Source organism: Mycetocola sp. TRD_SC_2 (assembly GCF_055361225.1).
Genome location: NZ_CM143954.1, coordinates 1133075 through 1246203, shown reverse-complemented (window position 1 = coordinate 1246203; position 113129 = coordinate 1133075). Strand labels below are relative to the sequence as shown.

109 protein-coding genes, 1 tRNA gene and 1 pseudogene (2 of these 111 running past the window's edge) are annotated in these 113129 nt (G+C 64.0%); 56 read left to right on the top strand and 55 right to left on the bottom strand.

Going from position 1 to position 113129, the window contains the following annotated elements:
- Window positions 1–431 carry the 3' portion of a response regulator gene (locus tag ACWA1Q_RS05915; RefSeq protein ID WP_463760295.1) on the top strand. It extends 241 nt beyond the left edge of the window, so 431 of the gene's 672 nt are visible here — the last part of the coding sequence; the start codon falls outside the window, past its left edge; it ends in the stop codon at window positions 429–431.
- Here ACWA1Q_RS05915 and ACWA1Q_RS05910 read toward each other — a convergent pair.
- Window positions 422–1141: a M23 family metallopeptidase gene (locus ACWA1Q_RS05910; protein ID WP_463760293.1), complete on the bottom strand. Its 720-nt coding sequence runs from the start codon at window positions 1139–1141 to the stop codon at window positions 422–424. The genes ACWA1Q_RS05915 and ACWA1Q_RS05910 overlap by 10 nt on opposite strands.
- 66 nt (window positions 1142–1207) lie before the next feature.
- Here ACWA1Q_RS05910 and ACWA1Q_RS05905 point away from each other — a divergent pair, with 66 nt between their 5' ends.
- Both ACWA1Q_RS05905 and ACWA1Q_RS05900 read left to right on the top strand, forming a co-directional pair.
- Window positions 1208–2074: an NAD(P)H-binding protein gene (locus ACWA1Q_RS05905; RefSeq protein WP_463760291.1), complete on the top strand. Its 867-nt coding sequence runs from the start codon at window positions 1208–1210 to the stop codon at window positions 2072–2074.
- Between the two features lie 47 nt (window positions 2075–2121).
- Window positions 2122–2916: an SDR family oxidoreductase gene (locus ACWA1Q_RS05900; RefSeq protein WP_463760290.1), complete on the top strand. Its 795-nt coding sequence runs from the start codon at window positions 2122–2124 to the stop codon at window positions 2914–2916.
- Here the strand turns inward: ACWA1Q_RS05900 and ACWA1Q_RS05895 are convergent.
- The 4 genes from ACWA1Q_RS05895 to ACWA1Q_RS05880 all read right to left on the bottom strand — a co-directional run bounded on the left by ACWA1Q_RS05895 (window position 2913) and on the right by ACWA1Q_RS05880 (window position 7178).
- A complete protein-coding gene (locus ACWA1Q_RS05895) occupies window positions 2913–3842 on the bottom strand; it encodes a pseudouridine synthase (RefSeq protein ID WP_463760288.1) in 930 nt (309 codons plus the stop codon). The two genes, ACWA1Q_RS05900 and ACWA1Q_RS05895, sit on opposite strands and share 4 nt — an antisense overlap.
- A gap of 264 nt (window positions 3843–4106) precedes the next feature.
- Complete coding sequence (locus ACWA1Q_RS05890; protein ID WP_463760783.1) at window positions 4107–5741, bottom strand: MDR family MFS transporter; 1635 nt, start codon at window positions 5739–5741, stop codon at window positions 4107–4109.
- A gap of 35 nt (window positions 5742–5776) precedes the next feature.
- The gene (locus ACWA1Q_RS05885; RefSeq protein WP_463760287.1) at window positions 5777–6394 is read right to left on the bottom strand and encodes a TetR/AcrR family transcriptional regulator; all 618 of its coding nucleotides are present in this window, start codon (window positions 6392–6394) and stop codon (window positions 5777–5779) included.
- Between the two features lie 55 nt (window positions 6395–6449).
- Window positions 6450–7178 (bottom strand): SDR family NAD(P)-dependent oxidoreductase, encoded by a 729-nt coding sequence (locus ACWA1Q_RS05880; RefSeq protein ID WP_463760285.1) that lies wholly within the window; start codon window positions 7176–7178, stop codon window positions 6450–6452.
- Window positions 7179–7248: 70 nt separating this feature from the next.
- On the opposite strand from ACWA1Q_RS05880, the gene ACWA1Q_RS05875 reads away from it, so the two are divergent.
- Together ACWA1Q_RS05875 and ACWA1Q_RS05870 are read left to right on the top strand one after the other, a co-directional pair.
- Window positions 7249–8679 carry a serine hydrolase domain-containing protein gene (locus ACWA1Q_RS05875; protein WP_463760284.1) on the top strand — a complete coding sequence of 477 codons (1431 nt, stop codon included), beginning with the start codon at window positions 7249–7251 and terminating at the stop codon, window positions 8677–8679.
- A gap of 1 nt (window position 8680) precedes the next feature.
- The gene (locus ACWA1Q_RS05870; RefSeq protein WP_463760282.1) at window positions 8681–9160 is read left to right on the top strand and encodes a GNAT family N-acetyltransferase; all 480 of its coding nucleotides are present in this window, start codon (window positions 8681–8683) and stop codon (window positions 9158–9160) included.
- Window positions 9161–9166: 6 nt separating this feature from the next.
- Here the strand turns inward: ACWA1Q_RS05870 and ACWA1Q_RS05865 are convergent, their stop codons facing one another.
- Window positions 9167–10051: a LysR family transcriptional regulator ArgP gene (locus ACWA1Q_RS05865; protein WP_463760281.1), complete on the bottom strand. Its 885-nt coding sequence runs from the start codon at window positions 10049–10051 to the stop codon at window positions 9167–9169.
- A gap of 72 nt (window positions 10052–10123) precedes the next feature.
- Between ACWA1Q_RS05865 and ACWA1Q_RS05860 the strand changes: the two genes are divergently transcribed.
- Window positions 10124–10729 carry a LysE/ArgO family amino acid transporter gene (locus ACWA1Q_RS05860; protein WP_463760279.1) on the top strand — a complete coding sequence of 202 codons (606 nt, stop codon included), beginning with the start codon at window positions 10124–10126 and terminating at the stop codon, window positions 10727–10729.
- A 1-nt stretch (window position 10730) separates the two neighbouring features.
- On the opposite strand, the gene ACWA1Q_RS05855 is transcribed toward ACWA1Q_RS05860, so the two are convergent.
- Complete coding sequence (locus ACWA1Q_RS05855; RefSeq protein WP_463760277.1) at window positions 10731–11339, bottom strand: TetR/AcrR family transcriptional regulator; 609 nt, start codon at window positions 11337–11339, stop codon at window positions 10731–10733.
- Window positions 11340–11362: 23 nt separating this feature from the next.
- Between ACWA1Q_RS05855 and ACWA1Q_RS05850 the strand changes: the two genes are divergently transcribed.
- The 9 genes from ACWA1Q_RS05850 to ACWA1Q_RS05810 all read left to right on the top strand — a co-directional run bounded on the left by ACWA1Q_RS05850 (window position 11363) and on the right by ACWA1Q_RS05810 (window position 22291).
- Window positions 11363–12208, top strand: a complete 846-nt coding sequence (locus tag ACWA1Q_RS05850) for an alpha/beta fold hydrolase (RefSeq protein ID WP_463760275.1) — start codon at window positions 11363–11365, stop codon at window positions 12206–12208.
- A gap of 109 nt (window positions 12209–12317) precedes the next feature.
- Entirely contained in the window at window positions 12318–13301 is a 984-nt protein-coding gene (locus tag ACWA1Q_RS05845; protein ID WP_463760273.1) for a LacI family DNA-binding transcriptional regulator, read from the top strand.
- A gap of 40 nt (window positions 13302–13341) precedes the next feature.
- Complete coding sequence (locus ACWA1Q_RS05840; protein ID WP_463760272.1) at window positions 13342–14658, top strand: ABC transporter substrate-binding protein; 1317 nt, start codon at window positions 13342–13344, stop codon at window positions 14656–14658.
- Window positions 14659–14724: 66 nt separating this feature from the next.
- Window positions 14725–15711, top strand: coding sequence for a carbohydrate ABC transporter permease (locus tag ACWA1Q_RS05835; protein WP_463760269.1), 987 nt, complete (start codon window positions 14725–14727; stop codon window positions 15709–15711).
- Window positions 15708–16589, top strand: a complete 882-nt coding sequence (locus tag ACWA1Q_RS05830) for a carbohydrate ABC transporter permease (RefSeq protein WP_463760268.1) — start codon at window positions 15708–15710, stop codon at window positions 16587–16589. The genes ACWA1Q_RS05835 and ACWA1Q_RS05830 overlap by 4 nt, the downstream gene beginning before the upstream one ends.
- Entirely contained in the window at window positions 16589–18208 is a 1620-nt protein-coding gene (locus tag ACWA1Q_RS05825; protein ID WP_463760265.1) for an alpha-amylase family glycosyl hydrolase, read from the top strand. The genes ACWA1Q_RS05830 and ACWA1Q_RS05825 overlap by 1 nt, the downstream gene beginning before the upstream one ends.
- 193 nt (window positions 18209–18401) lie before the next feature.
- On the top strand, window positions 18402–19187 hold the full coding sequence (locus ACWA1Q_RS05820) for an alpha/beta fold hydrolase (protein WP_463760264.1): 786 nt from the start codon (window positions 18402–18404) through the stop codon (window positions 19185–19187).
- Between the two features lie 77 nt (window positions 19188–19264).
- Window positions 19265–19618 (top strand): hypothetical protein, encoded by a 354-nt coding sequence (locus ACWA1Q_RS05815; protein WP_463760262.1) that lies wholly within the window; start codon window positions 19265–19267, stop codon window positions 19616–19618.
- A 534-nt stretch (window positions 19619–20152) separates the two neighbouring features.
- Complete coding sequence (locus tag ACWA1Q_RS05810) at window positions 20153–22291, top strand: hypothetical protein (protein ID WP_463760260.1); 2139 nt, start codon at window positions 20153–20155, stop codon at window positions 22289–22291.
- Between the two features lie 56 nt (window positions 22292–22347).
- Here the strand turns inward: ACWA1Q_RS05810 and arfB are convergent, their stop codons facing one another.
- On the bottom strand, window positions 22348–22770 hold the full coding sequence (gene arfB / locus ACWA1Q_RS05805) for an alternative ribosome rescue aminoacyl-tRNA hydrolase ArfB (RefSeq protein WP_463760257.1): 423 nt from the start codon (window positions 22768–22770) through the stop codon (window positions 22348–22350).
- 138 nt (window positions 22771–22908) lie between these two features.
- Between arfB and ACWA1Q_RS05800 the strand changes: the two genes are divergently transcribed.
- The 4 genes from ACWA1Q_RS05800 to ACWA1Q_RS05785 all read left to right on the top strand — a co-directional run bounded on the left by ACWA1Q_RS05800 (window position 22909) and on the right by ACWA1Q_RS05785 (window position 27848).
- Window positions 22909–23553 carry a DNA alkylation repair protein gene (locus tag ACWA1Q_RS05800; protein ID WP_463760781.1) on the top strand — a complete coding sequence of 215 codons (645 nt, stop codon included), beginning with the start codon at window positions 22909–22911 and terminating at the stop codon, window positions 23551–23553.
- Window positions 23554–23578: 25 nt separating this feature from the next.
- Window positions 23579–25006, top strand: coding sequence for a TrkH family potassium uptake protein (locus ACWA1Q_RS05795; RefSeq protein ID WP_463760256.1), 1428 nt, complete (start codon window positions 23579–23581; stop codon window positions 25004–25006).
- Between the two features lie 311 nt (window positions 25007–25317).
- On the top strand, window positions 25318–26961 hold the full coding sequence (locus ACWA1Q_RS05790) for an ABC1 kinase family protein (RefSeq protein WP_463760254.1): 1644 nt from the start codon (window positions 25318–25320) through the stop codon (window positions 26959–26961).
- A 59-nt stretch (window positions 26962–27020) separates the two neighbouring features.
- Window positions 27021–27848: a hypothetical protein gene (locus ACWA1Q_RS05785; RefSeq protein WP_463760252.1), complete on the top strand. Its 828-nt coding sequence runs from the start codon at window positions 27021–27023 to the stop codon at window positions 27846–27848.
- A gap of 81 nt (window positions 27849–27929) precedes the next feature.
- Here the strand turns inward: ACWA1Q_RS05785 and ACWA1Q_RS05780 are convergent, their stop codons facing one another.
- Window positions 27930–28877 (bottom strand): formate/nitrite transporter family protein, encoded by a 948-nt coding sequence (locus ACWA1Q_RS05780; protein ID WP_463760250.1) that lies wholly within the window; start codon window positions 28875–28877, stop codon window positions 27930–27932.
- A gap of 273 nt (window positions 28878–29150) precedes the next feature.
- On the opposite strand from ACWA1Q_RS05780, the gene ACWA1Q_RS05775 reads away from it, so the two are divergent.
- Window positions 29151–29318 (top strand): hypothetical protein, encoded by a 168-nt coding sequence (locus ACWA1Q_RS05775; protein WP_463760248.1) that lies wholly within the window; start codon window positions 29151–29153, stop codon window positions 29316–29318.
- A 115-nt stretch (window positions 29319–29433) separates the two neighbouring features.
- The gene (locus tag ACWA1Q_RS05770; protein WP_463760246.1) at window positions 29434–29811 is read left to right on the top strand and encodes a VOC family protein; all 378 of its coding nucleotides are present in this window, start codon (window positions 29434–29436) and stop codon (window positions 29809–29811) included.
- Between the two features lies 1 nt (window position 29812).
- On the opposite strand, the gene ACWA1Q_RS05765 is transcribed toward ACWA1Q_RS05770, so the two are convergent.
- The gene (locus tag ACWA1Q_RS05765) at window positions 29813–30661 is read right to left on the bottom strand and encodes a LuxR C-terminal-related transcriptional regulator (RefSeq protein ID WP_463760244.1); all 849 of its coding nucleotides are present in this window, start codon (window positions 30659–30661) and stop codon (window positions 29813–29815) included.
- Between the two features lie 100 nt (window positions 30662–30761).
- Between ACWA1Q_RS05765 and hxlB the strand changes: the two genes are divergently transcribed.
- Both hxlB and hxlA read left to right on the top strand, forming a co-directional pair.
- Complete coding sequence (gene hxlB / locus ACWA1Q_RS05760) at window positions 30762–31364, top strand: 6-phospho-3-hexuloisomerase (protein ID WP_463760242.1); 603 nt, start codon at window positions 30762–30764, stop codon at window positions 31362–31364.
- Between the two features lie 65 nt (window positions 31365–31429).
- Window positions 31430–32053 (top strand): 3-hexulose-6-phosphate synthase, encoded by a 624-nt coding sequence (gene hxlA, locus ACWA1Q_RS05755; protein ID WP_463760240.1) that lies wholly within the window; start codon window positions 31430–31432, stop codon window positions 32051–32053.
- A 66-nt stretch (window positions 32054–32119) separates the two neighbouring features.
- On the opposite strand, the gene ACWA1Q_RS05750 is transcribed toward hxlA, so the two are convergent.
- The gene (locus tag ACWA1Q_RS05750) at window positions 32120–32887 is read right to left on the bottom strand and encodes an SDR family oxidoreductase (RefSeq protein ID WP_463760238.1); all 768 of its coding nucleotides are present in this window, start codon (window positions 32885–32887) and stop codon (window positions 32120–32122) included.
- Window positions 32888–32998: 111 nt separating this feature from the next.
- On the opposite strand from ACWA1Q_RS05750, the gene ACWA1Q_RS05745 reads away from it, so the two are divergent.
- The gene (locus ACWA1Q_RS05745) at window positions 32999–34897 is read left to right on the top strand and encodes a heavy metal translocating P-type ATPase (protein ID WP_463760237.1); all 1899 of its coding nucleotides are present in this window, start codon (window positions 32999–33001) and stop codon (window positions 34895–34897) included.
- Window positions 34898–34910: 13 nt separating this feature from the next.
- Here ACWA1Q_RS05745 and ACWA1Q_RS05740 read toward each other — a convergent pair whose 3' ends face one another.
- Window positions 34911–35849 (bottom strand): 1-phosphofructokinase family hexose kinase, encoded by a 939-nt coding sequence (locus ACWA1Q_RS05740; protein WP_463760235.1) that lies wholly within the window; start codon window positions 35847–35849, stop codon window positions 34911–34913.
- Window positions 35850–36017: 168 nt separating this feature from the next.
- On the opposite strand from ACWA1Q_RS05740, the gene ACWA1Q_RS05735 reads away from it, so the two are divergent.
- Complete coding sequence (locus ACWA1Q_RS05735) at window positions 36018–37211, top strand: glycosyltransferase (protein WP_463760234.1); 1194 nt, start codon at window positions 36018–36020, stop codon at window positions 37209–37211.
- On the opposite strand, the gene ACWA1Q_RS05730 is transcribed toward ACWA1Q_RS05735, so the two are convergent.
- Window positions 37208–38029 carry a hypothetical protein gene (locus ACWA1Q_RS05730; protein ID WP_463760232.1) on the bottom strand — a complete coding sequence of 274 codons (822 nt, stop codon included), beginning with the start codon at window positions 38027–38029 and terminating at the stop codon, window positions 37208–37210. The genes ACWA1Q_RS05735 and ACWA1Q_RS05730 overlap by 4 nt on opposite strands.
- A gap of 55 nt (window positions 38030–38084) precedes the next feature.
- The gene (locus tag ACWA1Q_RS05725) at window positions 38085–38372 is read right to left on the bottom strand and encodes a DUF1905 domain-containing protein (RefSeq protein ID WP_463760231.1); all 288 of its coding nucleotides are present in this window, start codon (window positions 38370–38372) and stop codon (window positions 38085–38087) included.
- Between the two features lie 135 nt (window positions 38373–38507).
- Between ACWA1Q_RS05725 and ACWA1Q_RS05720 the strand changes: the two genes are divergently transcribed.
- Complete coding sequence (locus ACWA1Q_RS05720) at window positions 38508–39500, top strand: hypothetical protein (protein ID WP_463760229.1); 993 nt, start codon at window positions 38508–38510, stop codon at window positions 39498–39500.
- Here ACWA1Q_RS05720 and ACWA1Q_RS05715 read toward each other — a convergent pair.
- Window positions 39497–41521: a PhoX family protein gene (locus tag ACWA1Q_RS05715; protein WP_463760227.1), complete on the bottom strand. Its 2025-nt coding sequence runs from the start codon at window positions 41519–41521 to the stop codon at window positions 39497–39499. The genes ACWA1Q_RS05720 and ACWA1Q_RS05715 overlap by 4 nt on opposite strands.
- 403 nt (window positions 41522–41924) lie before the next feature.
- On the opposite strand from ACWA1Q_RS05715, the gene ACWA1Q_RS05710 reads away from it, so the two are divergent.
- Window positions 41925–42254, top strand: coding sequence for a hypothetical protein (locus ACWA1Q_RS05710; RefSeq protein ID WP_463760226.1), 330 nt, complete (start codon window positions 41925–41927; stop codon window positions 42252–42254).
- A gap of 143 nt (window positions 42255–42397) precedes the next feature.
- Window positions 42398–42847, top strand: a complete 450-nt coding sequence (locus ACWA1Q_RS05705; RefSeq protein ID WP_463760224.1) for a hypothetical protein — start codon at window positions 42398–42400, stop codon at window positions 42845–42847.
- 12 nt (window positions 42848–42859) lie between these two features.
- Here the strand turns inward: ACWA1Q_RS05705 and ACWA1Q_RS05700 are convergent, their stop codons facing one another.
- From ACWA1Q_RS05700 to ACWA1Q_RS05690, 3 genes are all read right to left on the bottom strand, one after another.
- Complete coding sequence (locus tag ACWA1Q_RS05700; RefSeq protein WP_463760222.1) at window positions 42860–44392, bottom strand: ABC1 kinase family protein; 1533 nt, start codon at window positions 44390–44392, stop codon at window positions 42860–42862.
- 182 nt (window positions 44393–44574) lie between these two features.
- Window positions 44575–45120, bottom strand: a complete 546-nt coding sequence (locus ACWA1Q_RS05695; RefSeq protein ID WP_463760221.1) for a PadR family transcriptional regulator — start codon at window positions 45118–45120, stop codon at window positions 44575–44577.
- Between the two features lie 72 nt (window positions 45121–45192).
- Window positions 45193–45897 carry a TetR/AcrR family transcriptional regulator gene (locus tag ACWA1Q_RS05690; RefSeq protein ID WP_463760220.1) on the bottom strand — a complete coding sequence of 235 codons (705 nt, stop codon included), beginning with the start codon at window positions 45895–45897 and terminating at the stop codon, window positions 45193–45195.
- A 79-nt stretch (window positions 45898–45976) separates the two neighbouring features.
- Here ACWA1Q_RS05690 and ACWA1Q_RS05685 point away from each other — a divergent pair, with 79 nt between their 5' ends.
- The 6 genes from ACWA1Q_RS05685 to ACWA1Q_RS05660 all read left to right on the top strand — a co-directional run bounded on the left by ACWA1Q_RS05685 (window position 45977) and on the right by ACWA1Q_RS05660 (window position 50980).
- On the top strand, window positions 45977–46669 hold the full coding sequence (locus ACWA1Q_RS05685; protein ID WP_463760218.1) for a DUF4386 family protein: 693 nt from the start codon (window positions 45977–45979) through the stop codon (window positions 46667–46669).
- A complete protein-coding gene (locus ACWA1Q_RS05680) occupies window positions 46666–47166 on the top strand; it encodes a nitroreductase/quinone reductase family protein (RefSeq protein WP_463760217.1) in 501 nt (166 codons plus the stop codon). The genes ACWA1Q_RS05685 and ACWA1Q_RS05680 overlap by 4 nt, the downstream gene beginning before the upstream one ends.
- Before the next feature lie 109 nt (window positions 47167–47275).
- On the top strand, window positions 47276–48205 hold the full coding sequence (locus tag ACWA1Q_RS05675) for an ABC transporter ATP-binding protein (protein ID WP_463760215.1): 930 nt from the start codon (window positions 47276–47278) through the stop codon (window positions 48203–48205).
- The gene (locus ACWA1Q_RS05670; protein WP_463760214.1) at window positions 48202–49047 is read left to right on the top strand and encodes an ABC transporter permease; all 846 of its coding nucleotides are present in this window, start codon (window positions 48202–48204) and stop codon (window positions 49045–49047) included. Before ACWA1Q_RS05675 ends, ACWA1Q_RS05670 begins: the two co-directional genes overlap by 4 nt.
- A 107-nt stretch (window positions 49048–49154) precedes the next feature.
- Window positions 49155–50309, top strand: coding sequence for a sensor histidine kinase (locus ACWA1Q_RS05665; RefSeq protein ID WP_463760213.1), 1155 nt, complete (start codon window positions 49155–49157; stop codon window positions 50307–50309).
- Window positions 50310–50311: 2 nt separating this feature from the next.
- Window positions 50312–50980: a response regulator gene (locus ACWA1Q_RS05660; RefSeq protein ID WP_463760212.1), complete on the top strand. Its 669-nt coding sequence runs from the start codon at window positions 50312–50314 to the stop codon at window positions 50978–50980.
- A 20-nt stretch (window positions 50981–51000) separates the two neighbouring features.
- Here the strand turns inward: ACWA1Q_RS05660 and ACWA1Q_RS05655 are convergent, their stop codons facing one another.
- Complete coding sequence (locus tag ACWA1Q_RS05655) at window positions 51001–51372, bottom strand: PLD nuclease N-terminal domain-containing protein (protein ID WP_463760210.1); 372 nt, start codon at window positions 51370–51372, stop codon at window positions 51001–51003.
- A 74-nt stretch (window positions 51373–51446) separates the two neighbouring features.
- Window positions 51447–52247 (bottom strand): SDR family NAD(P)-dependent oxidoreductase, encoded by an 801-nt coding sequence (locus ACWA1Q_RS05650; RefSeq protein WP_463760208.1) that lies wholly within the window; start codon window positions 52245–52247, stop codon window positions 51447–51449.
- Between the two features lie 132 nt (window positions 52248–52379).
- Here ACWA1Q_RS05650 and ACWA1Q_RS05645 point away from each other — a divergent pair, with 132 nt between their 5' ends.
- Window positions 52380–53144, top strand: coding sequence for an SDR family oxidoreductase (locus ACWA1Q_RS05645; RefSeq protein ID WP_463760206.1), 765 nt, complete (start codon window positions 52380–52382; stop codon window positions 53142–53144).
- Between the two features lie 51 nt (window positions 53145–53195).
- On the opposite strand, the gene ACWA1Q_RS05640 is transcribed toward ACWA1Q_RS05645, so the two are convergent.
- Window positions 53196–53702: a MarR family winged helix-turn-helix transcriptional regulator gene (locus ACWA1Q_RS05640; RefSeq protein ID WP_463760204.1), complete on the bottom strand. Its 507-nt coding sequence runs from the start codon at window positions 53700–53702 to the stop codon at window positions 53196–53198.
- An 84-nt stretch (window positions 53703–53786) separates the two neighbouring features.
- Here ACWA1Q_RS05640 and ACWA1Q_RS05635 point away from each other — a divergent pair, with 84 nt between their 5' ends.
- On the top strand, window positions 53787–54578 hold the full coding sequence (locus ACWA1Q_RS05635; protein WP_463760203.1) for an SDR family NAD(P)-dependent oxidoreductase: 792 nt from the start codon (window positions 53787–53789) through the stop codon (window positions 54576–54578).
- Between the two features lie 49 nt (window positions 54579–54627).
- Here the strand turns inward: ACWA1Q_RS05635 and ACWA1Q_RS05630 are convergent, their stop codons facing one another.
- Window positions 54628–55986: a DUF2254 domain-containing protein gene (locus ACWA1Q_RS05630; protein WP_463760201.1), complete on the bottom strand. Its 1359-nt coding sequence runs from the start codon at window positions 55984–55986 to the stop codon at window positions 54628–54630.
- 202 nt (window positions 55987–56188) lie between these two features.
- On the opposite strand from ACWA1Q_RS05630, the gene ACWA1Q_RS05625 reads away from it, so the two are divergent.
- The 5 genes from ACWA1Q_RS05625 to ACWA1Q_RS05605 all read left to right on the top strand — a co-directional run bounded on the left by ACWA1Q_RS05625 (window position 56189) and on the right by ACWA1Q_RS05605 (window position 61950).
- On the top strand, window positions 56189–56701 hold the full coding sequence (locus tag ACWA1Q_RS05625; RefSeq protein ID WP_463760200.1) for a DUF421 domain-containing protein: 513 nt from the start codon (window positions 56189–56191) through the stop codon (window positions 56699–56701).
- 76 nt (window positions 56702–56777) lie between these two features.
- Entirely contained in the window at window positions 56778–57386 is a 609-nt protein-coding gene (locus ACWA1Q_RS05620) for a hypothetical protein (RefSeq protein ID WP_463760198.1), read from the top strand.
- 98 nt (window positions 57387–57484) lie between these two features.
- The gene (locus tag ACWA1Q_RS05615; protein WP_463760197.1) at window positions 57485–59323 is read left to right on the top strand and encodes a lipase family protein; all 1839 of its coding nucleotides are present in this window, start codon (window positions 57485–57487) and stop codon (window positions 59321–59323) included.
- Window positions 59324–59452: 129 nt separating this feature from the next.
- Entirely contained in the window at window positions 59453–60529 is a 1077-nt protein-coding gene (locus tag ACWA1Q_RS05610) for a 2,3-butanediol dehydrogenase (RefSeq protein ID WP_463760195.1), read from the top strand.
- A 269-nt stretch (window positions 60530–60798) separates the two neighbouring features.
- Window positions 60799–61950, top strand: coding sequence for a baeRF3 domain-containing protein (locus ACWA1Q_RS05605; protein WP_463760193.1), 1152 nt, complete (start codon window positions 60799–60801; stop codon window positions 61948–61950).
- 124 nt (window positions 61951–62074) lie between these two features.
- Here ACWA1Q_RS05605 and ACWA1Q_RS05600 read toward each other — a convergent pair whose 3' ends face one another.
- Both ACWA1Q_RS05600 and ACWA1Q_RS05595 read right to left on the bottom strand, forming a co-directional pair.
- The gene (locus ACWA1Q_RS05600) at window positions 62075–63112 is read right to left on the bottom strand and encodes an alpha/beta hydrolase (RefSeq protein ID WP_463760192.1); all 1038 of its coding nucleotides are present in this window, start codon (window positions 63110–63112) and stop codon (window positions 62075–62077) included.
- A 33-nt stretch (window positions 63113–63145) separates the two neighbouring features.
- On the bottom strand, window positions 63146–63379 hold the full coding sequence (locus tag ACWA1Q_RS05595) for a hypothetical protein (RefSeq protein WP_463760189.1): 234 nt from the start codon (window positions 63377–63379) through the stop codon (window positions 63146–63148).
- Between the two features lie 37 nt (window positions 63380–63416).
- Here ACWA1Q_RS05595 and ACWA1Q_RS05590 point away from each other — a divergent pair, with 37 nt between their 5' ends.
- Window positions 63417–63857: an alcohol dehydrogenase catalytic domain-containing protein gene (locus ACWA1Q_RS05590; protein ID WP_463760188.1), complete on the top strand. Its 441-nt coding sequence runs from the start codon at window positions 63417–63419 to the stop codon at window positions 63855–63857.
- Entirely contained in the window at window positions 63826–64464 is a 639-nt protein-coding gene (locus tag ACWA1Q_RS05585) for a DUF4260 family protein (protein WP_463760186.1), read from the top strand. Before ACWA1Q_RS05590 ends, ACWA1Q_RS05585 begins: the two co-directional genes overlap by 32 nt.
- Here ACWA1Q_RS05585 and ACWA1Q_RS05580 read toward each other — a convergent pair.
- Entirely contained in the window at window positions 64387–64986 is a 600-nt protein-coding gene (locus tag ACWA1Q_RS05580; RefSeq protein WP_463760185.1) for a TetR/AcrR family transcriptional regulator, read from the bottom strand. The two genes, ACWA1Q_RS05585 and ACWA1Q_RS05580, sit on opposite strands and share 78 nt — an antisense overlap.
- A gap of 117 nt (window positions 64987–65103) precedes the next feature.
- Here ACWA1Q_RS05580 and ACWA1Q_RS05575 point away from each other — a divergent pair, with 117 nt between their 5' ends.
- Window positions 65104–66048 carry an alpha/beta hydrolase family protein gene (locus ACWA1Q_RS05575; protein ID WP_463760182.1) on the top strand — a complete coding sequence of 315 codons (945 nt, stop codon included), beginning with the start codon at window positions 65104–65106 and terminating at the stop codon, window positions 66046–66048.
- Between the two features lie 285 nt (window positions 66049–66333).
- Here ACWA1Q_RS05575 and ACWA1Q_RS05570 read toward each other — a convergent pair whose 3' ends face one another.
- The 3 genes from ACWA1Q_RS05570 to ACWA1Q_RS05560 all read right to left on the bottom strand — a co-directional run bounded on the left by ACWA1Q_RS05570 (window position 66334) and on the right by ACWA1Q_RS05560 (window position 68398).
- A complete protein-coding gene (locus tag ACWA1Q_RS05570) occupies window positions 66334–67005 on the bottom strand; it encodes an arsenate reductase ArsC (protein ID WP_463760181.1) in 672 nt (223 codons plus the stop codon).
- Between the two features lie 8 nt (window positions 67006–67013).
- Window positions 67014–67424, bottom strand: a complete 411-nt coding sequence (locus ACWA1Q_RS05565; RefSeq protein WP_463760179.1) for an arsenate reductase ArsC — start codon at window positions 67422–67424, stop codon at window positions 67014–67016.
- A gap of 74 nt (window positions 67425–67498) precedes the next feature.
- Window positions 67499–68398 carry a metalloregulator ArsR/SmtB family transcription factor gene (locus ACWA1Q_RS05560; protein WP_463760177.1) on the bottom strand — a complete coding sequence of 300 codons (900 nt, stop codon included), beginning with the start codon at window positions 68396–68398 and terminating at the stop codon, window positions 67499–67501.
- A 29-nt stretch (window positions 68399–68427) separates the two neighbouring features.
- Here ACWA1Q_RS05560 and ACWA1Q_RS05555 point away from each other — a divergent pair, with 29 nt between their 5' ends.
- Window positions 68428–69156 (top strand): aquaporin, encoded by a 729-nt coding sequence (locus ACWA1Q_RS05555; protein WP_463760176.1) that lies wholly within the window; start codon window positions 68428–68430, stop codon window positions 69154–69156.
- A 43-nt stretch (window positions 69157–69199) separates the two neighbouring features.
- On the opposite strand, the gene ACWA1Q_RS05550 is transcribed toward ACWA1Q_RS05555, so the two are convergent.
- The 4 genes from ACWA1Q_RS05550 to ACWA1Q_RS05535 all read right to left on the bottom strand — a co-directional run bounded on the left by ACWA1Q_RS05550 (window position 69200) and on the right by ACWA1Q_RS05535 (window position 73981).
- On the bottom strand, window positions 69200–70087 hold the full coding sequence (locus tag ACWA1Q_RS05550; protein ID WP_463760780.1) for a DMT family transporter: 888 nt from the start codon (window positions 70085–70087) through the stop codon (window positions 69200–69202).
- 50 nt (window positions 70088–70137) lie between these two features.
- A complete protein-coding gene (locus ACWA1Q_RS05545; RefSeq protein ID WP_463760175.1) occupies window positions 70138–70518 on the bottom strand; it encodes a DUF1622 domain-containing protein in 381 nt (126 codons plus the stop codon).
- Between the two features lie 524 nt (window positions 70519–71042).
- Complete coding sequence (locus ACWA1Q_RS05540) at window positions 71043–71597, bottom strand: DEAD/DEAH box helicase family protein (RefSeq protein WP_463760173.1); 555 nt, start codon at window positions 71595–71597, stop codon at window positions 71043–71045.
- A gap of 1121 nt (window positions 71598–72718) precedes the next feature.
- Window positions 72719–73981, bottom strand: a complete 1263-nt coding sequence (locus tag ACWA1Q_RS05535; protein ID WP_463760172.1) for a hypothetical protein — start codon at window positions 73979–73981, stop codon at window positions 72719–72721.
- Between the two features lie 237 nt (window positions 73982–74218).
- On the opposite strand from ACWA1Q_RS05535, the gene ACWA1Q_RS05530 reads away from it, so the two are divergent.
- From ACWA1Q_RS05530 to ACWA1Q_RS05515, 4 genes are all read left to right on the top strand, one after another.
- The gene (locus ACWA1Q_RS05530; RefSeq protein ID WP_463760170.1) at window positions 74219–76003 is read left to right on the top strand and encodes an ATP-dependent nuclease; all 1785 of its coding nucleotides are present in this window, start codon (window positions 74219–74221) and stop codon (window positions 76001–76003) included.
- Window positions 75981–77720, top strand: a complete 1740-nt coding sequence (locus tag ACWA1Q_RS05525) for a UvrD-helicase domain-containing protein (RefSeq protein WP_463760169.1) — start codon at window positions 75981–75983, stop codon at window positions 77718–77720. Before ACWA1Q_RS05530 ends, ACWA1Q_RS05525 begins: the two co-directional genes overlap by 23 nt.
- A gap of 757 nt (window positions 77721–78477) precedes the next feature.
- Window positions 78478–78678 (top strand): hypothetical protein, encoded by a 201-nt coding sequence (locus ACWA1Q_RS05520; protein ID WP_463760167.1) that lies wholly within the window; start codon window positions 78478–78480, stop codon window positions 78676–78678.
- Window positions 78679–78772: 94 nt separating this feature from the next.
- Window positions 78773–79741, top strand: coding sequence for an ImmA/IrrE family metallo-endopeptidase (locus tag ACWA1Q_RS05515; RefSeq protein ID WP_463760166.1), 969 nt, complete (start codon window positions 78773–78775; stop codon window positions 79739–79741).
- Window positions 79742–80155: 414 nt separating this feature from the next.
- Here ACWA1Q_RS05515 and ACWA1Q_RS05510 read toward each other — a convergent pair whose 3' ends face one another.
- The 4 genes and pseudogenes from ACWA1Q_RS05510 to ACWA1Q_RS05495 form a co-directional block, all read right to left on the bottom strand.
- Window positions 80156–81295 (bottom strand): hypothetical protein, encoded by a 1140-nt coding sequence (locus ACWA1Q_RS05510; protein WP_463760165.1) that lies wholly within the window; start codon window positions 81293–81295, stop codon window positions 80156–80158.
- A 245-nt stretch (window positions 81296–81540) separates the two neighbouring features.
- A pseudogene (gene mobF / locus ACWA1Q_RS05505) lies at window positions 81541–83637 on the bottom strand (MobF family relaxase); the annotation flags it as partial.
- A gap of 391 nt (window positions 83638–84028) precedes the next feature.
- Window positions 84029–85873 carry an ATP-dependent nuclease gene (locus ACWA1Q_RS05500; RefSeq protein WP_463760163.1) on the bottom strand — a complete coding sequence of 615 codons (1845 nt, stop codon included), beginning with the start codon at window positions 85871–85873 and terminating at the stop codon, window positions 84029–84031.
- A gap of 1141 nt (window positions 85874–87014) precedes the next feature.
- Complete coding sequence (locus tag ACWA1Q_RS05495; protein WP_463760161.1) at window positions 87015–87488, bottom strand: hypothetical protein; 474 nt, start codon at window positions 87486–87488, stop codon at window positions 87015–87017.
- Between the two features lie 228 nt (window positions 87489–87716).
- On the opposite strand from ACWA1Q_RS05495, the gene ACWA1Q_RS05490 reads away from it, so the two are divergent.
- Both ACWA1Q_RS05490 and ACWA1Q_RS05485 read left to right on the top strand, forming a co-directional pair.
- Complete coding sequence (locus tag ACWA1Q_RS05490) at window positions 87717–88352, top strand: hypothetical protein (protein WP_463760159.1); 636 nt, start codon at window positions 87717–87719, stop codon at window positions 88350–88352.
- Window positions 88353–88473: 121 nt separating this feature from the next.
- Entirely contained in the window at window positions 88474–89742 is a 1269-nt protein-coding gene (locus ACWA1Q_RS05485; RefSeq protein WP_463760157.1) for a hypothetical protein, read from the top strand.
- A 442-nt stretch (window positions 89743–90184) separates the two neighbouring features.
- On the opposite strand, the gene ACWA1Q_RS05480 is transcribed toward ACWA1Q_RS05485, so the two are convergent.
- From ACWA1Q_RS05480 to ACWA1Q_RS05470, 3 genes are all read right to left on the bottom strand, one after another.
- Entirely contained in the window at window positions 90185–91357 is a 1173-nt protein-coding gene (locus ACWA1Q_RS05480) for a tyrosine-type recombinase/integrase (RefSeq protein ID WP_463760155.1), read from the bottom strand.
- A gap of 21 nt (window positions 91358–91378) precedes the next feature.
- Window positions 91379–91633, bottom strand: coding sequence for a helix-turn-helix transcriptional regulator (locus ACWA1Q_RS05475; RefSeq protein ID WP_463760153.1), 255 nt, complete (start codon window positions 91631–91633; stop codon window positions 91379–91381).
- A gap of 178 nt (window positions 91634–91811) precedes the next feature.
- Window positions 91812–91888: transfer RNA gene (locus tag ACWA1Q_RS05470), tRNA-Pro, on the bottom strand.
- Between the two features lie 177 nt (window positions 91889–92065).
- Here ACWA1Q_RS05470 and glsA point away from each other — a divergent pair.
- The 4 genes from glsA (at window position 92066) to ACWA1Q_RS05450 (ending at window position 96401) form a co-directional block, all read left to right on the top strand.
- Window positions 92066–93121: a glutaminase A gene (gene glsA / locus ACWA1Q_RS05465; protein WP_463760152.1), complete on the top strand. Its 1056-nt coding sequence runs from the start codon at window positions 92066–92068 to the stop codon at window positions 93119–93121.
- A 151-nt stretch (window positions 93122–93272) separates the two neighbouring features.
- Window positions 93273–94496: an ABC transporter substrate-binding protein gene (locus ACWA1Q_RS05460; RefSeq protein ID WP_463760778.1), complete on the top strand. Its 1224-nt coding sequence runs from the start codon at window positions 93273–93275 to the stop codon at window positions 94494–94496.
- A gap of 25 nt (window positions 94497–94521) precedes the next feature.
- Window positions 94522–95487 (top strand): carbohydrate ABC transporter permease, encoded by a 966-nt coding sequence (locus ACWA1Q_RS05455; protein ID WP_463760150.1) that lies wholly within the window; start codon window positions 94522–94524, stop codon window positions 95485–95487.
- A complete protein-coding gene (locus tag ACWA1Q_RS05450; protein ID WP_463760149.1) occupies window positions 95484–96401 on the top strand; it encodes a carbohydrate ABC transporter permease in 918 nt (305 codons plus the stop codon). The genes ACWA1Q_RS05455 and ACWA1Q_RS05450 overlap by 4 nt, the downstream gene beginning before the upstream one ends.
- On the opposite strand, the gene ACWA1Q_RS05445 is transcribed toward ACWA1Q_RS05450, so the two are convergent.
- Complete coding sequence (locus ACWA1Q_RS05445; protein ID WP_463760147.1) at window positions 96398–97960, bottom strand: HNH endonuclease signature motif containing protein; 1563 nt, start codon at window positions 97958–97960, stop codon at window positions 96398–96400. The two genes, ACWA1Q_RS05450 and ACWA1Q_RS05445, sit on opposite strands and share 4 nt — an antisense overlap.
- A 158-nt stretch (window positions 97961–98118) precedes the next feature.
- On the opposite strand from ACWA1Q_RS05445, the gene ACWA1Q_RS05440 reads away from it, so the two are divergent.
- Entirely contained in the window at window positions 98119–98721 is a 603-nt protein-coding gene (locus ACWA1Q_RS05440; protein WP_463760145.1) for a GNAT family N-acetyltransferase, read from the top strand.
- Window positions 98722–98807: 86 nt separating this feature from the next.
- On the opposite strand, the gene ACWA1Q_RS05435 is transcribed toward ACWA1Q_RS05440, so the two are convergent.
- The 15 genes from ACWA1Q_RS05435 to ACWA1Q_RS05365 form a co-directional block, all read right to left on the bottom strand.
- A complete protein-coding gene (locus ACWA1Q_RS05435) occupies window positions 98808–99707 on the bottom strand; it encodes an NUDIX domain-containing protein (RefSeq protein ID WP_463760143.1) in 900 nt (299 codons plus the stop codon).
- A gap of 40 nt (window positions 99708–99747) precedes the next feature.
- Window positions 99748–101256: a ribosome biogenesis GTPase Der gene (gene der, locus ACWA1Q_RS05430; RefSeq protein WP_463760142.1), complete on the bottom strand. Its 1509-nt coding sequence runs from the start codon at window positions 101254–101256 to the stop codon at window positions 99748–99750.
- A gap of 41 nt (window positions 101257–101297) precedes the next feature.
- Entirely contained in the window at window positions 101298–101966 is a 669-nt protein-coding gene (gene cmk, locus ACWA1Q_RS05425) for a (d)CMP kinase (RefSeq protein ID WP_463760140.1), read from the bottom strand.
- A gap of 4 nt (window positions 101967–101970) precedes the next feature.
- The gene (locus ACWA1Q_RS05420; protein ID WP_463760138.1) at window positions 101971–103080 is read right to left on the bottom strand and encodes a prephenate dehydrogenase; all 1110 of its coding nucleotides are present in this window, start codon (window positions 103078–103080) and stop codon (window positions 101971–101973) included.
- 10 nt (window positions 103081–103090) lie between these two features.
- Window positions 103091–103921, bottom strand: a complete 831-nt coding sequence (locus tag ACWA1Q_RS05415; protein WP_463760136.1) for a pseudouridine synthase — start codon at window positions 103919–103921, stop codon at window positions 103091–103093.
- A complete protein-coding gene (gene scpB, locus ACWA1Q_RS05410; protein WP_463760134.1) occupies window positions 103908–104525 on the bottom strand; it encodes an SMC-Scp complex subunit ScpB in 618 nt (205 codons plus the stop codon). Before scpB ends, ACWA1Q_RS05415 begins: the two co-directional genes overlap by 14 nt.
- Window positions 104515–105375 (bottom strand): segregation and condensation protein A, encoded by an 861-nt coding sequence (locus tag ACWA1Q_RS05405; RefSeq protein ID WP_463760132.1) that lies wholly within the window; start codon window positions 105373–105375, stop codon window positions 104515–104517. The genes scpB and ACWA1Q_RS05405 overlap by 11 nt, the downstream gene beginning before the upstream one ends.
- On the bottom strand, window positions 105359–106243 hold the full coding sequence (locus ACWA1Q_RS05400) for a ParA family protein (RefSeq protein WP_463760130.1): 885 nt from the start codon (window positions 106241–106243) through the stop codon (window positions 105359–105361). Before ACWA1Q_RS05400 ends, ACWA1Q_RS05405 begins: the two co-directional genes overlap by 17 nt.
- A gap of 109 nt (window positions 106244–106352) precedes the next feature.
- Complete coding sequence (xerD, locus tag ACWA1Q_RS05395; protein ID WP_463760129.1) at window positions 106353–107258, bottom strand: site-specific tyrosine recombinase XerD; 906 nt, start codon at window positions 107256–107258, stop codon at window positions 106353–106355.
- A gap of 2 nt (window positions 107259–107260) precedes the next feature.
- Entirely contained in the window at window positions 107261–107899 is a 639-nt protein-coding gene (locus tag ACWA1Q_RS05390) for an NUDIX domain-containing protein (protein ID WP_463760127.1), read from the bottom strand.
- Entirely contained in the window at window positions 107892–109577 is a 1686-nt protein-coding gene (locus ACWA1Q_RS05385) for a CTP synthase (protein WP_463760777.1), read from the bottom strand. Before ACWA1Q_RS05385 ends, ACWA1Q_RS05390 begins: the two co-directional genes overlap by 8 nt.
- 9 nt (window positions 109578–109586) lie before the next feature.
- Window positions 109587–111308, bottom strand: coding sequence for a DNA repair protein RecN (gene recN, locus ACWA1Q_RS05380; protein WP_463760125.1), 1722 nt, complete (start codon window positions 111306–111308; stop codon window positions 109587–109589).
- On the bottom strand, window positions 111301–112218 hold the full coding sequence (locus tag ACWA1Q_RS05375; protein WP_463760123.1) for an NAD kinase: 918 nt from the start codon (window positions 112216–112218) through the stop codon (window positions 111301–111303). The genes recN and ACWA1Q_RS05375 overlap by 8 nt, the downstream gene beginning before the upstream one ends.
- Window positions 112219–112223: 5 nt before the next feature.
- On the bottom strand, window positions 112224–113063 hold the full coding sequence (locus ACWA1Q_RS05370; protein ID WP_463760122.1) for a TlyA family RNA methyltransferase: 840 nt from the start codon (window positions 113061–113063) through the stop codon (window positions 112224–112226).
- Window positions 113060–113129 carry the 3' end of a hypothetical protein gene (locus ACWA1Q_RS05365; protein ID WP_183085011.1) on the bottom strand. The gene runs 89 nt beyond the window's last position, so 70 of the gene's 159 nt are visible here — the last part of the coding sequence; the start codon falls outside the window, past its right edge; the stop codon is at window positions 113060–113062. Before ACWA1Q_RS05365 ends, ACWA1Q_RS05370 begins: the two co-directional genes overlap by 4 nt.

Here is a 113129-nt window from a genome sequence, read left to right as displayed (position 1 = left end):
CTACAGTGCCTGCTGTGATCGTGCTGACGACATTCCGTACGGACGCCACCGTGCTCGATGCCCTCCGGGCAGGCGCGTCGGGATTTCTGCTCAAGCACACTCCTCCAACGGAGATCGTCGCGGCCATTCGCACCGCCGCTGCTGGGCAACCGACGGTATCCCCCGACGTGCTGAAGCAGCTGATCGAGCACATTGCCGGATCGGCACCCGCCGGCACCCCTCCTGTCGATGACCCCCTTTCGCCACTCACCGACCGCGAACGCGAGGTCGCCCAGGCGGTCGCTGACGGCCTGGGCAATGCCGATATCGCCGATCGCCTGTTCATCTCACATGGAAGCGTCAAAGCCCATGTTTCGAGTGCACTGGCGAAGCTCGGCCTTGACAACAGGATTCAGTTGGCGATTATCGCCCACGAGGCTCGTCAGGGCTGAACCGGCGCCGGCTCGATCACGGCGCCGTTTGCCGGAATGGCATTCTCCCGAAGTGCCCATGCGCTCCCGGCCGCCGGCTGTTCCCGGAAACTTTGGAAAATAATCGGGAGACCTCGTGCAACGGCCAGGTCCCGGCTGTCCATCGCCTGCAGATGGACATGCGGCTGCGTCGAGTTGCCGGAGTTCCCGCAGTCGGCGAGGTGCCGCCTGGCGGGAACGCGCTCGCCGATCTCGACGCGAAACGATGCGCGTTTCAGGTGAACGAGCGCGACGTACGTGCCTGGCCGATGCAATTCCAGGATGACGTAGTTGCCGGCGATCGCGGGAATCCCCTGCTGCAGTCGAGCCCGCTGGCCCAGAAGGTAGGGCACGAGTGTCAGCGGCGACCGGCGTGCGGCATGGTCAGGCTCGCCATCATGCAGGTCCACGACGGCACCGGCGCACGGAGCAAGGATCGGCCGCCCGAAGGAGTAGAAGCGCTCCGCCGGTTCGGTGCCAGCGACGGTGCCCCAACTGGTGCGACCGGCGGTTCTCCTGCGGGCGTCGACGCCGACGAAGTCGATGGCGTACCGCTCGCCCAGCAGGTCGGTCCCGTGGCTGGGAACCCGACGAGCGGGGCTGTTCTGGGTCAGCCACGCGCCCGTGAACGGCAGGTCGAGCGTGATGCCCCTACCCGAGCGCGAACTATCCGCAGGTTGAGCCGCCGTCATGCGGGCAGTCTAGGCCGATGTCGGTCGTCCGCGCGATCATGGAAGAACGAACTGAGAGGAGCACTCATGACCATCGCAGTCACGACCCCCACCGGCAATGTCGGCTCTCGTCTGGTTCCTGTGCTGATCCAGGCCGGCGAGCGACCGCGCCTTCTCGTTCGCGACGCCGCCGCTCTTCCCGCCGACGTTCGCGAAGCATCCGACGTGGTCGAGGTCGATCAGGGGGATGTCGACGGCGTCGTCCGGGCAACCGAAGGAGTCGACGCTCTCTATTGGGTCAATCCCCCGACCGACGACGACGACCCGATTGCCGGCTACCTGAGGATGGGGCTGTCCGGGGCGACCGCTGTGAACGAAAATGGAATCCGGCGCGTCGTCTTCCAGTCGAGCGTGGGTGCAGAGGCACGCCACGGTTTCGGCGAGATCGACGGCCTCGGCGCAACCGAGGATCTCTTCGATCGCACCGGGGCTGATGTCACTCACCTCCGATGCGGCTACTTCTTCAGCAATCTGTTGATGGACGCCGACGCTCTCGCCGCCGGCGAGCTCACCACCACACTCCCGCTCACCCTCCGATTCCCGTGGGTCGCCCCCGCCGATATTGCGACGGTGGCAGCGGTGCGGATGCTGTCGCCCGCGTGGTCGGGAAGGGTCACGCAGGGCGTGCACGGGCCTGCCGACCTGTCGTTCACCGACGTGGCTGCCATCCTCAGCCGCCTCCTCGGCCGAATCATCACCGCCAGGCGGGTCGGCGAGAACGACGTCGCGACTCCGCTCCGCGGATTCGGCCTGAGCGAGAAGCAGGTCGACGGAATCCTCGGGATGGCGCGAGGCATGCAGTCCGGGTTCTCGTACGAGAACCCGCGATCGCTGCTCACCACGACCCCGACGACGCTCGCCGCGTGGGCCCAGGAGAACCTCACGACGGCATAGTCGCGGCCGGTCATCGCCACCCGCGCACACGGCTGTACCGTGGCATCATGTCTTCGCCGAACTCCACAGCCACCAACACCATGAACGCGGATGCTGCTCCACGCGTCGCTCTCATCACGGGGCTGGGCCGCAGAAACGGGATCGCCAGCGGCATCGCGCTCCGGCTCGCCGAGGAGGGCTGGGACATCGCCTTCAACTACTGGACGCCGTACGAAAACCGGATGTCGCTCGGAGGAACGGCCGAAAGCCCGTCCGAGATCGCCGAAGAGCTGCGTGCGACGGGTCGCCGGGTGCTCGCCATCGAGGCCGACCTCGAGGATCCGGCTGCTCCGGGCAAACTCCTGGACCTCGCGGCCACCGGACTGGGCCCCGTCTCCGCGTTGATCCTGTCACATTCGGAGTCGGTGGACTCCAGTATCCTCGACACAACCGTCGAGAGCTTCGATCGCCACTTCGCCGTGAATGTCCGGGCAGCATGGCTGCTCATCCGGGCGTTCGCGCTTCAGGCTCCCCCTGAGGGCGGCGCGATTGTGGCTCTGACGAGTGACCACGTCGTCCATAACCTGCCCTACGGCTCAAGCAAGGGTGCACTCGATCGCATTGTGATCGCCGCCGCACGTGAGCTCGGCGACCGCGGCATCTCGTCGAACGCGCTCAACCCCGGTCCGGTCGACACCGGATGGATGGACGACGAGATCCGTGCATCGGGAGTTGCGCGCCAGCCGACCGGCCGGCTCGGAACGCCGACAGACATCGCCAATGTCGTCAGCTTCCTCGTCTCCCCTGCTGGCCGGTGGATATCGGGACAGCTGGTCAAGGCCGACGGTGGTTTCTCGGTCTAGTCCGTTTCAGCGATCAGAGGGAGCGATCGCACACTCTCGAAGCGCCGGGGCGTCCCGTCCACCGGGTCGGTGAAAGTCAGCTCGCTCGCGAGCAGTTGCAGCGGGTGGGCGAAGTCGTCGACCGAGATGTCCCGGACCTCGGGGTAGAGCGGGTCCCCGCTGATCGGGATTCCGAGGCTGAGCATGTGCATCCGCAACTGATGGGTGCGCCCGGTTCGCGGGGTGAGGCGATAGACGGCGTGGGAGGCGTCAAGCACGGTTTCGAGTTCGATCCGGGATTCCGAGTTCGCCGGCGCCCCGTCAAGGACCTCGGCCTGCATGTGACCTCGGCGCTTGATGAGGTGATTGCTCACGGTCCCGGGCAGCTCGATCCCCTCGCTCACGGGAGCCATCGCCCGGTATACCTTGCTCACCTCGCCCCGCTGGAACAGGGTCTGGTATGCCGCGCGCCAGCGCTTCTCGGTCGCGAGGATGAGCAGCCCGGATGTCACCCGGTCGAGCCGGTGCAGCGGCGACAGCTCCGGCAGGCCCAGCTCCGCCCGCATCCGCACGACGACGCTCTGCTGCACGTGCCGGCCGCGCGGGATCGTCGCGAGGAACGGCGGCTTGTCGATCACGACGATCCGGTCGTCCCGGTGCACCACGTGGATCGTGCCGGGAACGGATGCTTCCTCCCGCAGGTCGCGGTGGAACCAGACGAAGGTGTGCGGGCGGTACGGATCCGTCCTGGCCGCGGCGGAACCATCCGCGTAAAGGAACCGGCCTTCGGCAAGAAACGCCTCGACGTCGATGAATTCGCGCAACCGCTCATCGAGCCACGCGCCCATCGTCGGCCAGGGGTCCGGCCGGGACCGGTCGAGGTCCGGTGTGCGCATCCACGCCGGGTCGAGCCCGTGTCGTTGCGGCAGCGGAGAACGTGGAGGCACCCTGCGATGGTAGCCGGGTTGTCTGGGGGCCCGGGGCCGACCGCCCCGCCTGCGTAGCCACTTGTGGCTGGTCGTACTTCTTGCGTTGCCACTTTTGGCTGGAAATCGCGACGACTTTCAACCATTGCTGACCACGCAGGGTTCGAACGACCGTTTGTGGCGAATCGAGCGGGCGCGGCACACGACGGATGCCGCATCCTCGCGCACACGAGTGAAGGGGCCGCACCGACTCGGTGCGACCCCTCCTGTCGTGAAATGAGAGCGTCAGCGGCGGGTCGTCGGCTCGCCGTCGAGAGCGTCCTGGCTCTCGCCCGCGGGCGGAGCTGCCCGCCCCGACCGCTCGGCAGCCTCGAGCTCTTCGGCCTCAGCACCACCGATCGCCTCGCCGCGGGCGACGAGCCCGGCGGTGTCAGACAGCGGCACCTTCTTGAGGAACAGCGACAGCAGGAACGCGATCGCGATGAACGGCAGCAGGTACCAGAACACCGGGGCGAGAGCGTCGGCGTACGCGGTCACGATGCCGTCCCTCACGCTGTCGGGAAGCGTCGCGAGGGTCTGCGGGTCGAGCGTCGATGTCGCGTTCGCGGCTGCCTCCGGGTCCGCGCCTGCGGCGGTGAAGACATCCCTCAGATTCTGGGTCAACCGTGTGGTGAAGATCGTGCCGAACACGGCAACACCGAGTGACGCACCAACTTCGCGGAAGTAGTTGTTTGTACTCGTCGCTGTTCCCACCAGGGAGGCATCAACGGAGTTCTGAGCCACGAGAACCACGACCTGCATGATCAAACCGAGTCCCGAGCCGAAGATGAAGAGGAAGACACCGATGAGCCAGATCGGAGTGTCAGCAGACAGCGTGGTCATGCAGACCATGGCGATGCCCGTGATGATGGTGCCGACGATCGGGTAGATCTTGTACCGGCCGGTCTTCGAGATCCAGATACCGGAGGTGATCGACGTGAGCATGAGCCCCGCCATCATCGGCAGCATGAGAAGACCGGATGTCGCCGCGGACGTTCCGGATGACATCTGCAGGAACGTGGGCACGAACCCGATCGCGGCGAACATGCCGAGTCCGAGTGTGAGCCCGATCGCCGTCGCGTTGACGAAGGTCGGGTTTCTGAACAGCGATAGCGGGATGATCGGGTCCTTGGCCTTCGCTTCGACGAGCACGAAGAGCAAAGCGGCGACGAGCATCCCGGCACCGAACGCCCAGGTCTCGAGAGCCTCCCAGCCGTGGTCGGCGCTTCCGCCGAAGTCGGTGAAGAAGATCAGGCAGGTGGTGAACGCCGAGAGCAGGATTACGCCCATCACGTCGATCGGCTGGGTCGCCTTCTTGTTCGGGAGCTTCAGGGTGAACCACGCGATGGCGAACGCCGCGATGCCGATGGGGATGTTGATGTAGAACGCCCACTGCCAGGTGAGGTGGTCGACGAAGAAGCCGCCGAGAAGGGGACCGCCGACGGCGGACAGGCCAAAGACGGCGCCGAGCGGGCCGAGGTACTTGCCGCGCTCAGAAGCGGGGACGATGTCGGCGATGATGGCTTGCGACAGGATCATCAGCCCGCCACCACCGAGACCCTGCACCGCACGCCAGACGATGAGCTGGGTGAAGTCGCCGGCGAAGGCACAGCCGACAGAGGCGATGGTGAACAGCGCGATCGCGACGAGGAACAGTCGGCGTCGGCCGAGCACATCTCCGAACTTGCCGTAGACCGGCATGACGATCGTCGTTGCCAGCAGGTACGCGGTGGTCAGCCAGACCTGGTGTTCGACTCCCCCGAGCTGTCCGACGATGGTGGGCATCGCTGTCGACACGATCGTCTGGTCGAGGCTGGCGAGGAACATGCCGGCGATGAGCGCGCCGAAGATGATCCAGATCCGGCGTTGGGTGAGGAGCATGGGCCCCTCGGTGGTGGTCGTCACGAACGTGCCTTTCAGGGTGCGGGTGGCGCCAGAACGACGCGAAGCGCGGCGAGATGGTTCCGGAGGATGGTGGGAAAATCGTGGGTGCCTGCGGGGTCGAGATATTGCTCGCCGGCGTGCTTGAGCAGGGTGGTAAGGATTCCGACGACCGCCTCCGCGCGCGGGTCATCGTCGGCGACGTTCTCGCGGGATGCCACGAGGGCGACAGCCTGCCGCTCACGTTCCCGGGTGGCTCCCATGAAACGCAGCAGCAGCCGGGGTTCCCGTTCGATCGCCGCAGTGAACTCCGCGTGCTCGAGGTGGTTGTGTCCCGTGGCCTCGAAGTGCTCTATGAGAACCTCGAGGAGGTCGTCGATCACGACTTCCCAGCCGCGCGAGCCGCGCGACAGGAACCCGTCGGAGAACCGCTGCAGTTCCCCAGCCGGATCGGCGCCGAGTACGGCGTCTTCCTTCGTGGGGAAGTAATTGAAGAATGTGCGCCGGGAGACATCGACCGCCTCACAGACCTCTTCAACGGTGAACCCGTTGAGGCCACGTTCCGCGGTCAGCCGGCGCGCGACGGAGGTCAGCTGGGTCGCGGTTTCCAGCATCCGTCGCTCACGACGATTCAGGCTTGCACTATTGGGCACAAAGTAAATCCTTGCACCAAACGTCTATTAGTGCAATATCGCCGGTGTGGCGAATTCAGAGTCCTCCGCTCACCTTGATATTCGCACCGGTCACGTAGCTCGCTTCGTCGGAGAGCAGCCACGCGACCGCACCGGCGATCTCCTCCGCGTCGCCCGCTCGGCCGAGCGGTACGGTCGGTGCAACCTGCGCCGGGCGCTGCGGGTCCTGGTGGAACTCCGACCAGATGGTGCCGGGCGAGACGGCGTTGACACGGATGTCGGGTGCGAGTTCCTTCGACAGCCCGACGGTCAGGGCATTCACACCGGCTTTGGCCGCGGCGTAGTGCACATACATTCCTGGCCCGCCGAGCGTGGCGGCGACGGACGACACGTTGACCATGGCGCCCCCGCCCGCCCGGGTGATGGCGCGAGCGGCGTACTTCGAGCAGACGACAACTCCGAAGAGATTGACTTCGAGATCGCGCCGCACAGCCTCGAGATCGTTCGAATCGAGCGGGCAGACGGCGGTTGCCGCTCCGGCATTGTTGACGACCGCCGTCACAGGTCCGAAGGCTTCCGCCGCAGCGAAGAGGTCGATCACGGATATCTCGACGGTGATATCGGCCTGGACACACAGCGCGCGTTGTCCGATCTCGCGGATCTCGCTCGCCGCCGTTTCAGCGGAGGCGGCATCCGTCCGATAGCTCAGGACGATGTCGTAACCGGCCAGCGCCAGTCGCCGGCTGATTGCCCGACCGATGCCGCGCCCGCCACCGGTGACCACTGCGATTCGATTTCCGTTCACGGCGCGAGCATACTCCCGCGCTGATCCGGGGGAACGGCACTCAACATGGGGCCCGCTCTAGCATGGGACCATGCAAAGCTCATTGCCGAGAAGCACACCGTCCGCCCATTCCGTCGACGCGCGCGGAATCTCAGCCTTTCTCGACGCCCTCGAGTCGGCGCCGAACGTCGAACCGCACAGCGTGATGCTGCTCCGTGGAGGCTCCGTTCTCGCCGAAGGCTGGTGGGCGCCGTACACCCCGGAGCGGACGCACCTGCTCTACTCACTGAGCAAGAGCTTTACCTCCACCGCCGTCGGCTTCGCCGTGGACGAAGGTCTCCTGGGTCTCGACGACACCGTGCTGAGCCACTTCCCCGATCTTGACGCGGAGGTCACGGATCCGCGGTCGCGCGCGATGAAAGTCCGGCACCTGTTGTCCATGGCGAGCGGACACCGTGACGAGACGCTCGACCGGGCGCTCGAGAACGATCGCGCCAGCATCGCGCGAGGCTTCCTGCTTCTGCCGCCGGAGGAGGACCCGGGAACCGTGTTCGCCTATAACCAGCCATGCACGTACACGGCCGGTTTGATCGTCCAGCGCGTCACCGGCCAGTTGCTGACCGAGTATCTCCAGCCACGACTGTTCGAACCGCTCGGCATCGACAGCGTCGGCTGGGTCCGCGACGGCATGGGACACGAGATCGGTTTCAGCGGAATGTACGCACAAACCGAAACCATCGCCACGCTCGGCCAGCTGTACCTACAGCGAGGCGAGTGGAACGGCCGTCAGCTCCTTCCCGCCGCCTGGGTCGATGAGGCAACGAGACCTCACATATCGACAGGCACGGATGCCGCATCCGACTGGGAGCAGGGCTACGGCTTCCAGTTCTGGATGGCACGCCACGGCTACCGCGGTGACGGCGCGTTCGGACAGTTCTGCGTCGTTCTTCCTGAGCACGACGTGGTTCTGGCGATGACAGGGCAGAGCACAGACATGCAGGGGGTCCTCAGCCTCGCCTGGGAACACCTGCTTCCGGCGATCGGGACGGAAGACGAGCCGCTGGGCAGCGACGAAGCGGATGCCGCGCTCGCCGAGCGAACGGCATCCCTCACCCTCCCGCCCGTCGCCCAGGCATCCGGCACGGGACGAGTCGAGGCAGCGTCGTTTGTTCCCGCGGTGCTCGCGTCGGTGCAGGGATTGACGAGAGTCGACATCTCTGGCGGCGACGATACGCGGATAGCGCTCACCATCGCGGAGGACCGCGGCGAACTCGACATTGTTGCAGGATGCGGGGAATGGATCACGACTGACGCCACAGCGGCCAGCGCCGCCTGGAGCGATGACGGCGGCCGCCTCCTCGTCGACGTGATCTTTCTCGAGCAACCGCACCGGCTGCACATTGCCCTCGACGTTCGGGACCACACCTTCACCGCCGGATGGGAGACGGAGCCGCTTCACCGCCCCTCGCTCTCGTCGATGCGCAACCCAGCCGCGAAGCCCGTTTTCACCAGCGGAAGCTGACATGCCCCGGTTGACCACGCGCCCGATGACGCAGGACGAGTTCGACCAATGGCAATTGGTGCTGGCGCGCGATTGCGCGGAGCATCAGGTCGCTGCGGGCAACTGGCCCCGCGAAGGCGCGCTCGATCGAGCCCGCGCGCAGAACGCTCAGCTTCTGCCGCAGGGGCTGAACACTCCGCGGATCTTTCTTCTGCGGGCGATCGGCGAGGACGGACAGGCCGTCGGTCGAGCGTGGGTCAGCCTCGATCACCCGCGCGGCGCTCCCGACACTGCCTTCCTTTACGACATCGAGATCGACGAAGCGCATCGCGGTGAGGGCTTCGGAAGGCTGCTGCTGGCCGACGTGGAGCGACTCGTCGCCGCCGAAGGCGTCGGCGCGCTCGAACTGAATGTCTTTGGGAACAACCCGACCGCCGTCGCCCTCTACCACTCGAGTGGCTACAGCGTCGTCACCCAGCAAATGCGCAAGCCGCTGAACTGACCTGCCCTAGCGCGCAGGCGTGAGCTCTCGTGCCGCGGCGATCGCCATCGCCTCGGCAACGCGGTCGAGGGCGCGCGTGCGCAACGCCCATTGCTGCCAGTACAGGGCGACATCGACCGTCGGGCCGGCGTCGAGCTCGACCAGGTCGCCCCGATCCAGAAGTTCCCTGGATTGCTGGTCGGGCAGCAAGGCCCAGCCGAAGCCCAGCCGCACCGCCTCTGCGAAATCCGCCGACACCGGAACGAAGTGCTGGGGCGGCGCGAGCCGGGTGCGCGAGAACGACCGGAGGTACCGGTGCTGGATGTCGTCTTTCGCGTCGAAAACGACAACGGGCGCCGCCGCTAGGGTCACCGCGTTCACGCCGTCCGCGAACCACCGGTGGACGAATGCAGCGGATGCCACGGGGCGGTAATGCATGATGCCGAGGGCGGCAGAGGTGCAGCCCTGCACCGGTGTCGACTGGGTCGTGATGGCCGCCATCACCGTTCCGTCACGCAACAGGTCAGCGGAGTGGTCCTGGTCCTCGCGGTGAATATCAAAGGTGATGTCGCCGGCCAGGGGCGCGAGGGCCGGGAGTGCCCACGTCGCGAGCGAATCCCCGTTGATCGCGAGTGACACCGCCGGCCACTCACCCGTGGTCCCGTGCGCCACCTCCGCGGCGGCATCCGCGGTCAGTGACGCGATTTGCCGGGCGAGTTTGAGGTAGGTGACCCCCAGCGCTGTCGCTTCGATCGGCTTGGTCCGGCGAAGCAGCAGCCCGCCGACGGCGTTTTCGAGCGCCCGGATCCGCTGACTGATCGCCGATGGCGTGATGTGCAGCATCCGTGCCGCAGCCTCGAACGTGCCGGAGTCGACGGCGGCCCGAAGCGATTGCAACTGAGACAGGTCCATGATTAGCGATACTAATGGTTCCACAGTTTCTTTAGCTATACGAATGACGTGACGGCCTCTAGCGTTGAACCCATGACGTCTCCCCTGCTGGCCGGTTTCGGCCTCGGCCTCTCCCTCATCGTGGCCATTGGAGCGCAGAACGCCTTCGTGCTCCGGCAGGGGCTGCGCAAAGAACACGTGATCTGGATCGTCGCAATCTGCGCACTCTCGGATGCCGTGCTCATCGCGCTCGGGATCTGGGGCCTGGGCGCACTGATCGAACAAGCCGACTGGTTGCTGGTCGCCGTCCGAATCGCCGGTGCCGCTTTCCTCGTCTGGTACGGACTGCGGTCAGCTGTTCGCGCCGTTCGGCCCGGCAAACTCGATGCCGACCCGTCCGGCAAACCTGTGGCCCTCAGCACCGCCATCGTGACGGCCCTCGCCCTCACCTGGCTCAACCCGCACGTCTACCTCGATACCGTTGTTCTCCTCGGATCCATCGGAGCCACCTATGGAGATTCGCGCTGGTGGTTCGCCGCCGGTGCGATATCAGGAAGCCTGGTGTGGTTCACGGCTCTCGGCTTCGGCTCGCGCCTGCTCCGGCCGCTCTTCGCGAGGGCCATGTCCTGGCGCATTCTCGACGCGCTCATCGCCGTGGTCATGCTCGCGATCGCGGCGAGTCTGCTGCTCGGGCTGTAACTCAGTCCTTGCGGCCTCCCGCGTCGACGGCGAGGAGGGGCCTCAGCAACTCCGTGAGAGCACGCTCTGTCTCAGCCGGCTGAAGCCCTCCGTCGTGGCGGAGAATTCGCCACGTCGTTGCATCACAGATCGCTATGACCTGTGCGAGATCCACCCGCCGTGAGGCCTCGTCGGTTGCCGGTCGCAGATGCGCGGCGAACGCACGACGACACCAGTCGACATGAAACGCACGCCCCTGCGCGGCGATTTCTGTAAGCCCGGGGACGAGCGGAGCTTCGGAGTAGGTCTTCAGAATCAGGGCACCGTAGTACTCGTAGTGGTCCACGAGGGCACGGACGGTCTCCAGCGGGGTCGACTGGGCCGCCTCCTCACGCGCTCGAATGATTCTGCCGAGCTCCCGCTCCACTGTGGCATTCATCAGCCCTGGCTTGCCTCCGAACCGACGGATGACCGTTTGCTGCGTGACCCCGGCGTCAGTGGCAACGTCTTCCAGTCGAATCCGCTCGTACGGAATGCCCCGGAGTCGCTCCAGCATCGCGTCGATGATCCGCTCCCCCGTCAACTCCGCGGCACCCGCCCGGGTCGTCATCCGATACTGTCGACTTTTCATGTTAGTCAAGCTAACATGAAAAAATGATTGCTTCCCCCGAACACACCGAGCGGATCGAAACCCGGCTCGGAGCACTTCACACTCGCTTCATCGGAGCGGGCCGCACAACGGTTCTCTGGTCATCGATGTTCGTCGACAGTCACACCTGGGACTCCACACTTCCTCTCCTGATCGACGGGTCGAGCGAGCCTCGTCGTTTTGTTCTCGTCGACCCTCCAGGCCTGGGACTGAGCCAGCCTCTTCAGCGCCGAAGCAGCATCGCCGAGGCAGCTGGGGCCGCACGGGATCTCCTGAAGACCCTCGATGCAGGCAGAGTCGACTGGGTGGGCAACGCGTTCGGCGGCCACGTCGGTTACGAACTCGCCCGGGATGCATCACTCCTGCACAGTTTCGTGGCGATCAGTTCACCGACCGAGCCAATCCCTCTGCACCTTCGCCGCAGGATCCGTCTCCTCAAGCCAGTGCTGAGAGTTGCTGGCCCCGTTGGCCCGGTGCGGGATGCAATCATCAGCGCCATGCTGACCGAGGAGTCCGCGGCGAACTCCGGCCTGCGCCAGGTCGTTCTGGATTCCCTTGGCCGCCCGACGCGCTCGAGCATGGCCCTCGCACTCCGCTCGTTCATCCTCGACCGGGCCGACGTGACCGGTCACCTTGCCGACATCCCGATTCCGAGTCTCTTCGTGGCATCCGACGACCGCGGTGACTGGAGTCCGGCAGACGCACGGCGGGCTGCCGATTCCACTCCGGATGCCGCGGCCGTCACGATTGAGCGCGCACGCACGCTCATCCCGCTCGAGCAGCCAGCCTCGCTGGCGACGTCGATTGTGGACTTCTGGGCGAGGGTGTCCGCGACCAACCCTGCTGTTTAGTAAACGTTTGCGTGACCTCGCCGGCCCTCCCTAGTCTTTCGAAGCACGTTACGTAAACGATTCACCATTTGTTTCGCACCGGGTGCGATCCGGTCCAAGGGAGGGCGTCATGGTCACGATCCGCGACGTCGCCAGCCGGGCTGGTGTCTCGCCCGCCACCGTGTCCAGGGTGGTGAACGGGCTCGTCGGGTACTCCGACGAAACCAAAGTCCGGGTCGAGGAAGCCGTTTCCGCCCTGCACTACGAACCGGACACCTTCGCACGCGGGCTCAAGATGAAGCAGTCTTCGGTGATCGGCGTGCTCGCCCCGATGGTCTCCGATGCCCTCGCATCGCAAGTGATGAGCGGCGTCGAACACGCGGCGCGCGAGGGCGGCTACTCGGTGATGCTCGGCCGCACCGGTCAGGGCTCGACCTTCGCGCCGGGTTACCTCCGCACACTGCGTACCTACCGCTCCGCCGGCGTCATTCTCATCTCAGCGGCGATTACCCCGGAGATGCGCCGCGTGCTGGGTTCGAACGTGCCGCTCATTTCCGTCGCCATTCGCGACGGCATCCGTTTTCCGAGTATCGGCATCGACGACGAGCGTGCGGCCTACGACGGAACGAAGCATCTGCTCTCACTCGGTCACGAACGGATCGGCCTGCTCGCCGGTGATCCGCAATCCTCCCTCGTCAATGCCGTGCGGGAGCGGGGCTACCGGCGCGCCATGTCCGAAGCCGGCAGGCCCGCTGTGCTCGAACAGGGCAACTCGCTGTACGACAGTGCTCCCCCTGCGCTTCACCGACTGCTGGCAACCGATCCACATCTCACCGCCGTGTTTGCGCTGAGCGACGAGATGGGCGCTGCCGTGGTCAACGAACTCCAGCGCATGGGACGCAGGGTTCCGCACGACATCTCCGTGCTCGGCTTCGACAACACCCGCACCGCCACCCACGTCTACCCGGCACTCAGCACGATCGCGCAGCCGCTCGAACGGATGGGCGAACTCGCTGTGGAACGTCTTCTCAGCCTGACCGACCCGGGCCAGAAGGTCATGCCCCACCGCCTCATCACGAGAGGGACGACGGCTCCTCCGCTGTCGCCTCAGTAACCCACCGCACCATTCACCGCATCACGAAAGAGGAGCACTCATGAAGCAACGACGCCATGGCCGGCGCACTGTCGCCGGCATCGCCATGATGGCCACGGCGGCCATCGCCCTGTCAGCATGCTCGGGTTCGACAACGGCTCCGGCCGAGTCCGGCGGGTCCGATGCCGAGCTCGAAGGCCGCGGGCCGATCCAGTACGTCAGCAGCCCCGACGCCTCCGGCGCCGCGCAGCAGTCGATCGACGAGTGGAACGAAGCGAACCCCGACGAGCAGGTCGAGTGGGTGGAGCTTCCGCTCGACGCCGACCAGCAACGCCAGCAGATGGTGCAGAACGCGCAGGTCAAGGGCGAGACGTACAGCGTTCTCAACCTCGATGTGGTCTGGACGAGCGAGTTCGCGGCCAACCGCTGGATCACCGAGCTTCCCGAGGATGCTCTCCCGCTCGACGAGCACATCCCGGCGACCGTCGAAGCGGCGTCGTACCGTGACGTGCTCTATGGCGCCCCGTATTACACCGACGGCGCACTCCTCTATTCACGCAGCGACCTGCTCACGGCCGCCGGCGTCGCCGATGCGCCGAAGACCTGGGAAGAGATGCAGGCGGCGTGTGACGCCGTTCTCGCTCTCCCCGAGGCCGAGGGAATGTCGTGCTACGCCGGTCAGTTCGACAAGAACGAGGGCCTCACCGTCAACTTCAGCGAGGCCGTCGGATCCGCCGGCGGATCGCTCTTCGACGAAGACGGCGCACCCACCGTCGACACTCCCGAGGCGCTCACCGCGCTCACCTTCCTCGTGGACGGGTTCGAGAGCGGGATGATCCCCAAGAACGCCATCACGTTCCAGGAGGAGCAGGGTCGCCAGGCGTTCCAGGACGGCAACCTCGTCTTCCTGCGTAACTGGCCGTACGTCTACGCATCGTTCTCGGCCACAGACGGAACCAGCGGTGTCGAGGGCAAGTTCGGTGTCAGCGCTATTCCCGGCGAGTCGGGCCCCGGCGTCTCGACCATCGGCGGCCGCAACCTCGCGATCTCGGCCTTCGCCGAGAACAAGGCGACCGCGCTCGACTTCATCACCTTCTTCACCAGTGAAGAGCAGGAAGAGAAGCGCCTCGAGCTGAGCTCGCGAGCACCGGTGTTCTCGTCCTTCTTCACCGACGATGCAGCCACCGAGAAGCTCCCGTACCTGCCGACTCTGCTGGAGTCACTCGAGAACGCTCAGCCCCGGCCGCGCGTTGTTGCCTACGGCGAGACCACGGCGGCGATCCAGGACGAGATCTACGCGGCGCTCACCGGTGAGAAGTCACCGGAAGATGCGCTGGCCGATCTGCAGGACGCCCTCACCGAGATCACCTCGGACTGATCTCACCTGGTGGGCCGCCGGGAAGCCGGCGGCCCGCCACCCGACAGGTTCCAGAAAGGTTCCGAGATGACCTCCAGCCTCAGCGTTGATGCGCCTCGCACCCGCACACCGCGCCCCAAGGTAAAGGGCGAAGGCAGCATGGCGACAGCGCTGCTGTCCCCCACCTTCATCGTCCTCGCCCTCGTCATTGCCTACCCGCTCCTCTCGGCCGTGTACCAGTCGATGTTCCTGTCGCAGTCCGGCCTCGATGCCGACGGATTCGTCGTGGAGGGTGAAACCTTCGTCGGACTCGCGAACTACCTCGACATCTTCACCGGGTCGGACTCGCCGCGTTTCTACAACGCCCTCTGGAACACCACTTTCTTCACCTTCGTCTCGGTCTCGCTCGAGACGGTCATCGGTGTCGCCTTCGCCGTGATGATGAACCGCGCCTTCAAGGGCCGCGCGTTCCTGCGCGCAGCCATCCTCGTTCCCTGGGCCATCCCGACGGCTGTGTCCGGTCTGCTGTGGCGGTGGATCTTCCAGTCCAACGGCATCGCCAACGAACTCCTCAACCAGGAGATCCTCTGGACCGCTGAGGGCATGTCTGCCCAGGTCGCCGTCATCACAGCAGAAGTCTGGAAGACGGCACCGTTCATCGGGCTGCTCGTCCTCGCCGGCATGCAGATCATCCCCGAGGAGGTCTACGAGGCAGCGAAACTCGACGGAGCGAGCGGATGGCGCCAGTTCTGGGCGATCACCCTTCCCCTCGTGCGCCCCGCCCTCCTCGTCGCCGTGCTCTTCCGTCTGCTCGACTCACTCCGGATGTTCGACCTCCCGTTCGTGCTCATCGGCCCACGCAAGAGCTCGGTCGAGACGCTGTCGATCCTCGCGTGGGACGAATCGAATCAACTCAACTACGGGGCGGCATCCGCTTTCTCGATCATCCTCGTGCTCTACGTCGCGATCATCGCGTTCGTGTTCATCAAGCTCCTCGGTGCCAATGTCGCCGGCGACTCCGAGGAGAAGTCCGTGCGCCGAATGCGCACCGCCCGAAGGAAGGCAGCCCGATGACCACCATCACCGCGCCCACCGTGCGCACTGCCCCGCCGGCCAAACGGCGCCGCAAGGGCGCCGGCCCAGCCGCGCTCCGGTACATCGGCATCGTCATCGTTGCCGTCTATTGCCTCGCGCCGTTCTACTGGATGCTCGTCTCGAGCTTCCGTCGCACGGGTGACATCTTCGACAACTCGCTGCTCCCATCCGTCTGGTCGCTCGAAAGCTACGCGCAGGTCTTCGACTCGTCGACGATGTTCGGAACCGCCCTGCTCAACAGCCTCATCGTCGCGAGCATCACCACGGCTCTTGCCCTCGTCCTCGGCATCTTCGCGGCGTACGCCATCGCCCGGCTGAACTTTCCGTTCAAGTCGTCGATCCTCGCGATCGTGATCGCGACGTCGATGTTCCCCGGAATCTCCGTCGTCGTGCCGTTGCTGCGGTTGTTCTCCGACATCGGCTGGATCAACACCTATCAGGCGATGATCGTGCCGAGCCTGTCGTTCGCCATCCCGCTCGCCGTGTGGAACCTCACCACGTTCATGAAGCAGCTCCCGTTCGAACTGGAGCAGGCCGCGATGATCGACGGCTGCACCAAGTGGCAGGCGTTCCGGCTGGTTCTCCTGCCGCTCGCTGCGCCCGGTGTCTTCACCACGGCGATTCTGACGTTCATCCACAGCTGGAACGAGTTCATCATCGCCCTGTCGATGGTCAACGACCCCGCGATTCAAACCGCCACCGTCGCGATCTCGAAGTTCACCGGCGCGAGCGACTTCCAGGCACCGTATGGCGCCCAAATGGCCGCCGGTGTCGTCGTCACGATTCCTCTTGTCATCATGATCCTGCTCTTCCAGCGGCGTATCGTTGAAGGCCTCACCTCTGGAGCAACCAAGTAATGACGGATGCCACATCCACTGTTCCCATTTCCCCTGAAGTCCCCGGCCAGCCGGCCGACTGGTGGCGGACCGCCGTGATTTACGAGGTCTATCCCCGCTCGTTCGCCGATTCCTCAGGCAACGGCGTCGGTGATCTCCAGGGCATCCGCGAGCGCCTGCCGTACATCGCATCGCTCGGGGTGCAGGGAATCTGGATCACCCCGTTCCAGCGCTCGCCGCAGGTCGACCAGGGGTACGACATCAGCGACTATTGCGACGTCGACCCGCTGTTCGGCACGCTCGACGATGTGGATGCCCTGCTCGTCGAGGCACACGCCCTCGGTTTGCGCGTGCTCGTCGACATCGTCCCCAATCACGCGTCGATCGAGCATCCGCTCTTCCAGCGGGCGGTCGCCGCTGGTCCCGGGTCACCGGAACGCGAAATGTTCCACTTCGCCGACGGAAACGACGATGCCGCGCCCAACAACTGGATCAGCGTTTTCGGTGGCCCGGCCTGGCATCGGGTGGCGCCGGATTCCCCCGACGACCGGCAGTGGTACCTGCACCTGTTCAGCCCGGCCCAGCCCGACTGGAACTGGCGCAACCCTGCTGTGGTCGACTACTTCGACGACGTGCTGCGGTTCTGGTTCGAACGGGGAGCCGACGGCATCCGTATCGACGTCGCGCACGGTTTGTTCAAGGCCGAGGGGATGCCGGATTCCCCGGCCGTACCCACCGTCATCGACGGGTTGCGCTCCAACCCGCTCGTCACCGACCAGGAACCGGTGCACGACGTGTACCGCCGCTGGCGGAGAATCGCCGACGAGTATTCGCCCGACCGGCTGCTCGTCGGTGAGGTCAACCTCGAACCGGACCGCGCCGCCCGCTACACCCGACCCGACGAGCTGCACCAGGCGTTCGCGTTCGCGTTCGCCCGTCTCGGCTGGAGCGGATCGGAGTGGGCGTCGGTCGGCTCAGAACTCGAAAAAGCCCGTCGCGAGCACGGTTCAGCCCCGAGCTGGGCGCTGGAGAACCACGACCTCGTGCGCACGGTGACGCGGTTCGGCGGCGGCGACCGCGGGCTTCGGCGAGCGCGGGCCGGAATGGTTGCGCTGCTCGGTCTCCCGGGCGCTGTTTACCTGTATCAGGGCCAGGAGCTCGCGTTGCCCGAGGTCGACATCGAGCACCACGAACGTGTCGACCCGATGTGGGTCCACAGCGGCATCGGCCGCGACGGCGCCCGCATACCGCTGCCGTGGACCGCCGCACCGGAGAACGCGCACGGTTTTACCACCGCTGATGATGTGATGCCGTGGCTCCCCATTCCCGAGGGCTGGGGCACCTGGTCGGTGGAGAACCAGAACGACGACCCGGACTCCACACTGAATCTCCTGAGGAACGCGATGCGCGAGCGCACCGTGCTGCTGGAGAACGGCCTTCCCGCTGACGAGCGCGTCACCTGGCGGCATGAGCCCAGCGGTCTCGTCGTCTGTGATCGAGAAGGCGGGCTCAGCGTCGCGATCGCCATGGGCGACGCCGCGGTGCCGCTTCCGGATGGAACAGTGGTCTTCGGGTCTGACGACGTCACGGATGCCACGCTTCAGCCCGATACCGCCGTCTGGTTCTGGCGCGCCTCCTGAGGCGTGCCAGCCGGCGGGGACCACCGTGCGTGGCCACTTTCGGCTGGAGATCCGCGAAAAACTCAACCAATTGTGGCAACGCAACCCGTGGTCGCCCGGCTTTCAGCCGATCGTGGCAACGCAATCGGGCTCGAGGGTTGTCGAGCGTTCTCGACCATGCCAACCTGAGACAAACTCTGAGGATCGGGGCACTGTGTCAAGTTTCGTCACCACCGCGCTGGACGACCGCGTTGCATTCGACAAGCGGGGAGCCGGGCCAGCTGTGATCTTCGTCGCAGGCGCCGGGCCCTGGCGCGAAATCGACGCGACGACCACCGAAACCGCCGAGCTCCTCGCTGAGAAGGGCTTCACGACCCTCGTCTATGACCGGATCGGCCGGGGCGAGAGCATCTCGGAGGGTCCGATCACCCTCGAACGCGAGCTCGCGGCGATCACAGCTCTACTGAAGGAGGTCGGGGGTAGCGCCGTGCTGTGCGGCCACTCCTCCGGATGCTCCATCGCCCTGTTCGCCGCGGCACGCGGGCTCCCGGTGAACGGCCTCGCCCTGTGGGAAGCGCCACTCGACCTTCCCGGCAGCGGGGCAGACCACTTCGCGGCCGAACTCCGTTCCCTGCTTGCCTCCGGTCAACTCGAGCAGGCGCTGGACTGGTACATGCGCGACATGCCACCGGAAATCCTCGAGCAGGTGAAGGCGATCCCGGCCATGGTCGACCAGGCGGCGAGTCTCGAACCCGACGCAGACTCACTAGCCTGGGCAGCGTCCGAGCCGCTTGCGGACCTGCTGACAGGCATCCGGATCCCGGTTCTCGTGATGGTTGGCACCTCCAGCTACGACGAGCTGATGGTTCCTGCCGCCGAATCAATCGTCGGGGCTATTCCTGGTGCCGAGTGGAAACGGATGCCGGGAGCGGAGCATGACTGGGAGGCGGCTCCCATGGCATCCGAATTGGCGAACTTCACGTCGAAAGCAGCACGATAAGGCGTGGATGTCATTCCCCTCCACACACATCTGGCAACCCCCTTGTCTGCGGAAATGAGCGGACTTAGCTTCGAAGTATGAAGCACATCACGTACGGCGACAAGACCACTTTCCTGACAGATGAAACCGCAGACACCCTGATGGAGTATGCCGCCGTGCTCGCGGACCATTCACGGGCCGACACAGTCGAGCTTCGCGGGGTCGGGCCAGACGGAAACGAGGTCACAGCGACGTATCTCCTTGACTCCGGAGCAACTCTCATGGCCGAGTCGACGAACTCCACCATGACTCCCCCGGAGAACGAAGAAGCTGTCCGATACATGCGAGAGCGCATCATGCGGTTCTCCTCTCCGCCGCCGGTTCGCCCTGACGATGAGACCATGCCAACCCACTATGAGGACCTCGACTTCAGCGGGCACGTCGACAACTGACCAAACGCGGGTCCTGCGGTCGTCACGTCGTGAGTGACCTCTATCCAATGTGCTGAAGCACTCCTTTATTTGGACATACTGCGTTTGTGCAAGACCAACCAGATTTTGCGCGGCCACTCGTAGCGAACGCAGGCACCAACGACAGGTGGCCGCAATACCGGCAGATCCGCGCCTCATTGTTCCCCATGTCGTGAGGCTAGACCCGCGCACACCGGGACGCCAGCCCTTACCACCGATCCAGTGAAACTCGTCCGCATCGACGGGGATTCCGCTGTGCTCGCGCTCGATAGCAACCACTCGCCCGGCGAGCCGGATGCCGTCGACACCGGGTGCCGGGCGCCGGTATGTTGCAAAGTCGCGCCGATATTCGGCGCGAAAACGCCATCCGTGACGAATTCAGCATCTGCCATTCCCACGCGCCCTGTTCAAGTGGTCTACTGGCTCCATTCGGCAGGCGTCGCCTGCCCTCACCGGTCCCGCCAACGGAGATCATGAGTGTGCCGAACGGCTGGACCCTCAACTGGAGGTACAGCTGTGCACAAACCCCGCACACGCGCACTCGGGTTTTCCCTGGGTTGTGCGTTAGCCGTAACGCTCGTCGCTACGGCGACGGTCCCGGCGTCAGCCGACGACCACGAGAACCTGCCGGGAGAGGCAGGGATCACCCTGCCGATCAACGACAGTGAAGCCGGTGGCACCTATGACCAGGACTTCGTCCGGGCCTATGCCGGCACCACGCCGGACGGTACCCCGGTCTACATCTACGTTCCCGAGGGCACCCCGCTCGACGGTTCTGCGCCGACCGGCGTCGCGAGCCTCGACCCTGCGTACGACCACAACCCGGACGACGAGTTCGTCCCGTGCGCCGATCGCGCGGCATCCGACTACGTTCTGACCCAGGCACAGATCAATTACATGGGCGACGAACTTTCGAGCCAGATCGTTGCGGTCGATGAAGAACACTTCGGGCCCATGGATGCGGCAGACCCCGACGAACCGGCGAGTGACTCGCTCGTCATGGTCGTCTACAACGTGCAGGATGCCAATTACTACGACTGCGCGGCAGACACGTACACGGCGGGCTACTTCGCACCCGACTTCATCGACTCGGCCGGAATGAACGTGATCGTCATCGACGCGTTCGACTGGGCGAACCGGGTGGGGCCGAACGACTCCGAATGGCGCGACGACGACCCCGACAACGACTCGCCCACTCTGTACGAGGGCGTCATCGCCCATGAACTCGAACACCTGCTGCACAACTACAGCGACCCCGGCGAGCTGTCCTGGGTGGACGAAGGTCTCGCTGACTTCGCCGTGTTCCTCAACGGCTACGACGTGGGCGGCTCACACTTGACTTACCATCAGGTGTTTTACGCCGAAACGTCACTGACCCGGTGGGGCGGTGGCCTCGAGAACTATGGCGCCGCGTACACCTACTTCCAGTACGTCTGGGAGCAGGCGGGCGGCAACGGCGACGGCACATTCACTCCCGATCTCCAAAACGATGGAGCTGGCGGTGACCTCCTGATCCAGCGGATATTCGAGAACGAAGCCGACGGAATGGATGGCGTCCAGGCCGCGATCGACACCTTCAACGCTGAGTCCGGCGCGTCGCTTCGCTCGGCCGAGGAACTGTTCCAGGACTGGGCGGTCGCGGTCTACCTCGACGATGAGGATTCCGACCTGTTCGACATCAAGGCCGTCGACTTCGGCGACCCGGCCTTCACCGAGTGGACGATCGACATCGCAGACGACCAGTTCTACGGAGGGCGCGGCAACAACCAGGGCGCTCAGCCCTCACCCAAGTGGGACAAGCGCACAAACGCCCAGTCCCCGACCGCGCTGCCATACGGCCTGCAGGTCGAACGGTTCCGGAACCCGGGCCCGACCGTGACGGTGTCGCTGGACGGCGAGGACAGCACCCAGATTGCACCGCACAGCGGGGACACACACTGGTACGCCGGTTATGAGAGCCAGTCAGACAACATCCTCGATGTGGAGGTGACGGGGACGGCAACGTCGCTCGACTTCTGGACCTGGCACTTCATCGAAGAGGGCTGGGACTACGGGTTCGTCGAAGCTCTCGTCGACGGCGACTGGGTCACGGTTCCACTGGTCGATGACGCCGGAACGGTCGTCACCAGCAACGAAGACCCGCACGGCAACAACGCCGAGGGTAACGGCCTGACCGGAACCTCCGGTGGTGCCTACTTCGTCGACGACCCGGAGTACGTGCACTACACCGCTCAGTTGCCGGCGGGGGCGACGGATGTGCGCTTCCGTTACTCCACCGACGCGGCATACCTCGACACCGGTTGGTTCGTCGACGACGTGCTCGTCAACGGGGCCGCTGCCGCGGTGAGTTCCGCCGAGGGCGAGTGGTTCGAGACGACCGGGCTCCAGAACAACAACTGGACCCTGCAGGTCGTTGCGTCGTGTGACCTCACGCCGGGAGTGGACTCACCGTTCGAGATCACGGATGGCGCGGGCAACTTCGTCTACCGGCTCGAGGGTGACGCGATTTCGCAGCCGGGCTTCAACACGAAGTGCGCGAACGGCCCGAATCGGGACTTCGCAACCCTCGTGTCGAACATGCCGACCGGCGACCTGATGTTCCTCGACGCGGACTACGTCCTGAACGTGAAGAACACGGGTAACGGCAAGAAGTGATCGAATGATGCGAAACGGCGCCTCTCCACAAAAGGAGGGCGCCGTTTCCGTATCTTCTACTCGGCTGGTGGTCTGCGGCGTTGTGCTTTGGTCTCCGAGCGCTGCCCCTTGGCGGCGAGACGCCGCCGCTGTGAGCCGCGTGTGGGCTTCGTCGCGCGGCGGCTGGGTCCGGCCGGGGCCACGCCTCCGCGCACGATATCCGCGAGCTTGCGCCGCGCTACCTCGCGGTTCCGCAACTGCGAACGCTCCTCGGAAGCAGTGACCGTGATGACCCCGCCGACCAGACGTCGCTCGAGTCGCTCAAGCAACAGTTGACGGTGCTCCTCGGAGATGGCAGCGGAACCAGCCACGTCCCAGAGAAGCTCCACCCGGCTGTCCGAGGTGTTGACGTGTTGTCCACCGGGTCCCGACGAGCGGGAAAACCGCCAGCGCAATTCGGACGCGGGGATCGTGAGCGTCGGCGTCACGTCGAGGTCCATAAGACAAGCGTTGCACGAACCGCGACGGACCGAAATCTCCCCTCGTCCGTGCCCGGCCGTAGGCTGAAGTACTGACAGCTCAGACAGGAGGCTCCCGTGGCCCAGATCACCGCGCCAGACATCACCGTGGAAGACCTGATGGTGGAGCTCGGTGCCCTCGAGGACCCGAAAGCCCGCAAGGTCAACGAGAGACACGGCGATGACCACGGAGTGAACCTCGGCAAGCTGCGGGCCATCGCCAAGCGGCTCAAGGCACAGCACCCCCTCGCACTCGAACTGTGGCGAACGGGGAACACCCCAGCGCGTCTCCTGGCCCTGCTCATCTGTCGGCCGAAGGCGTTCGACCTCGACGAACTCGATGCGATGCTCCGCGAGGTGCGGATCCCGAAGGTTCACGACTGGCTCGTGAACTACGTGGTGAAGAAAAGCTCGCACGCGGAGGAACTGCGCGTCGCGTGGTTCTCCGATACCGACCCCGTTGTGGCCAGCGCCGGCTGGGCCCTGACGACGGAGCGTGTCGCGAAGCATCCCGAAGGCCTCCACCTCGGCGAGTTGCTGGACATCATCGAAGCGCAGATGAAGGATGCTCCTGACCGCCTCCAGTGGGCGATGAACAACACCCTCGCCCAGATCGGGATTTCCCACGCCGAGCACCGGGAACGCGCGATCGACATCGGCGAGCGCCTCGAGGTCCTCAAGGACTACCCGACTCCCCCGAACTGCACGTCGCCGTTCGCGCCGATCTGGATCGCCGAGATCGTTCGTCGGCAGAACGCAAACTGAGCGCTCCCGCCCCTAGGAGATCACCATGCCACCCCGACCACCGACTGTGCACGACGAGAAAACGTTCACCACGCGTACCACGGCACGTATCAGCTCGTCGCTGCGTAACCCGCGCTCCCTCGTCGACACGGTGGTGAGCAGTTCACCGGCCCGGCTCGCCCTCGTCGTGTTCGCTCTCGTTGCGCTCGTCTTCACCCTCCTGCTGAGCCTCCCCATCGCCTCGGCTGATGGGCGCGCCACGGCGCTGCACGATTCACTGTTCACCGCTGTCTCCGCTGTCACGGTCACGGGACTCGTCACCGTGAACACCGCCGAACACTGGTCGTTCTTCGGGCAGGCCATCATCCTCCTGGCGATCCAGATCGGTGGACTCGGCATCGTCACGATGGCCTCGCTCCTGGCACGCGCGGTCACACGCCAATTGGGTGTTCGGAGCAAGTTGCTCGCGCAACAGGGCATCAGCACCGGAAAGCTCGGCGAGGTCGGAAGCCTGCTCCGAACCGTGGTGCTGACCACACTCGCGATCGAACTCGCCCTTGCGATGTTCCTCGTGCCGAGCTTCATCATCGCCGATGAGTCCTGGCCCGAGGGAATCTGGCACGGGGTGTTCTACGCCATCTCATCGTTCAATAACGCGGGTTTCGTGTCGCACACCGACGGGCTCGCGGGCTTCGCCGACAACCTGTGGATCCTCATCCCCATCGTTGTGGGAGTGTTCGTCGGCAGTCTGGGATTCCCCGTATTCATGGTGCTCCTCGCGACGAAGTTCGAATTCCGCAAGTGGAACGTGCACACCAAGCTGACACTGCTGGTGACAACAATTCTGCTCGTCGCCGGAGCGGTCATCTGGGCTGCGTTCGAATGGTCCAACAGCGCGACAATCGGTGACATGACCGTCGGAGAGAAGATCCTCCACGCGGTCTTCGCCTCAACGATGATGCGCTCAGGCGGGTTCAGTCTCGTCGATCCAAGTGCCTCGACCACGGTCACCCTCCTCGCCACCGACGCGCTGATGTTCGCCGGGGGCGGCTCGGCATCGACAGCGGGCGGAATCAAGGTCACCACCGTCGCCGTGCTCTTCCTCGCCATCCTCGCAGAGGCACGTGGAGACTCCGACGTGCGCGTCTTCGGACGCACGATCGCCGAGGGAGCTCTCCGGGTCGCCATCAGCGTTCTGTTCCTCGCCGCGACGCTCATTCTGGTGGCGACCGGGCTGATCATGAGCGTGACGAACGAGCCGCTCGATCGCATCCTGTTTGAAGTGATATCCGCTTTCGCCACGTGTGGGCTCAGCGTCGGCCTCAGTGGAGAACTGCCGCCGAGCGGCAAGTACATCCTCTCGGTGCTGATGTTCGCCGGGCGTATCGGCCCGATCAGCCTCGCCTCCGCGCTTGCGATCCGCCAGCGGCGTCAGCTGTACAAATTCCCGAAGGAGAGCCCCATCATCGGCTGATGGCTCGTCGTGCGACAGCGTCGAATCGGAGCCCCGGACGACGATGGGGACAAGGCCAACGACGGTCTCGGCCGATGCCCTGGGGATCACTCCACTCAGCCCGTGGCAGTGGGCGATCTGTTTTGCTGTCGGGTCGAGCGTGCTGTTTATCGTGGAAGCCGAGAAGTTCGTGCGTCGCTGGTCCCACCGTCGCGACTCTCTCTCAGCACCCACCGGGTGAAAATGCCACCCTGTTCCTCGATATCTGAGAACCGAATAGGCTGGCCCGCACACGACGCAGGCGGAGACGCCTCAGTAGGGAGCAGGTCTACGTGAGGGTAATTCCGAACCGATATCAGGAGATCGCCGAGACTCTCGCTCGCCACGGAATGGGCTTTCTCGCGTCCGCTGTCGGGATCCGGCACAGAGTCCCGTTCGTCAAGAATGCGTTCGCTCCTCCGAACGAATCGCCGCGCACCATCGCCGTACGCCTGCGGCTGGTTCTCGAGGAGCTCGGGCCGACCTTCGTCAAACTGGGTCAATTGCTCTCAACTCGCCCCGATCTGCTTCCACCGGCGTACATCCTCGAACTCTCGAAACTGCAGGACGCAGCGCCACCGGTCCCGATCGATGCGATCGCCGAGGCGATTCGGGCCGAGCTCGGCGCCGACCCGAACCAGGTTTTCGCGACGTTCGACGATCAGCCACTGGCATCCGCTTCGATCGGTCAGGCGCACACGGCCACCCTCGACGACGGCACGCGGGTCGTCGTGAAAATACGTCGCCCGGATGCCGTCAGGATGGTCAACGAGGACCTCGAAATTCTGCGTAACCTCGCCGAACGCGCCAGTCGGCTGTGGGCGCCGGCGCGGACATACAACGTGCGTGGTCTCGTCCAGGAGTTTTCGGACACGTTGAGGGGGGAACTCGACTACCTGCGCGAAGCGAAGAACGCGGAGCGATTCGCCGAGAACTTCAAGAATCGCGCCGACGTGGCGATCCCGCAGGTCTTCTGGGAGACCACCACCTCGCGCGTACTCACCCTGGAGCGAGTCTCCGGGATCCGGATCTCCGATGTCGAGGCCCTCGACGCTGCCGGTGTGGACCGGCCGCTGCTGGCACAGACAGGAGCACAGCTCGTGCTGCGGATGGTCTTCGAGGACGGCTTCTTCCACGCTGATCCGCACCCGGGCAACCTGTTCGTGCAGCCCGACGGGTCGATCACGCTCATCGACTTCGGGATGGTCGGTGAACTGGACCCCGAGCTCAGGGACAGGTTCGTCGACTTCCTGGTCGCTTTCACCCGACGGCAGCCCGGCGACCTGGCGGATGCCCTGCTCGACATCTCGGTGACCACGTCTGGTGCGGACCGAGATCAGCTTCGGGAGCGGATGGCCTCCTTTGTCGCCGACTACAGCAACAAGACTCTGAGCGAAATCAGTTTCGCCAGGCTGGCATCGGTGCTGCTCGCGATCGTCCGCCAGCAAAAACTTCAGCTGCCCCGCGAAGTTGCCCTGATGTTCAAGGTGCTGATCATGGTCGAGGGAATCGGTGTGCAGCTGAATCCCGATTTCGACCTGATGGGAGTCCTGACTCCCTACGTCCGCAAACTGCTGAGGGAACGGCTGTCTGTTGCTGCGCTGTCCCAGCGGATGTATCGCGCTTCGAGCGACGCCGGTGCCCTCATGCTGGAACTGCCGACCCGCCTCCGTCGCATCCTCGAACGCACGGACCGGTCAGGTGTCGAGGTCCACCTTCGGGCTGCGGAACTCGAGCCGCTCATGACTCGGGCTGAACGCATCGGGAACCGCCTCGTCGCCGGACTGATTGCAGCCGCTCTCATCAACGGCGTCGGTGAGCTCGTCGTCAGCGAGAAGAGATGGCGGCCGTGGGCCAACTCCCTCCTCGGGGCCGGTGTCACGGTGGTCGGGTCGCTCTCGGGCTACCTGCTCTGGACCTCGCGCCGCCACCGATAGTTGCCGGATCTCAGCCGACCCGCGCAGGCGGTGTCGGTGGCCGCTGTTACCGTGCCCCCATGCCGGAGAGAATCGAACTGTGGTGGGCGCGCCGCCAGTTCTCCCGCGGTACCGACGTGCCGTACCCCGTCGGCAGCTACCGTGAGGCCTGGGCGCCATACCCCGCGCTGGTCCGGCAATACCTGCCGGATCGCAACGCCGGGATCCTTCTGACCCAGATTCCGCCGGCTGCCGATGTTCTGCTGCTCTGGACCTGCGATTCGGGTCACGCTTTCGTCGCCACACCTGAGGAGCAGCGCTCCCGGCCGGGCCGGGAGCGCCGCAGGTCGGCGTGGTGCCCGGAATGTGCTGAGCTCGCGAAGCCCACTCGCATCCGCTCCCCCGACACCCTGCAAGCGCCACGGCCGCCCAAACCGCCGCGCGCGGTCTGTCGCAAGACCCCCACGCTGCCATCGGGCGAACCGTTCGTCAGCGTGTGCGCGCCCCGACCAGCATCTGCCGTCGAAGGTCAACTCCGGCAACACGTGTTCTCGCGCCTGGCCGTGACGCCGGGGATGAACGCCGTGCGCCTCGCCCGGCCCTTCTTCGACCACCTCGAGGTGTGGCCGGACCTCCTGCTTCCGGAGCTGCGGATTGCCGTCGAGTACGACAGTACCGGGCGACACGGGCTTGAGCACGTCGGTAGGCGCGAGGTCGCTGATCGCCGGAAGGACCGGGCACTCCGTGCGGCGGGATGGGAGGTCGTGCGGATCCGAACCGGCAGGCTCGAAAAGCTCGGACCGTATGACCTGCAGCTGTCGTCCGTCAGCGGTCGAGGCGTGGAGCGCCTGCTCGAGACGTTCCGTGACATCCGCGGGCCGCTTCTGGTCGACGCTTATCTCATCTGAGAGTCGCCGCCCCTGAAAACGGACGTGGCGAGGGCGGCAATAGCCACCCTCACCACTCCGTCAGCGCGGGAACTCAGATCGTCATGCCGGACGGTACTCGTGAAGCTCGGCTTTCTGCGCCGTAGCTCCGACCAGGCTTGAGTCGTTCGCCGGGCTTTCGCTGCTGGGGGCGTTCACCGACGCTGCAGCCTTTCCCCGTGAGCGCTTCGTGCGACGGGCTCCCGGTGTGCGTCGTGCGCTCGGCCGGCCGTACGTCAGGTACAGCGGAATGGCGGTGAAGAAGAGCCCGCCGACGAGATTACCGATCACGGTGGGGATTTCATTCCACACGAGGTAGTCCATGACCGTGAAGTCCCCACCGAGCAGCAGGCCGGAGGGGAAGAGGAACATGTTGACGATCGAGTGTTCGAAGCCCATGAAGAAGAACAGCATGATCGGCATCCACATCGCGATCATCTTGCCTGGAACATCCTTCGCGATCATCGCCATTGCTACACCGGTGGACACCATCCAGTTGCACAGCACTCCGCGGATGAAGAGGGTCAGCATTCCGGCGGCGCCGTGTTCGGCGTATCCAACGGTACGACCTTCCCCGATGTGACCGATGGCCTCCCCCACCTCGTTCGGTGGCATCGAGAAACCGTAGGTGACGACGATCGCCATGAGCACGGCGACGGTGAAGGCGCCGATGAAGTTGCCGACGAAGACCAGACCCCAGTTGCGCAGCACTCCCGCCACTGTCACTCCGGGGCGCTTGTCGAGCCAGGCGAGCGGGCCGAGGACGAAGACACCGGTCAGGAGGTCGTACCCGAAGAGGTACAACATGATGAACCCGACAGGGAAGAGGATCGCGCCGAGGAGGGGGCTGCCGGTCGTGACGGTGACGGTGATGGCGAACGCAGCGGCGATGGTGAGCATCGCGCCGCCCATGGTCGAACGGATGAGGGTGTCGCGGGTCGACATGAAGATCTTCGCTTCACCCGCGTCGATCATCGTTGTCACGAGATCGTTTGGTTTGACGTAGGACATAGGATCCCCTTCGGGTTCGGCTGCGCTTCGAAGTCAGCGTGCGGCTGGTTGCAACCGAATCTATGTGTCGCGCGTTTCACCTCCGTGTCCCGCGGGATCCGCCTTTATTACCGTTGCCTCTCACCCCGGTCGGGCGACTGTGAGGCCGTGTCACGTCGAGCATGACGATGGTTGATCGTCCTTCGGCAGAAAATCTCGCCAGGGGATTCCGGTAACGCGCTCGTGTGCTTACGGTAGGAAAAGGCAGCAACAACGTGAGATGGAGGGACGGTCATGACTCCCAACGCAGGCAAAGCGGACTTCGGTGGCCCGAAGGAACGCGAGGGCGAGAAAGGCTACGCGCCAGACGACATGCCACTGCGCGACGGCCACAATGCAGAACCGGATGTGCCCACCATTCCGGATGCCATCGACGAGGCGGATTCTCTCGACGAGGAATAGGCCGCCGGTTGGACGGGACATGACCTCTCGCGATGAGCGCGAAGAGGGCACCGAAACGATGAAGCGGCGCTGACGCATGGGAAAGCACGCACTTCTGCGGTCTGTCGACGCAGTCATGGTGAGCGTTCCTAACCTCGACGAGGGTCTGCGGTTCTACCGCGATGCCCTCGAGCATGAGCTTCTGTGGCGAAACGACACCCTCGGCCAGGCCGGATTACGGCTACCGGGGAGTGACACGGAACTCGTACTCAGTGCCCACCTCGGATCTGCGGTGAACTGGCTGGTGGCATCCGTCGACGACGCCGTCGGCATTATCGTCGCTGCTGGCGCGACAGTCGTTACAGGCCCGACAGACATCCCCGTCGGACGGCTTGCTGTCGTCACCGACCCATTCGGCAACGAACTGGTGCTGTTGGATCTGTCGAAGGGTCGCTATTCGACGGATGCAACGGGCTCCGTAACCGGGGTGGACGGGGGCGCGGACGCGAAATGAGTCAGTGATGCCCGCGCGCGGAACCGGCTGCGATCGCGGTCAGCTCGCCCCGGGTGCGAACACCCGCCTTTCGGAGCAGGTTCGAAACGTGGAACTTCACCGTGTTGTCGGTGATCCCCAGCTGATCGGCGATTGCGCGATTGCGCGCACCCGATGCGACCAGGCGCAGAACGTCGCGCTCCCTGGCGCTGAAACCGACAGAGTTTTCGAGTGGCTCTGCCTCGGCGGGTGGGTCCAGTGGCAGCCGGATCTCCAGCGACGTGCCCCAGCCCGCGGTTGACGACACCTCAAGATCGCCGTCGAGCGCCGCGACCCGTTCTGCGATCGGCCGGAGCGAATCGTCGTGCCCGGTGATCTCGCCCCTCCCATCATCGCGGATGCCGATCAGCAGATTGAGTCCGTCACAGTCCCACTGGATGCGCACCCGCTTCGCCTCCTCCTGGTCGACGAGGGCGAGGACCGCGCTCCTCACGATCGCCCGCGCCGCGTGCGCGACCTCCCCCGGCAGCGCACGCCCGGCAGTCGGCGGCTCGACGAACTGAACGTCGAGCCCACCGAAGCGCGCAAGGGGCCGAAGGTCCGAGCGCAGGCGCGCGAACGCTCCGTCGACGGGTTCGAGCATTGTGCCCCGCTGCTCGTCGGTGGTACTGCGCAATCCGATCAACGCGGCGGATGCCAGGTCGAGCGCCATCGTGCGGCTCGCGCGGTCGTCCAGTCGCGATGACCGGAGTACAGCGAGGATTGATTCCAGCGTCACCGCATGGCGGTCGGCCTGCTCGGCCACCGCCTGAGCGTGCTCGACCTGAAGCCGGCGGGAGATGGGGGTGGGGAGATCGTTGCTGGTGCTCACTACCCCAACCTACCCGGGCGACCTGTCCCTATCCCGATGGGTAGGCCAACTGCACGACCGGGCGGGCACTTCCGCCCCACCGACCAGCCACGATGAAGACATGACCGCAGTAACCCCCGATGTGACGTCGAGCTCCCCAACCGGAGTGACGGCATCCCTCTCGACCATTTTCAACGAGCTCACCGCAACCGCGGCCGCCGTGATCGATGACTCAGCGGCCGGCCTCGACGCCGTTGCCGACACGCTCTCGGGCGCCAACCGTGTCTTCGTGCTCGGAGCGGGGCGATCCGGCCTTGCGCTGCAGATGACGGCCATGCGCCTGATGCACCTGGGCCTGACCGTGCACATCGTCGGCGAAGTGACTGCACCAGCGATCGGCGCGGGAGACGTACTGCTGACCGCGAGCGGGTCGGGAACCACAACGTCGATCGTCCGAGGGGCGGATGCCGCGGTCGCCGCCGGCGCGGACGTCGCCGTGATCACCACTGCCGCAGATTCGCCGTTGGGAAAGCTCGCGACAGCGATGGTTATCGTCCCGGCCGCAGGCAAATTGGATCGCTCAGCCACCGTCTCGGCACAGTACGCCGGAAGCCTGTTCGAGCAGACCGTCATGCTGCTCGGAGATGCGATATTCCACAGCCTGTGGCTTCGTTCAGGACAGAGCGCAGACGAACTCTGGCCACGCCACTCCAACCTCGAATAACACTCGTTCGACACTCTCGGCCTGATCGCACCCGCGACGGCCACACCTCAATCGAAGGAAACACTATGAAGCTCCAGTTCGCCATGGACACCCTGACCACCGAAGCCGCTCTCGAACTCGCTGCCGCCGCCGCGCCGCACGTCGACATTCTCGAGCTCGGCACACCGCTCATCAAGAGCGCCGGTCTCTCCGCCATCACCGCGATCAAGGAAGCACACCCGGACAAGATCGTCTTCGCCGACCTCAAGACGATGGACGCCGGCGAGCTCGAAGCCGACATCGCGTTCGCCGCTGGTGCCGACCTCGTGACCGTGCTCGGCGTCGCCGGCGACAGCACCATCGCCGGAGCCGTCACCGCGGCAAAGAAGCACGGCAAGGGCATTGTCGTCGACCTCATCGGAGTCGCCGACAAGCCGGGCCGCGCGCGCGAGGTCATCGCTCTCGGTGCTGAGTTCGTTGAGATGCACGCCGGTCTCGACGAGCAGGCCGAAGAAGGCTTCACGTTCGCAACCCTGCTGCGCGACGGCGAAGCATCCGGTTCACCGTTCTCGGTCGCCGGCGGCATCAACGCCTCCACGATCGCATCCGTACAGGAGTCAGGCGCCCGGGTCGCCGTCGCCGGCGGAGCAATCTACGGTGCGTCCGACGTCGGTGCCGCTGCAGCCGAACTGCGCGCCGCGATCGTCTAAAGAGCCACACCCAAGCGAAGGGCCACGGGGATTCCTCTCCGTGGCCCTTTTCCGTGCGCCTGGCGGCTAGCGTCCCGGCCGGGAGTGCTCCCGGGCAATCCCGGCAACCCAGTCGGCGAAGGTCGCTCTGCCGAGCTCGGCCGTCGATCCGGGCAGGAGCGTGCCGTCGCGCATCGCCGTTCCGAAACCGCCCGGGAGCGGAACCTCGAGCACAGGGCCAGGCGCCTGGATCGCTTCCTTGTATCTCGTCACCATGTCGGCCATTCGAAGAACCTCCGGACCGGCGAGGTCGGTCGCGAAGCCGGACGGTGCCGCTTCGGCGAGTTCGACGAGACGTTCTGCGACTTCGCGGGCTGCCACCGGCTGCGACGTCATCGTCGGCACGACGTTGACCGGGCCGAGCTTGATCCGCGCGTAGATTTGCCCGGCAAACTCGTGGAACTGGGTCGCGCGGAGAATCGTCCACGGGACCCCGTCGCGCGCGACGAGTTGCTCTTGCGCTGCTTTCCCGGCGTAATAGCCAAACGGTGCCTGATCGCTGCCGACGATCGAGAGCGCAACGTGGTGGCCGACGCCGGCCGCTTTCTCCGCTTCGAGCAGGTTGGTCGTGACGATGGAGAAAAATGCCCGCGACTTGGGACCGGATTGCGTGAGGATCGATGTGACGTCGATGACGGCATCCGCTCCTTCGAGCCTTTGCCCGAGGCCCGTACTCGTCAGCAGGTCGACGCCAGTGAACCGCGACAGGACGACGACGTCGTTCCCGCGCTCACGTGCGACGTCGACGACGTGGCGACCGACGACCCCGGTTCCTCCGGCAACAACAATTCTCATTACCCCATCCTTGCCCACCCGGACGGTGTTATCGACACAAGCCATAGAATTCGCTGGGCGAAATCCGGCGCGAACGCCCACGCAGGAGTGGGCATCGGACAGACTGGTCCTATGCTCCGCGTTGCTGGTTTGGCCCGGCGGTTCTGGCCGGTCACTCTCACGATCGCTGTGGGCATTTCCGGAATCCTGCTGGCTGTTTCCGGCGCCGGCGGGGTGGTCCAGGCGCTGTTCAGCGCCTACTCCCTCGCCGTCGCTGCCTGGCAGGGCATCGGAATGGTGCGGGCGCTGCTGCGCAGGGAGTTCGGGCTCGACATCCTCGCCGTCACGGCGATCGTCTCCACCGTTGTCGTCGGTGAGTACATTGCCGCTCTGCTCGTCGTGCTCATGCTGACCGGCGGTGAAGCGCTGGAGGCGTACGCGAACCAGCGCGCGAAACGCGAACTGGATGCCCTGCTCAGCCGGGCGCCGCAACTGGCGCACCTCGCGGTCGACGGCGGGTACCGCGATCTGCCGGTTTCGGAGGTGAAGGTCGGCGACGTACTGCTCGTGCGGCCGTCGGAGATCCTGCCGGTGGACGGGATACTGCTCTCCGCTGAGACAAGCCTCGACGAGTCCTCCATCACCGGCGAGAGCGTCCCGGTGGAGAAACGGGCCGGGGACGCTGTGCTCAGCGGAGTCGTGAATGGGCAGGCCGCTGTCGAGATTCGCGCGACGGAGACAGCCGCGGCAAGTCAGTACCAGCAGATCGTGGCTCTGGTCGCTCACGCTGCCGAGAGCAAGGCACCGGTGGTCCGCCTCGCCGACCGGTACGCCGTCCCGTTCACGATCTTCTCTCTCATCCTCGGTGCGGTGGCCTGGTGGGTCAGCGGTGATCCTGTGCGGTTCGCGGAGGTGCTCGTGCTCGCCACCCCGTGCCCCTTGCTGATCGCCGCGCCGGTCGCGTTCATCGGTGGGATGAGCCGTGCCGCCCGCAATGGAATCATCGTGAAGAGCGGTGGCGTGCTCGAGCAACTGTCCGCGGCGAAGACGGTCGTTTTCGACAAGACCGGAACACTCACCCACGGAACTCCGGCCTTCTCCGGCGTACGGGCCGAGGATCCGTTCGCCGCCGACGAGGTCCTGAGCCTCGTCGCGAGCGTCGAACAGTATTCCTCGCACGTGCTCGCCGCATCGATGATCGCCGCCGCCCGGGACCGCGGGCTGCCTCTGTACGAAGCAGAGGATGCGCGCGAAGCCGCTACCAATGGCGTCATCGCCCAGGTGCACGGCCGCGAGGTGGTCGTCGGCAAGTTCGCGTTCGTCGCTGAGCATGCTCCCGATGCCAGGCGCACCGAAATCGACGCAGGTGAACTTGCCGTCTATGTGGCGATCGGTGGACAGTACGCGGGCGCGCTGCTGGCCAGCGACAAGTTGCGTGCGAACGCAAAATCCACGCTCCAGCGGCTCGAAGCGCTCGGCATCAGGCAGTCGATGATGCTCACGGGCGATGCGAGCGAGACAGCGCACCACGTCGCATCCGAAGTGGGTATCACGCGAGTGCGCGCGGAGTGCCTGCCCGCAGACAAAGTGACCGAGGTCGCGGGAATTTCCGAGCGGCCGGTGATCATGGTCGGCGACGGAGTGAACGACGCGCCGGTCCTCGCGGCGGCCGATGTCGGCATCGCCATGGGCGCCAAGGGCGCGACTGCTGCGAGCGAATCAGCGGATGCCGTGATCCTCGTCGACGACATCTCTCGCGTCGCGCGCGCCGTCCGGATCGGCCGCGACACGGTGCGGATCGCGCTGCAGAGCATCTGGCTGGGTATCGCGATTTCGGTCGTGCTCATGGGCATCGCTGCCTTCGGAGTGATCCCGGCGACGGCCGGGGCGCTGCTCCAGGAACTGGTCGACCTTGCGACGATCCTCGCCGCGCTGCGAGCCGTCGGTGGGCGGCTGGATCAGCGCCAATCGGCCGCCGACGCGGAGCAACTCGATGACAGCACGCGGGTGATCACCGGCTCGCGAACCTGAGTGCAGGGCCGCCTCAGGAGGCGGCGAGTTCTGCCTCGAACCTCGCGACATCATCGGCGAGACAGAGCTCAGTGCCTGGCAACACCGCTGTCGCGCTTCCCGACGCCACGGCCGTGCGGAAGGCAGCCTCCATCGACGCACCTTCGGCAAGCCTGAGGATGAGGCCCGCGAGAAACGCGTCTCCTGCGCCAACCGTGCTCGCCACTGTGACCCGCGGTGTCGGGAGGCGCAGCACTCCCGAAGCCCCAGCCAGCAAAGCGCCTCTTCCGCCGAGGGACAGCGCGACATTCTCGGCGCGTCCGTCGCCGATGATGTCGTTGAGGGCCTGACGTTGTTCGTCGTCGTCGAGGTCGCCCGGGGCGCCGACGAGTTCAGCGAGCTCGTCCCGGCTGGGCTTGATGAGGAAAACTCCTTCGGCGAGAGCCGCTTCGAGAGGCGGACCCGAGGCATCCACCACCACCCGGACATCCTGACCGGCGGCAATCCTCGCCAGCTGTGCATAGAAGTCGACGGGTACGCCCGGCGGCAGGCTGCCGCTGGCGATCAAAAACCCGCCACGAGGAAGGTTGTCACCCACCACAGACAGGCATGCACGCCATTCCGGTTCTCGTAGCTGAGGGCCAGGGAGCACGAACCGGTACTGTTCACCCGTCGTCGTCTCGGTGACCGTGAAACTCTCGCGGGTATTGCCCGCGATCCTGACGACGTGGCCCAGGATGTCGGCTTTCGCGGCGAAGCCACGGTACGCCTCCCCCGTCGGGCCGCCGAGCGGGTAGACGGCGATCGACTGACCACCGAGATTTCGGATGGCGCGGGTCACATTGATCCCGCCACCACCCGGATCGAAATTGCCGGGGCCGCACCGCAACTTGTTTTCGGGCACAACCCGACCCACCGAACTCGACACGTCGAGCGCGGGATTCATGGTCAAGGTGACGATCGGTGCGTGCATGGATAGCCTCTTTCCGACGCCCTAACCCGGGCCCCTGTTGCGTCAACCGTAGACGGTCTCACCTCCGGCGAGCTGACCGCGAGTGATCAAAACGGACTACGGTCGAAGAAGGGCACGATCGCGGTCGACTTCCGCGACTCAGCCAGCATCAGAGAAGGGACGTCTTCCATGAGAATCCTCATCCTGACCGGCGGTTCCCGCGGCGACGTCGAACCCTTCGCCGCGCTCGCCCGGACTGCAGCGTCTCACGGCCACTCGGTGCGACTGGGAGTGCCGGACAACTCGGGCGCCGACCTCAGCGGGATCGATGCGGTGAGCCTCCGGATCGACTTCGCAACGCTCGCGCCCCAGAATCTCTCGCCGTTGAGCGCAGCGAAAGCACTCAGGGAGAACGTCCGGCCGGCGATGAAGCGGTTTCTCGCCACGGCGGTTCGGGAGGCACTCGCCTACACACCCGACCTCATCGTCTATCACCCGAAGGTGCTCAGCGCGCCGCTCGTCGCCGACGCGCTCGGAGTTCCGCACGTCCTGGTCGAGATGGTGCCCTCCGTCACATCCACTCGCGCCTTTCCTGCCCCGGCGATTTCGCGGGCAAATCTCGGGCCGCTGAACCGGGCGACGTACGCGGCGGTGAACAGCGCCGGTGCACTCTTCCGCAGGGAGACCGCTGCCGCACGGACTCTCCTCCCCCGGCCGTCCAGCCCGACACCGACGGCACCGTCTGCGACGCTTCTGCCGATCAGCCCTCAGTTGCTGAGGCGGCCCAAGGACTGGCCGGCGACCGCGCACCTGACCGGCGCCTGGCTTGACGAGATCTCACATGCGCACGAAGATCCGGCGCTTGAGAGCTTCATCGCCGGTGGCGCTTTTCTCTACGCCGGATTCGGGTCGATGGTCGGTGGCGATCCCGTCGGCCGTGCGGTCTCGATCATCGAATCGGCCAGAACGATCGGGTGCCGCGTGGTCGTCGCGGAAGGATGGGGCGGGCTCCGCGTTCCCCCGTCGCACCGCAACGACGATGTGTTCGTCGCGCAGACCGTGCCGCACGAGAGCGTCCTGCCCAGGGCGACGGCGGCGATCCATCACGGCGGTGCCGGCACCGTTCATGCCGTCGCCCGCGCCGGCATCCCGTCGATCGTCGTACCGTTTCTCGCCGACCAGCCGTTCTGGGGTCAACGCGTTCACACTCTTGGCCTCGGTCCGGCGCCGATCCCGCGGAAGAAGCTCACAAAAACCCGGCTCGACGCGGCACTGACCCAGATCGACTCCTGCCGGGAACGCGCGGAACGCACGGGCGCACTCCTCAGGTCCGAGCGCGGGCTGGAGTACAGCATCCGGGTACTCGAGTCTCTGGTGCGCTAGCCCACCCGGTGCGGTGAGACCACCGGTGCGGTGAAGCCGGCGAGCATTTTCAAGACTTCTTCGGTGATGGCATCGTGGATCGCTGACGCCCAGACACAGTTCCGGTGTTCGCGGAGCAGCCAGTCCATGGCGTCGTCTTCGGCCATCCCGACCTCGTCCCAGTTGATGGCGGGGTTCGCGAACGTTGCGGGCAGCCCGGTCTCGGGCGACATGATCACCGCACCGAGGTGGATGTGGTCTTCGGCGCCCGGTGGTGTCCACAGCAACTCAGCGTCACCATCGCGCTCTTCGTCGTGGAGGTGCCACGCGTCGCCGGTGCCAGTCCAGATCTGCGGTTCGGCCTGACCCGGTGCGGCAACACGGAACACCAGGAAGTCTTCCTTCTTGTACGACGCCCAGTCCTCGGGTTCGAGCCCGGCGGCCGAGAACGGCGCGGAGGTCGCTCCGGCTTCGAACAGGTCGATGGCGTCGAAGATGTCCTCGTCGATCGTCTCCATGCAGACGTGGACTTTGCTTGCGAACTCTTCCATCCACAAGAGCAGCGCCTCGGTGGTCTGCTCATCCCAGGGAGTGCCGTCCAGCGGCGGGCCGTCATGGCCACCGACGTGCAGGTGCCACGACAGGTCCTCATCCGTGGTCTCGACGTGCATGGCGATGTCACCGATTTCGATGAACGTGAGCGAAACGCCCTCGTCCTCGATCCAGCGGGCGTGAAGCTTCGGTGTCGGCAGCGAGGCAGGATACGCCTGTTCGATCGCGGGAACGTCCGGAATCAACAGCTCCGCCTCGAGAGTGACCGCGTTCGTTTCGGATGCCATGTGGTTGCCCTTTCCGGCATTCATCTTCGCAGCAAAATCACTCGGTCGCGGCCACTCAGCCGAGTCGCTCGGTGAGGTGAACGGTCACGTCGTCGCCGATCTCCTTGCCGAGCTTCTTTCGCAGCTTGGCGCTGATCGAGAGCATGTGCCCGCCGGCGCCTGTGGGCATGAGCCCTGCGGTTATCGGCTCGGCGTCGACGGTCGCGACAACCTTCACCGACTTGCCTGTTCCGAAGAACTCCGCCGAACCAGGCATTTCGACGCACGACCACACCTCTCCCTTCACCTCGACCCCGATGGGCGCGGTGAATGTGTGGTCGAGCGGACCGGGAGCTTCGGCCATGGGAGGACTCGCCTTCTTTTCAGTGGTGCCAATCACCCTACAGAGCGGCTCCGCCAACCAATGCGAATAAAGCATCCTGACGGCGCGTCCTACGCCGGGACTCATCTACGTGCGCACACAGGCCAGAATGAGCGCATGCCGAAACATTTTGAGTGGGTGCCAGACATCTCACGCGGCGAGTGGTTGCGCCCGATGGAGAACGAGCCGTTGGGCAGCATCCTCTCAGTCGTGCCTCGCGGTTTCGAAGCCTATGCTCGCCTGTTCCACCCGGTCGAGCGTGACCGACCGCGCGACACCGGCAGCTGGAATGGTGTCGACCAGTCGACCCACTTCGACGGAGTCGGGGATATCGACGCGGCGCTTGAAACCGAGCGTGCTACGTGGGCCGACGTTGCGAGGGCGTTCGGCACGACGATGCACGCCGAAGCGCAGTTCGCCCGGCTCGCCCGCAGCGATTACGGGGATGTGGGTCGTCTCATCGATACCGAAGGCTGGCGCTACGGCAACGCCGACGAGGGGTGTCTCGACGCTGAGTCTTTTGCCGTGGCATCTGCGGTTCTCGCTCGCCATACGACGACTCCGGATGCCGGTATCGCTGCAGTCTGGGAAGGCTGGGGTGGACTCACGAGTGCGTCAGGGTCTTCTGTGTATCTTGCTGTCGAGCCGTTCTCTGACTCGTCATTCGGAAACCGCGTCGCTGCGGCCGCAGGTCGCGCCGTCGCGTCGGCGCGTTCGTATGTGGCCCTTCATCGATCGTGGCGGAATCAGCCGAAACCCGGCTCTGGTCTGTTGTCTCGAGACGTGGCGGTCGGTCCGCACTTCGATCTGCACGGAGACACCGGGAGAACCTACGTCCTGTTCGAGGCTGGAGCGCACGATCTCGCGGATGCCGCGTGGCCCGATCGCGCGCCTTGGGTCGACGAGGTCCGGTGGGCGCAGTCGCCCAGCATCCTCTGGCCCGACGATCACTCGTGGGTGCTCGCGACCGAAATCGACTTCGACTCGACCCTCATCGCTGGCTCTACCCAGCTCATCCGGGAGCTGGTGCAAACACCAGGTCTCGAGGTGCTGCCTATCCGTACCGACGCGGACCTGACGTGGGACGGCGATTCGCAGAATCGCCCCTAACCTCTCCAGACCTGCACCACCGATGGTCGCGGCGCCGCGACGAGTCCCTTTCCGTGAACTGTTGCGTAGTCCGGGAAGTAGGAGTGCTGATCGGCGAAACTGCCGTCCTCGCCGGGGTGCTGAACCGCGACGTAGACCATGCCTTCGTCGTCCCGAATGATGGGGCCACAGGTCTCAGCCTCGCGCGGAACGGCGAGGAACTGATCGACACGGCCCCGGTTCTTGCCAGTGAGGCCGACCCGGAACAGGCCATCGTTGTAGCCGATGGTGCCCGGCTGGCCGTCGGTGGAGATCCAGAGGTTGCCGGCCTTGTCGAATGCGAGGTTGTCCGGGCACGAGATCGGCGACACCTGGTCGGTGGGGAAACCGGCGAAGTACGCTGAGCCCGAGACCGCAGGGTCACCGCATACCAGCAGGATGCTCCATCCGAAGTTGGTCGACGTGGCGTCGTTTCGCGCCTCGGTGATCTCGATGACGTGGCCGTCGCGGTTGAGCGTCCTGGGGTTGACCTCATCGACGCCCGGCTTGCCTGGTAAACCGCGCTGCGTGTTGTTGGTGCACGCCACGTACACCTTTCCGCTCGTGGGGTGCGGCTCGACGTCTTCGGGACGATCCATTTTGGTCGCGCCAACAGCATCCGCGGCGAGGCGGGTGTGCACGAGCACTTCGGCGACGGAGAAGCCCGGGACAGCGCTCGCCCCCTTGAGGGTGAGCGGGATCCAGGTGCCGCTGCCGTCGAAGGCGCCGTCTGCAGGGAGTTCACCGGTGCCGGTGATCTCTGCCGCGGGCGAATTGCCGCTGAACTTCGCAACGTAGAGGTCGCCGGTCTCGAGGATCGTCTTGTTGTGCGCCCGAGCTTTCGCGCTGTTGCCCTTGCGCAGGGTCTTGTGGGACACGAACTTGTAGAGGTAGTCGAAACGCTCGTCGTCGCCCATGTATGCAACGATCCGGCCATCCGGGGCCACGGTGACGTTGGCACCTTCGTGCTTCATCCGGCCCATGGCGGTGTGCTTTACCGGCGTCGACGTCGGGTCGAGCGGGTCGATCTCGACGATGTAACCGAACCGGTTCGGTTCGTTCGCGTACCCGGGATTGGCGACCGCGTCGAAGCGCGGCTCGAGTGCTTCCCAGCCGTAGGTGGATGCCGATGTCGACAGGCCGTAGCGCTTCTGCCCGGGCGTTGTGGCGGGCGAGCGGAAGTAGTTGTTGAAGTTCTCCTCCCCCGACAGGACCGTGCCCCACGGGGTCGTGCCGCCGGCGCAGTTGCCGAAGGTGCCCAGCACGGTCGTTCCGCTCGCATCGTCCTGCGTCTTCATCAGGTCGTGGCCTGCGGCCGGTCCGGTGAGGCGGAACGGGGTGGATGCCGTGACGCGCCGGTTGCAGGAAGACGAGCGCAGATAGGTCCACGGTCGCCCCTTCTTCTCGCGCTGCAGTTCGACGACGGCCATGCCGTGAGCCGCCATGGTGATCCTGAGCTGCTCGAGCCGCTCGGCCTCGTCGGCGGCGGGCGGGAACATGATGCCCGGGTTGGTGTATTCGTGGTTGGTGACGAGAAGACCGTGGCGCCCGCCACGGCCCTGCAGGGTGATGATGTCGAGATAGTCGTTGTTGTAGCCGTACTGCAGGGCTTGAGCTGCAGCAGTCTGGTTGTCGATGTCGAACTCCGGGGCTCCCGCGAGGATCGGGTCGCCCCAGCGGATGATCGGTGCCCAGTGATAGCCAGCAGGAACAACGAAGGCGTCCACCGATGCGTCAACAGGCGGGATCGCTGTGAACGACAATCCGGGCATGGCTGCGTGGGCAGCGGGCGACGAACTGAATGGCGTATCGAAGGTTGCGAAGGTGAGAGCGAGCGCTCCGGCACCGGCCCCGAGAAGCACTGACCGGCGCGTGAGAGCGGCCCCGACGATGTCCTTGAGATACTCGTTGTCGCTCTGGTTGCAGACGCCCATCGCACAGGCGTTTCCGCATTTGAGCTGGCACGTCACAGGGCTGCGCTTGCCCTTTGTGTGGCCTGCCATGGGCAGACTGATTCGTGTTTCCTGTTGCGTCATGGTTCTGTTCCCTCCGAAGACCGGTCCCGATGGGTCAACGCAACAGGATGCCGGTGACCGGCGGATTGCGAGGAAGTGAACGAAGAGAATCGCTTCGGGTGCTCGATCGTTGACACCCGGTCGTCGAGAAAACGAACTCGCGCACACACGCCTTGTTTTGAGTCATTCAAAACAAGGGTAGGGTGGCTGTTATGGAACAACGCACTCATCCGGACGCTGACCAGCGCCTTGGTGCAGGCAGTTGTCCGGTGCGCGGCCTCCGCCAGCGCGCCCAATGAGCTGGGCCACGCGGCGATGTGACACCTGCCCTGACCGGTGATTGTCGCGCCCAATTTCGCCCAGTCAAACGTCCCGAACGATAGGAAGACCCATGTCAAAAACTCACCCGCAGACGGCCGAAGCGACGCTCCTCCTCGGCAGCATCTCCGCAGACCACCCGGCACAGCAGCACGTCACTCCCCCGACGCTTCGTGACGACGAATACATCGCGACCCTGTCCACCAGCAGCCCGGGTGCACCCAGCTATGTCATCGGACAACGGGTTTCCGGCAAGGCCTATGACCGCATCATCATGAGCTACGGTCCGCCAGAGACTCCGTGGCAGCGAACCTGGCGTCTCTCCGCAGATCGCGGAGCACACGTCGACTATCACCTGCTTCACGACACATCCTCCACGGGTTTCGCGTCGACCGAACACTGAAGCCAGCGGCTCGCTGAGTTCCGACCCCGGTCGAAGCCATGCGGGTGAGCTGACGGATCGGCTCAGGAAGTCATCCGCAAGCTCGATCCGTATACATCCGCGGGCGGACGCCCCACCCTCCCCCGTTCGCGCACGATGGAGACATGAACAAAACTCCGCACCGCGCCCGACCATTCGCCCTCCTCCTTGCTGCCGTCCCGCTCGCTCTTGTCCTCTCGGGATGCTCGGTAGTCGACGGGTTCAACCCCAAGGAGCGAAGCGTCTCCTTCGACAGCGCGGCTGAGGTCACGGATCAGTGGAAGGGCGACGCCCCCTGGCTGCCCTCAGACGCCACGGATGTAAGCATCCGTGAGTCGACCATCGACGGCACTGCAGTGATCCTCGCTGCAAGTGACGCCGAACTCGACCCCGAACTCTGCGCCCTCGTTCCCCGCCAGTCCGCCCCCGCCTACCAGGTGGAGGGCTCCCCCGACCCCTACAAAGCCACGGAGGTTTTCGCGTGCGGAACGTGGTCAGTGATGCCTTCTGAGAACGGCTGGTTCGGCTGGAACCCGAATCACCCCGACGAAGCGAAGCAGTCGCCGACACGATAGCGAGGCTGCCGCCTACCCGCGACGCGGCGCGAAGAGTGCGTGAAGCAGCGGCAGGACCGATGCAACCATTAGGACGGTGCCGAACGTGGCATCCTCTGTGCGAAGCACAGCGCCAGCGATGAGGAGTCCACCGAACAGAACCGTCGAGAGCAGTCGCTGCGCAAGGCGCTCAAGACGAGCGACCCGGCGTTCGAGGGCGAGGCTCTGCACCGAGAGGGTGCCGTCCTCGAGCCCGGTGATCACGTTGTCCAGCCGCCTGGGCAACCGCACGGCGATCCCGGCAATGTCGAGAGCCTCGCGGGCGGCATCCTTCACCACATTTCCGCCTTCGTCGCGGAGCAGCTGTGCCGCGTACGGTTCGACCGAGTCCCAGAGGTTGAACCGCGGATCGAGCGAGCTGCAGACGCCCGACGTCAGTGACATGGCGCGAACGATCAGCAGGAAGTTTTCGGGCAACTGGAACGGCAGCGAACGGATGACGTCACCGAACTGTTTGGCGAAGTCACGGAACTCGCGCGGGTCGACGTCACGCAGCTCGGCGAATCCCATGCCGCCGAACCGCGCGAACAGCTCCACCATCGCCCGCTCGAGTTCGGTTGTCTCGGCGGTCGGCAGCAGTACTCCGAGATCACGCATCGCGTTCACCAGGCCCTTGCCGTCGCGAGCTGCGGCAGCGATGAGCATCTTCCGCAGGCCGCTGCGGGTGCTGGCCGGAGCCTCGCCCATCATGCCGAAGTCGATGAACGTCAGCTTCCACGGTCGCTCGCCTGAGCCATCGGCGACGGGAGTGACGAAGATGTTCCCTGGGTGGGGGTCGGCGTGAAAGAAGCCGTGCGTAAACAGCTGGTCGAACATCACCGTCGCGAAAACCGAGGCGACCTCGCCCGGGTCGATTCCAGCGGCGAGGAGCGTCTCCCGGTCGGTGATCTTGATCGCCGTGACGTCTTCGAGCGTGAGGACCCGCCGTGTTGTCCGTTCCCAGACCACCGCCGGGACAGCAACTCGGTCGTCGCCGGCGAAGTTCGCGGCGAATCGCTCGGAGTTCATGGCTTCGTGCAGGTAATCGATCTCCTCGAGGCTTGTGACCGCGAACTCTTCAACGAGCGCGGGAACATTCACCCGATTCGAGACGATGCGCACGCGGCTGAGCCATCCGCCCACTTTGCGCAGGGCGGCGAGGTCGACGTCGACGATCTCGTCGATTCCCGGTCGCTGCACCTTCATCACAGCCCCGGTCAGTCCCGTGTCGACGGTATCGAGGGCGCCAAGGGTAGCGCGATGCGCCTGACCGAGGGATGCCGCCGCCACCGGCGACTCGCTGATCGTCGCGAACGCCCGTGCGAGCGGCACACCCAGCTCCGCCTCCGCCAGCCTGCGGATCGCTGGAAACGGCACGGGAGGAACCTCGTCCTGCAGGCCTTCGAGTTCTTTCGTGATCTCGGGCGGGAGCACGTCGAGCCTCGACGACATGAACTGGCCCACTTTGATCATCAGGCCGCCGAGGTCGACCGCGAGCACGTGGAAACGCCGTGCGAAGCGTTTCATTCGGCGCGGTCGGCTCCGCTCCGCCAGTCTGGAGAGACCGATGCGGGGCAGGAACAGTTCGAACCACCACGTCACCGCGAGGTTCCATCCCGCGAACCGAAGAATGCGACGGTAACGGGCGCGCGTGTTTCCTGCCCCGGACTGTGAGTTCTCTTGTCTCTGCCGAACCGGCGGCACCGCCGTCAGTCCTGGGCGAGGATCGCGTAGAGCCGGCGACGCGCCTCGTCGAGCACCGTCACAGCCTGCTTGACCTGCTCAGGTGAGCCGGAGCGGCCGACCTGGGCTGCAGCCTGTGCGAGCTCGACACCTGCCTTGGGCAGGGCGGTGAACCCGGCCTTGTCGTCAGAGCTTGTGCTTTCCCAGGGCGCTGCGGAGTCGGACTCGGCGATCACTTCACGACCGGCCTCGGTGAGCGTGTAGGTCTTGCGGCCGTTCAGTTCTTCAGCGGTGATCAGACCCTCATCGGCGAGGAGCTGAAGCGTCGGGTAGACCGAGCCGGCGCTGGGCTTCCAGGAGCCGTTGCTGCGCTCTTCGATCTCGCGGATGATCTGGTAACCGTGCATCGGGTTTTCGGCGAGCAATGCGAGCACCGCGGCGCGAACATCGCCTTTGCCCATACGGCCGGAGGGACGCTTCTCGAACGTCGACCGCAACTGATCCATGATCTGCCACATACCGTCGGTGTGGATGCCGGCGCCGAATCCTCCAGTGGGGAATGAGTTACCCATGATGACCTCCCAATTGTGTACGAACGATACTCAACGATATATCGCTGGGGCTTGGAGCGGTAGGGGTTTTCGTCAGCGGCGACGCAACGCGAGTCCGTCGAGCAGGAGATCGAGTCCGAACTCGAACTCCGACTGGTCGTCGCACCATCCGAGCGTCGTGGACGCGTCATGACTCAGCTTGGTCACCATCTCAGCGATGAACGGCAACTCTGTGCCGAGCGCCGCGATCTCCGCGATCGCCGCCTCGGGGTCAGCTGCCGTCTCCTCAATCGCTGGCGCGCCTGGCTGGAAAAGTTCGTTCGAAAATCCGAGGGCACGACTGCCGAAAGCATGCAGAGAGTGGTGCACGGTGTCGACGGAGAACCCGCCGCGGCGCAGAATAGAGCCGAACTGGTCGAAATAGAGCATCAGCGCTGGCCCCATCGCTCCGTGGCTACCGAGCAATGCTGGTGCCCAGGGATGCCGCAGGAGCACCGCGCGAGATGTCAGGACACGTCTCCGGAGCGTCGAGCGCCAGTCGTCGGGATCCTCCGGAGCTGTGATGTCAGCGCATGCATCGTTGACCTCGCTCACAACGACTTCGGCGAGCGCGTCGAGAAGATCGTTCTTGCCAGAGACATGCCGGTAGAGGGCCATGGCCTCGACGCCGAGCACATCGGCGACCGCCCGCATCGTGACTCCGCCAAGCCCCGATCGGTCCGCGACGTCGACCGCCGCACCAAGCACCCGATCACGCGTCAGAGGGCGGCGCGGAAGGACGGGGGCGGACTCGGTCACGAAACTCCTCTCGCCGGACGGTTGCGACGATGAGATTACAGTGTAAACATGTTTACATCGTAAACATGAAAGGATCGTGATGCCTCCCACCGCCCTCTCCGTCTCCGGGAACCCGACGGCCTTCCGGGAGGGACGGCGACGGGCTGCGGTTACCGCCGCGATCGGAACCCTCGTCATGGCCCCGCTGGGGATGTTTGCCAACATCACCGCGCTCTCTGTGATCGGCCCGACCAACGGAGTAGCTGCTCGTGTGCTCGACTCGAGTGCCTTGCTGCGTCTCGCCGTCGTCGCTTTTCTCCTCGTCGTGCTTCTCGATGTCGTCATCGCATGGGCGTTCGCTCGCTTCTTCGTCGATTCCGGGGACGGCCTGCCCACGCTTGCGGCGTGGTTGCGACTCAGCTACGCCGCTGTCCTCGCGGGTGCGACGACACACCTCGCTGTTGCGACGCAGGCGGTGAACGCCACGGATGCCGCAATCTCGACATCGCTGGCAACGTTCTCCCTGATGTGGCAGCTCGGACTCGTCGTTTTCGCTGCCCACCTTGCCGTCCTGGCGGCTCTTGTCATCCGCGACGCCGACACTCCAACGTTGCTCGGCGTGATCATCGCGGTCGCTGCCGCGGCATACGCCGTTGACGGCATCGCGCGGCTTTTCCTGCCGGCCGACACCGGGCTCCTGATCGTGCTCACCGGAATCGTCGCCGCTACGTCGATCATCGGCGAGATCGGCCTGGCGGTCTGGTTGCTGGTGCGAGGGAGAAAAGCGTCGTGAGGTTCGTCCGCCTTTCCATCGCTCTCGTCACCGGCGTGGCCCTTCTCGCAATGTCCGTTGCGGTCACCGTGATGCTTCTCGCCTTTCGCGGTCGAGTCCCGGCAGCCCTCCGAATCGTGCGCCGGTTCAATCGGGATGTCACCAACGTGCGGCAACTGCGCACTGCCGGGCAGGCCGGGTCAGACACCGCAGTCCTGCGCCATCGGGGACGGGTGACCGGTGCGCCACGAGCCACTCCCCTGGGTGCGATGCCGGTTGGCGTCGGATTCGAGATCGTGCTGCCGTATGGCCGTGAGACCGACTGGCTGCGCAACCTGCAAGCCGCGGGGTCGGCTGTCCTCGAACACAACGGGATCGCCTACCGGGTCGACCAGCCAGAAGTCGTCCCGATTGAAACGACGAGCTTCGCCGAGCGCGACGCGGCCACGTACCGCGCATTCCGCATTCGCGAGGCGGTTCGCATCCGCTCGACTCCCCCACCTCCTCTTCCGGACTGAGATCGAGCGATCGGTACCAAAGTACTGGCCGCGAAACAGGGCGAGACCGTCGTCCACTGTGCCAGCGGCCGAACTTTCCTAACCTCGTCATCATGCGAAGGGAAAGTACATGATCAGAGCACAAGCACTCGTCAAGCAATACGGAAACAAGGTCGCCGTCGATTCCATCGACTTCACAGTGAGGCCCGGTCAGGTGACAGGCTTCCTCGGACCGAATGGCGCCGGCAAGTCCACGACGATGAGAATGATCGTCGGTCTCGACAAACCGACATCGGGCAGGACCGAGGTCAACGGGCGCCCGTATTGGGAGCACCGTGCACCCCTTCGTGAAGTCGGGGTCCTTCTGGATGCCAAGGCCGCGAACGGAGGTCGATCGGCCTACAAACACCTCCTCGCGATTGCCGCAACACACGGCATCGGTGCCTCACGGGTGAACGAGGTCATCGGTCTCGCCGGACTCGACTCGGTTGCGGGCAAACGTGTTGGCGGGTTCTCACTCGGAATGGGTCAGCGGCTGGGAATCGCCACGGCCCTGCTCGGAGATCCAGCAACGATCATCCTCGACGAACCGGTCAACGGGCTGGACCCGGAGGGCGTCCGCTGGGTGCGAACTCTGATGAAGAACCTGGCTGCCGAAGGACGCACCGTCCTGCTGTCCTCGCACCTCATGAGCGAGATGGCACAGACCGCCGACCGACTCATCGTGATCGGGCGCGGTCGAATCCTCGCGGACGACCCCATCGCGGACGTCATCTCTGGCGCCACCCGTTCGGTGACGCGCGTTCGCACACACGAGGCGGAGCGCTTGATGGCAACGATCGCCGGACCCGGCGTCGTCGTCTCCGTCCTCGCGGATGGGGCGATCGACATCACCGGGCTCACCGCTGAGCAGGTCGCCGTCGCCGCGTCCACCGCTGGCATCGTGCTGCACGAGGTCGCGTCGATGCCGGGATCGCTCGAAGAGGCCTACATCGCCCTCACCGCCGGAGAAGTCGAATACCGCTCATCGAATGCAGCGGGAACAGGAGCACACAAATGAGCACGCTCGAGAAATCACGCGCCACCTACATCCCAGGTCCCGACCGGCTGAGATTCTCCGGCATCTTGCGCTCGGAGTTCATCAAACTCACGAGCCTTCGATCCACCATCACGCTTCTGTTCGCGATTCCCCTGTTGGGGCTGTCCGTAAGTGCCGTGCTGGGCCTGACGCTCGAGGATGCCGGGCTGCCCGGGCAGGCCTCCGTTGGCTTCATGCTCGATCAGGTCACAATCGGAACGGTCCTGTTCGGCCAGCTCATCGCCGGCGTTCTCGGAGTGCTCGTCATCAGTGGCGAGTACTCAAGCGGAACGATTCAGTCGACATTGATCGCTGTTCCGACCCGAATTTCGGTTCTCGCGGCCAAGGCGGTCGTCCTGTTCGTCGCGGTGACAGCATCCGCTCTTGTCGCGCTCTTCGGATCGTGGGCAGTGACCTACCCGATGCTCGGCGCTTTCGGGATCGAGATCGGACTGACCGAACCGGGAGTGTTTCTCGCGCTTCTCGGCGGAGCCGTGTACGTGGGCCTTTCGGCTATCCTCGGATTGGGTATCGGGGCTTTGCTCCGTGCCGTCGCTGCTGGCGTCGCAACCGTCATCTCAGTGATTCTTCTCCTGCCCATCGTGCTGTCGGTCCTCCCGGCATCGCAACTGGTCAGGAACCTTCATCTTCTCTCAATGTCCAAGGCGGGTGACGCGATGACAAGCGCTGCTGAGTTCGATGGCGGATTCCTGAACCTCGCGGACGGTTATGTCAGCTCCGCTGCCGGATGGGTCGTCGCCGCGGTCTGGGCCGGTGTGTTCCTGGTGCTGGGAGCCGCCCGGCTGCGTCGGGGTGACGCCTGACTCCCCCGCTCAGCGGATCGCGCGGTGCCTCGACAGAGGTGCCGCGCGATCGCGCTCCCCAGACACGCGTCACCGCCGAGCGCTCCCGGACCGCAACCGCTGTGATCATGGCGGTCTATCTCGTGCTGGCGGTGTTCCTGGCTGCGCTGTCGCTCGAACCTCCGCACGTCACTCCGCTGTGGCCGATGGTGTGCCTTGGGCTGGGCGGCATCGCGGTTCTCGCCGCACGTCACCGCTACCCGCGGTCGGCGTTCGCCGGCGCGATGGTGCTGGCCGTGCTCTCATTGGCCGTCGGGTCGGGTGCCGAATCGCTGCTCGCTGTTCTCGCGGTACACAGTGCGGGGGTGCACCGTAGCGCGGGGACCGCGCGGCTGTCTTTCAGCATCGCGATGGTGTGCGGCGCAATTGGTGCGTTGGCGCTCACGGCCCGGGGAAGCATCCTGCCGCCGATGATGGGCCTCGCCCCGCCGATGCTGGCCCGGGACACACTGTTCGACTGGGCGAACCTGTACGTCGTGATCGCTGCGGTCCTGCTGATCGCGACGCTTCTGGGGACGAACCGCGGGCACAGGCAACGCCACATCCGTGAGCTCGTCGACCGCGCCGAGCGGCTTGCGAGGGAGCGCGATCAGCAGGCTGAAACCGCGAGAATCCTCGAACGGGAGCGGATAGCGCGCGAGATGCACGACGTCATCGCCCACAGCCTCACCGTGATGATCGCGATTTCTGACGGTGCGCACGCTGCCGCTGATGAACGACCAGCCGAGGCGAAGAAAGCGATCGCGCGTGTGGCTGAGACCGGGCGCAGAACACTCGGAGAAGTTCGCCGGCTGCTCGGATCTGTGCGCGATGACCGTGGAGCACTCGCGCACGCTCCGCAGCCTGACGCGTCGCAACTGACGACGCTTGTGACAGAGTTCGCCGCGGCGGGCCTGCCGGTGCGCCTCGTCGTGACCGGCGCGCCATCCGTGGATCCGGCTCTCGGCCTCACGGTCTATCGGATCGTGCAGGAGTCGCTCACGAATGTTCTGCGTCACGCCCGGCGGGTGACATCGGCGACGGTCACCGTGACCTGGCTGACGGATGCCGTGACGATCGTCGTCCGCGATCTGTCCTCCTCCGTCGCGATATCCTCGAACACCGGTCGAGGGATTCTCGGGATGCGGGAGCGGGTCGCGCTGTATGACGGTGTGATCGAGGCCGGACCGCATGACGATGGTGGATGGCGTGTTTTCGCGCGCCTGCAACGGGAGGACGGGTAGCAATGGGAAAGAGCATCCGAGTCCTTCTCGTCGACGATCAGGAGCTGGTGCGCTACGGCTTTCGGCTCATGCTCGAATCGACGGCGGGAATGGTCGTCGTCGGCGAAGCAGGTGACGGGGCAGACGCGATCGGTGCCGTCGAACGGCTCAAGCCGGACGTCGTGTTGATGGATGTGCGGATGCCAGGGGTCGGCGGCATCGAGGCCACGAAGCGCATCATGAGAATGCGTCCCGACACACGAGTACTCGTTCTCACCACCTACGACCTCGACGAGTACGCGTTCGGTGCGCTCACCGCTGGCGCTGCCGGTTTTTTGCTCAAGGACACGCGGCCGGATGACCTCATCGCGGCGGTTCGCGCCGTTCACTCCGGTGATGCGGTGGTGTCACCGCGCATCACGGCCAAGCTCATCGAAGTCGCGGCTCCTCACCTCGGTGGCGGAGGACGGTCGGACGACGCGGATCGCGCGCTGGCCGAGTTGACGACACGAGAACGCGAGATCTTCGTCCTCATCGGGCGCGGTGACACCAACGGCGAGATCGCGGCGAGGCTTCACCTGAGCGAGTCGACGGTCAAGGCGAACGTCGGGCGGGTGCTGTCCAAGCTTGATCTCCGCAATCGTGTGGAAGCGGTCATCCGGGCGTACGAACTCGGCGTCGTCCGTTCATGAGCGCACGAGGTCCGATCACGTTACTCGGCCTGCAAACGCCGCCTGTCGGCTTCCGCCTCTAACTGCCGAATGCGCGCCTGCTTCTCATAGAACTCGATCTCGCGCTCAACGCGCAGCAGTTGCTCTTCGGTCGACTCTGGTCGTGGCGCTGAATACGAAGGTTCGGGATGCTGTCGCGTCGCCAGTCGCGAGACCCCCGGCCTGCGGGTGGGCGCTGGATACTCCCGGCCGATGATGAACCAGAGGATGCTGCCGATGAGCGGAAGGAAAACCACGAGCAGGATCCAGACCATCTTCGGCAGGTGCTTCACCTGCCCGTCCTGACGCGTGATGATGTCGACGAGGGCGCCAACGACGAGGACGAGGGTCAGGGCCGAGACGACGACGTACATGCGCCACAGTCTATTGAGCAGGCGGTGAGGAGCAAGAGAGAATCACGCGAATTGGGGGTGCGGCGACTGTCGCTTCAGCGGGTTGGGCCAGGGGCCATCTCATAGGCGCGCCCTGGTTCCTGTGTCGCGAACTTGCCTCCGCTGACGTCGATCAAGGATCCGGTGATGTACGACGACAGATCGCTCGCCAGAAAGCAGAGAAGGTTCGCCACATCTTCCGGTTGTCCCCAGCGCCGGAGAGTGAGCATGTCAAGCTTTTCGGCCTGCTCCGCCTGCGTCATGTCCGAGAAGCCGTTCATGGCAGTGGGGATCATCCCTGGCGCGTATGAGTTGACGGTGACGCCCCACGGGCCGAGTTCGCCGGCGAGGGCCCGGGTGAATTGGACGACCGCTGCCTTCGAGGCAGCGTACGCGGATGCTCCGACGCTCGGCATGATCGCGGCGAACGACGCCGCGTTGATGATCCGCCCCGCGCTCTGCCGCTTGAGATGAGGGGCAACGGCCTTGCACGTGTTGAAGGTGCCGCGTGTGTTGACCTCGAAACACCTGTCCCACGCGTCGCTGTCGAGCTCCTCGACGAGACCGACGGTGTTGATGCCCGCATTGTTGATCAGTACATCGATCCGCCCATGCCGTTCGACGACGCCGTCCATGGTGCGTTCGACCTCGCCATAATCTCTGACGTCGCAGACGAGGTGCTCGCCGTCCCAGCGGTGTTCGGCGAAGCTGGCTCGCATCGATTCGAGGTCCAGAGCGTTGACGTCAAGGGCGATCACGATCGCCCCCTCCCGGGCGAAGGTCTCCGCAATGACAAGGCCGATGCCGCGCGCAGCTCCGGTGATCACGACGACCTTATCCGTGAGATCGATCAGCATTCCCTGTCCTCCCGGCGGCCGTACAACCGGCCACAGTGCGTCTGGAGCGGTGAAACATCACTATAAGCGGATGGTGCGCCCATGGGTATGCTTACATCCACCGTGCGGCCCGCAACCGAAGGGAACAGCTCGATGCCCAGTGGCGAGATCGTGACGAACTCATCCGGACCGGTTCTGTGGATCACCGGCGCCGGAAGCGGCATGGGGCGGGCCGTCGCCCTCGAGGCCTCCCGCCGGGGATACCGCGTTGCGTTGAGCGGACGACGACAGCCCGCTCTCGATGACGCTGTGGCCGCGATCGCGGAGGCAGGAGGCGAGGGCTTCGCTGTGCCGATCGACGTGGCGGATGACCGCCAGGTTGAAGAGGGCCACGACCGCATCGCCGACCGATGGGGTCCCGTGACACGGGTCGTGCTTTCGGCAGGTCTGAACAACCCAAATCGGTACTGGCGCGATCAGTCCATTGCCGACTTCAGCCAGATCGTGCAAACCAACCTCATCGCATCCGCGCGCGTCGTCGGCCTAGTCCTGCCGGGCATGCGGGCATCCGGGGATGGTGTCGTCGTCTTTGTGTCTTCCTTCTCTGGGTGGCAGTTCTCCCCGGATGCCGGTGTCGCCTACAGCGCCAGCAAGACCGCATTGGCTGCTCTGGCCGAGTCCCTCAACGCTCAGGAGAACGGTGCGGGCGTGAGAGCCTGCCACCTGTGTCCGGGCGACGTGGACACCGACTTTCTCGACATGCGGCCGAGCGTCCCGGCCCGCTCGGACCGCCAGCAGATGCTCACTCCCCCTGATATCGCCAGGGCGGTGCTCTTCGTGCTGGACAGCCCTGCCCATGTCTGCATCAACGAGCTCGTCATCACCCCGACGAAACGACGACCGGCAGAGACAACGTGACTCCGACGGCTGGCTTTCCAGCTCTCACCTCGGTATTCGGGCACTGTGCGCTTACTCGCCAAGAGCGCCGGATCCTGTCGGCTGCCATCCTTCCTGGCTTCTGATGGCCCGTTGGATCCGCAGGCTGATGTCACGCAACTGAGTCCGTTGCGCTTTCGTCAGCGGATCGAAGACGAGCTCCCTGACAGTGCGGGCGTGGGCGGGAGTCGCCTGGTCGAGCACTTCCAGCCCCGGAGCCGTCAGGGTCGTCAGGGTCGACCGTCCATCTGAGGGATCCCGCGTGCGCTCGACCCAGCCCCGGCTTTCCAGCCGGGACACCGCTCGAGAGAGCCGTGAGAGCGAACTGTTGGCGAATCCCGCGAGAACGCTCATCCGAAGCAGCTGATCAGGCGACTCAGCCAGCGCGAACAAGATCCCGTACTCGAAATGGGTGAGATCGAAGTTCTGGACCAGGGGGGCGTCGAGAGCCGGCGGCAACCATTCCAGCACGGTCGCAAGGGCAGCCCAGGTCGACAGGTCTTCGCCCTCGAGGGGCTGTGGGGCGGGGGGTTCGCTCATGCCGCCAGTCTACAGAATTACTTTCCCAGTCAACTAAGCTGCTACCGTTTACTTGCTCAAGCAACTATCGAGAGGCAAAAGACCATGGACATGCAGCTGGCAGGGAAGCGCGCTTTTATCAGCGGATCGACGCAGGGAATCGGGTTCTCGATCGCACGGGGGCTTCTTCGCGAGGGCGTTGCGGTCATCATCAATGGCCGGGATGACACCAGGCTCCAGCGGGCAGTGGAATCTCTCGCAGCGGAGATGCCCTCTGCGAGCGTGACGGGTATCGCCGCGGACTTCGGAAACGCAGCAGACGTCCAACGACTGCTCAGCTCGCTCGGCACCGTCGACATCCTCGTCAACAACGTCGGCTTGTTTGACGTGGTGCCGTTCGCTCAGATCGATGACGACGATTGGGCCCACTATGTCGAGGTCAACCTGATGAGCGGAGTGCGACTGTCGCGCCAGCTGATGCCGGCGATGATCGAAGCCGGATGGGGTCGCATCCTCTTCATCGGAAGCGAGTCAGGTGTCAACGTCCCCGCTGACATGACGCACTACGGGGTCACCAAAGCGGGCATGCTCGCCCTGAGCAACGGACTCGCCAAGCTCACGCGCGGCACGGGGGTAACGGTGAACACGATCCTCGGTGGTCCCACCTATTCGGATGGAGTGGCCGACACCGTCCGCACCATCGCCGAGTCGCAACAGATACCGACGGATGCTCTGAAAGCGGCAATCATCGGTGGCAACCAGACCTCGTTGCTCGAACGGTTCATCGAGCCGGACGAGATCGCGAACCTTGCCGTCTACCTGGCCAGTCCACTGGCTTCTGCGACGAACGGCGCTGCCGTCAGAGCCGACGGCGGTGTGTTGACCGGGATTTTATGACAGAAGAGCGCGCGGTGGCTTCGCTGACGGACTGCCCTCTATCCAAGACCTACGGAGTGACCCACGTGCCGGCTCGCGCCTCCGCCACAGCGTCACAGTCTTTCAGGAGCACTTCCTTCGCTTGTTGTGAAATCTCAGCGGTCCTGATTCCAGCGCGGAGCAAGTCAAGCTCCCGGTCGAGGGCGACGCTGTGCCGGCCCTGACCCACTACCCAGCCCAGCTCGCGCAACATTCGGACCAGCCTCCCCGCGACCCTCGGGTCATCCAGGGCGTACCTCCGGAGCTGGACCATCACCCGGTCGAGCAGGTCCGCAAAGGAGGGATACCCGACGACAACACGGATCCGGCCCTCCTCATCGGCGTGGGACTTCGGCCCGGTGTGGCGGTCAGCGAGCGAACAGAGCAACGCGGAGATGTGACCGATCGCGTGTACTGCTGTGGTCGGGTCGTTGACGCCGGGAGAGAGAGCGCGGCTGGCGACGTCGAGCAGCTGTTGCAGCCCAAACCCGGCATCCTGCGTCGAGGTCCGCTCGAATCCGGTCGAAAGGCTTGAACCGAGACCGGCGATAAGAGACTTCCTGCGCTCGTCATCGATAGGGTTCTGATCGATCGACCACGCCCGCGCGAATGGGACTCCCGCGATGAGCGATGCTCCGGGAACTGCATCGATAATGATGAAGGTTTCGCTCCCAACGGCTGTGCGCAGTGCGGCCTTCGCATCAACGCCCAATAAGAATCCCGATACCGGGCTCTCAATGAACGTTGGGCTCCGCTTCGGTTCCACCGACTCTGTCTGCTCGGCGATCTCGCGGTCGGGAAAAATACGGTCGATGGCGTCGCCCGCTTCACTGTGCACGTCCCGCATCATCGTCTCGACGCGAATTTGTGTGGCGAGGTGCCCCAGGAAGAACACGAGCGCAATGACGCTCGCCACCGTGAGACCAAAGGCGAGAGTGATTGAGATCTTTGGGACGAACCCCTCCCCCTCGCTCGTTTCAGATCGAATACTGCGGAGAACGGTCAAGGAAAACAAGAACGTCGCGAGGAACAGCCCCAGCGTGGTGTGCACGAACCTGTCCCGCGAGAAGGTTCTCAGCAAACGAGGCGAAAACTGGCTGCTCGCAAGCTGGAGAGTCACAACCGTGAGAGAGAAGGTCAAGGAGGTCACCGTAATGAGGGATCCAGCGATGGTCTCCATCAGAGACTGCGCGGCCTCAGGGCCGCCGCCGAAGAGAAGCGCAGACACGGCATCCGAGAGGTGGTCGTCGAGTTGGCGATCGAGAAACGGAAGATACTGGCCGAGCACAACCGCAACGAGCGCGGCAGAAAGCGGTACGGGCCAGAGCTGAGTTCGAAGCGAATCCCTGACATCGCTGGCTTTCGCCTGGCGCTTCATGCGTGACGCCACGGGTAATGCGATGCACACGCGCACCGGGGTGGGATGACGGTCATCTCTCGGACGATACTCCACCGGGTGAAGGGACGGGCAACCAGCTGAAGCAGGCCGGGTGCAATCCCCTGTACCCAGGCGGCGCCCCCGCGTACTGTCTCCCTACAGCGACGGCCACCGTCATCGCTCGTCGATCGGGCAATACTGAGGAGAAGTTTCCATGTGGTTTGATTCCTGGGCGGACATTCTTCGAACGTTAGCCGTGGGATCGGCAGCTTATGTGACGGTGGTGTTGGTGCTGAGAGTGTCCGGAAAACGGACCCTCAGCCAGCTCAACGCCTTCGACTTCGTCGTGACCGTCGCGCTCGGTTCGACGCTGGCCACGATCCTCCTCAGCTCCGACGTCGCATGGGCCGAAGGGTTCACCGCCCTGGCGATGCTCGCCCTGCTTCAATTCCTCGTTGCGTGGATTTCTACCCGCTGGCCGCGTGCCCGAAAAGCCATTGCCGCTGAGCCGGTGGTGCTGTTGCGCGAGGGGGTCCTGCAGGACGACGCGATGCGACGCAACCGTCTCACCGCGTCGGAAATCCATCAGGCGGTTCGAGGAAGCGGGTCCGGAGACCTTTCCCAGATCGCAGCCGTCGTGCTCGAAACCAACGGAAAAATCAGCGTCATCTCGTTTGACAACTATGGGAACGGATCCGCAATGGAAGGAGTGACCAGCAATCCCTGACACACCGAAAGAACTCGACAGCAAAGAGACGGAGCTCACGCGAGCCGAGTTATTCGCCCAGGCCCTGGACAAGCCCATGGGCATACTCGGGGTGGTCTTCCTCTTCGTCATATTGGGCCAGTCGATAGCAACGGGCGAAGCAGTTGTGGCTGGCTTGTCGATCGTCGGATGGGTGCTCTGGGCAGTCTTCGTGGCCGAATTCCTTCTCCGCGCGTATATCGCCCGGTTCCAGCGAGAGTTCTGGAAAAGGAACTGGTGGCAGGTTGTGTTCCTGCTCGTACCCTTCCTCCGGTTTTTTCGCGCGTTACAGGGATTGCGACTGATTCGTTTGGCACGCCTCGGCCGCATGGGTGGGATCGTTTCGGCGAGCGTCCGCGGAACCCGTTCGGCGGGGCGACTACTGAGCAGCAGAATCGGTTGGCTACTGGCCGTGACGGCGGTAGTGGCGCTCGGGTCGAGCCAGCTCCTGTACGCCGGCGGATACTACGAAAGCTACGCCGATGCACTCTACGAAGCGGCGCTCACCACGGTCACCGGTACCGGGCTGAGTCCCGAAGACGGTTTTCCACGTGTCATGCACATCCTTCTCGCCCTCTACTCCGTGGCAGTATTCGCGACCCTGGCCGGAACGCTCGGGGCATTTTTCCTCAGGGGAACAGCCACACGCAATGACGACCACTTGTGAAAAATTGCGTATTCATTCGCAGATGATCAGACTATGCAGGTGAGCCACGCACCGATCCCCCAGGCTTCGCTGCCCGACACCCGGACCCCGTCGAACGCGTGACCGCTGATTCACTTCCCCAGTGGCGCGGATGGCACGTCACTTCGTTGTCGCAATGGCTCGCCTCGCCGCCGCCGGCCGTCCTCACTCTGACCGGAGCCGGTGTCATGGTTCTCGGGCTTCAGGTCGTTGTCCGCCCGCTCACCTCCTTGCTTCTTCTGGGCATCTACGTGGGCATCACCGCCATCGTTTCCGGGATTGCCAACGTCATCCCTGATGGTGGGCCATCACGATGGTGGCGGTGGCTGCTCGCCGCTTTGTGGATATTCGGTGGTGTCGTTGTCCTGGTCTGGCTGGGTCGCAGCCTCGAGTTACTCCCGCAAGCACTCGCAGTGCTTCTGATACTGGGCGGACTGGCCTCGTTGGGCGATGCCCTCACCCGAGGCCGGCTCTCACAGCGTTTTCTCTCGGTGTGCTGGGGTGGTGCCCAGATCGTCTTCGGGATCCTGTCCCTCACCTGGCCCGATGCCACGCTTCTCGCCGTCGCGGTCGCGTTCGGTATCCGCACCATCGCATTCGGTGTTGCCATGTTCACCCGCGGCGCTCGGCAATGGACGCAACCTCACCCATTGGTCGACCTGGAACCGGACGCTCAGACCCGCCGGCGGCGGAACCTCCTCGCTGACGGCGCCCGGTACGCGCTCGCTGTCGTATTGGTTGTCACCGCTTCGGCCGGATGGTACGTCAACGAATGGCTCGAGGACGGGGAGATCGTGGTCGACGCTTTCTATTACCCGCCGGGTGACGTTCCCAAAGGTCACGGCCAGCTGATTCGGTCAGACGACTACCGGGGCGAGATTCCCGAGGGCGGGACCGTTGAGCGGATTTTGTACACGACCCGGGATGCCATCGGTGCCGACGCGGTCGCCAGCGGTCTCGTCATCCGCCCCGTCGACCCACCACCCGGGCCCCGACCGGTGGTCATCTGGAATCACGGCACAACCGGGGTGGCCCAAGGGTGCGCCCCCAGCCTCCGCAACAAGGCAGCGACAGAGTGGGACATCCCTGCTGTTGAGGAAGCACTCGAGCGGGGATGGGTGGTCGTCGCCTCTGACTACTCCGGGCAGGGTGCACCCGGGGACTTCCCCTACCTGATCGGCAAAGGCGAAGCACGATCGTCACTCGACGCAGTGCTGGCTGCCGGTGAACTCGATGATCTGGTGCTTTCGCCAGACACCCTGGTGTGGGGTCACTCGCAGGGCGGTCATGCCGCCCTGTGGACGACCCAGATCGCAGAGAATCACACTCCCGGATTGAACATCCTCGGCACCGCGGCGTTGGCTCCCGTTACCGATCCATACGCTCTCGGCGAGGTGTTCACCCGCGGCAACGCGTCGCCCCAGCAGACGTTGTTGATCTCATGGGTGCTCGTGCCTTACTCCGATACCTACCGAGAGGTCGACCTGCGTGATCATGTTGCGACGAGCGGTCGGGTGATGGTGAGGGAGATGACCCAGCGGTGCCCCACTGAGCCCGGATTGATGGTGTCCGTTCTCACAGCTCTCGGCGTGGGGATGGACCAGCCATTGTTCGTCGGTGACCTCACCGGAGGCGCGTTGGGGAATCGTCTCCAGGAGAATGCCGTCACCGGCCCGTTCGGTACCCCTCTGTTCGTTGCATGGGGTGCGAAGGACGAGGTGCTGCCGCCGTCTTTTCAGCACGACTTCGTGGAGCAGCAGTGCGCAAACGGCGAACAGGTGCGCTGGGAAGAGTATGCGGGCTACGGCCACCTCCGCATCCTCCAACCAGGATCGGTGTTTCTCCCCGCCCTGATCGGCTGGTCTGAGGCGCTACTCGAACGCGATCCCGACGAGCCCCTCAGCGACTGCGGGCAGTAGCTCGGAGAGCGCCAGTCCGCGCTCCTTCACACGCGACCTGGGCCAATGGCTTCCGTCTGGGTGCCATTCACAATGGTGGCCAAGGTCGATAGGCTGGCGCTCAATCGTCTCTACTGAAGGAGGTCCGCCATGAAAGCTGCGCGATACTACGACCAGAAAGACATCCGGATCGAGGACATCCCGGAGCCCGAACTCACCTCAGGAACGGTTGCTATCGACGTCGCCTGGTGTGGCATCTGCGGCACCGATCTGCACGAGTATCTCGAGGGACCGATCTTCATCCCGCCCAAAGGGTCACCGCATCCCATCTCTGGAGAAGAAGCGCCCGTGACCATGGGGCATGAGTTCTCCGGCACGATCACCGGCCTCGGTGAAGGAGTCGACGACCTCGAGGTCGGGCAGAACGTGGTGGTCGAGCCGTACATCATCCACGACGACGTCGAAGTCGGGCCCGGCCACGACTATCAGTTGTCCAAGGACATGAACTTCATCGGTCTTGGCGGCCGGGGTGGCGGTCTTTCCGAGAAGATCGTCGTCGAACGGCGGTGGGTTCACCCCGTCGGTGACATTCCGCTGGACGAGGCGGCCCTGATCGAACCGTTGTCGGTCGGGCACCACGCTTTCGTACGGAGTGGAGCTCAATCCGGTGACATCGCCATCGTCGGCGGGGCGGGACCCATCGGTTTGCTGACCGCCGCCGTGCTCAAGGCTTCGGGCTTGACCGTTTACATTTCTGAACTCAGCGAGGCCCGCAAGAAGATGGCCCGGGAGACGGGAGTTGCCGAGGACGTCTTCGACCCGCGGGAGGGTGACGTGGCCGAGAAAGTCCGCGAACTCACCGGCGGCAAGGGTGCGGATGTCGGTTTCGAGTGCAGTTCCGTCCCGGCTGTGCTCGACATGCTCCTGGACGCGGTCCGGCCCGGTGGCGTCATCGTCAACGTCTCCATCTGGGGCCATAAACCAGAAGTGAACATGCCGGCCCTCGTGCTCAAGGAGATCGACCTCCGCGGCACCATCGGATACGCCAATGATCACCCCGCCACGATCAAACTGGTCCAGGACGGCAAGGTCGACCTGGCACCGTTCATCACGGCCAAAATTCCCTTGGATGACCTCGTCTCAGAAGGCTTCGATCAACTCATCAACAACAATGAACAGCACGTCAAGATACTCGTGAATCCGGACCCGGGTTTCTCAGCGAGTTAGCGTGGGCTTCACCAAGCGGTTGGTGAACCGACTCCCGGCCTCTCTTGTGTTTACAGGGAGGCTGGCGGTTCGTTGTGTTGTTGTGGACGCCCAACCCTTGAGCCCATAGAAGCACCGGCGACCATCCAGCGTTTGCACCGGTGGATTGGGCAAGCTGGAGGAGCACATAACCGACCGACGAACAGGAGGAAAGAGCTCAGAGCGAAGGACCACGCTGGACCGCTTGACGACGAGCGGCATCAAAGACCCTCTGTGAAAGGAGCCCCGGATTGTTCACACAAACCGATCTCGACCGACTGATGACGAAGAAGCCAGCTACGGCGGTTTCTCTCTTCATGCCGACGCACGCTACGGGGAAGGAGGTACGGCAGGATCCGATTCGCTTGAAGAATCTCTTATCCGATGCGCAGGTCAAACTGATGGCAGCCGGGGTGTCCGAAGCAGATGCTGACGCCATTCTCGCCCCTGCCACGGCGATTCTCCGCGACAACGACTTCTGGCAGCACCAAAGCTCAGGGTTGGCTCTGTTCATCGATCACGAAGAGACAACACATCACCGCGTTCCGCTTGATCTTGACGAAGCCGTCATTGTTGGGGCGCGGTTTCACATCAGGCCGCTGCTCCCCCTCCTCGCTGCCGACGACCAGTTCTCCGTCCTCACTTTGACGGCCGACGCCGCTAAATTGTTCCGCGCCTCCCGTTTCGATCTGACCGAGGATTCCACGGTCGACTTCCCCGAGAACGGACAGTTCGAGAACGATTACGAAAATCCGGTACAGGCGAGCCCGCCGGCACGCCCCAACGTCGGGACGGCGAACATCTCGAACGCTCAGGTGTATGGCGACAGTCCTCCCGAATTCCGGAAGGCTCGTCTGCTGGACTTCGTCGCCGGTGTGGCCAAGGCGACGGAACAACATCTTGCCGCCTCACAGCAGCCCGTGGTGTTGGTCGCGGATGCCGAGACCGGCGGACATTTCCAGCAGGCCACCGGCCTGGGGTCGCGTCTGGCCGGGGTGGTGGAAACCAATCCGAACGCGCTGGATGCGTCCGAGCTCCACGGTGTCTCCTACGCAAAGGTGAAGGATCGCCTGGACAGTGAGCGTCGGGAAGCACTGAGCAAGGCCGCAGAACTATTGGGGCGCGGCGACGAAACCGCCACGAGTTCCGTCACGGACATTGTGCGCGCGGCGCATCAGGGACGAGTCGGTACCCTCATCCTTCACGACGACGGCGCGCCGGTTTGGGGGCGTTACGACAGCGAAACAGATGAGCTCGAAACCGGCGTGGATTCCGAACTCCCGGCAGATGACCTCCTGGGCGTCGCAGCGCTGGCCACCTTCCAGAACGGCGGAACCGTTCATGTTGCGTCGGCGGCAGAGCTACCGGACGAAGCGCAGGCGGTAGCCCTCCTCCGTTATTAACTGCTTCAGCCGCGCACCGCACTTCAATCCAGTACGTTACCTCGGTGTCCCCGCAGGAGCGGCCGGACCTCCGGAAGAAGCGCCATCGTGCTTGCGTGAAGGCGTCCGCCTGCTGCGGCCCGAGTCACCATGCATCGGAGACTCCGGCGTGCCATCTCGAGCCGGTGACGTCCCGGAGGAACGCCACCTGCTCGATCATCGCCTGCTGTGCCTGTGGCGCGTCCAACGCAAGCTGGTACTCGTGCCCGACCGAGTCTGGTGTCGTCGCCGGGTCAAAGAACAGAGTCGTGACATCGACTTGTGCTTCCTGCAATGCGGCTACCCATTCCTTATTCTGAACAAGCAGCGGATCGGAAGGACCCGTCGAGACGAAGGTGGGCGGATAGTCGCCGGTCACGTGCTGGGGCAGCGCCGCATACAGGAACCTGTCGTCGTCGAGGAATGATTTCACCCCTGAGTAGGACCACATCACCGTGCGCATGAAGAACCCGAACAGCTCGTTGTCGTAGTTAACTGTCGTGGGATCGTACGGGCCGCTGAACAGAACTGTACCGACCAGCTGCTCGGGTGCGATAGCCGTCGGCAGACCTGACTCCGCCGCGTAGCGCGGTTGGGCTATCGCCATCGCTGTCTGCGCAGCGATATGCGCACCGGCCGAATCCCCCGCGAGCACGATCTTCTGGGAATCCACGTGGAACTCGTCCGCGTGCGCCACGACGTGCGCGATCGCGTCATCAACCTGCGTGATAGGGCCAGGATAGGTGGCCTCGGGGGCGTGGGTGTACTCCACGCTGACGACGGTGAAACCGTGTGACGCCAGGACCTTGAGATAGTTGCGCAGCGGCTCTTTCTCGCCGGCGATGAAGGCCCCTCCGTGCACCCAAAATACGACGGGCAGCGCCGGATCGGCGTCGTCCGGGCGGAAGACATCCAGCCGCCCTTCAGCCGAGTTGTCGTCGTACACGACATCAAGATCGGCGTGGATGCCGTCGGGCACGTACTTCCCCGCGGCCTCCGCATTCTCGAGTCCCGCCGGGTCAGGCGCTGCGCGCAGCAACCAGACGCTCGGCCACGGGCTCACATTCCAGAAAATCACGCCTGCGACGAGGAGGACGGCAAGGCCGCCACCGATCCATGCGAAAATCCGCCACGCTTTCTTCACCACATCAGCCCTTTCGCGTCACGGATGATTCTGTCACGGCAGCAGCATTCCGAATGCCTGGTTCCTCGGCTCGCACGGCAGCTCGCTGAACCCGAGCCGGGCAGGGTACTCCCGGGCGTATGGCACGCTCGCCGACCCGCGACTGTCCGCGTAGCGGAGCAGAAGGTCCTGTGGGGCGTCTGTGCCACCACCTGTTCCGTGGCCGCGCGACGGCCACCATTCGTCACGGAACCACTTCGCGAAGGCGTCGGTGTCTGCCGTTGCCACGATGTAGCCGAGAGCCACCCCGGAGGTGCGGGTACGAGTGCACGCAACCGCCATCAACCCGCTCGACTTACAGATCCGTCGCGGAGATTGCCCGGACTGCGTCCCCCTCCCGGCGATCATCGGACACGACGTCTCCGGAGTCATCGAGGAGGTCGGATCTCATGTGACCGAGTTCCGCCCCGGTGACGAGGTCTACTACACACCCAAGATCTTCGGCGGCCCCGGCTCGTACGCAGAGCAGCATGTCGCCGACGTCGATCTCGTCGGCCGGAAGCCGAAGAACATCACCCACCTCGAGGCGGCTAGCCTGACGCTCGTCGGGGAAACAGTGTGGGAGGCTCTGGTCACGAGAGCCCAACTCACCGTCGGAGAGACCATCCTCGTCCACGGCGGAGCTGGGGGTCGGGACTATTGCCATCCAGGTCGCGAAAGCGATGGGCGTGCGAGTGATCACCACCGCACGAGCCGTCGACCATGAGTTCGTACGCACGCTCGGAGCCGATGAGGCTATCGACTTCACATCCGCCCCGTTCGGGCAAGGTTACGTGGGCATCCAGCGGCTCGAAAACGGCGCTATCGCGGCCGCCATTGTGCTCGCCGTCATCGCCGCGGGGCAGCCGTGGTGGTGGCTGGCTGCAGCCTTCCTCGTCTTCGATCTCTCCGCCCTTGGTTATGCGAGCGGCCCACGCATGGGGGCGCTCCTCTACAACGCCGTGCACAACTACAGCGCACCGGCGATCCTGCTGGCGATCTACGCAGGCTTCACCCTCGGCGGTCAGGACCTCCCATGGCTCGCGCTTACCGCCGCCTGCTGGGCGTTCCATGTCGCCGTCGATCGAGCGCTCGGCTACGGACGACTTCGCACACACCCACCTCGGTCGAATCGGGCGCCGCTCAAGTTAGGTCTTACATTCAGCTGGAGGACGGGCACTGTCTGGGTTACCGTTCCCCCGCCATTTTTTTGCGCGTTCCCGGCCGTACGCCGCCCAACGTACAACGGGGCTGGGTCAGCCAACACCTTGGCTGAGTACCCCAGTGATCAGGAGCTGCACAAGATCGTCGGCCTTGTAGTTCGGATCATGTGAGGCACCGATGCAGAGGTTCCCAATGCCTCTAAGAACGTTGTACCCATCGGTCGGCGGAGCAACACCAGATGATTCGCTTGCTGCTTCCAGGAGAGTTCCGCACACCGGTACGAGACGCCCGACAAAGTAGGCATGCAAAGCGTCAGATTCCGCACTGTTTCCGTGCAGCGCTCCTGCGAGCCCATGCTTGGTGACGAGGAACTTAACGAACAAGGCCACCCACGCTCGTAATGCTGCCTCGGGGGTCGCGCTCTCGGCAAGGAGACGCGGACCTGCCTCTGCGCATGCCTCGACCTGGTGCCGGTACACCGCCACCACGAGTTCCGGGCGTGTCGGAAAATGACGATAGATCGTCCCCACACCAACGCCAGCCTTCTCTGCAATCTGTCTCACAGGAGCATCGACGCCGGACGCCACGAACACTGCTGCTGCAGCGTCAAGGAGAGCCTGCTGACTCGCACGGGGGCGACCTACATGCGGAGAGCCCCGGTCGAGCTGCTGTTCTCCTCCGAGGTCGGTCATGTGCTCATCCTCACTATCGTTGTCACACTCTTGCATAACGGAACGACGTTCCGTATTCTTTTGGAACAGCGCTCCGATAACTAGTATCGCAAAGTGCGCCCTTCGGAAGGAACCCTCATGACCTCATCACTTGTCCACACCCTGAACAACATCGTGAAAGACGGTGATCCGGTGATCTCCGTCGCCCCCATTCAGCTGTCCGCCCCGGATCGACCGGTTCCGCTCGAAGTTCGAATCTCTGCCCCGGTGAAAGGCGCGAACCTTCCCGTCGTGTTGTTCTCCCATGGCAATGGATGGAACCTCGACGGGTACGCACCCCTCACAACGTTCTGGGCTTCCCGCGGATTCGTGGTGATCCAGCCCACGCACCTGGACTCGCGCCGGAACGGATACGGATTCGACGACCCGATTTTCCCGAAGATCTGGACCGAGCGGATCGCGGACCTCACGCGCATCCTCGACCAACTCGACACCATCGAGGCAGCGGTGCCGGGGCTGGCTGGCCGTATCGACCATAGCCGTGTTGCTGCCACCGGTCACTCGTGGGGTGCGCAGACAGCGCAGTCACTCCTCGGTGCGCGCATCTTCGACGACGCAGGCCAGGTCGGTGAGAGCATGTCCGACAGTCGCATCACGGCAGGCATCCTGTTTGCCGCAACCGGTCTCGGTGGCGATGACCTGCATCCGTTCGCGCAGGCGAACTTCCCGTTCATGCGTCCGTCGTTCCGTGAGCTTGCCACGCCGACCCTGGTCATCGCTGGCGACCGTGACCAGTCCAAGATGTCGAGCCGCGGACCTGACTGGTTCACCGACGCCTACACGCATAGCCCCGGCGCCACTGACCTCCTGAGCTTCTACGGAGCGGAGCACGCGCTCGGCGGGATCGTCGGATATGAAGTCGCCGAGACCACCGACGAGAACCCAGAACGAGTTGCCGTCATCCAACGGATGAGTACGGCCTACCTTTGGACCGCTCTGCACGTCGATGAGACCAGTTGGCCCGCCGCCCGCGCCGCATTCGGGAATGACACAAGCCCGATCGGGCGCTCCGACAGCAAATAACAGGCGCAGTTCACGCCGGAGGTCGGGAAGGTACTTCTTGTGTCCGGTCCCGTGCAAACGAAACCTCCGAGCCCTCCAAAGGATTCTCCCCATGCCCGCCGAATGTAATTGAGCACGGCTTCACTAGCGCGCGGTCTGAGGTTGGGTGTGCATCACGACGGAGCTACAAACGGGAACGGTTTAGGCGTCGATGAGAAACGACACCGGCAATCGTTTGAGCGCCGTCTGACGAACGTTGTGTGTCCGGCGAGACCGCCCTGACGACAGCGACGTTGCCGATTCCGGTCACGCTGGGATGTCCTTCGGTTTCACCCCGAGGTCCTCGAGCATGGATTCGACCTGTGCGCGGATCTCGTTCCGGACACGACGCACTTCTTCGAGCGGCAGGTCAGCCGGGTCGGTGAGACCCCAGTCGAGGTAGCGCTTGCCTGGGTACACCGGGCAGGCGTCGCCGCAACCCATGGTGACGACGACATCCGCTGCCTGAACGACATCGTCGGTGAGCGGTTTGGGAAAGGCCTCGCTGAGATCCAGCCCGATTTCGTTCATCGCCTGAACGACAGCCGGGTTCAGCTCGTGGGCCGGCGCGGAACCGGCGGAGCGCACGTGTACTGCGCCGTCCAATAGTGCGCTGGTGAGGGCCGCGGCCATCTGTGACCGGCCGGCGTTCTGCTCACACACGAACAGAACCTCTGGTACCGGGCTATCCAGGCTGCCTTTGGCCTGGGCGAGGGCCGTGAGCCTGTCGGTGGCGAATCGGATGGTGTTGCTGGTCAATTGTGCTCTGACCGTTGCCGTCCGCAGGAGCGCCGTGTAGGACTCGAGGACGTACCGTTCCACTGTCTCGGCACCGAACACGCCGGCGAATTTCTGGGAGAGGTCACCGGCCAGCCGCCTCAGGTATTCCTCGGGATAGGCCAGTCCAGGCAGTCCTCTTCGTGAGCTCAGGTCAGTCATGATCGGCGTCAAACTTTCGCGGGCAGAAGCTCGGCGAGTAGCCCCTGGATGCGAGCCTTGATGTCGTCGCGGATCGACCGGACGTCGTCGATGCTCTTGCCCTTGGGGTCGACAAGCTCCCAGTCCTCGTAGCGTTTGCCTGGGAATATCGGGCAGACATCGCCGCAGCCCATGGTGATCACGACGTCGGATTCGCGGACTTGGTCGGTGGTCATCAGCTGGGGTACTGCGTGAGAGATGTCGATGCCTTCTTCGGCCATGGCCTGAATCGCCATCGGGTTGATCTGATCACCCGGCTCGGATCCGCCGGAGCGCACTTCCACGGAACCGCCGGAGAGTGCGCGCATGTAGCCCGCAGCCATCTGGGATCGGCCCGCGTTGTGGACGCAGACAAAGAGAACGGTGGGTTTGATGGACATCAGGATCCTCACTCTCGGTTACTTCGAAGTATAGACAGCCATCTATTGGTTTCGGGTGGAGCGAAGACGAGAGTTCACTCGGTGTTCACACGCAGCGATGTCAGCAGATCCCGAACCCGGACTTCGATGTCGTCGCGAATCTCCCGTACCCGTGCCAGCGGAAGTCCGACCGGATCTTCCAGATCCCAGTCCAGGTAGCGCCGCCCCGGGTAGACGGGGCAGGCGTCGCCGCAGCCCATGGTGATGACGACATCGGCGGCCCGAACCACGTCGTCGGTGAGAGGCTTCGGAAACTCGCCGCCGATCGGCACACCAATCTCATCAAGAGCGGTAACAATGATCGACCGGACGGCACTGGCGGGTGCGGATCCGGCCGTGCGCACATGCACACGCTCACCGGCCAGATGACGAAGGATGCCCGCAGCCATCTGGGAGCGCCCAGCGTTCTGGACACATACGAACAGCACCTCCGGCACGCCGGCTCCGGGCGGGAGATCAACCGCGGCCAGCGCAGACAGCCTATCTGCGGCGAAACGAGACGTCAGCGAAGGCAGAAATCGCGTTATTCCGGCTTGCTCCGCTAACAGATCGTAGCTCTCACGCACGTAGCGGTCGACCGTCTCCGTCGCAAAGGTGCCGACGAAGCGGGCAGCCAGATCCTCGGAGATACGATCGAGCACTCCATCCGCCGGTGCGGCACTCACGTCGGACTGCAGCACCTCGGCAATCCGGTCCGACTGATCAGGACTGATCGAATACCAGACGTTTCGACCCTCAGGCTCCCGTGAAAGCAAGCCCCCATCAAAGAGAGCCTTGACGTGGTGGCTCACCGTCGGCTGCCGCAGTTCAAGCTCCGCGGCCAGCTTGCCAACGAGGACCCTCCCGTCCGCATCTTCCAGAATGAGCGACATGATGCGCGCCCGAGTTCGGTCCGCGAGAAGTCGAAGCTCGTTAGTCGATCCAGCAATACCCATAGATGGCAGCCTATGCGTATGCTTAGCCGGTGACCACAGCCCTCCCAGCGATCATCCGTCGAGTGTCCGCAGAATTCGTCGGTTCGGCTTCCCTCTCCACCATCGTCGTTGGCTCGGGCATCGCCGCCACTAACCTCACCGGCGATGTCGCCCTTCAACTCCTCATCAACGCAATAGCGACTGCTTTTGGCCTGTTCGTACTGATCACCGTCCTCGGGCCACTGAGCGGCGCCCACTTCAATCCCCTGGTGTCGGCCGTTGACTACGCGCTCGGGCTCCGCAGCTTCCGGGATATCGGACCTTACGTTCTCGCCCAGGTTGTTGGCTGCATCGCTGGAAGCATCCTGGCCAACGCGATGTTCGAACTCCCCCTTGTCGCCTGGGGCTCCACCGATCGCGCGACAGCAGGACACCTCCTGGCGGAAGTCGTCGCCACCGCAGGGCTGATCTTCGTCATCTTCGCCCTGGCCCGCACCGGCCGAGCTCACTTCGCCGCCGCCGTCGTTGCGACCTACATCGGCGCCGCTTACTTCTTCACCAGCTCTACCAGCTTCGCCAACCCCGCCATCACCGTTGGCCGCATGTTTTCCGACAGCTTCGCTGGCATCGCACCAACATCTGTCCTCCCCTATCTGGGTGCACAAACGATCGGCGCCATGCTTGGATTCGCTGCGGTGAAGCTCCTCACCCCTTCACGCCCTCGCCCAACGGCTGGCCGAGTCGCAGCGAAGCCCCAATCGGATGTTGCCACCGCCTAAGCAACGGACCGGGCGCTACAAAGAGCGTCTGAGAGAGCTTCTTTCAGGCGACGGACGTTCTTTTGAGCCGAACACGTACCGCGATCCACGCGCAGACAATCACGGCAAGACCGCCAAGGACTGTGGACCAGGTGAGCTGCTCGCGCAGAATCAACGCCGCCCATCCGATACTCAACACGGGTTGAATAAGTTGTACTTGACTCACCCGGGCCATTGGCCCAATCGCAAGGCCTCGATACCAAGCAAAAAAGCCAAGGAACATACTCACCACGCTGAGATACATGAACGCGGCCCACTCGGCTGGCGTCCCGACAGGAGGCTGCTGGATGATCGAGACCACAGTCAGGCCGAACATCAGCGGTGATGCCAATACCAACGCCCATGAAACGGTCTGCCAAGCTCCAAGCTCGCGGGCAAGAAGACCGCCCTCGGCGTATCCGACAGCAGCGGCTATGACGGCACCAAGCAGGAGCATATCCGGCGCGTGTAACTCAGCTACGCCGCCGCCCTCCAACGAGGCGAACACAATGGTCACTATCGCGCCGACTCCAGCCATGATCCAGAACGGTATCGGTGGACGTTCATGGCCGCGAACTGCGGCCATGACGGCTGTCGCCGCTGGAAGCAACGCAACCACGACGGCTCCGTGACTGGCAGGCGCGGTGACCATAGCAAACGAAACCAGAAGCGGAAAGCCAACGACAATCCCACCGGCGACGACCGCGAGCCGCGCCCACTGGCTTCCGCGAGGAAGGGGCTGCCTTGTCAACGTGAGGGCGGCAGCAGCAAGCACAGCAGCAAGAACTGCGCGGGCTGAACCAATAAACAACGGCGAGAGACCAACCACAGCCACACGGGTGAAAGGGACGGTGAAAGAAAACGCGACCACACCGAGCAGACCCCAGAGAAGGCCCGCCGGAGACGCCGAAATCGCTCGCGCCTGCTTCTGGGTAGCGCTGTGGCCTGTTGGCGTGTCACCGGTCAACGTTCGTCTCCGTCTCTGACCGAACTACTGCCAGGCTCTCGCTGATCCTTCTGCCACGGCCATCGTCCCGTGATCTCAAGCTCCAGCGACCACCCGAGGAAGGTTCGGATAAGAACGATCACGGCAAGCACCGCCACGCTCTCGATGGTAGGCCCGACGGCTACGGTCCGAATAATGTCTGCGGCGACGAGAAGCTCCAAGCCAAGCAGGATGGAACGTCCCAGGAACCGTCTGAATCCCCCGTACGCGTCGGTCTGCCGAGCCACGATTCGTTTGACAGCCAGCACCGCCGCCAGCAAGGCACCGACGACAATCGCCACCACGCCCGCCGCGTCAACCGCTTTCCCCGCTGCCTCGACCCAATCGTGAAAATTCATGAGGTTCCTCTCAAGCCTGTGGGCCAGCCGACCTTAGTGCTGATCTCATTCTCCCCTCATACTGGTCGGGGTTCGGATGCGTTGCCTCGTCGCAACTCGACTTGGTGATCGGCGCGGTATGAGGCTCGATATGGACGAAGTCCGCCGGTCGACTCAGGCTCAAACTGCAATTGTGTTCGATCCCCTGTCCCGGGCGTCAGGGAAACGAACCCTCAGTCAGCTCAACGCTTCGACTTTGTCGTGACAGTTGCGCTCGGTTCGACACCAAGGCCGGCTGACGGGAGGCACGAGAGCAAGAGGTTGGCTCACGTGCGGGGAACGTGCCAGACTTTCGCCCTGAGCCCGACCCCCCGCCCATCGACTCACGGGACTCGGAGATCCCGAAGTCCTTCGATCTGCGCGCACGACGCCTCACAGAGTGCTGCGCCTGCCCGGTTGATTGCCGGGATCACGTTCTATGACTTGGCGAGATTCGTGAATTCTTCGTGTCCTTGGGCCCGTTCTCGCCTCCGTGAGCCGCGCATTTATGGGCTCCGTCGTTGGTTTATTGTGGCTTCCAGCGCGGAAAGTCGTGTTTGTCTGTCGCCGACAATTTCAACCGTTCGGGTCTGGCTGCCGAGCAGGTCTGGGTCGTCGCTGAGTTCGAGCAGGGTGTCGTTCATGGTCGCGCGCAGATGAAGGTCCTCCTCTGGGTGAACCCAGATCTGATCGGTGGAGTTCAGCGGCAACAGCACCAGCAGATCGACGTTCCGCATTGCGGTTTCCGACAGGGCAGAAGCTTGGTGGAGGACCTCCTGGGACAGCCGGCCGCCCCGTAAGCTCTCCCAGCTGATGAGGTAGGCCAGGAAGTCCAGGGGGCCGCGTTCGGCAATCACATCCGTGTCAGGCTCAACTTCTTGAAGCCGCTGCGCGCTGATAGCCAACTGGGCAAGAAACGACGAAGCGTCTGGCTGGTCGTGGAAGGCGTCGAGCAGCTCGAACGGGTCTGGCAGGTGGGCGAACTCGGGGTGTGCTGCGCAGAAGTCGGCGATGAGGGTGCTTTTCCCGCTGGCGTGGGTTCCCGAGACAACGATTCGCATAGCTTCGGACTTTATCCGAATCGTCCTGTATTTCACGCCCGTTATCGAGGCGGGGCCTTTGCCGTGCGCCCGCAAGTCGTGGCCCGTGGAGGTCGCGTGCCTAGGAGGGACGCCAGCTCGTAGACGTCCATCAGGGATTCAAGAACCCCAATCGTGGATGTTCATACCCAACAGGTGTCAGCGACGATCCGGACGATCTGAAGAGACCGAAACCGACCTCAGCACCCCGGACGATGAGGCCGGCTCAGCGGTCCGAACGGGGTGAAAGTCATCACGTAGTGATGACTCAATCGAATCCCTACCAGAGAAGTCCCACCTTGAGTTTCTGGGTCGTTCGTGTGAGCTGACAGGATTTGAACCCGCGACCCCTTGTAAGGAAATAACCTAAACTCGGGTCTTACCGAAAATCTCCGAAAACTGGCGGATTTCCTTGTGTTTACAGGGAACCGGGCGGTTCACTGCCTCCGATTGTACTCGGTCAATTCGGGTCAGATGAAATTGAATTTGATGACTAAATGATGACCATTTGAACCCCTTTTGGTAGCACTCCGAGCCCTCCAAAAGATTCTCCGCATGCCCGCTGCATGTGCTCGAGCATGGCTGTGCTGGCGCTCGGTCTGCGGTCTACTTCGCATCAAGACGGAGCCACAAACGGATAGCGATTTGGGGCGTCGATAAGAAATGACACCGGCAAATAGTGGCAGATCCCGCTCGTGGAGACCATCGAGCGGGCGAGGAAGTACGTCGTGTCCGCCGAAGGCTGCCTCCACTTGGGTCGCGTCGTCTCCGCGACGACGCCTGGGACCGGGATGTCGGCACGGCGTTGAGGACACCGCCGAATGCGCTTCCCCGCGCCATAACCAACATCCCAGCCGAAGACGACCCAACGATGAACGAGCTGACTCCGGTTCAGTCCCGGTCGCTTGGGGTCGCTCATGGGTAACCTGATGGGTAAAAGATAGACATTCCGGTAACCCAGATCGAAAGAACGCTCGGTCATGCACGCGACGCTGGACCACCGTCACTTCAGTTAGCCACTAACGTTCGGCTCGAGGCATGGACCGAGTACGTCTGCTTTGCGCAAGGTGAAGGGAGAGATAGCTGACCGAGACCTCAACGCGTTAGTCGTCGCCGCTCAAGTAGCGCTTCCCCGCGACGATGTAGGCGTGGATCTGATGCGCCGAGGTAGTGATCGACCCCTCGCCTCGACGTCGGACGATACTGAAAAACGCGCCCTCGACCTTGCCCTCGGCGATCGCGCCGTGGACAAGGTACGGCTGCATTTCGCTCGGCTGTTTGGGGAGGTAGATCGCGAGCACGCTGTCGGTCGCCGTGACAGGGAACTTCTCGATGACGAGCCCATCGACGGGCGGCACGATTCGGGCGTCAAGCAACTCGTTGATCTGCGCGATGTTCAGGACAGAGTCGGCGACCGGAGTCAGGCTGCCGATCGTGTTTCCGCCGCCAGCCGCCTCCCGGTAGCCGACGACCATTATCGCGTTCACGTCTCCGTTGGCGAAGCGCGCGACATCCTGAGCCAGCTCGATCTTCGCCTTCCTTCCTGTGTCCCCGGGGGCTGAGACGGGGTGCATCTGGGCCTTGACCTCGAGGTATTCCGACTCCTTCTCTCCGAGTAGCACGTTGAAGTGCTCCGCCCTCAGAAGGTTGAGGACCCCAGTCGCATCCAGTGGCCCGCTGCGTGTTGCCTTAAGGAAATCCGCGATCGCCGCTGCGCCCTCGATGAGCGTCGCCAAAGTGTGCGTGTCGTCGGTCCCGACGTAGACATTCACGTCGTGTGCGCTTGCCGCGATGTTCGCATCGGTATCAGCGCGAAACTGTGCGGCCCACTCTTCATCTGCGGGCCAGGTGTCGAGGAGCTCCTCTGGCGGCGTGCCGCCCGGCAGCACGAGCTTTACGTCTTCGATCCGGCACTTGTATGCAGCGGCGATACGCGAGAGCGTCGCCTTCATCTCTAGTTGCGTCTGCGTGGGCCGTGTTGGGTAGCGCTGCGAAACGACCGCAACTACCGCGTTGTCCTCGATGTCGATCTTGTAGCGCTCATCGATATCCAACACGTCTTCATCGATTGGCGGGGCGCTGCGATCAACATAGAGTGTCGACCCATACGAATTTCCCTCGATTGCTCGGCCGAGGCTGCCCACGTTTACCCCACAGAGCTGCGCCTCCGCAGCGATGAGCGGACCATGCTTGATCCGTTCAATTCGCCACTGGCCCTTCTTGATCCCGAAGTCTCGCGACTTGGTCCGGTTCTCGTCGTCCTCGAGCTCCGCTGGTAGGAGGCGGACCTCATTGCCTTCCTCGTCGTAGGCGATGACGTAGACGTCAGCGCCCTCCGGCTGCGGGACATTGTCAGGGGTGGTCATGGGAACTAGTCAATCTCAGCGGGGATGATGGAATCTACCTAGGCGTGAGCTGAATCCGCACCGAACAGTCGCCACCAAGACTCCAGGGGACTGGCTATCCGGCTCGAGGCCCCACTTCGGGGCCGGCAACAACTCGCGTGCGAGTCGACGCCTTAGCGCCGCAAATGTCTGAAAGCATGCAAATGCTAACGAGCGCGCATTCTTTATTCGCGTGCCCATAACCGAAGGCGGCTTCCTATGTACCTTGCTCGGATTAAGGTCGAGAACTTTCGCGGCATCTCCGCGACAGACGTCGCGCTAGAAGGGAACACCGTTCTCTTGGGCGACAACAATTCGGGCAAGTCAACCTTGTTGGAGGCAGTGGAGCTTGCCATCGGCGCTGACCGGCTGTCGCGTCGACCGGTAATCGACGAGCACGACTTCTACGGAGGTGCGTACCTCGACAAAGAGATCCGGGTTGAGGTGATGCTCGTCGACCTCGACGACGAGCTTGTATCCCGGTTCCGCAACAACCTCGAGTATTGGGATGTTTCGAGCGGCACCCTGTTCGAGTCTCTACCGAGCCCTGATTCAGATGCGCTTCTTTGCGTGCGCATCCGATTCATCGGGCGATACGACGCCGACGACGACGATTTTGAAGGGCGAACCTGGTTCTGCAGCCCAGAGGACGAATCAGGTCAGCCAACTCAGGAAGCGAAGTCGGTTGATAAGCGCGAGTTCGGGTTCCTTCTGCTCCGAGCCCTTAGGACCGGCACGAGGGCCATGTCCATGGAGCGAGGGTCCCTGCTCGATTTAGTACTTCGTGCATTCGAGGTTGAAGTACAGATGTGGGAGAACCTCCTCGGCAAACTTCGGGAAGTACCAGTTGCCGGCGACGAGAACCCCGAATTTGGCCATGTGCTCGCGAGTATTGACAACGCGATGAAACAGATCGTCGCCGCTGAATGGGCCGACGCGCCGCATCTACGGGTCTCGGAGCTCACGCGCGATGATTTACGTCGAGTTCTACGTTCGTTCATGGCGACGGGGGCGCCAGGATATGCCGCGCCGTTCAACCATCAGGGCTCGGGCACGATCAACTCTCTGGTCATCGCGATGCTGACTCTGATTGCGGAAAAGCGCAAGGGTCGAGTGATTTTCGCGATGGAGGAGCCTGAGATTTCCATCCCGCCCACATCGCAGAAGCGTGTCGCCGACCTCATTGTCGGCCTCGGCGGCCAGGCGATCTTTACAACGCACTCTCCTTATGTGCTCGAAGAGTTTGAGCCCGAGCAAATGACCGTTATCTCCCGAGAGCACAGCACAGGTCGAATGACCAGCTCCCGTGTCGAGCTACCGGCCTCGCTCAGAATCAAAGCGTTCCGAACCGGGATCCGTACGCGCTTTTGCGAGGCACTCCTCGCCCGCCGCGTACTCATTGCCGAAGGCGACACGGAGGCCGTGTCATACGCTGCGCTCGCCAAGACTTCAGCTCGGAAGAACCCGACTCGCTTCGCGCGGCTAGACACGCGCGGGTGGGCGATTTTCGACGCACAAGGCGAGACCAACGTTGCAGGCTTCGCGAAGTTCTTCAGCGGACTCGGAAAGCAGGTCGCATCGGTGTTCGATGAGCAGCCGACCGAACGGCGAGACGAGATCGAGGCGAACTCGCACCTGACTTTCGAACAGCCTTACACCGGCTTCGAAGCACTTGTGCTCGCCGAAGTGCCGGTCCCCGCCCAACGGAGCTACATCCGAACTCTGATCGACGGCGGCGGCTGGCCGCTGCACGTCAAGGTGCCGGACGAGGAATCGGACGCCGCCTATGCGAAGGCGCTCCGGAAGCTTCTTGAGAAGGGCAAGGGCGACCGCTACGCGGCCGACCTCGTGGCAGGACTCGATGAAGCGGATTTCCCGCCCACGATGGTGGGAGTCCTCGACGGGCTGAAGGCGGCCAGCGAGCCCATCGCGGAGAGTATCACGACCGCCGATGAAAGCGCGGCGACTACGGACACGGGTGATGACTCCTACACCCGAGCCTGACGAAGCCTATGAGCTCGCGGTGGCGCCCTTGCTTGAGGCCCAAAGGCACGCGATGGTCGTCGGAAGCGCCGGATGCGGAAAGACCACCGTTGCCCTGCGAAAGGCAGCCCTCGCGATCGACAGCGGACTGGGAAACCGTCATGGGCGAGTTCTGTTTTTGAGTTTCGCCAACGCGACCGTCGACAGAGTCGGCGAGCATGCAACCAGCCAGCTCGCGACGGAACACCGCGACCGACTGGAGGTGGGGACGTATCACAGCTTCGCCTGGTCCATATTGCGGAGCCACGGGTATCTTCTCGGCGCGCCGCGAGGCGTCAAGATTATGTCGCAAGCAGAGCAGAACTCGTTCCGATCGCACGTCCAGGACCCCGGGGCGGATATTAAGGCTGAGTTTCGGCGCCAGTTCGAGGCCTTCGGCCACGTCAGTTTCGACGACTTCGCCGGGTTCGCGAACGAGATTCTGACAGGCAGCTTATCGCTCCTGAAGGCCTATACCTCGGCGTACCCGCTGATCGTTCTCGATGAGTTTCAAGACACCACTGACGACCAGTGGGCCCTTGTTAGGACCCTTGGACAGTTTTCCCAGTTGATTGCCCTCGGCGACCCCGACCAGCGAATCTATGATTTCGTCGAGGGTGCCAGCGACTCCCGATTCGAGGACTTCGAAGCTGCATTCGCTCCCCAAAAAATTGATCTGTCGGCATGGAACTGGCGAAGCCCTGGGAGCTCCATCACCCGCTTCGGGCGCGATGTCCTGCGAGGCCGCCTAGAACCTCCATACCAGGAGATTGACGTCAAGACGAGCGGGTTCCCGCCACTCGTGACCCTGAAAGCGGCTGTGCTCCAGTCGATGAGGCGACTTAGAACTGATGGAAGCGGGACGATTGCAATACTCACGCCGACCAACGCGCTGTCTGCGCGCGTCTACGACTTCATCAGCGAAGCTCAGCAGAGTCCTCAGTTCCCAGCTCTCCGAATTGATATCCATGCGGGCAAAGAGGAAGGCTACGCGGCACTAATCTTCATCGCATCCATGCTTCAGCTCCGGGAGGACGATGATGACCGTGACGCCGTTGCCTGCGAAGCAATGGCGCACTACTTGCGGACGAAGTCAACGAAGCTAGCGGCCACTTCTCTCAGCCTCGCTCACAGGCTTGAGGGATACGCAACCAAGCTCCGCAACGGCGTCGCCATCAACGTCAAGATCGTTAGGTCGCTACGCGCCGTAGTCGATGGGTCACTCGCAAACGCCAGGACAGGGCACGTCTACGGCGATTACCTTGCAGTCGTCACCCTGCTAGGCGAGTCGGAAGCCGCAGAGATCACCCCGATGGCGGGCGCCGCGCGAATGCTCAACTTGGTGACCCGCGGCTCCGAGATTGAAACGACGTTGGCCGAGGCATGGCGCATGCACAACTCCTACGCAAATGCGAGCACGATCATGCGTGATGCAGTGTTGCAATATCAGCTGACCAGCAGCAAACGGGGTAGTCGCGACCTCATAGTCATGACTGTGCACCGCGCCAAAGGTCGCGAATTCGACGAAGTCATTGTCTACGAGGAGCGATATACGCCGTTGCTGAAGTTAAATGCCACCCAGCGAGACGTCGAATCCGCGCGCTATGCCCTCAACGTCGCTGTCACCCGCGCGAAGCGGCGTGCGACGATCATCACGCCCGGAAACGCAATCTCTGCGCTGCTCGCCCCCAGCAGATAGTTCAATGCCAAAGATCGAATAGTCATTCCCGAATAGCCGGTCAAGCGCTTCGCGATCAGCTCGGGCGACAACTCGTTGCCCCGTGTCGGCCTGCCGCCCAGCCGCCGGTGCAGCTTGGTTGTGTTTTCTACCGACGCATTGACCCACGCTGTCATCGTTGGTGCCGCTCGGTTGCCGGCGTCCAAGCACCATGTACAGATGCCAGAGTCGAACGGATCGAAGCTGCGGTCGGCAGTTGCGTGAATTACAACCACATTTGTGGTACCGTTGCACGCAACCGGAATGGAGCACGATGTCGAACGTCGCAACTATCAGTCCCGCCCGAGAGTCGGAAGACGAGCAACGCCTCAACGCGTTCGGCCTCTCTACGACGCTTTTCCACACCGCTCTGACTCCGGGAACGAGCAAAGCTCGAAATCGAAGTGCCCTTGCCCTTCGCAGCACTCCTGGTAACGATGTCTACCACGACACCATGGAGCAACTGGCACTGATGCTGGCGCCTCAAGGCTGGACGCTCATCGAAGTCGAGGGTCAGCCCCGGTTGCTACACCCGAAAGAGGCAATGTCGTTTACCATCGCCTCTGCGACCAATGTTGCACACTCGGACCCTCGCAGATCACCACGCACCCGGCGCAAAGGACCAGCGACTCGTCATTCTCTGGCGACCCCGACGGTTCGGGACACGCCACTATTCGACCTCCCCAGGAAGTCGTACGATGCTTCGCTCGTCGCGGCAGCGCAGTCCGCTCCATTCTGGATGCTTCTCCACGAGCGCACGCCGAGCGGCCTCAACCTGGAATTCGCCCGCCCGTCCGAGATGACGAGCGGCGATTGCGTCGTCGGATGGGCGGACACCATCGCCGTCGCAGCGCTCGAGGTAGACGGTGACCTCTCTGTCTTCAACGGTTCTGTCGATGATAGTGACGGCTACTTCGACGTCTCCGTCGAACGTCTCTAACGAAATTGGCTTCAAGTAAGAACGTAAAGATCAAGTGTTCAATCCAGCTCGGCTGAAGTTGGCGCGTCAGCGCCTGGGGCTCAGCCTTACCAAAGTGGCCGACCAGAGCGGTGTCTCGCTTCGCTCGCTCACAAATTATGAGAACGACAACTCTCCGCCGAGCGAAGAGAACCTGCTCAAACTCGCGCGCACGCTAGCGGTTCCCCGGGGCTTCTTTGAGCGAGAGTCCGTTGATCAGGTACCTGTCGAAAGTGCCAGTTTCAGAAAGCTGAGCAAGACGACGGCTTTGAAACGGGATGCTGTGCTCGCGTCGGCCTCGCTTGCTATCGAGTTTTTCCTCGTCGTCGAGTCGCGGTTCAAACTTCCATCTCCGGATATCCCGTCCTTTGACAAACTGGCGCCCGAACAGGCGGCGGAGCTCGCCCGCCACCGGTGGAACTTGGGTGATCGGCCAGTCTCCAGTATGGTTCACCTCTTGGAATCCAGAGGAGTGCGAGTGGCGGCCATCAATCATGACTACAAAGATATTGATGCGTTTTGCTTCTATCGGGACAGCACCCCCTACGTGTTTCTCAACACGTCAAAGTCGGCGGAACGTCAGCGGTTCGACGCGGCTCACGAACTCGGCCACCTCGTCCTCCACGCTGACGTCAACATGGACCCTAGTCTGTCAAAGGAGCGTGAAGCGGAAGCTAACCGTTTCGCCGCGAGCTTCCTGATGCCCCAGTCAGCTGTCCTCGCCCAGTCGATGAGAGGCGCGAGCATCGACCGCATTCTCGCCGCCCGCAGTTACTGGAGGGTCTCGGCAATGGCAATGACCCATCGTCTTCACGAGCTCCGACTTCTCTCCGACTGGCAATACCGGACGGCCTGCGTGACATTGTCGGACAACGGGTATCGCTCAACGGAGCCCGGCGGGACAATACCTGAGACCTCGCAACTCCTGAAGAAAGTGATGTTCGGCAGCGGCAAACTCAGCGTGCGGGACGCAGCCAGGGAACTGGATCTCGAGGCACCGGACATCACGCATATCGTCCAAGGGCTTGTGCCCGTAGCTGCCTGACAGACGATTGGACGAATTAATGGGTATTGGTAGGTTGACGAGAGGCACAGAAGCGAGCGCGACTCCCTTCCCGTCCTACCTGACCCGCCGAACCCGCTCAGTTCGTATCGCGCGACATCGGTATCCGGCGAGGTCTTTTTCGACGTCGAACGAACGATCGTCGTGCTCCGTGGCACCGCGCAGTCGGTGGAGCAAAACCACCATAAGAAGGTAGCGCTGGACTTTGCCTAGGCACCAAACCGCGAAAGACAGTGTCAATAATGATAGACGGTCGCCTCCAGCGGCGCAGTGGCTACTCCTATAGAACTTCCGTGTGAGCCTTGAACTTCCGTATGAGCCGCATTTCAGCTCCGCAGAAGGATTTAGCGCCGGGTTCGTCACGATCCCGGAAGGAACTTTTCCCCGACGGCTGCTCTAGCCCCTTGAGCGGAACGACCGGATTGCTTCCTCGAAGATCGACGCACGTTCTCGCGCCGGCGCACTAATTCGGCTAGTCAACGCCTCAATCTTGTCGTCACCACGCCGTTTCGCTGAGCGGAGGTAACCCACTGCGGCGAGCTGGAAAAGGGTATGAACCCCGGCAGGCGCAGGAAATTGTCGATCGCCCTGTTTGCGGGTAGATCGGTAGATAGATAACGCGCATACCAAGGTTGCAAGGACACTCTGTGTGATCAGAAGCCAACCGGCCGCACTCTCACCCGCTTCTGTCGACGCCTTCAAGTTGTTGCCAGCCAAGAGGCACGCGGCGAGGATACATGTCGCGTATAAAATTGGGGTTAAGCGGAACGACTTGGTGGTGTCGGTACTCGTTATCAGCATGATGCTGACCGGAAACGCTAGAAGTAGAAACACCGCGAAGAGAACAGCGGAGAGAGCTATCGTTGAGGCCATCCCGTAGCCCTCAGTCCAGTCGGTTGGCTGTGCATGCCAAACGACCGCTCCGGGCACAATCGTGAGCACAAGCGCCGAGATGCTCGCACCGACGTAGACCGTTCGATCACTTGGGAGCGCGCGCGACGCGTGTAGAAGACGAGCTATCCGGACGTCTTGCGCCTTCCGTTTCTCTAGCCGACGTCGTTCGAGGTGCCGTCGGGAGACCACGCGTGCCGCATCTATGCATAGTGCCGAAACTCCCACCGATATCACCATGATGGTCGTCGCATCGCCGATTTGAGCGCCTTGGCCGCGCCCGAAAACCTCATATAATGCGGTGCAACAACCACCCGTAAGCACGAGTACAGCGAATATTGCCGCTAGCCCGACGAATAGGTTCACGCGGGACCACTCGCCCTCGCTTTCCTTCCATTGCAGTCTAAGACTATGCACCGCAACCTGAAGCGCCACCGCTATCGTCGCTGCAACTCCTAGGACAGCGAAGGGATCAGTCCACCTGAACATCCGCAGGGTTTCGTCCCACCACTGATTGCTGACGGTTGATCGGTAGGAGGCAATTAGAATAATCCCGCCAAAGAGGAGAAGTGCGAGCGGCGAGACGCGCGCTGTAGCCTCGCGATAAGAATCCAGTGAGAGCTCATTCGAGGACGCTCGCGTCATGACACCCCTCTGCAGCTTCCGGACTCTGAATCAACAACAGGCACATGCCTACGGTTGGCGGTCCAACACGTTGATCGCTCTACTATCCCATCGAATACTGTGTCCGATGTTCTCGCCGAAGTCGATGGCCGACGCCTCCCGGTTACCCGCCACGTGGCGCCGCCGCCTCTACTGGCCGTCGCCGCACGCGTTAGTGCACCTCGGCAGACCGAGCGTCAGACGATTTTGGAATGGGCAGCTTCACGACCAGGGCGGATGCGGTCGTGCCCGATGTATTGATCGACGGATTCGGGGGCGCCCTGTCGCAGTCCGAGGGATGCCGTCTTCTCCCATTCTTCGGTGAAGCGGTATACGTCGACGAGCTCGGGCGCGTCAGCTCGAGTATGAACGAGTAGCGAAAACGCGCCGCCTGCGTCGACTGACTGAAGCTGGGCGTGATCGCCAACCAGGAGAACTTTTGCACCAGCGTTCGCAGCCAGTGCGGTGACCCGGTCCAGAGACAGTGTCCCTGCCAGTGACGCCTCATCGATGATCACAAGCTGACCCGAGCGGAACGTCGCTCCATGAACCAGGTGGTTCTGCCACCATTTGGCCAGGTTCTCGGTCGTGATGCCGAGATCCTCCCCCAGAACCTGGGCCGCAGCCGCCGAGGGGGCGAGCCCAACGACTGAACCCGCACCATGTGCAACCTCCCAAGCTAGGCCGAGCGCGTGCATCGCGGTCGTTTTTCCTGCGCCTGCGGGGCCCACGAGAACATCGATGACGCGACCGGAGCCAGCGATCGTCCCGAGTGCTCTCAGCTGGTCGACGGCGAGTACTCCCCCACCGGGCAGCTGCGTGCGCGCAACGGATCCCAGCGTCGCCCGTGCGACCTTCGGTCCGTTCTCATTGCTAGCGCGTTCGAGCAGCCGGGCCTCTGCGTCGAGCAACTCCGACGACGTGAACACGACGGAGTGCTTCGGGTGAAAGACTGACGTCCCATCGTCCCGCTGGAATGCCTCCGGGCTCGACGCGATCTCCGGTGGCGTGATCCTCAGCGATGCGCTTTCGGCGGCATCGACGACAAGGTCGAGGACGGCTTCGCGATCGGATGCCGACGCGAATCGGAGGTGCATCATCTGCCGCGCAGCTTCCGCCACGAGGTTCCAATGCCGCCAGGTGGACCGTTTCTCGCTAACCCCCGTCATCACACTCAACCCCAGCGAATGGACGGATGCAGGCGGCACATCCTCTGCGCGCATCACCAGCGCTGAGGAGTTGGCTGATGCGGCGCTCGCCCACGTCGTCGCATCCTGTCCCAACACAGGCTCCGCGCGTGCACGCCATTCTGCGGTGAGTTCTGTCAGCGAGCGCAGCTGCTTCGCCGGGCGTGTGGACAGCGTGGCCTGAGCGCGCAGCTTCATGATGGTGACCGGCCTGGGACGACGACCGTTCCTTCGCACATATGCTTCGATCAACTCGTCGGTCTCGACATCGATGTGTCGCGACCTCGTCGAAAACTCTGCGACAAGAGATTCCGGAACGATGCTGGTCGCCCATGCCGGGTGACGATCTCGGCCCCGCTCCCTTCTCGCCCACTGCACGCCGAGCGATCGCGTCAGCGCATCTACGAAAAGGGTCTCGTGCAGTTCGGAGAGCGCCACCACTGCCGCGTGCATCGGTCGTCCATCGAGGGAGCGCCACTTGCCGTCGAGCACGGTTTTCACCTTGTTGCTGATCACCACGTGCGTGTGCAGGTGCGGGTCGCCGGCCCGGCTGTCGAAATGGTCGAACGCCGTGGCGATCAGGCCAGTCACATCGACTTGCGCAACGGCTCCGTCGTGCGCCGTGGTTCCCGTCCGCGTCGCCGCGATCTCGCGCTCCATGAATGCGACGACCTCGGCAACTGCCGCATGATGCGCGTGCACAATCTGGGACTGTGTCGCTGCGTCCGCCACGCCCCAGAGGATGCTTGCCGACTTCGGAATCGAGAACGTGAAGTCATATCCGGCGACCGCACGCCGCCGGGCACTCCTCTCCTGGGAAATGCCGGTCGGCGCTGGATCTGTTGGGCTTTGGTACTCGGGATAGGCGCGACCGAGAGGCGAGCCGTCGACCGGGTCGCACCCCGCTCCGATCAAGCCCTGCAGGTGTGCCTCCGTGACTTCGTCGCCCTCGACGATGCGGCCCGAGCCGAGGCCAGGAACGCCGCTTCCCATCCATCGACCCGGTGGCGTTCCTTTCGCGCTGTAGTAACGGGTCAACGGCGTGGACAGCGACCGCTGCCCATCTCCAGCAGCGACTGTGCGCAGCAGGTACTTGTAGCCATTGCCAGCGCTCATCACCCGCATCGACACCGTCACCGCCCGCTCCTCCGCTATCACTTAGGAGGTGCGCCGCCTCGATCTGCAAGAGGCGTGGCAATTCGAATTCTGGGTTGGAGGCAGGCTTCGAGGCAGTCACGAGGATGACATTCCGTAGGCAGGCTGACGTAGCGCGACGGCGGGAGACCGATGCCGGGGCTTCCGCGCACATTGCTGTTTGTGGAGGGAGCGTAGTCCTTCTGATGGGTTGGGGCCTGCTGCCCCAGTCGCGGTCGTCTCGATTCGCAACGGCTCGAACCACTGCCGTAGCGCGGCCCTGACGGAAGGAGGTTTCCGCGGGAGGCGTTCCTCACTCAGCGGAAACGCCTCCTCCATGGCGTGGCGGCAATACAGGGCCGGGACGGGTAGCTCGGCGCCACCACCGCGCTCCTCACTCGAGAGCGAGCGTTCCGCTCTCGGCTTGAATCGTCTGGACTGCTTCCACTGACCTCATGATGATTTCTGCCATCTCGGTCGCGGGCGGGTCTAGGTGGGCATTCTGCTCAAGGGCAAGGGGCACCCAGGCGCTTCCCTTGGACGCCTGAACTGCTCGGCCAAAACCTTCGAGTTCTCCTACCCTGGCAAGCACCACTCCCATCGAGGCCAGCGCATCAAGGAGGTCATGTGCTTTTCGATTCTCGGCACGGAAAGCATCAATACCGAAGTTCTTGACCGGCTGCCATGGGTCGTCGAGGGAGAGCGCACTGGCCACACCTTTCTTCATATCGTTCGTGTACAGTGCGTCACTGTCATTGCCAAGCGCATCTGCAATGAGGGCCTGGACTTCATGCACCTTGCGGGTCCTGCGTGGTGTTCGGAATTCGGCAGTCGCGACGTCAAAGAGGCGATCCAAACTCTCCGACCAGCTTTGCCCAAGCTCTTTGAGGATCTTCTTGAGTAGAGCTTTTTCTCTGAGTGCATCGAGGTCGAGCACCACGACCGTGGGAACCGACGCTGACCGGAGAATCCTTACTATCTCGGCAGCTCCGCTCTTCCCATAGCACGGCGTGTACATCACCCTTTGCCGGGAGTCCGGCAACGCTCCGTCCATCGCCGACTCGTAGAAAAGACAGTCTCGGTCATTCTCGGCGACTACTACGGCGTCATGGAAAACACCATCCAGAACGTTGCTGAAGCGGAGTTGAGGCTTTGACCACACTTCCTTAATGTCTCCGGGCTCGACTTGATGCCCACGGGTCGCGTTCTCCACACGGTCTAGACGAAGAATCGTCGCCGGGTTTTCGTCCGTGGACGCGGAAAGAATGCCAGCCAAGAAGTTCTGATCATGGGTCGCCACGATAACCTGGCCGCGACGCGACTTAGTAAGCTGCATAATCGTCTTACCCAGACGATAAGCCTGGGGCGGGTGTAGGAACGCCTCCGGCTCGTCGATCAAAACGATTGGCACCCAGTTTGTGACCAACGGCATCAGTAATCCAGTCGCGGACACGAAACCGTCGCCCTGCGTGTCCAGCCACGGTAACGCGGTCAGGCCTTCTCGATACTCGCTCGTGATGTCGTCAACGGGGGGAGCGGGAACGGTGGTGCGTCCATAGCGGAATCCAATGTTGGCACTTTGCGTGTCGAGGGTGACTTCCTCACCGAAGATGTAAATCAACGCCCTGTTGAGTTCGTCAACCAGCTCACGTGAATCTTGGAAATGATGCACAGGCTGAATAGGAAGGTCGCCAAAGTCATTTCGGCGAGCAACCGGAACGGTGGCGCTAGCACGATCTCTCGGGGTAGCCAGTAACGTCACCCACTTTGCCGCATAGTGGAGCGCTTGGCTCTTTGAAGTCGGGTCGGAGAAAGCTTTTTGGATGCTTTGGAGAGGTAGTGGAATCTTCTCGCCAGGCTCCGCCCGTTCAAAGCCCTGATATCCAGTGTTGATGCCGCTCGCGCGAGCAGCAAACCACGCGATTGCGTCGACGACGGTACCCGACCGCTCAGTAGTGACGGAATCAAGGATTGCCCGGTCGCTGCTATCGCTGGATTCCTGAGACTCTAGGCAGTCACGAATCTCTCGAAGCGTTGTGGACTTGCCCACACTGTTTCCACCGACGATCACAGTCACTCCGCTCGTCGGTATTGCGTGGGATTCGGAAGATCGGAAGTTCAGCCGATCAACCGCCAACCAGAATGCTTCAGCGTCCCCGCGCTCTGCACCGTTCAAACCGAGCACACCAAAATAGTCAGCAACCACCGCGACCCCCAGGGATTCGATCCATCCTCCCATCTTGACCTATTCCTCACGATTCATGAATGAGTGAAACTGTCACAGTCGCCCGAGTCGGTGGGCATCGTGGCCCGATTGGTAACTGAGTCTCAGAGCTAAGTGATGCCCCTACTACACCGAGCCAATCGCCTTTTCGGGTGCCCGCCCTAGCTTGATGTCCCGTTTGATTCAGCCGAACCTTGCTGCGGATCTGTGCAGTGTCCGCAAGACTTCAAGCATGCGTGAACTGAGCTGGCTCGACCGTGATGTCCCTGACGAACTTCGAATGGCGCTCGGGGACCTAGTGATCGTCGCTGCGGGCGTTGAGTCGAGTGCGTATGCTTTGGCGCGCATCTATTGCATCCCTGACCCCCAACTGCAATCCGCTAAGCGCACGATCGGCAGGCTGGAGGCGCGCGTCGGAGACCTCGGGGTTCCACCGTGGTCCGACGTGGAGCGGCGGAGGCTGCTGGCGTGGTGCCACGCCGCGCGCATGCTGCTTCAGGAGCGGGACCTACTGATCCACGCCAGCATCAGCGTTGGGGGCGCGCGCCCAGACGGGAAGCGGGTCACGTTTCGATGGTCTCTTAGAGATGGCCGGCAGATCGAGAGCGATGCCCATCACGTGGAGCGCCTAGTTCGTTTGCTATTGAGAGTCCGACGGGCGGGGATACATCTGGAGCACAATCTGGGTTACCCATCGCCGCAGGACGGACGCTCACATCCTGAATATGTAACGTTTGGCCGAGAGCCGGTACCGTCAACGGACGTCCCACAAGGGTGGGTGGATTGGGCACGGAGAGCTGCCCCGGGCGTCAGCTCGCCGCGATAGAAAACTCAGCGGCGTCCTTTCGGTAGCGTCCAGGGACCCTACCGAAGCCCCCGTTGTGCCCGTAAGCCGGTAGCAATCAAGGCCCCCACTCGAAGGACCAAATGTTGGCCCGGACGAGAAGAACGTCGCGTCGCGGCTCCGCCCACCACCAGCCGGTCAGCGGATCGACAAGATCGACGGGGACGCGCGACTGCGGAGCTACGCCCAGTTCGATGGCCAACTCCCGGGTTGCGCCCGTTATCTCGCTACGTTCACAGCGATAGCGGCTAGGAGCCGTTGACCGGTCGGCGCTCGGAACGGGCGCAACGAAGGCGCCCGCACGCCGGGAGCTCACGGAGCATGGCGCTCAAGATGAGCCATACCCTCCTTCACGGTCTGGAACCACCCCACCCGACGATGAGCCTCGTCGTATGCGTCAAAGCCACCTCGCGCCCCCGCCTGCAATGTACCGACGAACGCTCCGTTAGAGATCCAGCTGACGTGGTGGGAGCGATCGCGAATGTTGAGGCGCGCCTGCAGCTTGCCGTGTCGGGTTAGTCCAGGCACGGTGATGGTCGCAGTGGGTCTCGCCAAGGCGGTGTCGGGCTTGGGCGCGGGGTCGGGCACTGCCGCGCGGAGCTGGACAAGCAAACCGGTGAGGCCCGAGACGGCTGCTCCCGCGAGCAGAATGAACGCCAGGAGAGACGGCAGAAGGATCAGCCGACTCTCGACCGTGCTCGCGATGGTCACGATTGTGATGTAGCCGACGAACAGGATCCCACCGATGCCATAGAACGCACCGCCGACAACCTGCCTCTTCGTCACCTGCTAACACTAGTGACGCCCACGGTGTGACCGAAAGCCGGTGGTCTGTGGAACTTAAATGATGAGCCAAGCGAGTCGCCCCTATTAAGGTTCGTGTCCGGGTCGAGATCCATGCGTGACGGGTATGGCTTCATGGGACCATGGCCTCGAGGGGTGGGAGTCGCCCGTTCGACCGTTTCACCCGTACTGGGCGTTCGTCGCTCCGGGTTGAAGTCCTAGGCTCACAACATGACAGCGACTTCGCCACGGCTTTTCTCGGCATTTCCCGCAACTGACCAAGCTTCAATGATTCAACAGTGGGGGTCGAGAAACAATACTCGGTTGGCGACGGAGTTCGCCGCTTCAGCGCAGAGGTTGGCTGCATCGTTCCAGGGTGAATCGGTTGACGATGTCATCCTGTTGCCATATCTGTATCTGTACCGCCACGCCATTGAACTCGCTTTGAAGGAAACCATACTGCTCGCGGCGTGGATGCGTCGCATCGACGGCGACGAGTCCGAGGAGATGCAGAAAGAGACTGTCGATGCCCGGCTTGAAAAGAAGCACCGTCACAGGCTTGGGGCACTTCTGGGGGAAGTCGAGGAACATTTCCTCCATTTCGGATACGACCGTTTCCCTCCGAATGCGTCACGGACGCTGACTTGGCTCTCGCAAGCAGACAGAAAAGGAGAAGCGTTCCGATACACCGGGGATCTGCCCGACACATGGGAAAACATCGACTTCCACAAACTCGACGCTGCTTTCGCGGATCTCTTCGGAATGGCCATGGCGGGTATGGACATGCTCGAAGCGCACAAGGACAGTCAACTGGAGTACCACCAAGCGATGGCCGACCAAATGCCCAACGAGTCCGACTATTACTGACGCGGCGCAGCTCGGAGAGTACAAACGGCCTGGGCATGGCGCTCCTCGCGCGCACTGCCGCACCCGAATATGGTGGCGAGGCATTGGATGACGTGTTGGTGGTTGTCGATAGTTTCATATCATGGCCTCTGCGTTGACTCTGATGATTGATACACCTCAGGGGCAGATCGTGCGCACAATCCGAGCGGCGACCGCGGTTCCTCGCGAGGGAAACGCCGGTGCGGCGATCGAGGAAGCGACTCGGAGCGCCGCATCACGTTGGGGCCTCCCTGATTTCGTTTTTGAACCGGCGGTGCAGGCTAAGGGCGCTGGGGTAGTCGAAGTGGGCGACGGCATCATCTTGGTGGGCGAGCACGCCGTGGTGCTCCAGGTCAAGAGCCGCAACGGTCAGTTAGGGAACACCGATAGGGAGACAAGTTGGCTGACAAAAGCGATCGCGAAGGGCCTTCGCCAAGGGGCCGGCACGATCAGGCAACTCGGCCGGGTTCCAATGCAGGTTACGAACGCTCGCGGTAACACTCTCGAGTTGGACGGGAGCTCAGTTCACTGGTTGTCGGTGGTCGTCATCGACCACGACGACGTGCCCGAGGGGTTCACGCCGCTCTTGGGCGAAGCGCCGGCGCCCCAGATCGTGTTGTTGCGTCGGGACTGGGAGTTCTTGTTCAATCACCTCCGATCGACTTTCGCGGTCGTCGAGTACTTGGCACGGGTGGCGGACGAAGTGATTCCACTCGGTGAAGAGCCAGTTCGCTATCATCAACTTGCGCTTGCGCTTGCGGACTTGGACGCAGAGCCGAGCGCTCCCGCGAAATGGTCGCCGGAAGGCAGCGTTTTGCGCTCAGTTCCACTTCTTCCGTTGGAACCGGCAGGTTCGGATGACGAGCGCGCACACCTACTGTTGCGGATCATCTTCGAAGACATCGCCCAGGTCCGATTGTCCGGAGCGTTCGATGAACGCAATCGGTTGAAGGCGCTGGCCGCGTTGGACAGCATGCCGGTTGGTCACAGGACTGAACTTGGGCAGGTGTTGTTCAGGTTCATGGACGAGATGCGGGCAACGCCGGTCCCGCGAGGATCCATTCGGTCGCGAACTCGCACCGCTGTCCCGCCCCGACTGGACGCACCACTTCTGGTTTTCATGATCGCGAACAGGAAAACCAGGATGACAGACGACCTATTTCGAGTGCGTCTCATGACCCGTCACTATGAAGTGGGAGTTTCTGCGGGCGGGCCTAACCAACTGAGCATCGGTGTTCTGCTTACGCCCGATCCTCTGAAAAATCGGCCGTGGGACACAACCTCGCTGATGATCGCCGGCGAGCTGGAAATCGGTGTCGAGGAATTAGCGGGCTACCGAGCGTTCCTGGACTCGGGCCTGGTTCAGAACTGACGGTGCGTGCGTCTGCATAATAAAGTAGCGCGCCAGTGGTTCCGAGACGTCTACGCAGAACATTCCCGTAAAGACCAACTCCACCCTGGCGATCAACCGTTAGCCTTCACCGTTGAGGATTCCGCTTTCGCGAATCGAGCGATTGCAAACGCCCGATCCTCGGCGCACAATGGAAGGTAGTTCTGAGGAGGCGCGCACGTTGCATCCAGGACCTGATTTTCCGGCTTTCGGCACAAGTCCAGAAGAGACGGTGGTGCCACCGTGGCACCACCGTGGTCCGTGGTCGACGCTCGCCAATAAAACCCCAGAAGACCCGGTGCCGCAATCGTGGCGGCACCGCGATAAGTCGACATCCATCGCGAACAGCCGGTGAAGAATCAGTTGCCTTCGGGTGACTGATTCGCCCGGGATGAAAGGTGCTGCCACCGTGGCAGCACCGCGTTCACTCATCATCCTTCGGAAACGCCCGGTCGAGGAGCGCGGCGGTGGCCGGGTTCACCATCTCGCTGCGCTGAATGTAGTGCTGCACCGTGATCTTTGTGTCCGTGTGGCCGAGCAGCTCTGAGGCGAGCTCGATGCTGGCGTTGGTGTTGACCGCAGTGGCAACAGTGCGGCGGAACATGTGCGGGGTCACTCCCTTGATACCCGCTCCCTCGAGTACCTGTCGCAGTTGTCGGCGCACGTTCGCGGTCGTCAGCGGCGTGCCGTCCCGCGATTGGAACAGCAATTCGTCCAGACCCAGACTTCCGACCTTAGCGAGCCGCCGGCGGACTGCGTCGGCGGTGAAGGTGGGGATGGCGACAACGCGAGTGGATCTGGCGGTTTTGGGGTGATCCTGCCGGAACGTCTGCTCACCTTTGCGGCTGACGATCGTGCCGGCCAGTCGGATGGAGGGCACCGGGCTCGTGACGTCGACGTCCCGGCGGCGGACGGCCAGCACCTCGCCGATCCGTGCTGAGGTGCCGAGCATCACCTCGATGATCGCACCGAGCTGGCCGTCGGGCTTCGGCCCGGAGATGTGGTCGGTGGCGCTTTCCCACTGGGCGATCGCCGCGCGGATCGTGTTCACCTCGGGGGCCATCAGCGCATCGGGGATATGCGGCTCGCGGTGCAGGCGGGAGACGTGGTCCATCGGGTTGCGCGGGAGGACCTCGTGCCGCACCGCCAATTCCAACGCCAACCGCAGCACGACCCGGGCCTGTTTGGCACGACTGTAGGAGATCTTCGACAGCTGCTTGATGAACTTGTCGCACCGTGCCACACCGATCTCGCGCAGGGCGAGGCTGTCGAAGACCGGCGAGACGAGGGTGCGCATATTGCGCTCATAGAGGTTCCGGGTGGTCCGGGAGATCCGGCCCTCCAGATCGATATCCTCCAACCAATAGGTCACCAGATCACTGAACAGGCTGTCCGGCGTCAGAGTCGTGTCGGCGGGTTGGAACAGGTCCCGGTCGGCAAGCTTGCTCTTCAGCGCAAGTTCTGCAGCCTTGGCGGTGCTGCCGCTGGCCTGCACGAGACGCGCGTGACCGTCCCAGTCGCGGTAGCGGGTCCGCGCCAAGTATCGGCCGGCCGGTGACAGGCGCGTGCTGATGTCGCCGAAGGTGCCGATGCTCAACCGTTGCCGGGCCATCTCAGCTCACCGCCGATCGGTGTGCCTGGTCTCGCTGGTGGGCTCGCGTTGCTGGGCAATCCAGGCCCGCACGTCGGAGACCGCGAACTTGAGGTGTTTGCCGAACCGGTAGGCGGCGGGGCCTTTGCCGTGCACCCGCCAGTCGTAGACCGTGGAGATCGGGATGCCCAGATAGGCCGCCAGCTCGTGGATGTCCATCAGAGGCTCCAGGCCCCACTCGTCGGTGGGAGGAGAGGTTGGTTGTTCGTCGTGAATGCTCATACCCAGAAGGTGCGCACGACGATCCCGGACGATCGGGAGGGACCGAAACCGACCTCAGCGCCCCGGACGACAGGGCCGGGTCAGCGGCTGAAAAGTGCTCAAAGTGATGACGTAGTGATGACTCAATCAAATCTCTTAACCTAAAAAGTCCCGGAAACCCTTGAGTTTCCGGGACATTTGGTCGGGCTGACAGGATTTGAACCTGCGACCCCTTGACCCCCAGTCAAGTGCGCTACCAAGCTGCGCCACAGCCCGCGACCAGTCACCCTCTCGGGCAACCTCGTCAATGCTACAGGACAATCGAGGCCCCTCCGATCACCTGACGCCCCGGGCACGGCCGGCCATTCCGCAACCCATCGGCCCGAATTCTCCCGTGCGCATACCGACTCCCTTTGCGTGCAGGAGAATATGAAGTGACGCTTAGGAGCCATCATGGATGTAGACCTCGACGACATCGATCTCGACGTCAGCGCGGTACCGTATTCGGTCTCGACCGGAGCGCCGCCCGACAGCGACCTCGTCGATGAGGCGATCCAGGATGCCTACGACCGCAGCGTCGACACCGACGACGGGAAGGTCGCGGACTACATCCCGATCCTCGCCAAGGTGAAGCCCGAGCTCTTCGGCATCTCGGTCGTCGAGATCGACGGGTCAAAGCACGGCATCGGCGACGTGGACCACGAGTTCACCATCCAGTCGATCTCCAAGGCGTTCGTCTGGGCACTCGCGTGTGAAGAGCTCGGCCCGGAGAAACTCCTCGAGGTCATCGGTGTCAACAACACCGGTCTTGCCTTCGACTCCGTTATGGCGATCGAACTCAACGACGGCCACCCGATGAACCCGATGGCGAACGCGGGAGCACTGGCATCCACCGCTCTCATCCCGGGCAAGACGGCGGATGCCCAGTGGGAGCGCATCCTTGACGGTTTCTCCCGCTTCGCCGGCCGCCAGCTCGAGGTCGACCAGGACGTCTACGAATCAGAGAGCGCCCACAACCAGCGCAACCAGGGAATCGCCCACCTGCTCGAAAGCTACGGCAGAATCGACTCCGACCCGCTGGAAATCGTGGACACGTACACGAAACAGTGCTCACTCCTCGTCACGGCGAACGACCTCGCCGTGATGGGAGCAACCCTCGCCCACGGTGGAGTGAATCCGGTGACCGGAGTGAAAGTCGTGTCGGAAGAGGTCTGCCACGACACCCTCGCTGTGCTCGCGGCGAGCGGGCTGTACCAGCGGTCGGGTGAATGGCTCTTCAACATCGGCCTGCCGGGCAAGTCCGGCGTGACCGGCGGCATCATGACCGTCGCCCCGGGAAAGGGCGGAATCGCGACCTTCTCCCCCCGCCTCGACAACGCCGGCAACAGCGTGCGCGGGCAGCGCGCCACCGCCTACCTCAGCCGGCGGCTCGGCCTCGACCTCTTCGCGTCCAGCCCGAACAACCACCCCGAAGATCACGAAGAGGACCACCCCACCGCGAAGAACTAACCCCGACGGCCGGCTGCCAGACTGTGACGAAATCGGTCCGAACAAGGCCTTGAACTTTCCCCCGTCGCGGGAGCAGTATTACCCCACCTGAAACAGGGGGGACAACGACGTGCTCCACAGCAAACGATTCGCAACGCGGTTCAGCCTCGCGATGGCGGGCATTCTCGGCGTATCAGCGGCACTGACCGGCTGCGCCAACGCCGGCAGCGGGCCCACCGAGATCACGTTCCACATGAGCAAACCGGAGGCGATCCCGTACTTCCGCGATCTGGTCTCCCAGTTCAATCAGCAGCAGTCCGAAGTCGAAGTGGAGCTCGACACCGCGTCAAACCTCTCCGCCGGCTTCCTCCGCGGCAACCCGCCCGACGTCGGATTGCTCAACTACAACATGGAGATGTCGCGCTTCATGGAACGCGGTGCGCTCTCCGACCTCTCCGATATGGAGGAAGCCGGGCGCATCCGGCCCGAGGTGCAGGAGCTTGTCGACCAATACGCGACCTATCCCGGTCGCACCAGCGTGCTTCCCTATTCCATCGCTGCGGCATCCGTCATCTACAACGTCGAGATCTTCGAAGAGAACGGCATCGAGGTGCCGACGACCTGGGACGAAATGATCGAGGTCTGCGAGACCCTCGAAGCCGCCGGGATCACACCGATCTACAGCACCTTTCAGGAGCCGTGGACGGTCGCGCAGGGGTTGTTCGACTACACCGTCGGCGGCTCCATCGACGTTGCCGACTTCTTCGACCAGATGAACGAACTCGGAACCGAGGTCGGCCCCGACGCTCCCGTCTCGTTTCAGAAGACACTGAAGGAACCGGTCAAGAAGATGGTGGAGCTCGCCGCGTACTCGAACGGAAACGCAGCCAGTCGCACCTACGGAGACGGCAACGTCGCCTTCGCGAACGGTGAAGCAGCCATGCTGATGCAGGGCCCGTGGGCGCTCGGTGAGATCGCGAAGACCAACGAGAATCTCGATCTCGGCACCTTCCCGCTGCCCGTCACCGACGACCCCGATGACCTCAGGGTGCGGGTGAACCTCGACCTGGCGCTCTGGGTCCCGGAGATCAGCGATGCTCAGGAGGCCGCGCGACAGTTCGTCTCCTTCCTCATGGAGAAAGACACTCTGGACGAATACAACGCGACCTACCTCGGCTTCGGAACCACGACGGATGCTGCGCCCGTCACCGATGAGCGGATCCTCGGCATGCAGAAGTACTACGAGGAAGGGCGCTTCTATCTGGGTGCGTCGCAGCGGGTGCACTTGAGCATCCCGACGGCCAACTACGTCCAGGCGATCGCGACCGGTGCCGACATCGACTCGACGCTGCGCCGCCTCGACGCCGACTGGGCACGACTGGCCCTGCGGGACTGACGGAAAGCATCAGGAGGGAAACGACATGACCACTCCCATCACTCCGGCGTCGGCCTCAGCGGGCTCACTCGTCGACAAGGCGGAACAGGGGCAGACCGACCACATCGCTGGTTCCCGTTCGAAGCGCGGCAAACCCCGGGTCGACCCGGTCTACTACCTGTTCCTGCTGCCGACCCTGATTCTGTTCACCCTCGCCATCACGCTTCCGGCGCTCCTCGGGATCTTCTACAGCTTCACCAACTTCATCGGCTTCGGTGACTGGCAGATGGTGGGTTTCACCAACTACATCGCGGTTTTCTCTGACCCCGCGATCCTGTCGAGCTACGGTTTCACCTTCGGGTTCGCGATCGTCACGGTGATCCTCGTCAACGTGATCGCTTTCCTGCTGGCGGTGGCGCTGACATCCCGCATCCGGTTGAAGACGCCTCTGCGGGCGATCTTCGTCATCCCCATGGTCATCTCGGGCATCGTCATCGCGTTCGTGTTCAAGTTCCTCTTCTCGAACTCGGTTCCGGCTTTCGGATCGGCCGCCGGGATCGGCTGGTTGTCTGAGTCGATCCTCGCGAACGAGAACCTGGCCTGGCTCGGCGTCGTCATCGTCACCACGTGGCAGTCGATCCCCGGTGCCCTGCTGATCTACATCGCCGGGCTGCTGTCGATCCCCGGTGAGGTCTATGAAGCGGCGGATATCGACGGCGCAAGTGCCTGGGTCCGGCTTCGCTCGGTCACGCTCCCGCTCGTCGCCGGCTACGTGCTGATCAACGTCATCCTGGGGTTCAAGAATTACCTGAATGCCTATGACGTCATCGTCGGTCTGACCAACGGTGGGCCCGGCACGGCAACCCGCAGCATCGCAATGACGATCTTCACTGGCTTCACCGGCGGCGACTACGCCTACCAGATGGCGAACGCGACGATCTTCTTCATCATCGCCGTCGTCATCTCGATCCTTCAACTCCGGCTCACCCGCGGAAGGGCGGCACTCTCATGACACAGGAAAGCACGAAGCCGCTCGCTCCGGCGACGGGTTCCTCGCCGACAGCCACCGGGTCGTCCAGCCGCCGCAAGCGCGGCAAGGTCGGGCAGGAGACCACCAACTGGCCGGTCATGATCATTCTGTTCCTCTGCTCGCTGACGGTGCTGCTCCCGCTGTACGTGACCATCTCGATGTCGATGAAGACCACCGAGCAGGCCGTCGACGGCAATGCGTTCTCGCTCCCGTCACCGATCGACTTCTCCGGTTTCGCCGAGGCGTGGGAACTCACCAACTTCCCCGTCACGTTCACGATTTCCGTGCTCGTCACGCTCGGTTCGGTTGTCGGAGCTGTCCTCCTCTCCGCGCTCGCGTCGTACGCGATCGTGCGCAACTGGGAGCGCCGGCTGTTCCGGTACTCGTTCTTCTATCTGCTCGCGGCCATGTTCCTGCCATTCCCGGTAGTGGCACTCCCCCAGATCCAGCTCACCGGTCTGGTCGGGCTCGCGAACCCGGTGGGTGTGACGATCCTGCACATCATGTTCCAGTTGTCGTTCAGCATCCTGCTGTTCACCGCGTTCCTGCGCTCGATCCCCCTCGAACTGGAGGAGAGCGCCCGGATCGACGGCGCGACGACGTGGCAGACGTTCTGGCAACTGATCTTCCCGCTGCTCGCGCCGATGAGCGCGACGGTGGCGATCTTCGCGTTCCTTGCCTCGTGGAACGACTTCATGATGCCGTCGCTCATCATTGCGGATGCTTCGCAACAGACGATCCCGGTCGTGCAGAACATCTTCCAGACCCAGTTCAGTACGAACTACAACGTGTCGTTCGCGTCGTACCTGATGGCGATGGCGCCGGCGATCATCGTCTACCTGTTCACCCAGCGCTGGGTGATGGAGGGCGTTACGCAGGGTGCCGTTAAGGGCTAGAACGGCGGGATCTCGTCGACGTCAGGCACGACCGGGTTTGTCGGCATCCGCGGCGCCTGCCGCGGTGGCGGTTCGGGCCGCGGAAATTCGGGCGGCGTGAGTAGGACTTCCGGTTCGGTGACGTAGTTGCGCCCGCTCGGTGACGTCCACTCGAGGATGCCTGCGCCGCGTTGTCGAACCTGCCAGGTGCTCTGGTGTTTCAACCGATGGTGCTTGGGACAGAGGTGGGCCAGGTTCTCGCATTCGGTGGGCCCACCGAACTGGTAATCGATCGTGTGGTCGAGGTCGCAGTGTTGTGCTGCCCGGTTGCAGCCGGGAAAGCGGCACGTACCGTCTCGGTAACGCAAGAAGCGCTTCATTGGGCTGGTCGGACGGTACTTGGTGCCATCGAAGGCAGTCGGTGCACCAGTTGTTGGGTCGGTGAGCATCCGGTACCAGACGTTGGACTGGCCCGCGAGAGCTCGGGCAGTGTTTGCGTCGATGGGGCCGTACCCCTCGAGCGTCGCCGTCTCATCGGTAAGTCCGAGCAGCGTCAATGCGGGCACAGTGACGGTAACCGTCGGGCGGATCCTCCCAAAAGCTGTTCCTGACCCGAGTCGAGTGTCTGGCTCGCCGCGTTTGATCGAGACGGGAAGGACGATCTCACCGGAAAGCCCCTCGGACACAGCATCGGTGAAGACATCAGCGGTCAGTTGCGTGAGAGTTCGCGGGTCTTCTGGGTTTCTCACTGCCATCGCGTACTCGCGGGCTGCGGTGTAAATCGACGTAGCTTCGGGAGCGGTCGTGTACAGGCTGAGCCAGGCCATACCGTCGTCGCCAGGTTCGAACTCGAGGCGACGGTCCAGCTCCGACTTAACGACGCGGGCTGCGATGGACTCCGGGTCGAGGTGCTCCCGCAACCGGCGAGTCTTCACGCGGAGCTTTGCGACCGTCAGCGTACGAGCAAGCCCGAGGGCCTGTTCTTCCAACACCAGCGCCGCCTCTCGCGAGAGAGTCTTCGTTTGGTCGATCAGAACCTGCGCGTGGCGGTACGAGATCTGGCCCTCGCGGAGAGCCGCCATCGTCGCGGGCAACTGGTGCATTAGGGCTTCAGCCTCGGTGAGCATGCCGATCACAGTGGATTCCGGCATCCGCATCGCGCACGCCAACTCGGCTACCAGGGAGCGACGCGCCATATCCTGCTGTTGCGTCGTCGACAAATCCGAACCGAGAACCTTGACCCCGTGCAGGGTCGCCTCAGACGCCCGACGCGCCTCATCGATCAATTCAACTTTGAGGGCTTGTTGACGTGCCACGGACCTATCGACCTTGGCAATCTCGTCGACGATGCTCGTGCAGGTGTTGGCAAGTTCGCCGCTGTAAGGCGGATCGAGGTTGCCGATGTTCAGCGCTGCCGGCGACAGCCAGGTAGCGAGGAACTCAGTCCAGCTGACAGTCTTTGCCGAGGCCCGGGAGAGATCGCGGCTCGGTGCGCCGACCACGCACACGCCGTCGGCAATCTGCAGCGCTGCGAAGAGCGCCTCACTCGCCTCATTTGGTGGTTCGTGGAGGTTTTCCATGGGTCAATTGTCCGACGAACCACTGACATTGCGACGAGGTCATCGACCCGCGAAAGGGCTGGTGCAGAGCGTTTTCCACGAGACCATCCCTGTCGAGGGATCGAGCCCGAATGGGAGCCCCCTCGCTCTCTCTGGAGCCCTCCTCTAGGCTTTTGGCCATGACGGCTCCAGCCACCTCGAACATCGATATCGTCTCGGTAGCGGATGCTCCGTGGCACGACGTGCAGAAAGTCTTCGGTACCCGCGGCGACCCGTCCAGCTGCTGGTGCCAGTACTTCAAAATGAGTACCGAGGAGTGGAAGGCCGCCAGTCGAGAAACGTGTGAACCGCTCCTTCGACAGCAGGTGAAGGAGCTCGACCCGGCACCCGGCGTGATCGCGTATCTGGACAGTGAACCGGTCGGCTGGTGCGCTGTCGAACCGCGCCCGAACTATGGCCGCCTGGACCGCACCCGGGTGATCAGTGGGAGTCCTGAAGCGTCGGACGACCCGTCGGTCTGGTCTGTGACGTGCTTCGTTGTGCGCGTCGGGTTCCGCAAACGTGGCATTGGACGGGCGTTGCTCGGCGGTGCGATCCAGCACGCCCGTCGCGGAGGGGCACGGCTTGTGGAGGGGTACCCGGTGGATCCGCCTCAGCGCACGAAGGTGACATCCGCTGAGTTGTACTACGGGATCGTGTCGCAGTTCGAAGCGCATGGCTTTCGCGAAGTATCGCGCCCGACGCCGGATCGCGCGGTCATGCAGCTCGAGTTGAGGGCGTAGTCGCGGGTCTCGATACGGCCGCAGGCGGCCTACCCGACCAGCGGAGATGAGGCAGCGTCTAGTCCACCAGCGGCAATGAGCGCGAGCTACTCGGCCAGGGCGTCCAGTTGATCGAGAAGCCACCCGGTTCCACGAGTCTGCGCACCGAGCGCTTCGACCCGTGCCCGCAACTCCCGGTCACTCGTCACAACGGTGACGGATGCCCCTGGCTGGCCCACAAGCCGCCCCACTTCGTGAACGATCCTGGAGTCTCCGTCGGTGTCGGCACGAACCACACCGAAGCGCTCCCCCGACTCCACAGAGGCGCCGTTCGCCTGGCCTTCGAGCACAGCGAGAACCTCGGGCCACCAGTGTGACTGCCCAAGCTCGAGCGCGTCGGCCGGCATCCCGAGCCCGGCGAGCGATCGCAACTGCGCACCGAGGCGCGTGGCAGCACCCGCGCGATCCTTCCACCAGCCGTCGGGGCGTGAACCGACGACGTTGGCCATGTCGACGACGACAACCGGACGCACAGTGAGGTCCCGGCGGAGCGACGCCCACATCCGCTCGAACCCGGGGTGGAGCGGCAGGGCGTCGACCTCATCGATCGGGACCCAGCGGATCTCGAGGCTTTCGGGGTCGGACACCGCCGGTTGGAACGGGGCGATCACATCGGCGACCACGGTCACGTATGACCAGATGTCGAGGTCGAGGGTGTGACTGAAGCGCGATCGGACGGCATCCGGAACCACAGCCGCCTCTTCACTCGCCTCACGGATCGCACCATCGACGGCGGCCTCGCCCTCGTGGCGGGCGCCACCGGGAAGACCCCAGGTGCCACCGAAGTGACTCCACAGGGCACGATGCTGAAGCAGCACTCCGCGCGACCGGTCGACGACGAGGAGCCCTGCCGCGCCGAAACGGCCCCAGTACTTGGAGCCGTCGTCGGCGAACACCCAGGCGTCCCCGGGGTTGCGGGGATGCGGAGGCACGAACTCGGAAGTCACCCGTTCAGCTTCTCACGAGCCGTGCCTCACACACTGGGGGTTACGTGCGCTTGCGCTTCTCGCGTACACGCATGTTGACGTTGATCGGGCTACCTTCGAATCCGTAGATCTCGCGCAGGCGACGCTGGATGTAGCGGCGGTAGCCCGGGTCGAGGAATCCGGTGGTGAAGAGCACGAATGTCGGCGGACGGCTCGAGGCCTGCGTACCGAAGAGCACACGGGGCTGCTTGCCACCACGGACGGGGTGCGGGTGCTCGGCGGTGAGTTCGGCGAGGAACGCATTGAACTTGCCGGTGGGGAGGCGCGTGTCCCATGACTCGAGCGCGAGCTCGAGGGCAGGAACGAGCTTCTCCATGTGCCGGCCGGTGCGGGCGGAGATGTTGACGCGGGGGGCCCAGGCGACGTGCGCCAGGTCCTGCTCGATCTCACGCTCGAGGTAACGGCGACGTTCGTCGTCGAGGAGGTCCCACTTGTTGAACGCGAGCACGAGGGCGCGACCGGACTCGAGCACGAGGTCGATGATCCGGATGTCCTGCTCCGAGATGGGCTCGGAGACGTCGAGCATGACGATGGCGACTTCGGCCTTCTCCAGCGCGGCGCTCGTGCGGAGTGTGGCGTAGAAGTCGGCACCCTGCTGCAGGTGCACACGACGACGGATGCCGGCGGTGTCGACAAAACGCCAGACCTTTCCGCCGATCTCAACCTGCTCGTCGACCGGGTCGCGGGTTGTTCCGGCGAGTTCGTTGACGACAACGCGCTCTTCACCGGCAGCCTTGTTGAGCAGGCTGGACTTGCCGACGTTCGGCCGGCCGAGGATCGCGACGCGGCGGGGTCCGCCGACTTCGTCCTTGGCGACGGCCGAAACCTTCGGCAGCTTGGTCATGATGAGGTCGAGCAGGTCGGCGACACCACGGCCGTGCAGCGCGGAGACCGGGTACGGCTCGCCGAGTCCGAGGGACCAGAGGGATGCCGCGTTCGGCTCCTGGCGGACGTCGTCGACCTTGTTCGCGACGAGGAAGACGGGCTTGTCCATCTTGCGGAGCATCCGCACGACCTGCTCGTCGGTCGCGGTGGCACCGACGTTGGCGTCGACGACGAAGAGAACGGCGTCGGAGAGGTCGATGGCGACCTCGGCCTGGGCGGCGACGGAGGCGTCGATGCCCTTGGCATCCGGCTCCCAGCCACCGGTGTCGACGAGGGTGAACTGGCGTTCGTTCCACTCGGCCTTGTACTTCACGCGGTCACGCGTGACGCCGGGGGTGTCCTCGACGACGGCTTCACGCCGGCCGAGGATCCGGTTCACGAGCGCGGACTTGCCGACGTTCGGGCGACCGACGATGGCGAGCACCGGCAGAGCGGGAAGGTAGTGGATCGCGTCGGGGTCTTCGCCGGCGGCGTCGAGGATCTCGAGGTCGTCATCGGCGAGGTCGTAGTCGGCGAGGCCGGCGCGGAGCGCCTCGGCCCTGCGGTGCGCGAGGTCCTCGTCGAGGTCCCCCATCCGCTCGGCGAGCTGGTCGTCCAGCTCTGCGGTGTCTTCAAAATCAGCCATAGTGGTCTCTCTCTGCGATCGGAACCCGGGCCCGAGTCGATCTAGGTTTTCTGCGAAGTACGGATCACATCGAGCACGGCGTCGACGGTCTCGTCAAAGTTGAGTGTGGTGGAATCGACGGTGGTGACGCCAGGTGCGGCAGTCATGAAGTCGACGACGCGCGAATCTGCGCGATCACGCTTCTGCAACGCACTCGCAACCTCCGAAGCCGATTCGGATGCAAGTTCAGCAGAGCGTCTAGACATTCTAGCCTCTTCAGTGGCTGTGAGCAGAATGCGGGCTGTCGCGTCCGGGGCGACGACCGTGGTGATGTCGCGACCCTCGACCACGATGCCGGGTGCGGTGGAGTCGCGAATGATGTCGCGGAAGATCCCGGTCACGTGCGCACGCACCTCGGGAACGCGAGCGATGTTGCTCACGACGGCGGTCACGCGGGGTTCACGGATGCTGTCGGTCACGTCGGTCTGTCCCACCCGCACGTGGTACCCGATCGGGTCCGTGCCGATGGTGTAGTCGAAGCCGCCGAGCGCGGAGACGACCGCAGCGGCATCGGCCGAATCGATTCCCGCATCGAGGATGTACCACGACAGCGCACGGTAGGCAGCACCGGTGTCGAGGTAATCGAAGCCGAGCCGTGAGGCGGCCGCTTTCGAGACACTGGACTTGCCGCTGCCGGCGGGGCCGTCGACGGCCACTACTGTTTTGGTCATCGTTTCAGACGCTCGCAATCCGCCAGCCGCGCGCTTCGAGGTCCTCGATGGTGCGCTGCTGGACTTCGGGAAGAACGGCGATCTCGGCGAGGCCGATCTGGGCACCCGGGGAGTGCTCGAGCCGGAGGTCTTCCATGTTGACCCCGATGTCACCGAGTTCGGTGAGGAGAAGTCCGAGCTGCCCCGGCCGGTCGTCGACCATGACGACGATCGAGGCGTAGCGGCGATCCTGGCCGTGCTTGCCCGGCAGCCGAGCGACACCGGTGTTGCCGGCGGCAATGGTGTCGGCGAGGGTGCGGCGGGCACCGGGAGCATCCGGTGAGCGAAGGGCGTCGGTGACTTTGGCGAGGTCGGCGGCGATACCGTCGAGGACTTCGACGACGGGGCCGGCGTTCGAGCCGAGGATCTGCACCCACAGTTCCGGCGCACTGGCGGCGATGCGGGTGGTGTCGCGCAAGCCCTGGCCGGTGAGCCGCACGGCGGAGTCGGGCGCGCTGACGAGTTGCTTTGCGAGGATGCTCGCGACGAGCTGCGGAACGTGTGACACGAGCCCGACCGAACGGTCGTGCTCCTCCGGCGTCATCTCGATTGGCGAGGCGCCGAGGTCGAGGGCGAGATCCTCGATGAGGGCGAGGGCGTCCGGAGGCGTCTCGTCGTCGCGGCAGATCACCCAGGGCCGGCCGAGGAACAGGTCGGCGCGAGCGGAGATCGCTCCCCCGCGCTCCCGCCCGGCGAGCGGGTGGGAGCCGATGTAGCGGGTGAGGTCGACGCCGCGGTCGGTGAGCGCCCGGAACGGTTCGAGCTTGACGCTCGCGACGTCGGTGATGACCGCGTCGGGGAACCGGGCGAGCTCCGCCTCGATGACGGATGCCGTGACATCCGGTGGCACGCTCACGACGACGATGCTGGGGTTGTCGCCCGGCTGCTCGGGGCGACCGGCACCGTAGTCGACAGCGAGGCGCAGTTGCGCCGGTGACGCGTCGGCGAGGATCACGTCGATGCGCTGGTTCTGAAGTGCGAGGCCGATGCTCGCACCGAGGAGCCCGGCGCCGACGATGCGGACCTGGCCGGTGAGGCGAGGGGCGTTCGGGCGGCGCTCTGGAATGTCGTTCACGAAGTCTTCTCTACTCGGCTGGTTCGCTGCCGGCGTCTGGGCCGTTCTGCAGCTGCGACTGCCGGGAGATCGTCAGCAGTTCACCGAGTTCCACTTTAGTCAGGTCGCGGGTCTGGCCCGATCGCAGGGTACCGAGATTCACCGGACCGAACTGGCGGCGAACGAGCGCCTGGACCGGGTGGCCGACGGCCGCGAGCATCCGCCGGACGATGCGGTTCTTGCCCGAGTGCAGCGTGATCTCGACCATGCTCGACTCGTCGCCGTTCGGCGCTGTGCGGGTGTCGAGCAGCCGCGCCTTGTCTGCAGCGATGACGCCGTCGTCGAGTTCGACGCCGCGGGTCAGCTTCTGGATGGTCTGGGCGGTGACCTTGCCGTTGACCTTGGCGATGTACGTCTTGGTCACCCCGAACGACGGGTGCGCGAGCACGTGGGCGAGGTCGCCGTCGTTGGTGAGGATGAGGAGCCCGCTGGTCTCGGCGTCGAGGCGGCCGACGTTGAACAGCCGCTCCTCGTAGTCCTTCGTGTACTGGGTGAGGTCAGGCCGGCCGCGTTCGTCGCTCATCGTGCTGACGACACCGACCGGCTTGTTGAGCACGACGTAACGCTTGGTGGTGTCGAGCTGGACGGCGACGCCGTTGACCTCGACGTGGTCGGTCTCCGGGTCGATCCGGCGGCCGAGTTCCTGCACGGTCTCACCGTTGACGCGGACGCGCCCCTCGGTGATGTACTGCTCGGAGACCCGGCGGGAGGCGACACCGGCGGCGGCGAGTACCTTCTGCAGGCGAACGCCCTCGGGGGCGAACGGGTCGTGCGCGGGTGTTTCGGGGTTATCGGAAATCATTGTCAAATCCTTCGGAGCCATCGGCGAGCAGGGGTGAAATAGGTGGGAGCTCGTCGAGCGAGTTGATGCCGAGCTGCTGGAGCATCAGCGGGGTTGTGCCGTAGTTGATCGCGCCGGTCTCACTGTCGGTGAACAGTTCGGTGATGAGACCGCGGCCGGCGAGGGTGCGCACGACCGAGTCGACGTTCACCGCACGGATGGCGGCGATCGAGCTGCGCGGGATCGGCTGCTTGTAGGCAATCACGGCGAGGGTCTCGAGCGCGGCCTGTGAGAGCTTGCTGGGATTTTCGGATGTGACGAAGTCGGCGACGACATCGTCGTAGGTGGCACGGACGAAGAACCGCCACCCTCCCCCGACCTCGCGGAGTTCGAACCCGCGCACGACCGTTCCGTCGACACCGTCGTAATCGGCGACGAGACGGTTGATGGCTTCGTGCACGGCCTTCACCGGGCGGCGCAACGCGGTGGCGAGGCTGACGAGGCTCTGCGGTTCGTCGGCGATCATGAGGATCGCCTCGACAGCGCGCTCGAGATCGACGGGGGCCGACGCGGTTTCGGGCGTCGCGGCATCCGTGTCGGCGAAGTCGGTGGTGTCAATTGTCATAATCTGCTCCCAGATTGGCGAGGTTGTCCTCTGACCAGTTCTCGGCGCTCCAGCGTAACGTGAGCTCGCCCAGCGGTTCGAGTTGCTCGAAGCTCAGTGCCGCGTGCCGGTACAACTCGAGCACGGCGAGAAACCGGGCGACGATGACGCCCTTCTGGTCGGCGCCGGCGATGATCTGACGGAACGACATGGATTCACCGGAGCGCAGCATGGCGACGACGTGCGCCGCCTGTTCCCGGATGCTGATGAGCGGCGCGTGCAGGTGATCGAGCCCGACGACCGGGATCTCGCGCGGTGCCAGGGCGACGGCGGCGAGAGCGGCGAAATCCTCGAGGGTGAGGGTCCAGACCAACTCGGGCGTTCGCGCACGGAACTTGTCTTCGAGCCGGACGGACCGCGGATGCCTCGACGCCTCGGCATCGAGGTGGGCGGCGAACCAGCCGGATGCCTCCTTGAAGGCGCGGTACTGCAGCAGCCGGGCGAACAGCAGGTCGCGTGCTTCGAGCAGGGCGACGTCCTCGGCGTCGACGAGTTCACCCTGCGGCAGGAGCCCCGCGACCTTGAGGTCGAGGAGCGTCGCTGCAACGACGAGAAACTCGCTGGCCTGGTCGAGTTCGGCGGCGGAGTCGAGGCTCGACAGGTAGGCGATGAACTCGTTCGTCACCCGGGAGAGCGAGATTTCGGTGATGTCGAGTTCGTGCTTGCCGATGAGGGAGAGCAAAAGGTCGAACGGTCCCTCGAAGTTCGAGAGGGCGACCTGGAATCCAGGGGGCGCGTTCGTCGGCGCCGGGCTGGCCGGCGGTGCTGCGGTCGAGCCGTTTACGGCGTGCGCATCAGGCGACAGCGCCACGGGCTACCAGCTCCCGCGCGAGCTTGCGGTAGGCCTTGGCCGACGCATGCTCGGGAGCGAACTCGGTGATGGGGGTGCCTGCGACGCTCGCGTCGGGGAACTTCACCGTGCGGCCGATGACCGTCTCGAGCACGTCATCGCCAAACGCGTCGACGACCCGTTCAAGCACCTCACGGGAGTGGAGTGTGCGCGAGTCGAACATGGTCGCGAGGATTCCGTCGAGCTCGATCGCCGGGTTCAGCCGGTCCTTGACCTTCTCGATCGTCTCGATGAGCAGGGCGACGCCGCGCAGCGCGAAGAACTCGCACTCGAGCGGAATGAGGACCCCGTGGCTCGCGGTGAGCGCGTTGACGGTGAGCAGCCCGAGCGACGGCTGGCAGTCGATGAGGACGACGTCGTAGTCTGCGCCGACCTTGCGGAGAACCCGGGCGAGGATCTGCTCACGGGCGACCTCGTTGACGAGGTGTACTTCGGCGGCGGAGAGATCGATGTTCGCGGGGATGATGTCGAGACCCTCGACGGACGTGTGCTGGATGGCATCCGTCGCCTCGTGCTTGTTCGACAGCAGCAGGTCGTAGATGGTGAGCGCGTCGTGGGTGTTGACGCCGAGGCCGGCCGAGAGGGCGCCCTGCGGGTCGAAGTCGATGCACAGCACGCGGCGGCCGTAGTCAGCGAGGGCGGCACCGAGGCTGATGGTGGTGGTCGTCTTGCCGACGCCACCCTTCTGGTTGCACAGCGAGATGATGCGGGCGGGGCCGTGGCTCTTCAGCGGAGCGGGGTCCGGGAACTCAGTAAGGGTGCGACCTGTCGGACCTTTTTTCTCGACGGTTTCCTCCACCGAGAAGAGCTCTTCGTTTTTTGTGGCCACCTGGTTCGTCCTCACTCCCGTCGCGTCCCTCGTCTGCTGACTCCTGATTCTAACGGGGTGCTTTGCGGATACGGCGCGGCCACGCGGCATCCGCACTGGTCCGTTGCGCTCAGCGGGCGCGGGGGTGTGCGGTGGTGTACATGTCGCGGAGGGTGTCAGCGGTCACCATCGTGTAGATCTGAGTCGTCGCGACCGACGAGTGCCCGAGCAGTTCCTGCACCACACGAACGTCGGCGCCGCCCTGCAGCAGGTGGGTCGCGAACGAGTGGCGGAGGGTGTGCGGTGACACGTGCGCGACGAGGTCCGCCTTCTCTGCCGCCTGCCGGATGATGAGCCACGCGTTCTGCCGCGAGACCCTCTGCCCACGGATGCCGAGGAACAGGGCGGGCGTCGCGGCTCCCCGAATCGAGAACACCGGTCTGGCACGCACGAGGTAGGCGTCGATCGCCTCACGGGCGAATCGGCCGAGCGGCACGATCCGCTCCTTGTTGCCCTTGCCGCGGAGCCGGACGATGTCCTCGTCGAAGACGTCGTCGACGTTGAGCGAGACCGCTTCGCTGACCCGGGCGCCGGTCGCGTAGAGCAGTTCGAGCAGCGCCTTGTCGCGCAGCGCCTGGATGTCGTCGCCCGCCGCCGCGTCGAGAAGTGCGGTGACCTGGTCGATGCTGAGGGCCTTCGGCAGGCGGCTCGGGAGCTTCGGCGGTTTGACCTCGCGGGCGACGTCGGCTTCGATCCGTCCTTCTTCGAGCAGGAACCGGTGCCAGCCGCGCACCGACGACAGCACGCGCGCGAGCGAGGACGCGGTGAGCGGTGCGTCCTCACGGCTGCCGAGCTCACGGACGTACTCGGAGACCTGCTGCTGGGTCACCTCGCCGACCTCGCCCACCCCGCGCGCACCGAGCCACTCGACGTAACCGCCGAGGTCCCGGCGATACGCGGCGATGGTGTTCTCGGCGAGGCCGCGTTCGATCGCGACGTGTCTCAGATACGAGTCGAGGTCGCGCGCGAGGGGCATGTTCAGTCGCCCGGGCGACGGAGTTTCGGATGCCGCGGCCACGGAGCATCCGCCGCGTCGAGAGTGCTCCAGTCGCGTTCCCGGCCGAGTTGAGCGGCCATGGTGGCGATGACGAGCGACGGGTTCTGCAGCTTGCGCGCGAGCACGGCGTCGACGAGGTCGTCGAGCGCGACCCAGCGCAGCTCCATGTCGGCCTCTTCGTCCGTGCGGTCGAATGTGCCGTCGGTCGCGGAGATCCCGCGGGCGAGGTAGATCCGGATCGCCTCGTCGCTTCCGCCGGGGCTCGTGTAGAACTCGGAGAGCACGGCCCAGTCGGTGGCCTGGATGTCGGCCTCTTCGGCGAGCTCGCGCTTCGCCGCGACGAGCGGATCCTCGTCGGCGATGTCGAGCAGCCCTGCGGGAATCTCCCACTCACGCATTCCGACCGGGTGCCGGTACTGCTTGATCAGCAACACGCGGTCGTTCTCGTCGAGCGCGAACACCGCGACGGCGCCCGTGTGGTCGACATACTCCCGGGAGATATCGGCCCCGTTGTAGTCGAACGCGTCGCGGCGGACACCCCACACCATGCCGTCGAACACCCGCTCGGTTGAGCGGATGTCGACGTCGGCGCGGGTGTCCTCCAGCGGCGACTCAGTCATTGTTCACGTCGAACAGCAGGCTGGCCTGCTTGCGCTCCAGAGCCGCGCCGACAAGGCCGCGGAACAGGGGGTGCGCGTTGTTCGGCCGTGACCGCAACTCGGGGTGCGCCTGGGTTCCGACGTAGAACGGGTGCTCAGCGCGGTCGAGCTCGACGAATTCGACAAGCTGGCCGTCCGGGCTCGTTCCGGAGAACACGAGGCCTGCGTCGGCGATCTGGTCGCGGTAGCGGTTGCTCACCTCGTAGCGGTGGCGGTGGCGCTCGGAGATCTCGGTCGAGCCGTAGAGCTCAGCGGTGATCGAGCCTTCGGTGAGCTTCGCCGGGTACAGCCCGAGGCGCATCGTTCCACCGAGGTCTCCCCCGGCGATGATCTCCACCTGCTCGGCCATCGTGGCGATGACCGGGAACTCGGTGTCCGGGTCGAACTCGCTCGAACTGGCACCGGCGAGACCGGCTTCGTTACGGGCGTACTCGATGACCATGCACTGCAGGCCGAGGCACAGGCCGAGCGTGGGGATCTTGTTGTCGCGGGCGAACTTGAGCGCTCCGAGCTTGCCCTCGATCCCACGGATGCCGAAACCACCGGGAATGCAGATGCCGTCGAGGTCGCCGAGGGCTTTCGCTGCGCCCTCCGGGGTGTCGCACTCATCGGACGGGATCCACTGCAGCTTGACCTTGGACTCGTGGGCGAATCCGCCGGCGCGGAGTGCCTCGGTGACCGAGAGGTAAGCATCCGGGAGATCGATGTACTTGCCGACGAGGCCGATCGTGACCTCGTGTTTCGGCTCGTGCACGGCCTTCAGCACGGGTGACCATGCCGTCCAGTCGACCTCGCCAGCTTTAAGGCCGAGCAGGTCGATGATGTAGGCGTCGAGGCCCTGGTCGTGGAGCACGCTCGGGATGTCGTAGATGCTCGGCACGTCGACGGCGTTCACGACGGCGGCCTCGTCGACGTCGCACATGAGCGCGATCTTGCGCTTGTTCGACTCGGAGACAGGACGGTCGCTGCGCAGCACGAGCGCGTCGGGCTGGATACCGATCGACCGGAGTGCAGCGACGCTGTGCTGCGTCGGCTTCGTCTTCTGCTCACCGGAGGCGTTCATGTACGGCACGAGTGAGACGTGCACGAAGAACACGTTCTTGCGCCCGAGTTCGTGCCGCACCTGGCGTGCTGCCTCGATGAACGGCTGCGACTCGATGTCGCCGACGGTTCCGCCGACCTCGGTGATGATCACGTCTGGTTTCGGATCGTTCGTCGCCTGCAGGCGCATGCGGCGCTTGATCTCGTCGGTGATGTGCGGGATGACCTGCACGGTGTCGCCGAGATATTCGCCGCGGCGCTCCTTGGCGATGACCGTCGAATAGATCTGGCCGGTGGTGACGTTCGCCGCCTGGCTCAGGTTGATGTCGAGGAATCGCTCATAATGACCGATGTCGAGGTCGGTCTCGGTGCCATCGTCTGTGACGAAGACTTCGCCGTGCTGGAACGGGTTCATCGTTCCAGGATCGACGTTGAGGTAGGGGTCCAGTTTCTGCATGACAACACGCAGTCCCCGGGCCGTGAGGAGGTTACCCAGGCTTGCCGCCGTGAGTCCCTTGCCCAAAGAAGAAACGACACCACCGGTCACAAAAATGTGTTTGGTCGTGTCGTTTGAAAGGTCCGCGTCAGTAATGTTCACCACGGGCTTTTATCCTATCACCTGAGAAGCTCGGTCTGACCGTGCGAGCGAAAGCAGCTCCTCGGCGTGGGCAAGTCCGGAGTCGCTGTCGGCGAGTCCGGAGAGAAGTCTGGCCATTTCGGCCACCCGGTCAGGGCCGGTCAGCTGGCGAACACTGGATGCAGTGACGGTGCCATCGTTCGATTTCACGACCGCGAGATGGTTCGTCGCGAATGCCGCCACCTGGGCGAGGTGGGTGACGACGATCACCTGGGCGGTCTCGGCGAGCCGGGCGAGCCGCCGCCCGATCTCGATCGCCGCTGATCCGCCGACGCCGGCGTCGACCTCGTCGAAGACGAAGGTCGGCACGGGGTCACGACCGGCGATGACGACCTCGATCGCGAGCATCACCCGCGACAGTTCTCCACCGGAGGCTCCCTTGGAGATCGGTCGGGGCTCGGCGCCCGGGTGTGGTTGCATCAGGAAGACGACGGAGTCGCGGCCGTGCTGGCCGAGTTCGGCCTGGTCGGTGATCTCGATGACGACGGTGGCGTCCGGCATGGCCAGTGCGGAGAGTTCGGTCGAGATCGCGGCGCCGAGGCGGGCAGCCGCGTCGCGCCGGATTTCGGAGAGGCGCGTCGCGAGGTCGTCGACGAGCGCGGCATCCGCTTCGACGATCGCGGTGAGTTCGTCGATGCGGTCTGAATCGCCGTCGAGTTCCAGCAGGCGCGCGTTCCCGGTTTCGTGCGTGGCGAGGACCTCGTCGATGCCCGGGCCGTACTTGCGCATGAGGATGGCGAGTTCGGCGCGCCGGTCCTGCAGGATTTCGAGTTCACGGGCGCCGTCGGTGTCGAGGCCGGCGAGATAGCGGGAGAGTTCGAGGGCGATCTCCGAAACGGCGTAGCTCGTACTGGCGAGCTGCTCCCCCAGCGTGCCGAGTTCGGCGTCGTGGGAGGCGACCCGTTCGAGTTGCCTGCGCGCGGCATCCAGCAGGCCGACGACATCCGGACCGTCTGATTCCTCAGCCGAGAGCGCCTCACGAGCGAAAGCCGCCGCAATGCGGAGGTCTTCGAGGTTGGTGAGCCGTTCGGCACGCGTCGCGAGTTCGTCGTCTTCACCGGGCTGCGGCGCGACGGCGTCGATTTCGGCGATGGTGAGTCTCAGCTCGTCGGCTTCGGCGGCGCGGCGGTCGCGTTCCTCCACAAGCGTGTCGCGTTCGGCGGCGTTCGCGAGGTAGCGGCTGAACGCGCTCCGGTAGTCGGTGAGCACAGCGGAGAGATTATCGCCGGCGAACCGATCCAAAGCATCGCGTTGCGCAACCTGGGAACGGAGGCGCACCTGCTCGGACTGGCCGTGCACGACCACAAGCTGTTCGCCGAGTTCGGCGAGCACCCCGACGGGGGCGCTGCGTCCACCCACCGATGCGCGGCTGCGGCCGGAAGCGAGTACGGAGCGGGCGAGGGTGAGTTCGGCGTCATCCCCGAACGGGTCGACGTCTCCCCCGGCTTCGCGCACGCGTTCGGCGATGCTGCCCTCAGCCGGCACGATCCAGCGACCGTCGACGCTTGTGGAGTCGTTGCCCTGGCGGATGACACCGGAATCGGCTCGCCCTCCGAGCAGGAGGCCGAGCGCAGTGACGACCATGGTCTTGCCCGCACCGGTCTCGCCGGTGATGGCGGTGAATCCTGCGCCGAGCGGAAGGGTGGCCTCGGCGATGACCCCGAGGTCACGGATGCCGATTTCCTCAATCACTGGCGGCAGGCCCCCTCCACCCGGTGACGGGCAAGTGGAACTTCTTCACGAGCCGGTCGGTGAACGGGCTCTCGTGCAGGCGGGCGAGCCGCACGGGGACCGATGACCGGCGCACGACGACACGGGATCCGGGTTTGAGATCGTGGGTGCGGCGACCATCGCACCACAGCACTCCAGTGCCGTTGGTGCGCTTGAGAACCTCGACCGCAAGCGAGGAGTCGGGGCCGACGACGATGGGCCGGGCGAACAGGGCGTGGGCGCTGAGCGGCACCATCGTGATCGCTTCGACGCTCGGCCAGATGATGGGACCGCCGGCGGAGAACGAGTAAGCGGTCGAGCCGGTGGGCGTGGAGACGACGACGCCGTCGCAGCCGAAGCTCGACAGGGGGCGCCCGTCGACCTCGATGACGACCTCGAGCATCCGTTCCCTGCTTGCCTTCTCCACGGTTGCTTCGTTGAGCGCCCACGTTTCGAAGACCACTTGCTTGTCGACCTTGACCCGGACAGACAGGGTGAGACGCTCCTCGACGAAATAGTCGCGGGCGATGACGCGGTGTACGGCATCCGCGAGGTCGTCGCGCTCACTCTCGGCGAGGAATCCGACGTGGCCGAGGTTCACCCCGAGCATCGGTGCTGAATAGCCACGGACCATTTCGGCGGCGCGGAGGATGGTGCCGTCGCCGCCGAGAACGATCACGAGTTCGAGGTCGGCAGGGTCCACCGTTTCGTGCAGGATGACCACACCGTCGAGCGCGATGCCCGTCGCGACGATCTCGTCGTGTTCATCGCGCTGGAGCACCGGGACTGCGCCGGCCTCCTGCAGCTGGGCGATGACCTGCACCGCGGCGTCGAGCGAATCCGACCGGCCGGTGTGCGACACCACGAGGATGTTGCGAGCTTCTGTGCTCATTCCGGTCACGCTCCAGCCATCTCGGTGATTCTCTGCATCCATTCTGTCGGATTGACCGCAGCCCCGTCTGGATCGGTGCCCGCGTCGCGCAACCACACAACGTATTCATGGTTTCCGTGTCCGCCGAGAATCGGGGATGGGATCAGGCCGGCCGTGCCCAGCCCGAGGTCCCACGCGTGCCAGAGGACGGTGGCGATGGCATCCGCTCGGAGGGCTGCGTTCTTGACGATTCCCTCACGGACGCCGCCACGACCGACCTCGAATTGCGGCTTGATGAGCAGCACGAAATCGGTGTCTGGCGAGACAGAACGCTTCAGCGGTTCGAGAACGTGGGTGAGCGAGATGAACGACAGGTCGCCGACGACGAGGTCAGGCGAGTCGAAAATTCCGGATGCCCCGGCGAGGCTTTCCGGGGTGAGGTCGCGTACGTTGAATCCCTCGACCACGGCGACGCGGGGATCGTTCGCGATTTCTGGTGAGAGCTGACCGTGACCGACGTCGAGGGCGATGACGGTACGCGCACCGCGCTCGAGGAGCACCTGGCTGAACCCGCCGGTTGAGGCGCCCGCGTCGAGGGCGACCCGGTCGGTCGGATCGACGGGGAACGCGTCGAGCGCGGCGAGGAGTTTGTGGGCTCCCCTGCTGACGTAGTGGTCGGCGCCGGCGACGACGATGTCCTGGTTCTGCCGAACCTTCGTTGCCGGTTTCACAATCGCACGGCCGTCGACCGTGACGAGTCCGTCGGCGATGAGTCGCGCTGCGAGAGTCCGTGAGCGTGCGAACCCACGGCTCACGAGCGCGGCGTCGAGGCGCTCGGAAGCGGCCGGAGCGGTCTCGTCACTCACGAGCGAGACGATGCCGCGTCGCCGCCCTCGAGCCGTGCGCGGAGTTCTTCGTGCAGTTGACCGTAG

Coding starts and splice junctions, on each gene's coding strand:
- ACWA1Q_RS05910 (WP_463760293.1), bottom strand. CDS start 1,141: ATGACGGCGGCTCAACCTGCGGATAGTTCGCGCTCGGGTAGGGGCATC.
- ACWA1Q_RS05905 (WP_463760291.1), top strand. CDS start 1,208: ATGACCATCGCAGTCACGACCCCCACCGGCAATGTCGGCTCTCGTCTG.
- ACWA1Q_RS05900 (WP_463760290.1), top strand. CDS start 2,122: ATGTCTTCGCCGAACTCCACAGCCACCAACACCATGAACGCGGATGCT.
- ACWA1Q_RS05890 (WP_463760783.1), bottom strand. CDS start 5,741: ATGCTCCTCACCCAACGCCGGATCTGGATCATCTTCGGCGCGCTCATC.
- ACWA1Q_RS05875 (WP_463760284.1), top strand. CDS start 7,249: ATGCAAAGCTCATTGCCGAGAAGCACACCGTCCGCCCATTCCGTCGAC.
- ACWA1Q_RS05870 (WP_463760282.1), top strand. CDS start 8,681: ATGCCCCGGTTGACCACGCGCCCGATGACGCAGGACGAGTTCGACCAA.
- ACWA1Q_RS05865 (WP_463760281.1), bottom strand. CDS start 10,051: ATGGACCTGTCTCAGTTGCAATCGCTTCGGGCCGCCGTCGACTCCGGC.
- ACWA1Q_RS05860 (WP_463760279.1), top strand. CDS start 10,124: ATGACGTCTCCCCTGCTGGCCGGTTTCGGCCTCGGCCTCTCCCTCATC.
- ACWA1Q_RS05855 (WP_463760277.1), bottom strand. CDS start 11,339: ATGAAAAGTCGACAGTATCGGATGACGACCCGGGCGGGTGCCGCGGAG.
- ACWA1Q_RS05850 (WP_463760275.1), top strand. CDS start 11,363: ATGATTGCTTCCCCCGAACACACCGAGCGGATCGAAACCCGGCTCGGA.
- ACWA1Q_RS05845 (WP_463760273.1), top strand. CDS start 12,318: ATGGTCACGATCCGCGACGTCGCCAGCCGGGCTGGTGTCTCGCCCGCC.
- ACWA1Q_RS05840 (WP_463760272.1), top strand. CDS start 13,342: ATGAAGCAACGACGCCATGGCCGGCGCACTGTCGCCGGCATCGCCATG.
- ACWA1Q_RS05835 (WP_463760269.1), top strand. CDS start 14,725: ATGACCTCCAGCCTCAGCGTTGATGCGCCTCGCACCCGCACACCGCGC.
- ACWA1Q_RS05830 (WP_463760268.1), top strand. CDS start 15,708: ATGACCACCATCACCGCGCCCACCGTGCGCACTGCCCCGCCGGCCAAA.
- ACWA1Q_RS05825 (WP_463760265.1), top strand. CDS start 16,589: ATGACGGATGCCACATCCACTGTTCCCATTTCCCCTGAAGTCCCCGGC.
- ACWA1Q_RS05815 (WP_463760262.1), top strand. CDS start 19,265: ATGAAGCACATCACGTACGGCGACAAGACCACTTTCCTGACAGATGAA.
- arfB (WP_463760257.1), bottom strand. CDS start 22,770: ATGGACCTCGACGTGACGCCGACGCTCACGATCCCCGCGTCCGAATTG.
- ACWA1Q_RS05800 (WP_463760781.1), top strand. CDS start 22,909: ATGGTGGAGCTCGGTGCCCTCGAGGACCCGAAAGCCCGCAAGGTCAAC.
- ACWA1Q_RS05795 (WP_463760256.1), top strand. CDS start 23,579: ATGCCACCCCGACCACCGACTGTGCACGACGAGAAAACGTTCACCACG.
- ACWA1Q_RS05785 (WP_463760252.1), top strand. CDS start 27,021: ATGCCGGAGAGAATCGAACTGTGGTGGGCGCGCCGCCAGTTCTCCCGC.
- ACWA1Q_RS05780 (WP_463760250.1), bottom strand. CDS start 28,877: ATGTCCTACGTCAAACCAAACGATCTCGTGACAACGATGATCGACGCG.
- ACWA1Q_RS05775 (WP_463760248.1), top strand. CDS start 29,151: ATGACTCCCAACGCAGGCAAAGCGGACTTCGGTGGCCCGAAGGAACGC.
- ACWA1Q_RS05770 (WP_463760246.1), top strand. CDS start 29,434: ATGGTGAGCGTTCCTAACCTCGACGAGGGTCTGCGGTTCTACCGCGAT.
- hxlB (WP_463760242.1), top strand. CDS start 30,762: ATGACCGCAGTAACCCCCGATGTGACGTCGAGCTCCCCAACCGGAGTG.
- hxlA (WP_463760240.1), top strand. CDS start 31,430: ATGAAGCTCCAGTTCGCCATGGACACCCTGACCACCGAAGCCGCTCTC.
- ACWA1Q_RS05750 (WP_463760238.1), bottom strand. CDS start 32,887: ATGAGAATTGTTGTTGCCGGAGGAACCGGGGTCGTCGGTCGCCACGTC.
- ACWA1Q_RS05745 (WP_463760237.1), top strand. CDS start 32,999: ATGCTCCGCGTTGCTGGTTTGGCCCGGCGGTTCTGGCCGGTCACTCTC.
- ACWA1Q_RS05740 (WP_463760235.1), bottom strand. CDS start 35,849: ATGCACGCACCGATCGTCACCTTGACCATGAATCCCGCGCTCGACGTG.
- ACWA1Q_RS05735 (WP_463760234.1), top strand. CDS start 36,018: ATGAGAATCCTCATCCTGACCGGCGGTTCCCGCGGCGACGTCGAACCC.
- ACWA1Q_RS05730 (WP_463760232.1), bottom strand. CDS start 38,029: ATGGCATCCGAAACGAACGCGGTCACTCTCGAGGCGGAGCTGTTGATT.
- ACWA1Q_RS05725 (WP_463760231.1), bottom strand. CDS start 38,372: ATGGCCGAAGCTCCCGGTCCGCTCGACCACACATTCACCGCGCCCATC.
- ACWA1Q_RS05720 (WP_463760229.1), top strand. CDS start 38,508: ATGCCGAAACATTTTGAGTGGGTGCCAGACATCTCACGCGGCGAGTGG.
- ACWA1Q_RS05715 (WP_463760227.1), bottom strand. CDS start 41,521: ATGGCAGGCCACACAAAGGGCAAGCGCAGCCCTGTGACGTGCCAGCTC.
- ACWA1Q_RS05710 (WP_463760226.1), top strand. CDS start 41,925: ATGTCAAAAACTCACCCGCAGACGGCCGAAGCGACGCTCCTCCTCGGC.
- ACWA1Q_RS05705 (WP_463760224.1), top strand. CDS start 42,398: ATGAACAAAACTCCGCACCGCGCCCGACCATTCGCCCTCCTCCTTGCT.
- ACWA1Q_RS05700 (WP_463760222.1), bottom strand. CDS start 44,392: ATGAAACGCTTCGCACGGCGTTTCCACGTGCTCGCGGTCGACCTCGGC.
- ACWA1Q_RS05695 (WP_463760221.1), bottom strand. CDS start 45,120: ATGGGTAACTCATTCCCCACTGGAGGATTCGGCGCCGGCATCCACACC.
- ACWA1Q_RS05685 (WP_463760218.1), top strand. CDS start 45,977: ATGCCTCCCACCGCCCTCTCCGTCTCCGGGAACCCGACGGCCTTCCGG.
- ACWA1Q_RS05675 (WP_463760215.1), top strand. CDS start 47,276: ATGATCAGAGCACAAGCACTCGTCAAGCAATACGGAAACAAGGTCGCC.
- ACWA1Q_RS05670 (WP_463760214.1), top strand. CDS start 48,202: ATGAGCACGCTCGAGAAATCACGCGCCACCTACATCCCAGGTCCCGAC.
- ACWA1Q_RS05665 (WP_463760213.1), top strand. CDS start 49,155: ATGGCGGTCTATCTCGTGCTGGCGGTGTTCCTGGCTGCGCTGTCGCTC.
- ACWA1Q_RS05660 (WP_463760212.1), top strand. CDS start 50,312: ATGGGAAAGAGCATCCGAGTCCTTCTCGTCGACGATCAGGAGCTGGTG.
- ACWA1Q_RS05655 (WP_463760210.1), bottom strand. CDS start 51,372: ATGTACGTCGTCGTCTCGGCCCTGACCCTCGTCCTCGTCGTTGGCGCC.
- ACWA1Q_RS05650 (WP_463760208.1), bottom strand. CDS start 52,247: ATGCTGATCGATCTCACGGATAAGGTCGTCGTGATCACCGGAGCTGCG.
- ACWA1Q_RS05645 (WP_463760206.1), top strand. CDS start 52,380: ATGCCCAGTGGCGAGATCGTGACGAACTCATCCGGACCGGTTCTGTGG.
- ACWA1Q_RS05640 (WP_463760204.1), bottom strand. CDS start 53,702: ATGAGCGAACCCCCCGCCCCACAGCCCCTCGAGGGCGAAGACCTGTCG.
- ACWA1Q_RS05635 (WP_463760203.1), top strand. CDS start 53,787: ATGGACATGCAGCTGGCAGGGAAGCGCGCTTTTATCAGCGGATCGACG.
- ACWA1Q_RS05625 (WP_463760200.1), top strand. CDS start 56,189: ATGTGGTTTGATTCCTGGGCGGACATTCTTCGAACGTTAGCCGTGGGA.
- ACWA1Q_RS05620 (WP_463760198.1), top strand. CDS start 56,778: ATGGGCATACTCGGGGTGGTCTTCCTCTTCGTCATATTGGGCCAGTCG.
- ACWA1Q_RS05610 (WP_463760195.1), top strand. CDS start 59,453: ATGAAAGCTGCGCGATACTACGACCAGAAAGACATCCGGATCGAGGAC.
- ACWA1Q_RS05580 (WP_463760185.1), bottom strand. CDS start 64,986: ATGACCGACCTCGGAGGAGAACAGCAGCTCGACCGGGGCTCTCCGCAT.
- ACWA1Q_RS05575 (WP_463760182.1), top strand. CDS start 65,104: ATGACCTCATCACTTGTCCACACCCTGAACAACATCGTGAAAGACGGT.
- ACWA1Q_RS05570 (WP_463760181.1), bottom strand. CDS start 67,005: ATGACTGACCTGAGCTCACGAAGAGGACTGCCTGGACTGGCCTATCCC.
- ACWA1Q_RS05565 (WP_463760179.1), bottom strand. CDS start 67,424: ATGTCCATCAAACCCACCGTTCTCTTTGTCTGCGTCCACAACGCGGGC.
- ACWA1Q_RS05560 (WP_463760177.1), bottom strand. CDS start 68,398: ATGGGTATTGCTGGATCGACTAACGAGCTTCGACTTCTCGCGGACCGA.
- ACWA1Q_RS05545 (WP_463760175.1), bottom strand. CDS start 70,518: ATGAATTTTCACGATTGGGTCGAGGCAGCGGGGAAAGCGGTTGACGCG.
- ACWA1Q_RS05540 (WP_463760173.1), bottom strand. CDS start 71,597: ATGCGAATCGTTGTCTCGGGAACCCACGCCAGCGGGAAAAGCACCCTC.
- ACWA1Q_RS05535 (WP_463760172.1), bottom strand. CDS start 73,981: ATGACCACCCCTGACAATGTCCCGCAGCCGGAGGGCGCTGACGTCTAC.
- ACWA1Q_RS05530 (WP_463760170.1), top strand. CDS start 74,219: ATGTACCTTGCTCGGATTAAGGTCGAGAACTTTCGCGGCATCTCCGCG.
- ACWA1Q_RS05525 (WP_463760169.1), top strand. CDS start 75,981: ATGACTCCTACACCCGAGCCTGACGAAGCCTATGAGCTCGCGGTGGCG.
- ACWA1Q_RS05520 (WP_463760167.1), top strand. CDS start 78,478: ATGCTTCTCCACGAGCGCACGCCGAGCGGCCTCAACCTGGAATTCGCC.
- ACWA1Q_RS05510 (WP_463760165.1), bottom strand. CDS start 81,295: ATGACGCGAGCGTCCTCGAATGAGCTCTCACTGGATTCTTATCGCGAG.
- ACWA1Q_RS05500 (WP_463760163.1), bottom strand. CDS start 85,873: ATGGGAGGATGGATCGAATCCCTGGGGGTCGCGGTGGTTGCTGACTAT.
- ACWA1Q_RS05490 (WP_463760159.1), top strand. CDS start 87,717: ATGACAGCGACTTCGCCACGGCTTTTCTCGGCATTTCCCGCAACTGAC.
- ACWA1Q_RS05485 (WP_463760157.1), top strand. CDS start 88,474: ATGGCCTCTGCGTTGACTCTGATGATTGATACACCTCAGGGGCAGATC.
- ACWA1Q_RS05475 (WP_463760153.1), bottom strand. CDS start 91,633: ATGAGCATTCACGACGAACAACCAACCTCTCCTCCCACCGACGAGTGG.
- glsA (WP_463760152.1), top strand. CDS start 92,066: ATGGATGTAGACCTCGACGACATCGATCTCGACGTCAGCGCGGTACCG.
- ACWA1Q_RS05460 (WP_463760778.1), top strand. CDS start 93,273: ATGGCGGGCATTCTCGGCGTATCAGCGGCACTGACCGGCTGCGCCAAC.
- ACWA1Q_RS05455 (WP_463760150.1), top strand. CDS start 94,522: ATGACCACTCCCATCACTCCGGCGTCGGCCTCAGCGGGCTCACTCGTC.
- ACWA1Q_RS05450 (WP_463760149.1), top strand. CDS start 95,484: ATGACACAGGAAAGCACGAAGCCGCTCGCTCCGGCGACGGGTTCCTCG.
- ACWA1Q_RS05445 (WP_463760147.1), bottom strand. CDS start 97,960: ATGGAAAACCTCCACGAACCACCAAATGAGGCGAGTGAGGCGCTCTTC.
- ACWA1Q_RS05440 (WP_463760145.1), top strand. CDS start 98,119: ATGACGGCTCCAGCCACCTCGAACATCGATATCGTCTCGGTAGCGGAT.
- der (WP_463760142.1), bottom strand. CDS start 101,256: ATGGCTGATTTTGAAGACACCGCAGAGCTGGACGACCAGCTCGCCGAG.
- cmk (WP_463760140.1), bottom strand. CDS start 101,966: ATGACCAAAACAGTAGTGGCCGTCGACGGCCCCGCCGGCAGCGGCAAG.
- ACWA1Q_RS05415 (WP_463760136.1), bottom strand. CDS start 103,921: ATGATTTCCGATAACCCCGAAACACCCGCGCACGACCCGTTCGCCCCC.
- scpB (WP_463760134.1), bottom strand. CDS start 104,525: ATGACAATTGACACCACCGACTTCGCCGACACGGATGCCGCGACGCCC.
- xerD (WP_463760129.1), bottom strand. CDS start 107,258: ATGCCCCTCGCGCGCGACCTCGACTCGTATCTGAGACACGTCGCGATC.
- ACWA1Q_RS05390 (WP_463760127.1), bottom strand. CDS start 107,899: ATGACTGAGTCGCCGCTGGAGGACACCCGCGCCGACGTCGACATCCGC.
- ACWA1Q_RS05375 (WP_463760123.1), bottom strand. CDS start 112,218: ATGAGCACAGAAGCTCGCAACATCCTCGTGGTGTCGCACACCGGCCGG.